We start from the raw sequence: 115,343 nt of genomic DNA, 5'->3' as shown, positions 1-115,343 counted from the left end.
TTCTTTTAAATATCTATATAGTCTATTTAATAAAGTGAAGTAGTGCTTGTACAACATAATAAAATCCGCTCTCGTAATTATCTAAAAATGTTATTTGGAAATTAAAGAGCGCCATTCAAGGCGCTCTCGGATAAACATTAATATTGAAAAAGAATACCACATTATATTTTATGCATGTTCTTAATAAATGTGTAGTTTTTTAGCAAAATCCTTATTTGAAAACAAGAAGCCCTAGAGTTAGGGTTCTAGGGCTTCTTATTTTGGTATTCTCACATGGTTTTTCAAAAAGAATAGAACATATTGAAGATAACATGTGAATGTTTCATAAATGTATCAAAAAAGTGAACAAAATTGCTAGTGGAGAAGAAGCAGAAATGAAGTTTCTAATACGTAAGTACGTGAAAGGTATTATTTCCAATGAATAAAATGCGCATGGGACACCTAATCATTATTTTATCGGGGGAAAAGGATATGTTATGAACTTGGTTGAATGAAAAAATGAAAATTTTACTTTTAGAGTGAAACTAAACAAAAACGCTATTTTATTAGAAAAGAAGAATGAAAATGAAGGTCCAGTTAATTCACGAACAAACATATAAAAGTCAGTATGATTTAGAAAATGCAGTAGAAAAATTCTACGATAGTCTCCCAGAAGAATTCGGAATGTTAGAGGACGAGGATATCAAGAAATTTGATCATATAAGCGGAGTATTTGAGGCGACGGCCGTAATGAAGAATGGTTTGAAATTGAAGGTAGAAATATTCTTTGCGGATTGATGCAGACGAAGATGAATCATGAGTTTGTAAAGCTTATCAAGTAGCTTAATAAAAACTTCATTTGAAAGGAAAGTGATCAAGGTGGAAGTTCAATATGATGCGCAGGGCCGAATGAAGTATCATCCCGATTACCATCCGAATCATAAGAAGCCGTATACAACGAAAGGATTAGCCTACATATATAAGTATTATGGATTCGGAAAGGTGAAGGAAATTGCTTTAGCATTAGGAAGAACGGAATTAATGATAAGGCAGCTAGTAAATACTCTCCGGAAGGAATGTTTGAAAAATATAAAACTATAGGTGAGTAATTACAATAAAAATTTCATTTTATAGAAATAAAAACCCTAGTTTCCTAGGGTAATGGTATAACAGCCAAATATATTTTATTCGTTTATATCGTAACTTAATATTACGTTAAATACATCAGGTAAATGAAACCAATTGTAGAAAATAAGAGTAGTTAACAAAAACTAACTGCTCATCTCCAAGGGGGAACAAGGAGAAAATCTAATGTCATATATAGTATTGACGTAATATTTAGTTTTATTCGTGAAGAATTACATTTAACTTAATGCATAACCAATGATTAAAGTTAGTGTTAAAAACACTGATAATAACAATGTTAGCAGAACTGTTACTATGCTTCTAAGCATTGTTATCCAATTACCTGCTTTAGAGAAGCCTTTAATACCAGCAAAAAAAGTTCCTATTGAAAAAATGAGTACAAAAAATAAAGGGTGAAAATAAACGATATTTATAAACGACGCATTCATTTCAGGTGTGCATATTTCAAGATATATAAGAAAAAAAGCAATGCAAATGAATGAAAAAATAAAAGACCATAGATTTATATTATGCTTCATAGGTTGCTCCTTTGTTATCAAAATATTTCTATTAAATTGTAATAGAAAATATAGGAAAAATATAGTGGTTATAAATTGGAATGAATTTTTAAACAAAATAAGCCTTTTGTTTAAAGAAAAACAAGCTACCACGTTACAATAATTAGAAATATTTTCTAAGGTATCCTTAAGAGGGTGGGAATAGAAAGAATATCTTCGAGAGGAAAGGAATTAATTTATATTAGGAAATTGGTTGGGTAAATTAAAATAATCTAAATGTATACAAAGATATAAACTTATTAATAGTCATGACAATGAAGATTTTAAAACTGGTAAGATGGGGATATTTAGTTATTGTAAATGTGAAAAGTGCTGGAATTGTTCTAAAGGAAGGAATATCTGAAATATAAATATAATTGAGGGGAGTGAAATAATAATGGAAACTAGTACTTTTTTAGGGCTGTTCTGGGGATGGATGACGGTTATCGTATCGGGAATACTTTTCGTCCGTCCATCTGTGCTACGTGACTTAAAAAAAATAGTGGTTGAAGACAGAGGATTTGGTATTATGTATGGTTTTCTATCGATTTTCCTAGGATTAGGTACTGTAATTCTACATAATGTATGGGTATTCAACTGGCAGGGATTCCTAACGGTTATTGCATGGCTTGCATTATTAAAGGGAATTTACATAATTGCATATCCTGAACCCTCCAAGAAAACAGACTTTGAAGTAAGGATACTATCAACACGTATAGTACTCGCTATCATTGGTGCTTTGGCTTTATGGATGCTTATAGTAATCTATATAAAATAATCTTTTTTTAATAAATAAAAGAGCCTGATATGAGAGAAAAGGCCTTTTCAAAAATTGCATATGAGGAAAATCTATGTCAATACTTAATACCAATAAATTAGAAATAATTCCAGGTATTAAGTATTGAGAAATAAAAAATATTTAACGCAACAAAGTGGTTAACTTTATGAGCTAACCCCTGTTCCACAAAAGAAAATTAGGCCCTACAAGTAATAGATGTGTAATTTAAAGTTACAGTTATAGTGTAAGCGAGATTGAAAATGTTATACGAAAGTAATTTTGTTTAAAAGTTTTATTTTGTCATAAATAAAAGAGCATTTAGCCCAGCCTAACTGCTCGATACAGAGGTAATAGTCTAGCTACATAGATATTATATGCTGAGTTATTGATTTTATTTGTGTAAAACACAAAAGAGCAGCTAACAAAACCTAGCCGCTCTAAACAGTGATGTGTCTCTAGATGTAGTTGTAGTATAAACAGAACATTGAGTTTTATTCATGGGGAGATAGAAATGGGCTTGAAAATAGAATATAGTCCGGCTAGAAAACTAGAGGACACCAATTTTTAGAACTGCGATAAAATTGTTTTAAGAAATGGTGGTCTCTTTATTTTGAAAGGGGATTTAGGAAATGAAGGTATTAGAATAGAAATGGTTAATAAACGCATAGATTGATAAAAAGTAAAGGGCAAATCCCTTATGAGAATAAGGAATATTATCATTTTTGTTACTATTTTCTTCTATCTTTATATATAATTAATTTGTATTATATATATAAATTAGGAGGGAATTTATGACTACAAATAAGGACTACATTCGTTATATCCGGGGAAAAGTAGGACATGATTTAATATTTCTTAATTTTGCTGGAGGTATTGTTTATAACGAACGAAATGAAATTCTTTTACAAAAACGGGGAGATAGAAATGAATGGGGTCTTCCAGGTGGTGCTATGGAACTTGGAGAATCTCTTGAAGAAACCGCTAAACGAGAAATATTTGAGGAGACAGGATTAAATGTTGAAGTTGAACATCTTATAGGTGTCTATTCTAAATATTCTGGTGAGTTTCCGAACGGAGATAAAGCTCAGACTATCACTCATTGTTTTCAATGTAAGCCAATTGGTGGAGAACTTACTGTAGATGGTATTGAGACTTTGGATTTAAAATACTTCCCAATAGACCAAATACCAAAATTATTCACAAAACTACACGAAGATGCCTTAGAAGATTGGCTTTCCAAAAGAAAAGGTGTATTTAGATAAAAAACTTTCAAATTAATTATCCATAATCTTTAACTAACAGGTGCTTTAATTGAGCAAGAAAATAAAAACCTTTAACTTCCGCTAAAGATAATTATGTTAATGATCTAGTGATGGCAGTTCTCGTAAGGACAAGAAGAGGAACGTATATAAATAGAGTTGTAGAAATAGAAAGAGTGGATTCCTTGTGAGAGAGTAGGGATCCACTTTTTTCTTGCCACTGATAAAGAGACACTATATCTGACTTACATAAATATCCTATTTATTCAAATTTGTCCTTTCTAATGGTACAATTAGATTCATAGAGGGATATTATGGTAAGTTTTTATGTAACACTGTTTCTTATATTTGGTACTGCGATATTTTTATTTTTCTTGTCTGGTTCATCAAAAATTAAGGCTAAAAATCTATCATTGATAATGATCTGTTTAGGGATAAATCTACTCACAAGTCCAATGGCTTTATTTATAGGTGTGATGGCAACAGACTCTCCATATAGCACTACGCTTGATTTTTTTGGAGGATGTCTCTTTATTCAGGGAATACCGCTCCTCCTCCTACTTGCAGCTTTTTTGAAGTTTGCAATAGCAAAGAAAACAAAACAAGTATAGTATAAACTCTATATTTCTTTTAATAATTTAAGGTTATATATTTTCTGCGTTAGCTGCTTTTAACCACGCTTCGTAGAATTCTGTAACTGATGCATACCGTTCTGCGCGATCTTTATTTACAGCACGATACGCTACCTCATATAATTCCTTACTTGCTTCCCATTTTATAAAGGAACGATCTTTTTCACCGCCTAAAAGTGAGAAAGCCATTGCTCCCATATTAAATACATTTGTTCTTTCATCAATTATAGCGTTTAGTTCAAATTCCTCTGGTGACATAAAACGGGAGGAACCCCATAGCCGGCCCATTTTATTTATGTAAGGTTTCTTACTGTATAAATCTATATCACAAATTTTTGTTTCGTTTGTATTAAAATTATATAAAATACTACCGTCATAAAAATCTATTGCTACATAGTTTTTCTTTTCTACATAAGTATGGAAAGAAAAAAGGGAATGTAAGGAATGAATTCGTTCTATAGCAGATAAATGTCTAAATTTATAAAATGGAGAGTTTGGATTTTTATATTTCTCAGGAGGTGGGAAACTCCAATGCGAATGAAGACATTCACCATCAAACCAATCGAAAATTAATACATATCCAGATTGGACTGGAAAATGATCAATTAGTCTTATGAGCGATTCATGCTTTAAATCTTCATAGATAGTAACTGAATTTCCACGGAATTATCTTTCATAGATTACCTCACATTTAATATAATTATGTTGTACATTCCACTATTCGACATATTTTATGGAAATCCTATGCTAATAATATAAAATTTTATAAATATAATGATAAACACTTATAAAGAGGTGAATACAATGGATCAACAAATTGTTATTAAAGCATATCAAAAAGACTGGGTTGAAGAGTATATAAAAGAAAAAGAGAAATTCTGTTCCTTGTTAGGACAAGAAATAATTGCTGTTGAACATATAGGAAGCACAGCAGTAGAAGGATTAGGAGCTAAACCTCTTATTGATATGATGATTGGCGTAACAGACTTACAAATTACTGAAAACTGGATTGAAGTTCTATCGGAAATTGGATATGAATATGTTCCAAAAGATACAACCAATTGGCGTTTTTTTAGAAAGGGAAAATGGAGAGCGGGTACTCATCATTTGCATATTTATATTTATAATAGTGATGAGTGGAGAAACAATATTTTATTTCGTGACTTTCTAATAAGGCATGAATGGGCACGTAAAGAATATAGAGAATTAAAAGAGATGCTTGCTATTACATATGCTTTTGATCGTGTCTCATATACAAAGGCGAAAGCGCCGTTTATTCGAAAAATATTAGAATTGGCTAGAACTCAATGAATTTATAGATTCCTATCTAACTAGTTTTGAAACCTCTTCCTATACTTTTTATAGGGAGGGGATTTTTTTCATGTCAAAATATATAATTTCTAATTATTGGAGGCAAACTATTTTATTTATTTTGATATTTCTAGTACATTGGAAATATTAAGGGGGAATTAAGCAATGAAAGCTATTGTACATCAATATGAAAAAGGATTAGAGGGGTTAGAATATAAATTTCTACCTGAGATAAGTCCTAATGCAGGTGAAGTAAAAGTCAAGTTAAAAGCTGCAGGATTAAATCATAGGGATTTATTTATTATAAATAATAGAAAAGAAATGGATCTACCATTAGTAATAGGGTCAGATGGATCAGGAATTGTTACAGAAATAGGAGAAGGAGTTTCAAATATTACACTACATACAGAAGTTATTATTAATCCTAGTATTGGATGGGAACATGCTACTGAAGTACCGGAGTTACCGGAAGTGCTAGGTGGACCAAAAGATGGAACGTTTGCTGAATATGTAATTGTACCAGCTGAAAATGTAGTAGAAAAGCCGTCATATCTTACTTGGGAAGAATCAGGTGTTTTATCTTTATCCGCATTAACTGCATATAGAGCGCTTTTTACAAAGGGTAGATTGAAGTGCGGTGAACATGTTTTAATTCCGGGAATAGGAGGTGGTGTAGCTACATTTGCCATGTTATTCGCGAAAGCAATCGGCGCAAAAGTGAGTGTTACTTCAAGGGTAGAGAATAAAAGAGAACTTGCTGAAAAATATGGTGCAGATATTTCTTTTAATAGTACCGGAAATTGGGAAGAGAGCTTACAAGGTGAAAAAGTAGATTTAATAATAGATAGTATAGGCCCGGCAACTTTCTTGAAATATTTTGATGTATTAAAACCAAATGGAAGAATCGTGAATTTTGGTGCAAGCTCAGGAGATACAATTGAATTACCATTACGCGCATTATTTTATAATCAAATTGATATTATGGGAACATCCATGGGTAGCCGTGAGGAATTTAATGAGATGATAAAGTTTATTGAAAAATATCAAATTAAACCAATTATTGATAAGGTTTACTCGTTAGAAGAAGCAATTAGTGCACTAAGCCGTATGGAACATGGGGAACAATTCGGAAATATTGTACTTCAAATGAATTAAAAAATATGATTTTGCAATTAGTATATTTAAATGAATATGTTATGTATTTCAAACATGAAAAAAATACGAACCGCCTTATTATAAAGGCTTACCGGCTTTATACATAAATAGCGTATAAAATTTGTTTTATAATTGTCACATGAGTAATAGTAAAATGAGAATTAGATGAAAAAAGTTTAAGCCTATTTTCATAATGGTATTGTATACTGTGTAAATCAAGAACACTTGTATGTAAGGAGAGAGTTTAATGAATTACACAGTATTTCAGTGGTTTAATAATTTTGCTGATTCATCCAAACTATTAGATACGTTAATGATTGCTATTACAAATAGCGCTGCATACGTAGCCGTTCTATTTATGTTTATCTTATGGTTTAATAATGGAAAGAAAGAAAAGGCAATTAGAAAACAATATACAGTTTTATATACGACGCTTTCGGTTATTATTGCATTATTAGTAAATGTTCTTATACACGCGGTATATTACCATCCGCGTCCGTTCGTATCACATGATGTACATCAATTAGTACCACATGCAGCAGATTCATCATTCGTTAGTGATCATTCTGTACTTGTATTTTCAATCGCCTTCGTATTTATTCTTAGAGGAGAAAAACTGAAATATATCGCGCTATTATGGGCAGTACTAGTCGGTATATCACGTATGTACGTAGGTGTTCATTATCCTTTAGATATACTTGGTGCAGCATTCTTAACACTTATTACGAGTGCTTTAGTAATGCAAAGTACACGTATGTTTGAACCAATAGCGAAACTTGTATTCAAAATGTATGCATTAGTAGCGAGACGAATTCCTTTCTTAGCGAAATATAACCATATCGCATAATTTTCCTATAAAAAGTTCCCCTTTGGACATCCAGAGGGGAATTTTTTTATAGGAAATACGAAAAGAGTTTAGAGTGCTCTGTAATCAAGTTGTACTAATTAATATTCTGAAATTTCACGCACCGTATTTTTAATATATAAAATAATAACACAAAATAACAATAGTCAGTTTCGCATTGTTTTAAAGGAATTAAAAAGAAAACTTCGAAACATATAGTATTGCAAACAAAAACTACAAATTTAAAAACGGATCTTCGTACGAATCCATTCCAAAAGAGAGGAGATAAGTATGCAAAAACTCCAAACGAATAAAGGCGCTCGATATATGATGATTGCTTTTATTGTTTTGTTTCTTATTATGATTTTGCGTATATTCTACATTCAGGCAGTAGGAGTCGTGCATAATGTGAATGTAAAGGATCTCGCGAATGAACAACATAATAAAAAAGGTGTTTTAGAAGCGAATCGTGGCACTATCTATGATCAAACCGGAAAGGTGTTAGTACAAGATTCTACAACGTATCGAGTTGTTGTGAATTTAAAAGGAAAAGATAAAGTGAAAAATAAAGATGAAACCGCACAACAATTAGCCGATGCGCTTGGAATTGATAAAGAAGAAGTATTAAAAAACTTTCATGAAGGGCGTACACAAGTTGAAATTGGAAAAATTGGTCGGAATTTATCTAGGGAAACGAAAGAAAAAATTAATAATTTAAAAATACCAGGTGTATCTTTTATGTCGGAAAAAGCAAGAGTGTATCCGAATGAAGACTTTGCATCCTATATACTTGGTTTTGCTAGACCAGATGATAAAGGGAATACGGAAGGGAAGTTTGGGCTTGAAAAGAGTTTGGATAAATATTTGCGCTCTACAAACGGAAATATAGAATATGTGGGTACACGAAGGGGAATTCCGCTTACAAATGATATAGGTAAAGTAGAACCAGCTAAAAATGGGAATAACGTATATTTAACGCTTGATAAACAAATTAATAGTTTTTTAGAAGAAGCGATGAACAAAGCGCAAGAACATTATGATCCTTCTATGTTAATTGGCATTATTGCTGATCCAAAAACAGGAAAGGTTTTAGCGATGTCTAGTAAACCTAGTTACAATCCTAATGTAGGTGATATCGAATACTTTTTAAATGACCCGATTGCAAATGCATATGAACCAGGTTCAACAATGAAAGTTTTTACATTAGCAGCTGCCATTAATGAAGGTGTATATAACGGAAAAGAATATTTTCAATCTGGAAAATATTCCGTTGGTTCATCTGATATAAAAGACCATAATGGTGGATTTGGATGGGGATCAATTACATTTGATGAAGGATTTGAAAGGTCATCAAACGTAGCTTTTTCTATTTTAGAAGATCAGTTACTGAAACCAAATAAATTTAAGCAATATATGAATAAATTTGGATTCAATCAAAAAACAGGGATAGATTTACCTGGAGAAAGGAAAAATACTTTATTATTAAATACACAAATTCAACAGGTTACAACTTCTTTCGGTCAAGGTTCTACAGTAACTCCGATTCAATTAATCCAAGCGGCTACTGCTATAGCAAATGACGGGAAAATGATGCAACCATATATCGTTGATAAAGTTGTAAATCCAACAAACAAAGAAGTTATTATGGAAAATCAACCGAAAGAAATTGGGAATCCGATAAAAAAAGAAACAGCGGACAAGGTTAGAAGCTTAATGGAGCGTGTTATAACATCTTCAAAAGGAACTGGTACAATGTATAAAGTGGATGGTTATCCAATTGGAGGTAAGACAGGAACAGCACAAATCCCGAATCCTGAAAATGGCCGATATATGGAAGGGAAAGAGAATTACATTTTCTCCTTTTTAGGAATGGCTCCAATTGACGATCCGGAGTTAATCGTATACTTAGCTATTAAGCAGCCAAAGTTAAAAGGAGATGAGTATGGAGCTCAGCCTCTTGCTGAAATATTTAAACCTGTTATAAAAAACAGCCTTGAATATTTAAAGGTGAAACCGTATACAGAAAAACAAATAGCTGATGCAGCGAAACAATCTCAATTAAAAGTACAAAATTATGTAAATCAATCGATGGATACAATAGAGAAAAGTGTAGAAAAAGAGAAGCTACAGCCGGTAATTTTAGGAGAAGGAAAAATAATAAAACAATATCCACAGTCTGGCGAGGTAATAAGTGAAGGTGATCGGATATTTTTATTAGGGAATAACGCACAAATGCCAAATGTAAAAGGGTGGTCCATGCGTGATGTTATGTATTTCTCTAAACTTTTGAAATTAGATTTGAAAACTTCTGGTACGGGTTATGTAACGAGTCAAAGTATTGAAAAAGGACAAGATTTAAAAGAAGGAGATACACTAGAACTAGAATTAGAACCGCCGTTACAACCGTTAACAGAGGCGAATACGAATTAATCCAGGCATTTGGAAGGAGCTATATGCAAATAGCTCTTTCTTTAGAGTTGCGAGTAATTTCACGCACCGTAATTTTTAGAAAAAATAATAAATAAAAGAACTAACAGTGACACGTTGTTAAATATCTGATTATTGTTTATTTACAGTTAAATTTATATGTGATAATATGGAAAAAATAAATGCAGTGAAGAGAAGAGTAAATAAAATGAATTTTTCACAGAGAGCTCCATGTAGCTGAAAAGGAGTAAAAATTCTTTATTGAACCAAGCCTCTGAGCAGCACATCGGAACCTATTATTAGGGGATGGTGTGACGGGAGCTCCCGTTATAGAGCTATGGTATAAGCATGAATTAGAATGCAGTACCTGATAAGGTTAGTATGGTGACATATTAACAAACTAGGGTGGCACCGCGATGATAAATCTCGTCCCTAAGATTAAAAGTCTTGGGGGTGGGATTTTTTTATTGTTGTAAAACAATTTTGAAAGCGGGGGCCAAAAATGAAAAATTTTCTTAAAGATTGGAAATATCCTTTATTACTACTGTCCGGTGTTGGTATTGCGAATTTAGGGGCATGGATTTACTTAATAGCACTGAATGTACTTGTCTATCATATGGGTGGCTTAGCCTTAGCTGTCGCTACTTTATATGTAATAAAACCATTAGCCACTTTATTTACAAACGCTTGGTCTGGGAGTATGATTGATCGTTTAAATAAACGGAAATTAATGATTCACCTCGATATATATCGTGCGTTATTTATCGCTATTTTACCTTTACTTCCGTCACTTTGGATTGTTTATGTATTCGTATTCTTTATAAGTATGGCCAGTGCAATTTATGAGCCAACTGCTATGACGTATATGACGAAATTAATTCCAGTAGAGCAAAGACAACGTTTCAACTCATTACGTACTTTAATAGGATCTGGTGCATCATTAATTGGACCAGCAGTAGCGGGGGGATTATTAATTGCAGGTACACCAGAGTTTGCTATATATATGAATGCTATAGCATTTCTCTTATCAGGATTCATTACATTACTTTTACCTAATCTTGATAAGAAAGAAGCTTCGGATACAACAAGTAATACATTATCTCTTACAGTATTAAAAAAAGATTGGAACACTGTTATAAATTTTAGTAGAAAACATGTGTATGTCGTATGTGTGTATTTCTTATTTCAAAGTATGTTCGTATTAGCAACTGCTACTGATTCACTTGAACTATCGTTTGCGAAAGAGGTATTACTACTAACAGATAGTGAATATGGTTTTCTAGTTAGTATAGCTGGTGCAGGATTTATTTTAGGTGCCATAACAAATACAATTTTGTCAAAGAAATTAGCACATTCATTTCTAATTGGAATAGGATCATTATTCATCGCAATTGGTTATTTAATTTATGCTTTTTCAAATATATTTTTAATAGCTGCTATTGGATTCTTTATTTTATCTTTCTCTATGGCATATGCAAATACAGGATTTTATACGTTTTACCAAAATAACGTTCCCGTTCATATAATGGGACGGATCGGAAGTATATATGGACTTGTTATTGCGTTAGTAACAATCTTTATTACAATATTATCTGGTGTTGCGACTCAGTTCATTTCTATACAACTTGTAGTTATTGTAGGCTCATTGATCATGTTATTTATTACTATCGTCTTGTGTGTGTTTACTTTATTCCCATCACAATCTAAGTTGTATTCTACTGAATCAATAAAGTGAAACTTTAATCAGGGGGCATCCCCCACTGATTATCAGCCCTCACCAATCGGGCTTTTACGGGCAGCGGGGTCCCCACTTAACTTCTTTGCTTTCGCTGAATTTTGAGATGAGGGTCCTACTGCCCACAAATAGCGGAATACATTCGAAATGAACTTTGTGTTCTCATTAACAATTTATCGTATTTAATAAGGGGAAAGAACAATACCGAAAGATAAGGGTGGTTGTTGTGATAAAAACAAAAGATGAAATTAATAAAATTGTAAAAGAAATACAAAAGAAAATAGATTTCTCTGGGGTAGTTTTAGTAAAAAAAGAAAAAGACATAATCTATGAAAAAGCAATGGGTTACGCAAACAAAAGTGAATGTATAAACAATACGATACAAACAAGATTCGGCATTGCCTCAGGATGTAAAATTTTTACTGCAATTGGAATCTGTCAACTTGTTGAAAAAGGTGTTATTTCTTTTCATACAAAATTAAAGGATTGTCTAGAGATAAAACTTCCAAACTTCGATGAAGATATTACAATACATCAACTACTAACGCATAGCTCTGGTATACCAGATTATTTTGATGAAAGTATTATGGATAACTTCGAGGATCTTTGGAAACAAACACCTATGTATCTATTAAAGAGCTTAAAAGACTTTTTACCATTATTCCAAAACAGTAATATGATGTTTGCACCTGGGAGTAAGTTTCACTACAACAACGCAGGTTTTATCATACTTGGATTAATAATAGAAGAACAGACGGGACTTAAATTTACGGAGTATATAGAAACAAACATTTTTAATTCGATTGGCATGAATGATTCTGGCTATTTTTCGTTAGATAAATTACCAAGACATACAGCTCTAGGGTATATAAAGGACGAAACCAACCAAAATTGGAGAACAAACGCTTACGCTATACCAATAAAAGGAGGGGCTGATGGAGGTGCATATGTTACTGCACCAGACATGTTGAAATTTTGGGCGGCACTATTTAATAATGAAATTTTAGGAAAGGAATATACAAAGTTACTTTTAACTCCCCACATTCATGTAAATGATAAACAGTCTTACGGATATGGAATATGGATTGAAACACGAGAAAACAAGGTATTTAAATATCATGTAATGGGATATGATCCAGGCGTCAGTTTTCGCTCGGCCATATATCCAGAATTAGGAATCACTTTAGTTATTCCATCGAATAAAGGGGCAGGACCTGAAAAATTAATGACAGAAATAGAAAGAGCTTTTTAATTATATGGATATAAAAGAAGAGATACGAAAATAATTTAAACGGGTTTATGATTGTTTCTGTTCTGAAAAATATTTTAGTTAACGAGGACCCCTTTATTTATTAAATAAGGGGTTTTTGTAATTCTGCACAATTACATATGTTTATATGGATTTTTAAATTAAAAAACATTACTATATAATTGTAAATTTAAATTATTAATTCATATGAAAGGATGTGTTAACAATTTGTATATGATCAACGGTAGTTTGTTTATTATTTTAGGGGTTATTTGTTATTTAATTGTACGTGGAATATTAATTGGTACAAAAAATAAAAAACATATGATTTGGTGGAAAGAAATAATAAGTTTTTTATTCGTGGTCTACATTTGTATGGTTGTTGCAGTAACTTTATTCCCTTTACCAATCGGTTTTCCTTCTAATATTGAAAATCTGAATCGCTCGGTCAATATAATTCCATTTACATCAATTATTAAAGACATCAATCAAATTGGTAGTGCTTATGATGGGGATGCCCTATTTATGATTGGTCTAATTGTAAGAAATGTAGGCGGGAATATTTTATTATTAATGCCTTTAGGATTTTTAGCACCAATTTTATGGGATAAATATAAAAAGTTCAAAAATACTATTTTATTGGGATTTACTATATCAGTTAGTATTGAATTGCTACAATTAATTCAGTCTTTATTTAGTGGAGTGGGACGTATTACTGATATTGATGATGTGATCTGTAATGTTATAGGTTCTATTATTGGATATTCTATTTATAATATCTTTTTAAAAGCCATTAATAAATTTAACATTCGAGTGTTGGGTAAAACTAATTCTAAAGGTGTGGAATTAGTTGATAAATAGGAGTTTAAACGAGTTATTAAAGGCGTACGAGTAAAAAGTACGTCTTTTTATTTTTATAAATAATGCTTAAGGCTGATGAGAAATCACATTTTCCATCTTACACTTGAAAGTAGCTATCGTATTTCAAGTATGGAATGAAAAGAGGAGAATATAATTTTTAAAGATAAACAAGTTTATAGGAGGATTCTAAATGGATATTTTACTTGTTGTTCTTATTATTGTTTTGATGCAAAGTAAAGAACGAAAAGTGAAAATAAACCGTATTTGGCTCATTCCGGCTTTGTTGTGCTTTGTAACAATCCAGTCCATTATTCATATGGGACAAATAACTTTGCTGCAAGGACTACTGTTTGTTGTAATGCTTGGAATCGGCTTAGGTCTTGGAATTATACGAGGAAGAGCTTTAACATTTCGAGTAGATAGTGAAACAGGTCATGTACTACGAAAAGGAAATTGGGTAAGTACAATAATCCTTCTTGTTATTTTAGGAGCAAAAATTATAATTAAACAAAGTATGTTTTCTGGTAGTACGTATCAGACATTAATGGTTGTAACAAACGCCTTTTTATGTATTACATTAGGCACCGTGATTAGTAGACGTTATTATATTTGGAAAAAATATAATGAATTAACACAAAAAGCGTAAATACATTCATCCCTTGTTTAACATTGCTAAGAACGGTAATACTAATTAACATTGAACTTTTACAACAAGGGATGATAATATGATATACATTTACACAGACTTCGGCGGTACTCATACAACTTCACTTGCTGCAGCGTATCATTTAAATAAATTACCAACGGATCGTAAGTTAACGAAAGAAGAAATTTTGAATGTAGATTACTTTAATAAATTGAAAACAGAAGATATGGGGAAAATTATTTTTCATGGAATTGATGAACATGGTCATCCTGTATATACGATTGGATGTGGCGCATCAAAAGTTGTTGTACCTGCGATGAAGCATTTAGGAGAAATCTTGCAAAAACATTATCAAAGTCATGAAAAAATTATTTTTTCTAATACATCACCAACTGTACCTTTACCAATGACTTTTGGTGGTCTGTTTTCTAGAAGGTTCCATATCGATTTTATTGGCGTACCGTTACTCGTATGGGGAGCAAAAATTTGCTGTGATAATATACAAAGGCTTGTTAGTTATACAAAAGAAGCTGGAAGATTAACGAATGATTATGTTGTAATTTTAGATAATGAAACTTTTAAATAGTATATGATAAGAAGAAAATCGAGCAAATTCCTTGATTTTCTTTTTTATTTGTGAAATAGACAAGAAATAGTCACATTTAATATACATCTACTATAGCCAAAACAATAAAGTCCTGTTACTATTACAGGGATATTCTCTTTTTATAACATAAATATATAGAAAAATTAGAAAAGAGGAATTGAATTAAGGGAGGAACAACATGAAGCGTGTTGCTTGGATTACTGATAGTACAACTGCGAATTTAAAAACAGAAGGAGATAACTTTGTTATCCCAATCGAAGTTATTATTGATGGAATGTCGTACAAAGATTGTGAAGAAGGTGTACGTGAACGTGTTTATAATGCGTTAAACGAAGGTAAAACAGTCACTACTTCACAACCTAATATTGGGGAAATGGTAGAGTTATTTACGAAATGCAAAGAAGAATATGAAGAAGGATTTGCAGTTGCTATTAGCGGAAAAGTAAGTGGAACCTATCAAAATATGAAGCTAGCTGCAGAAATGGCAGGTTTTCCATTAACGGTATTAGACAGTGAAACAACAAGTTATCCAATGGATGAACTAATTAGAAAAGCGAAATCGTTATACAATGATGGTATGACTTTACAAGATATACACAAAACATTAGTAGATGAAAAAAGAAGACCTTTCCACGTATTCCCGAAAAGTTTAAAAGGCCTTTATGCAAGTGGTCGTGTAAAGGGCATTCAATTTTTACTTGGAAGTTTATTAAGTGTTAACTTAATATTAGAAGTAAAAGGTGGAGAGCTTTTACTTGAAAAGAAAGTTCGTAAAATCCAAAAATGTCGAGAATATATTAAAAATGAACTTGAAAAAGAATTACCAAAAGTACTTCACATGTTCCATGCTAATGATAAAGATGGAGCCGAGGAATGGATTGCAGATATTAGACAAGCATTCCCTGAAATGGATTTCAAATTATATCCATTACCAATTTCATTTGCGGTTCATGCAGGTGAAGGTACAATAGCAATTAGTTATTAAAGTAAAACCCGTGAATTATTCACGGGTTTTTTATTTAATTAAAACAAAATGGGATCTCGACATATCTCCATCGAACTTAGTAATATTGCATTTTTAAACCATTGCTCAGCTAACCCTATGCAAATTTACAATTTTTAATGTCAATACTTCAAACTTGACATACTTATTGAGAAAGAGTGAGAATGAAAATATAACACTTATCCGATACATTCAGGGGTTATTAGTATTGGATTTATTTTTAAGGGGGATGTTTAATGAAACCAGAAATAATTATCAGAAATTTCTTTAAAGAAGTGCGTTCAGGGAGTAATCCGGATTTTTCAAATCGATATATGGCAGATAAAGTATTGGCACATCAAGTTATATCTGAAGAGGAACAAACAGTATATAGATCGCCAAAAGATTACGCTGAGCATGTAAGAGAGATGGTTGAAGTATATGGGAATTTCTCTTTAGAAATTCAAGAATTATTAGTACAAGATAGTAAAGTATATGTACGCTGGAAACAAGTAGGTACACACATAGGAGAAATAGATGGGTATGAACCTACAGGTCTCCCTATAATTCAAATAGCAAGTGCAGTGTATAGAATAGAAAACGGGAAAATTTCAGAGTATTGGATTCAAATTGATAGATCAGGAATTCAAAATCAATTAGAATACAATAAAAATATTCAATAAATTATCTTTAAGAATAATAGGAAAAAGCATAAAAACAAGATTTTTAAAACGATTATTTCTGTTACATAAAGGATACAAATCAATGTACTTTTTTACTGAAAGATTCATTCAAATTAATAAAAAGAGAGCATGTTTTAATAAATCTTTTAAAATATGCTCTCTTTTATTGTTTCTATGTGTACTTACATCAGTTTGATGTAACATTATTATGCAGTAACAAGAAATATAGGCATCTGTTTATGAACCAAAAAAATAGTGACAATGGTTCATATGGTTTAAATTCGGTATACGCTAGTTAATAATGAAAATAATAGAATCAATTTGTAATGTGTATTTCGTTTTGCACTGTAAATCATTCATATTGAGTAATAGAATTGTAGAAATATATAATAGAATATTCGCACTAATATTTATACAGCTACAATCTATTTACATATAAGGTTATTAGGATTATATTGAAGATGAAAGAGAAAACAATAGATGGAAGGGGATGTTTTTTATGTTTAAAAAAGCAGCACTAGGGATTTCATCGTTAGCAATCACAGCGTTCGTCGGGTTAGGAATGGCAACAGAAGCTTCAGCTGGACCAGCAGCACCACTTACTTCACTAAACGTCGTACAAGTAGAGTCTGAGCTAGGCGGGGTAGAAACAATTAATCAGAACAGCTTCAGCACAACGCGTAACCACGGGGGAAAATACTTATATATTACAACGAAAGAAATGGGCTATGGCCAAAACCCATTTGCTAAAATGAATGGTTCTAATGTAAAAAGTATTGATTCCACTATAATTGGCGGAAGACCAATCGTTGGCTGGTATTATAAATGGGATGCTTCTGGACACCAACAAGGAACGTTTGAGTACCAAAAGACATCTATAAATTCACCATTTAATACAATGCGTACATCAATTTATATCCAATAATTTTGAAAGCGTTCGCACATATAGAATAGTAAAAAAGGTACTTCTAGGAGTACCTTTTTTTGATTTGAATCACGTTCATCTATATTTACAATCCTGATTTCACAGCAAAAATACTTACCATAAAACAAAATCCTTAAACGTCTATAAAATTAATATGAACGCGTAGTACAAGTCCGCTACAGTTAAAGTACGTAACTTTACATATTTCAACTCAATGAAGCAGGAAGAAACTGTAGTACTTACGCCGCAGTTTTTAATTTATCCATGAACTCATAGTTTAATTTTAAGTTTTTTAGATATATAGACATAACCGTACTACCTGCTACTCTTTTTTAAAATTCAAGATTAAAAAGAGTAGCTAAACTTAAATAAGCTTAGCTTGATGGATATGTGGCGGAACTCTAAAATTAATTACATCTTTTTCATAATATAAACAATTTTATATAGGGAGATGAAAGGATTTTTTAAAATAATAAAGAAGTATGTATAAACAAATATATAAATGGTAGTGATTAGGATGAAAATCAGTAAGTTTGCAGAAGTAAATAATGTAAGTGTAGATACGATTAGACATTATATGGATCTCGGACTCGTTATTCCTGAGAAAAAAGGAAGTCACTATTTTTTTGACGAGTATTGTCAAAAGGATATAGAACTTATATTAGAGTACAAATGGATAGGGTTTAGCTTGAATGAAATTAAAGAACTGTTTCTTTATAAAAATTTAGGGAAATCCTTAGACTATGAAAAGGATATTTTTTATCAATCTTTATTTAAAGTAAAATATGAAAAGATTGAACAAGAGATAAAAACCTTAAAGGAACGAAAAGATAAATTAAAGAAAACGTTAAATAATTTATCTATAGAAACTGAAATTTCGAGTTCAATTTTAGGGGTAGATTTAAAAGTACTTCATTTATTTAAATGTGTTAAGTGTAACGGAAATTTAATTCTTGAAGATGGCATTATTAATAAAAATCAAATTGTTGAGGGGAAATTAATTTGTAATTGTGGTGAAGAATACGCGATTACTTCCGGAGTTTTAACAGCTGGAAAATTATTTGAGGTGTATAAGAGGAAATCACTTGAAGATTCTATTTCAGATTATATCCATGAAACGGATACTGCTTTTTTGGAAAATGTTCAAAGAGGAGGAGAATGGGCGAAAAAGAAACTAATGCAATTAGATTTAAATGAAAAAATACTACTTGATTTAGGGTCTGGTATTGGGTTCTTTTTACGAAATATTTATGAAGAACTACCGGAAGAGTGTTTATATATTGCTGTTGATCGAGATTTGAATAAACTTTTACTTTTAAAAGATGTAATTGAGAGAAGAAATTTGAAAAGAAATATTGTATTTATCTGTGCTGACTTTCTAAACATTCCTATTCAGAATTATTCTGCTGATATTGTAATTGATCAATCAGGTACAAGTAATTATAGTTTTGAACATGAGGAGTTTTTATTACGCGAATTAAATTACCTTTTTAAACCTAATTGTTATTTATTAAGTTCATTTATTTTATTTAATAAATTCAGCATAAATAGCCAAATTGCACCTAGACTCCGAGAGAATTTTACATCTGCAAAAGTAACGAAAGAAATCCAAAATTTACTGTTTCAATCGATTGATGAAAGTACTTCAAATTATTTAAAACGAGGTGGAAAGTACGAGGATTTCTTTGTTCAAGGAGAAGAAATTTATACATATTCATTTTTCGGAAAAAGATGGGGTTAACCCCATCTTTTATTTATTTCCCCTTAAAAATTTTCAAATAGTACATATTGCTATTGGGTTGACCCAAGAACTTACAATGTACGTAACACAAAGTTAGGTAGGGGGGAAAGTGATGGGAAGTTTACGATTACATATAGAAAATAAAAAAAGAAACCAAGAACTAAGAAATATGTGTCTCTATTCATTCGGGAAAACAGTATCAATATTTGGTAGCTCTATTTATAGTTTTGCATTAGGATTATATGTTTTACATATAACCGGATCAGCATTAAATTTTGCCATTACGCTTATTTTAGGAACTATTCCGATGATTGTTATGAATCCATTTGCTGGTGTAATTGCTGATAAGGTTGATAAAAAGAAACTGGTTATTTGTATGGATTTACTAAGCGGATTCTTATTAATAACTGTTTATATATTAAGCAGCTATTATGGATTAAACTTATTCATCATTTATACTACTACCTTTCTTATGACAGTATTTACAACTTTTTTTGGAATAGGTTTAGAGGCCGTAAAACCGAATATGGTCACTAAAGAGCGGTTAATGAGTATTAATTCTATAAGTAAAATTATCGATTCTATATCTTTAATTCTAGGGCCTATGTTAGGGGGGATTGTTTTTGCAGTCTTTGATATTAAAATTTTTATAATTATAAATGGTATTTCATTTATCCTTTCGGCTATTTCCATATTGTTTATTAACTTTAAATTGTTTGAGCAAAACATAAATGAGGAATGTTCAATTAGAGAAATTAATTTTATTGAAGATATAAAGGAGGGATACTCTTACTTATTGGAGCGGAAAAGCTTAAAAAATACTTTTAGTATTTTAATTTCTCTTAATTTCTTTTTAGGCTTTGCTGTAACGGTTCCGTTGCCATACATTATTAACACAGTTCTCAATCTTAGTTCTAAGCAATTTGGTTTGATTCAAGGGACTTTTCCAGTAGGTATGATAATTGGTGCGATTTTAGTGAAAAAGATAACCGATCGTTTTTCTTACGCTTATCTTTTGAAAAAGTTAAGTTTTATGTTGGCGGTTTTTATGATTATTTCAGGAATTCCAGTTTTATTCAAAAATTTTGAGGTAAATGATTTTGTATACGCTATTACCTATTGTGTTGTTATGTTCTTTTTAGGGCTAATTATAGTGCTTATTGATATACCTATAGCTTATTTCATGCAAAAAGAGATTCCTAATGAATATAGAGGGAGAGTTCTCAGCATTGGATTAAGTATAAGTAAAATGATGCTTCCTATAGCAATGGCGCTATCCGGTCTATTATTAAATTATATTCCAGCCTACATGATTACAATTGTAGGGGGAATCTTATATTTAATAGTAATTAAAGTTTCATCGAATTGTTTCATATTAGAAGTTCATTCGAAAGATTATAGCGCTTAGTAGATCTTAGATTATTTATATAATGGATACTGCTACATTTTTCAAGATAAGTAATGCAAATACTATAAAATGAAAAAATGGGCTGATTTCCCATGAACAATTTTGAAAAGATTACATATTCGTTTTGGAGACTACTTTAAAATTGTAGGTTGAGGGGGATGAATATCGTTCTAAATACAATAAGAAAATTTAACTTTGTTGATTGACCTTCCCCTTACAGGAAGCAGTATATTTAAAATAATTAATTACAGGAGGTGAGTGTTATGCTTTCAATTGGAGAGTTTTCAAAAATATCTCATCTTACAATGAAGACGCTGCGCTATTATGATGAAATTGGGCTTTTAAAACCAGCTTTCATAGACGCTAAGAATGGCTATCGCTACTATGATATTTTCCAATTAGAAATAGCTTTATTGATTACACAATTAAAAACTTATTTATTTTCGCTGGAAGAAATTAAGGATATTTTAGAAGATCGGGAGAATACTGAATTGCTTAACTCTAAAATGAAAGGCAAACAAGAAAATCTAACACAGCAGATAACATATTATTCTTCTTTATTAAAAAAATTAAAGCTTGATATTCAACAATTAAATGAAGAGGAAAGTATCATAGGTTACTTAAATCGTATTGAGATTAATCTTGTAAATCACTTAACCTATAATATATTATCTCAGCGAAAACAAATTAATACCGCTGATTTCCTAACACACTTTAATGAGTTGTTTAGTAAAATTTTATTTGAAAATTTATTACCTAGTGCAAAACCACTTGCTATATTCCATAGTTCAGAATATGTACCTGAAAATTATGATGTTGAAATTGCGATTCCCCTTGCAGAAGCCACAAATAAAACAAAAGTGTTTAATCCCGGTCTTTGCGCAATGGCTACGCTTATTGGTTCTTACGAAGAATTACCTTTTATTCATACAAAGCTACATGTTTGGATTGAAGAAAATAACTATAAACTGAATGGAGCTCCGTTTGAAGTTTATAAAACGAATCCTTATAGCACACAGGAGGAGAATAATATCATAGAAGTTTATTTTCCTATAAAATGAATAAAGGAAGGAGCGTATCACAATGTATGGTATAAACCGGCCAACAATAAAAGAAAAAATATTAATTTTAGTTACTGAGATTATCTATCTAATCATTGCGTATTACTTACTTTTCATTACTTATTTCAAACCAGGCATTTCAATAGGGCTGTTTATAGCTTTGATTATCACCGCTTTACGATTAACGGCTATGATGTTTATATGGTTGCCTAGAGGGATTTCATGGCAAGAAGCCATTATGAACAGTATTGCTTTTGGAATTTATTATTTAGGTTTTCCAATCTTAATGATTACTAGTAATCAGGATCCTAATTTAATATTACTTACAATAGGTTGGATATTGTTTTTAGGAGGAAGTATGTTAAACACAGTTTCAGAGCTACTTAGAAAATCCTTTAAAGACAATCCTGTAAATCAAGGTAAGCTATATACAGGTGGTTTATTTAAATATGCGATTCATATTAATTATCTGGGGGATTGCTTTTGGGTGTTAGGTTTAGCATTTATCGCTAGCAATATTTATAGTTTATTTATACCTCTAGGCCTGTTCTTTGTATTCGTTTTTGAATATATTCCAAAATCTGATGGTTACTTACAGAAAAAGTATGGAGAACAATTTACAGTCTATAAACAGAAAACAAAAAAAATTAATACCGTTTATTTGGTAAATCAGTTTCATAAATTATAAAAAGCGCAGGATCAGCATCCTGCGCTTTTCTATCGTAATTCAGCGGTTTTTCTAATGACAATCTTATCAATATCATCTTCTTCATCACCAATAAATAATCCGCGTTCTTTTAAATATGCTTCAAAATATAAATCTGCTTCAGCGCGTTCGTCATATGGCTTTACAGAGAGAACGAAACCTAATTTGTTTTGTTCTTCTAAGTGAGAAGTGGAGATGTAAGCCGGTACATTATGGCGTAAAAAGAGTTCTTTAACTGGAATAATCATATCTTTCATTAATTTCGTTAGCATACCCATTTCAAACTCGAAATTAAAGCGATCTATACTAGATAAGTCAGCGAATACTACACCGATAAAACCTGTATTAAATACTTCTTGATATTCTACATCTTCATCATGGCCGCCATAAAAATTCTTTTCGATTAAATAATTTACAAAATAAGCAATGCCATCACTTTGTTCAAATGGTTTCGTTGAAAGAACAAAACCAATTTTCTTTTGTTTATGTAAATACACACATGACATGTATGCTGAAATGTTATGTTCTTTAAATAAAGCACTTGTTGCTCCAGAGAGACCATCTAGTACGTGATGAACAATTTGAAGTTTTTTACGAGCGAAATAATAGGATTTCTTTTGTAACTCCAATGTATCAATAAAGACAGAGCCGATAAAGCCTGTATTTGAAATAATAGGTGCTTGCTTTTTTCTTCCTCTGCGCTTTAATGGAGCCATTGTTAAAATCATCCCTTCATGTACGTTTAAAATAAAAAAGAACGTTTGTTCGTATATTTATATTTTACTATTAAAACGCTATAAAGTAAAGGGTTTTTGATGAAAATATAACAAAAAAGACACCTTATAAAAGGTGCCTTAAACGCTGTAAGGGATAGGGTTTACCCTAACTATTTATATTATGATACAGAAACAATCTCTTCTGTATCTTCTACATCTAAATGACAGTCCATAGTACGAACATCTTGATCTTCATGACTTCCGAAATAAATAGTAATTTTCATATGTATCGCTCCTTTATTCTAGGAATACCTAAAATAATTACTAGTAATGTTAATATTTATTATATACCACTTTTTTCATTCCGACAACGTTATATCATTTTTAATTATTTTAAACTATAGAGCACAATTTAAAGAGGTACTTTTTATAGAAAATGGTAAATTTCTAATATGTTATATTTAATATAGAAAAATTCGAGTGTTACTTTTTATGAAAAGGAGAACTATTGATGAATTATAAACAACTATTACTAGATAACTTTGCATTTAAAACTTCATATGTTGCACAATTTGTGCCCGGAATGAGTATAAAAAAAACGAAAGATTATATTGCTGTTGATTGTGGATTACCTGCCGATACATTTAATATCATCACTCTACTAAACAATAATTTAACGGAAGGGATCGAGAAATTATATAAAGAGGTAGAATACTATTATCAAAGAAATTTTCCAATGAGTGTTTGGTTATGGGATGAGGAGCAAGAGCGGGATATAAAAAGTGAGTTAATTAAAATCGGTTTAAAAGAAGTGGAACAGAATATTGCGATGGTAGCAGACTTAAAAACAATTTCCCCAACAATAAACATGCCAGTAAGTTTTACTATTCAACAAGCATCTTCACCTGGACAAATAAATAAATTTGGAGAAACGTTAGCTGATCTATTCGGCACATCAGAAGAAGGTATACATGTACAAGCATTCTATAATCAAATTTCTAATCTTGATATATGTAACAGTGAGAATATGAAATTATTTTTAGGGTTATATGAAGGTGAAGTCGTAACTGTTGGTTCATTGATATGTTCAAAAGATAGTATTGGTATTTATGACATAGCAACGAAAGAAGGAATGAGAGGACGAGGGTTCGGATCTGCTATGTTCAATTTCCTGCTGCAAGAAGCACATAAATTTAAAAATACGTATTGTGTATTACAAGCTTCACCCGATGGAATCAATATTTATAAAAAATCGGGATTTCAAGCTATCGGCAAAATGACTGTATTGGAAAATCGACATTTAATTGAGTAAATCATTCAAGTTAAATCGTCTTTATATAGGAGCTTATAAATCGTTATGAAAAAGATATATCTCGTTACAATAATTTGTGCCTTTATAGTAATAAGTATCTTTGTTTTTCAGAAAATAAATGAACATAAGTATACTAAAGCTATTAATCAATCAAATCATATAAAAAATATCGCACATAGAGGTGCTTCTGCATATGCGCCTGAACATACAATAGCAGCATATAAATTAGGACAAAAAATGAATGGAGATTATATAGAAATTGATCTCCAAATGACAAAAGATGGGCATTTAGTGGCAATGCATGACGAAACCTTAAATCGTACAACAAATGGTACTGGGCTAGTGAAAGAGCATACATTAGTAGAAATAAAGCAACTAAATGCAGATTCTTTTTTCAACGAAAAATATCCGAACTTAGCAAAGAAAGAATTTGAAAATGCTAAAGTCCCGACATTAACAGAAATTGTTGAAACGTTTGGGCAAAATGCGAACTATTATATTGAAACAAAATCACCTAATGAATATCCAGAAATGGAAGAAAAATTATTAGAAATTATTAATCACTACGAAATACAGGATAAAATAATTATTCAATCGTTTAGTGAAGAAAGTCTACAAAAGATTCATAGCTTAAATAGTAATATATCCTTAGTACAATTATTACCTTATAAAAAAGCAGTTCAATTAACAGAATTAGAGATAGAAAAGTATAAAACGTACTGCATAGGTCTTGGTATGAATTACAAATATATTGATTCAGATTATGTAAATAAAATAAAGAAAAACGGATTAGAAGTTCATCCATTTACAGTAGATAATGAAAAAGATATGAAAAAGTTACTTTCATGGGGAGTCGACGGGATGTTTACTAATTATCCGGATCGTTTACATTCAATATTGGATTTGAAAAGTCATGAATAAGAAGTGTTATTCATAAAGGGAAAATTTACACAACCTATATATTAGGATTAATAATGCAAGGTGGCATGTTGCATATAAAAAGAAAATACCAAAAACCGCAACTAGAAGACCTGGGTTGCGGTTTTTTTTATTGCTTAGATTTCAGTTTACAAAGTTTGAAACTAGAAATGTAAATCTATTTAGATGAATTGGCTTCTTATGTATTTGTACTTCGGATCGTTCTAGGTATATGTACAACCCATGAGACGAGTTTTGCATATGATAATAGAAAAGGAGATGTTGCATATTGAAATACCAAACTAGAAACGTAAATAATCTGAATAAACTAGCGGATAATACGAAAGCTGCAGCTTTTAAGTGGTATCAGTACTGTATCGACAATGGAATTGAAGTATTAATTTATGAAACAATCCGTACAGTCGAGCAACAACGTGAATATGTTCGTAAAGGAGCATCACAAACGATGCGTTCATATCACTTAGTAGGACAGGCATTAGATTTTGTTCCAATTCAGTCGAATGGTACAGAAGATTGGAATGGCTATAATAAAGAACCGTGGGCATCAGCAATTCGTTATGCTAAACAAATTGGTTTTGAATGGGGCGGTGACTGGAAAGGATTTGTGGATAGCCCGCATTTGCAATATAACTACAAAGGGTATGGAACGGATACTTTTGGAAAAGGTGCTCAAAATGTAGTGACTCCTCCCACGTCGAATGATAATGTAGGGGTTGCTTATATTAACGGTAGTAATGTAAATTTACGAAAAGGACCTGGTACTGGATATGGCGTTATTCGTCAATTAGGGAAAGGAGAGTCCTACAAAGTATTTGGACAATCAAATGGCTGGTTAAATCTAGGTGGCGATCAGTGGATTTATAACGATCCATCATACATTCGTTATACGGGAGGAAATGTACCAGCAACTTCACAATCATCAAATGATGGTGTAGGTGTAGTTACTATAATCGCGGATGTATTGCGTGTTCGTACCGGCCCTGGAACAAATTACGGCATTGTGAAAAACGTGTATCAAGGTGAAAAATATCAATCGTTTGGATATAAAGATGGTTGGTATAATGTTGGTGGAAATCAATGGGTTTCTGGTGAATATGTTACGTTTGTAAAGTGAAAATAAGAGCCGTCCAGTTGGGCGGCTCTTTATTTTAAATATTCATAGGGCGAACACTCATAATATCATTCGTGATACATAGAGTATAATTTTTCATTCTAATAATCAGAAAGTAATCAAAATGTAATTAATTTCAACTACGCTTTTTATATTTTTTTGATACACTGGCTACGAGGGGGATACCAATTAAGGTGGGTAAAAACCAAAACCATATTGGCGGAAGTAAATTTAAAATGGGAATATGGATGCCGATATTTACTAAAAGTGCGGTGACTGCACCAATATAAGAACCTAGCATACCTCTAATGTGGTGATGGAGCCAATTTTTCCAACGTTTTTTTCGTGCAAGGTATCCATAAATCGCAAATGAATAAGAGAAGATTGCTACATAAAATAAATATGCGATTTTATCCCAGTTGATAATGGATAATATTATTGCCGTAAGAGTAATGACAACATAGGATGCATGATATATTTCGCCCCATTCGGTATGTTTTCCTTTCTTCTTTTGGGCAACCATCGCTACAATTCCAGTGATTAAGCATATTGTTCCAAATAGGATGTGTATGGTTAAAAGAATGTTAAAAATGCTCATAATAATTCCTCCTTTTTTATTTTTATAGTATTGCAGTATAGGAGAAAAGTTGAAAAATATAGTTAGTTCGGCTTAATATATTGAAATAAAGGTACTCCTAGAACAAAACCCAATGATTTAAATATTTAGTGAGATGATTATTATGTTAAATGAAGGAGAGACTTCTATGTTTACATCTATTACATATTTACAATCGGGCAATGAGAAACAACAAAAAATATATGATGTTTTGAATAGCCTAAACATAATGGAGGATTTAGCTTTATATAATCCCGTTCTTTGCGGGACAATCCCTATAAGAATTGATACTCCTCAATCTGACTTAGATATTGTAATGGAAGTATATAACTTTGATATTTTTGAGCAGGAAATGAGATCTTTATATGGTTCTTATGGAGGGTTCAACATAAAAAAGAAAAAAATTAAAGGTACTGAATTGATAAAGGTGAATTTTGAATTCGAAGGTTTTGAATTTGAATTATTTGCTCAACCGAAGCCAGTGCGTAATCAAAATGCATATAGACATATGATAGTGGAACACATGTTATTAATGCAACATCCCCATATAAGGGAAGAAGTTATTCGCTTAAAGGAACAAGGTTTAAAAACAGAACCTGCTTTTGCTCAAGTATTAAATATTGACGGAGATCCTTATGAAAAACTTATTTTATTAGGGCAGGAAATGAAATTGTGGTAAATAAGATACGTAAAAAAATCCTCCAAAAACAAAAGAGGATTTTTTTATGCCGTTAACTTTCGAATTAATTCACTGAGCAATTTAATCCCGTAAGTCATTTGTTCTGGTGAAGCATATCCATATGATAAACGAATGTACTGATCTGATTCTTCTTCATAAATACGTCCTGGGTTTAAAAGAATTCCTTTTGATAGAGCCTCTGAAAATAGTTTTTTCATCGGAATGTTATGTACAACCTTTAGCCATATAAAAAATCCACCACTAGGAATATCCCACGATGCAATATCTGCACAATATTTATTTAAAGCTCGTATCATTATTTGTCTTCGCTCTTTCAGGTGCATTCTTACGTTTGCTACATGTTCTTCATAAAAACCTTCATTTATCCATTCAGCAGCTACTCTTTGAGATAAAGAGCTGGATCCATAGTCTGTTTGCATTTTTATATCTGACAATCTATCAATAACAGGTTCTGGTCCGATTATCCATCCAATTCTAAGTCCTGGGCTAAGTGTTTTAGAGAGACTACCAATATATAATACATGTCCATGTTTATCCATCGACTTTAAAGGAGCTGGAGGTGATTCATCAATCCATAACTCTCGGTAAATATCATCCTCGATGATAGGCAACTGCTCTTTTTCACATATTTTTAATATTTCTTTTCTTCGCTCTTTGGTCATCAATATCCCCGTTGGATTTTGAAAACAAGGGATTGAATATAAAATATTATTCTTTTGACTATATTTAATTCGTTTTAATAAATCGTTAGGTAAAATACCGTGATGGTCCATTGATATACCGGATAAATTTATATTTGCTGATTGAAAAACATGAAGTGAATATAAGTAAGAAGGTTGTTCAAGTAAAACAGTTGATTTTCTATGTAAAAGACCAATTGATATTAATTGTAATGCTTGGAGTGCACCCGAGACTATTAATATAGAATCCGGTGATGCATGTATTCCAAATGATTTTACGTATTTGCTTATTGCTTCACGTAACGGATAAAAACCTTTTTGTTCTTCGTATCCGAAATAATCTAATTCCTCACTGACGTTTTTTATTATAGATTGCATAGTTTCGAGCGGGAAAAGATGAGGTGCAAGTTCACCTTTACCAAGATGGATAAGCTTTTTATTTGCTTCTGCTTCATTTATTTCTCGAACCATTAACTTACTTGGTTTATGAATACCGGCTTTTACATATTCACTCCAATCGGGCGGAGGATTAGTTGCTAATAATGACCATGTATTATTCATTACAATTGTTCCTGCTCCGATTTGTCCTTGAATTAAACCATCTGCCATAAGTTCATCTAGCGCAGTAATTACAGTACTTCGATTTACATGAAATAATGTTGCTAACTGCCGCTGACTAGGGATTTTACTTCCAATTGGCCATTCTCCGTTTTCAATTTTTTCTTTCATATAGTCTATTATCTGCTGATATTTGGGCACTTTTTTATCGGTCGTCATATAAAAAACTCCTTCGTTTATTTAAAAGATTCAAAGTGGTTGGTTTTTCCGATAAATAACTGGTTGAAGACATTGTATCAACTATTAAATATGATGAAAAGAAATAATTGGTAATTTAAAAATGGTTGGTTTTTTAGGGAAGGAGAGAAAATATGCATAATAAAAAATGGGATTTACGCATTATATGTGCTCACGCTTTTACAATTCTTATATGGGGAACTGCTTTTCCAGCAATTCGTCTGGGGCTTGAATCTTATACGCCTGAACACCTTACTTTACTACGCTTATTAATCGCCTCATTTATACTTTTGTTATTTTCATTTATATACAAACTACGACTACCGGATTTAAAGGATATCCCAGCAATTTTCATATTTGGTGCTCTAGGATTTACTATTTATCACATCGCATTAAACTACGGCGAAAAAACAGTAAATGCTGGATCTGCAAGTTTAATAATTGCCGTCACTCCAATAGTGACGGCAATTCTTGCTTCTGTTTTTTTGAATGAAAAAATGAAATTAAATGGCTGGATAGGTGGTGTAATGAGTTTTGCAGGAATTGCCTTAATTTCATTTAGCCAAGGCGACGCTATTCAATTGAATAGCGGGGGATTATTTATATTATTAGCGGCGATTTCAGAAAGTCTATTTTTCGTTTTCCAAACATCTTACTTAAAAAAATACGGCTTCTTACCATTTACCATATATACAATTTTGTCTAGTACTGTATGTATGCTTATTTTCTTACCCGGAGTTTATCAAAAAATACTAGCAGCTCCTCTTGAAGTTAACTTGAGCGTTATATATTTAGGTGTCTTTCCAACAGTACTCCCGTATATTGCATTGGCCTATATTATATCTCGTGCTGGTGCTTCTGAAGCAACAAGTTCTCTATATTTAACGCCAATAACTGCGTGTTTCATTGCTTGGATATGGTTAGGAGAAGTGCCAACTTTAGTTTCGATAATTGGCGGAGGAATTACTATACTTGGAATTGTGATTGCTCATATACCAGTATTAAGAAAAGAAAAACATAGGAATTTAGCAAATAATCAATCCGTATAATGTAATTCAATAATGATTTTATGATACTTTTTTATATAGTTTCTTTCTTATGTTGATAAATATAATATTTTGTATTTCAGTTAAATATTGTATGTTACATTTTATGTAGTAAGCAATTTAAAAGGAGCTGACAACATAATGAATGGAAAAAGAAAAATTTTCACATGTATTTCTATTGTAGGAATCGGACTAGCTAGTTTTTCTAATTCTAGTTTCGCAGCAAGTGTAACGGACAATTCAATACAAAATTCTATTCCCGTAGTTAATCAACAAGTAGCTGCTGCAAAGGAAATGAAACCATTTCCCCAGCAAGTTAATTATGCAGGTGTTATAAAACCGAATCATGTTACACAGGAAAGTTTAAATGCTTCTGTAAGAAGTTACTACGATAATTGGAAAAAGAAATATTTGAAAAATGATTTATCTTCTTTACCTGGTGGTTATTACGTAAAAGGAGAGATTACAGGTGATGCGGATGGGTTTAAGCCACTTGGAACTTCAGAAGGTCAAGGGTATGGGATGATAATTACAGTATTAATGGCTGGTTATGATTCGAATGCTCAAAAAATCTATGACGGTTTATTTAAAACAGCAAGAACTTTTAAAAGCTCTCAAAATCCTAATTTAATGGGATGGGTTGTCGCAGATAGTAAAAAAGCACAAGGTCATTTTGATTCTGCTACTGATGGGGATTTAGATATTGCGTATTCTCTTCTTCTTGCTCATAAGCAGTGGGGATCTAATGGAACAGTTAATTATTTGAAAGAAGCACAAGACATGATTACAAAAGGTATTAAAGCTAGTAATGTTACAAATAATAACCGACTAAATTTAGGAGATTGGGATTCTAAAAGTTCACTTGATACGAGACCATCTGATTGGATGATGTCACACCTTAGAGCATTTTATGAATTTACAGGTGATAAAACTTGGCTTACTGTTATTAATAATTTGTACGATGTTTATACGCAATTTAGTAATAAGTACTCTCCAAATACAGGACTTATTTCAGATTTCGTTGTAAAAAACCCACCACAACCCGCACCTAAAGACTTCTTAGATGAGTCAGAATATACAAATGCCTATTATTACAATGCTAGTCGGGTACCATTGAGAATTGTAATGGACTATGCGATGTACGGCGAGAAAAGAAGTAAAGTCATTTCTGATAAAGTCTCTTCATGGATTCAAAATAAAACGAATGGAAATCCTTCTAAAATTGTGGATGGTTATCAATTAAACGGATCTAATATTGGTAGTTATCCAACTGCTGTATTCGTTTCACCGTTTATTGCTGCAAGTATAACGGATAGCAATAATCAAAAGTGGGTAAATAGCGGTTGGGATTGGATGAAGAATAAGAGAGAAAGTTATTTTAGTGATAGTTATAATTTATTAACTATGTTATTTATTACAGGAAATTGGTGGAAGCCTGTACCTGATGATAAAAAAACACAAAATCTAATAAATGATGCAATTTATGAAGGATACGATAATTAATTAAATTTGAGAATGGTTACTGAAGAAAGGAATTAGCATTCGCTAGTTCCTTTTTAATGTTTTGTAAAACATTATCCATTCTAAAATTCGCATAGATATACTTGCTTTTTTCATATACATAGTTATTGATGACTCTATGTTTTTATGAAGGGAGAGTATTTCTTGGAAAAAGTATTATTTTTCGGAGACCCAGGTATTGATGACTCATTTGCCATTATGTATGGTTTACTGCATCCCGAAATTGAAATTGTCGGTATTGTAACTGGATACGGAAATGTTGAGCATATACATGCTGCACATAATGCAGCGTATATTTTACAGTTAGCAAATAGACAAGACATTCCTGTCATTAGTGGTGCAACAAAACCACTGACAGAAGAAATCACTACGTACTATCCTGAAATTCACGGAGCAGAAGGATTAGGGCCCATCCATGTTCCAGGAAATATATTATCTATTCCAATATATAATTTCGGCAGTATTGCTGCGATTCTTATAAAGTACGGAAAAGATTTAACGATTGTTGATGTAGGAAGATCTACCTCGTTAGCAATTGCTTTTAATTTATGGAATGATTTAATGCTAAATGTAAAAGGAATCTATTTCATGGGTGGTGTTTTTTTAGAAGTAGGAAACGTTACGCCATTAGCAGAGGCAAACGTGTATGGAGATCCGATAGCAAGTAAAATTGTTTTCCATCAAGCAAAGAATTTATTAATATTCCCTTTAAATGTAACAAACAAAGCTGTGTTAACACCAAATGTATTTAACTATATTCAAGCTAATACAAAGAATCCATTTCATATGATAATGAAACCAATGTATGATTACTATCTATCCGCATACCAAAAACTTAATCCATCTATGGAAGGGCCTTTGCTACATGATGTGGTTGCAATAAGTGGATTAGTAAATCCAAGTTTTTTTGAATTTGTGCATCGTACAGTAAATGTAGATACATACGGAGATACGAAAGGACAAACATTTGCTGATTTTCGCCCTAGCTCTATATCTGAAGGAGCCCATATAGCACTAGAAATAGATGAACAAAAATTCATTCAAGATTTTATAAAAATCATGTTATAAGTTGCTGTCGAAAAAGGGAATTATTTCAATGCGTTGAATATAAAAATACATCCTCTAGATAAAGGAGCTTACAATATTGAATGTCCAGTTAAAGGTTGTTACGAGAGACAATTGGGAAGATGCATTAAAGTTACAAGTTAAAAAAGATCAAAGAAAATTTGTCCCCGCTGTATCAGTTTCACTTGCTAAAGTATATATAAAACCAGATGGTGACAATGTAGAGTACATACCATTCGCTATATACGATGGTGACCTTATGGTTGGTTTTGTTATGCATGCTGTTGTAATAGAGACATCGGATATGTATTGGATTAACGGATTTATTATTGATCAATCGCAACAAGGTAATGGTTATGGAAAAGCAGCATTACAAGAAAGTATTAATATAATAAAAAATACTTTTAAATCGTGTAAAGAAATAAGATTAACCGTACATAAAGATAATCTCTCTGCAAAGAAATTATATGAACGATATGGTTTCATATCATTAGGACAGGAGTATGATGGTGAGCAAGTATACCGTTTATTTGTTTAACTATTAAGAAGTAAAGGTGTGAAATGAAATATGCAATTTACTGAAGTGAAAATTGAAGTGTTCATTCCTGAAGAATATATTGAAACATTAAGGGGTGAATTAAATAAAATTGGAGCATGTAAAACGGGCGAATATGACCATTGTCTTTCCTATAGTTCAGTGAAAGGATATTGGAGACCTTTAGAAGAGGCATCTCCTTTTAATGGAGAAATTGGTCAAATATGCGAAGGACAAGAATGTAAAGTTGAAATAAAGTGTAAACGAGAACTTGTAAAAGATGCTCTTGAAGTTATTAATGATATTCATCCGTATGAAATGCCTATGATTTATATTATACCAATACTAAATGACTATTTTGAGAAACTATACATTAAATAACTAGGAGGAATATCAATTGAAAAGTAAATTTCATCATATTGTACGAGCAGTCATGATAAAAGATGAAAAATTATTAGTTGCTGAATATATCGGCCATCATTATTTTTTACCTGGTGGCCATGTTGAAATTGGAGAATCAGCAGAGAATGCATTAAAAAGAGAGTTAAGAGAAGAACTGGGAGTAAACTGTAGTATACAACAATTTTTAGGCGTCATAGAAAATCAATGGCAAGATAAAGAAGTTCTTCATCATGAAATTAACCACATTTTTGAAGTAGAGTCACAAGATTTACATACGGACTTAACACCGAAATCTAGCGAGTCTCATTTAGCATTTCACTGGATAGCTTATAATAAAGAAGCCTTAAATCATTATGAAATCATGCCAATGCCTTTAGTAAAGGAATTACTAGAAAGTAAGTTAAATGATGAACTCCTAAATTGTTGGATTAGTAATTTTTAAATCACTTTATTTATAGTAAATACGTCCATCGAATGAATATAAAGAAAATAGGCTGAAAAACAAGGTACATCACCTAGTGTAAGTTCATATTTTGTTGATGTACGCATTTAGTCTATAGTCTTGTTTCTACTTTGTTTAAAAGAATTTATTAACTTTCATATTTGGACGGAATTTACATTTATAAATGGAGGGTTTCATAATGAATCAGTTTCAACAAGAACTACAATCATTAAACCTTAATGATTATCAAACTGGCAATGTTGTGTATTGGGATCAACAACAAAGTCAATATCCATACTATTACATTCAAGACGATGCACGTCGTTGCGGCGGATGTGGCGGTTGTGGTGGACGTTGCGGTGGATGTGGCGGTAGATGTGGTGGTTGTGCAGGTCGTTGCGGCGGATGTATAGGATGCGCAGGATGTTTCAGTTGCTTTAATTGCTGGAACTGGTGGATTATTTAAGTATAGAAAATTCAAGTTATTTTATATGAAAGAAAGGTGTAAAAACTATTTTGCACTTTTCTTTCATGCTGTAATTTTGATGTGTATTAAGGGGGATTTATTTGTATACATATGATAAGTTGATTTCTTGGGTAGAGGATATAAAAGAAAAAAATCATAGTTCTGCTACAGCACTTTGTATTATAAAAGATAATAAAATCGTACTAGAGCATTATAGTGGTTATCACTCAAATACATCTACAAGCAATAAAGTAACAGCATCTTCACAATTTAACGTTGCTTCTGCTAGAAAAAGTTATTTAGGATTAATGATAGCATATGCCCTTTACGAGGGGAAAATAAACTCTATCGATGATGAAGCGATAAAATATTTTAAAGACTTTGATCCTGTATTGCTTGGTAAAACGACGATAAGACATTTAGTAACACATTCGCACGGATTAGAAGAAACGAATGACAGGACAATTTTTCGTGAATTTGAACCGGGACAATCATGGGCGTATAGAGATATTAATGTAAGAATGATGACACGTCTTATTTATCAGCTATATAACAAAAGTTTTCCTGAATTGTTAAAGGAGCGTGTGTTTAAACCTGCTAATTTTCAAGAAACAGGTTGGAGAGTTCAGCGAGATGAAAATTTAGTTGACGTTGTTAATAATCCAAATGAAGACGCAATTCGTGAAATTGGTACGGTAGATGACGGTACTGAAAAAAATTTGTTTGTCTCAGCTAGAGAATTTGCGCAGTGGGGCAATCTTCATTTAAATCAAGGTGGGATAGATGGTAAACAAATTGTTCCAAAAGAAGTTATAAAAATCGCTACGAGTTTGCAGAGTCCAACATATATAAACAAAGAGCTACCACAAAATGGATTGTTTTGGTTCATCCAAAATGAGCCTGCGCAATTAAGCGAACTTGGTGAACGTGTTCCAAAAGGGTCGTATCAAATATTAGGGATTACTGGACCGACCATTTTAGTAATACCTGAATATAATGTAGTTGTTGCAAAAATGTATAATAAAAGATATAACTACGGTGGTGATAATTACTTATATTATTTACGTGAATTTAGTAATTTAGTCGCTGATACATTTAGTAACGGTAATAGGGCATAATTACTCCTATAACAAAAAGGAGTGATTGAAAATGAAAGATAAAGTGAACAAAAATAAAAAGCAAAATATAAAAGATGTAAATACAGAGCAAAATGCAATTTATAGCGATCCTAAAGATGCAGCTAATATGCAAACTGTACCGCAGCCGAAAGATTTTGATGAAATCGAATATTAATTTTTCATCCGACTATATGATGAATGAAAAATACGTCTTAAGTCCCATCACATATAAGAAATCATTTGGTAACATATATACATAAGCATTTGAAAATGTCTTATCTTAACAAAGCTTTCTTTAGAAAAATCTGATATAACCTGCAAAAGGCACTTCTTTATGAAGTGTCTTTTTGTGTATATGAACTTAATTACCATTTTCCGTACAGTATCTTGCAATTTATGATGGATATACTAACTGTGAAAATTCATGTCAAGATAAAAGAAGGGGACAGTTAGTATGAAACAAACTTCTATAAATCCGTTACTAATTGTTCTAGGTACAATCATTGTTCAAATTGGCCTTGGAACAATTTATACATGGAGTTTATTTAATCAACCCCTTGTAAGTAAGTTTGGATGGAATCTTAATTCAGTAGCGATAACTTTCTCCATAACTAGTTTTTCTTTATCATTCTCAACTTTATTTGCAGCCAAGTTGCAGAAAAAATTAGGCCTTCGGAAACTTATTGCTACTGCAGGAATTGTTTTAGGACTCGGCTTAATACTTAGTTCACAAATTTCTTCCTTACCACTATTATATTTATTAGCTGGTGTCGTTGTTGGTTATGCGGATGGAACAGCTTATATTACATCACTATCTAATTTAATTAAATGGTTTCCAAATCGGAAAGGGCTTATTTCAGGTATATCTGTATCAGCGTATGGAATGGGCAGCTTAATCTTTAGATATATAAACGGAAATCTTATCGATAACCTTGGTGTATCACAAGCATTCTTATATTGGGGTATTATCGTGTTACTTTTAGTGTTAATCGGATCGTTCTTCTTACGTGAGGCAATTGTAAGTAATACTGTAACTGAAACATTACACAATGACTATACTCCGCGTGAAATGATGCGAACGAAACAAGTATATCTGCTATTTTTTATGTTATTCACCTCGTGTATGGGTGGTTTGTATTTAATCAGTATGGTAAAAGATATCGGCGTACAACTTGTTGGACTTAGCGCAGCAACCGCTGCAAACGCCGTTGCTATGATTGCAATCTTTAATACAGTAGGTAGAATCATTCTTGGGACGTTATCAGATAAAATCGGGCGAATGAAAATTGTCTCTGCAACGTTTATTATTATAGGATTGTCAGTCTTTACTTTAAGTTTTATTCCGCTAAATTACGGAATCTATTTTGCTTGTGTAGCAAGTGTCGCCTTTTGCTTCGGCGGTAATATAACTATATTCCCAGCTATTGTCGGAGATTTCTTTGGATTAAAAAACCATAGTACAAATTACGGGATTGTCTACCAAGGTTTCGGATTTGGTGCGCTTGCAGGATCATTTATTGGAGCAATACTCGGAGGATTTCAACCAACTTTCATTATAATTGGTGTTTTAAGTGTTATTTCCTTCATTATTTCAATATTAATCCGTCCACCAAATGTAGAAAAGAAAAAGGAACTAAAACATTTACATCGGAAAGTAGCTTAATTTTAAAAAGAGTCCTCATACTAGGGCTCTTTTTTATTCCATTAACTTTGCTTCTTTACCAACTCATTAAAGACAGGACAATATCATTTTAAAATTGAATAGATAAGTAAAAAGGAGCGTGACACTTAAAATGAAAATAGTACAGCAGTGGGTACAAGAAGATAGTGATTACATAAGAGAGAAAGTAATTGAATATAATCAAAAATATCTCGCAGATGTAGAAAAAACACCTTCAGAAAAGGTTAGTTTCATAGTAAGAAATGAAAAAGAAGAAATAGTAGGTGGGGTAACAGCAATAACTTTTTGGCACCATATACACGTTGACTTTCTATGGGTTTCTGAAGAGTATAGGCATGAAGGTTACGGAAGCAAGTTAATAAAGCTTATTGAAGAGTTTGCAATTGAAAAAGGGTGTAGGTTAATTAATTTAGATACTTTTAGTTTCCAAGCTTCTGATTTTTATAAGAAACATGGATATAAAGTAATTGGAGTAAGTGAAGATCATCCGAAAGGACATAATCATTATTATTTAGAAAAACGGCTAAAAAGTACATAGAATTTGTTAACATTAGTATTTGGAATACAAATGCAATAAGGGCGAGGTTATTATTAATTTAAGTATTAATTGAATCAATTTTCATACTAAAACTGTAAGAACGTACTTTGGATAATCTTCCTAAGGTACGTTCTTTTTTATATCAGTAGCCTATTTTTATTAACTCCATCAATAGCGGTAAAGGCAAGACTTTACTAACTTATATATATTAAAAGGAGTTAATGGTAGAATGGATAGAAGACAGAAAATTCCTTTTATTAAAAATAGAGGAGGTACATATGAAAAAAGTTAATGTTACATACGCGATTTTGTACGATAAAACTAATGAAAAGATCTTAATGGTAAAAAACAAAGGGGAAAATGGTTCTTATTATACATTACCAGGTGGCGCAGTTAAATTAGGAGAAACGTTAGAAGAAGCAGTAATTCGAGAAGTAAAAGAAGAAACAGGGTTACATATAAACGTAAAAGGGATTTGTTCTATCAGCGAAGCCTTTTTCGAGGAAAGAGATCATCATGCAATTTTCTTTAATTTTCTAGGCGAAATAATTGGCGGGGAGACATATATATCAAGACCAAAAGAAATCGAAGAGATTACTTGGATGGAATTACATATAGCAGCTCCATATTTACGCATACCAGAACATTTACTAGATTTATTACAAAGGAAAGAAACAGTACCGTACTTTTTTAACGGAACAATCGTTCATCAATCTTCATAAAAATATTATCTCATGTAAGGTGGGGAAAACATGGAGTTCATCGTTAATCACAAACAATTTACTCAAGCACTTTCAGAAGTTAACAAAGCGATATCAACAAAATCTTTAATTCCTATATTATCTGGTATAAAAATAACTGCAGATCAATCTGGAATTACTTTAATTGCAAGTAACTCGAATATTTTTATCGAAAAATTCATTCCTGTTTCAATTGAAGACGAAAAGATTGCAACTATTTTAAAGGCAGGAACTATTGTTGTACCTGCAAAGTATTTCATTGAAATAATAAAGAAAATGCCAAGTGATATAGCAATAAAAAGTAAGAATGAGCAATTAATTACGATACAATCAGAAGAAATCACATTAAGTTTAAATGGATTTCCTGCAGATGAGTTTCCGAATGTACCGCTTATAGACAATCATGCAGAAATCAAAGTAGAGACAGAGCAATTGATTGAAGTATTTAAACAAACAGTCTTTGCGGTAGCGAAAAATGAATCTAGACCTGTTCTTACTGGGGTGCATATAGAGTTATCTAATAATAAGTTAATTTGTGCTGCAACTGACTCACATAGACTAGCGATACGTGAAACGCTACTTTCCTCAGATGTAAAAGCAAATTGTATTGTACCGAGCGCAACCATTAGTGAACTTCTAAAATTAATGAACAGCAATTCGGAATTCGTATATATCTACCTTTCAGAGAGTCATATTATATTTACGTTTGGAACAACTACATTATATTCAAGACTAATTGAAGGGAAATATCCTAATATTTCTAACCTTATTCCGAACGACTTTAAAACGATTATTAACATAGATAGAAAAAAGATATTACAAGGTGTAGACCGATCAAGTTTATTAGCAAGTGAATGGGCCAATAACAATGTTAACTTAGAAATCATAAACGAATCTACAATTAAAATTTCTTCAAACGCTTCTCAAATTGGGCAAATATCCGAAACGCAACAAATAGATGCGATTCAAGGTGAAAAACAATTAAATATATCTTTCGATGGGCGTTTTATGGTTGATGCTTTAAGAGCAATAAAAGAAGAAACGATTACTTTAAGCTTTGGCGGTTCTATGAGACCGATATTGATTGAAGCAGGAGAGCAATCTGCAGCAGTACATCTTATATCACCAGTAAGAGCTTATTAGGGATAGAGGAAGGGATTACATTAGGTACAAGCAGACTTTTGTTTTATGAAATCATAAATTAATACATTATAAGAATGATGTATTAGTATAGCAAACAGTTTACTAAATCCTACATAATATAATTCAATCATAGACAAAGCAGCAATGGAAATCTGAAATACAAAGCAAAATAATAATAACCTAAATATAAAAGCCATAGATTAATCGATATGGGGTGAGTACGATGAAGAAAGTAATTGTTTTACTCATTGGTATAGTTTTAATTATTTTTGCTTTTTATCAATACAATAAAAAAGACTATGCAGCTAAAAGTACTAACTTGTATGTAGAAGACTTTAAAGGGGCAAATGATTCAATAAAAATACAATCTGCTATTAATAAAGCAGCGTCTAGTAAAATAAAAACCGTATTGCTTGATGATAAAAAGTATAAAATCACGTCACCAATCACTGTTAAAAAAGGTGTAAAATTATTATTTGGTTATGGATCACAATTTGTGGTTGAGGGAAACTTTAGAGTTCTAGAACTAGAGAAAAACGCATCCATTGAAGGAGCGTATATAGCTATTGACGATCCTAAATTTAACTCTGAAGTTATTTATTTAGACGGTAAAAATAAATATTATAACACTTGGAACAAAACACAAATAAAAAATATAAATATTATTAATTGGACGGAAACGAATAAAGGTACCGGAATTTCTTTATACTCTGCTGGAAAAGAAAATGAAATTTCGTTTGTTAACTTCGAAAACATTAAAATTGTAGGAATGGAAACCGGACTAAAATTAGTAGCAAAAAAACCGAGCACCGGACACGCTTGGATAAATGCCAATCGTTTTATGAACTTTTCTTTAGAAGACTGTGTAAATATGATTTATATGGATAGTCAAGTAACTACGCCAAATGAAATTAGTGGGAATCAATTTACAAATCTTCAAATACAGCCTTCAAATAAAACAAAAAGCATTATACAGGTAAGTGGTCAGCATAATGAATTTCATGGGATGGTGTGGGATTTAAATAAAATAAAACATGAAAACGAACTCATTGAACTGACTGATAAGAGTATGAATACAGTGGTTGAAATGTCCAGTGTACCAGCAAATAGAGTTTTAGATAGTGGGAAATCCAATATTGTGAAATAAGTTTAAATACAGAAAAAAGAGCGAATCCTCTTATAAAGAATTCGCTCTTTTTATATTTTAAAATTAAATTTCCTTCCACCAAGTGGATGAAGGATAATTTGTAGATTTTAACGTAATAGATTCACCAATTTGAGGCGTTGTAATTTTAACTCCTAAACGGTTAGCTTCTTTCGTAACACGTTCTATCGGGTCACTCCATTCGTGTAATGCTAACGTAAAGGCACCCCAATGAATCGGAAGAAGTAATTCTCCTTTAACATCAATATGAGCTTGTACCGTTTCTTCAGGCAACATATGAATAGCAGACCACCTCGGATCATATTGCCCGCATTCCATTAATGTAAGATCGAATGGACCGTATTTCTCACCAATTTCCTTAAAGTGAGGGGCATAACCGCTATCACCACTAAAGAAAATTTTAGTCTCTTGACCAAGAATAAGCCATGAACACCATAATGAACGATCTCTATCTGTCATACCACGTCCCGAGAAATGCCTTGCAGGCGCACATACTAACTTAATATTATCAAACGTAATTTCGTCCCACCAATTATGTTCACTAATTTTACTAGGCGAAACACCCCATTTAATAAGATATTGTGCAACTCCAGTTGGAACATAAAAGTGCTTTGCGCGATCTTTTAACTGCATAATACTTTTGTAATTCAAATGATCATAGTGATTATGAGAAATGATAATCGCATCAATTTCTTGAAGGTCATCACGTTCTAAAGAAAAAGCACCACTATAGCGTTTACTATTAAACAAAGGGAATGGGGAAGAGGCATCTCCAAACATAGGGTCTAATAATAGTTTTTTACCTTCTATTTTCAAAAGAGAAGCAGAATGGCCAAACCATGTAACACTCTCTAACGATTCATTATCTTTATTTGATAAAACGATAGGCAAATCCTTTATAGGACGCAGCTTTGATTTTATTTTAAAGTAATCCGTCATTAAACTTATAATATCTTTCGATTTAAAACTCATATCAGTATGAATTTGATTTGTATATTTCTTATTCATTCGTTCTCCTTTTTACGATTAACAATTTACGTATGTTGTTTTTGTAGCTATTTGTAGTTTAAACTATATTATTTTACCTTTCATCTAAAATGCCTTGTATTTCATAAATCCGTCAAATTCATTATTTGTATCTATAAAGTACAAATCGCACAGCAGCAGCTAAGACAAATATTAAGTACATGTAAATTGTTTTTATTTAGTAAATTCCTTCTTATACGCAACAAAGAACATATGTTCCGTTGTATGTTATAGAAGAAAATATGTCTCTAATAAAAGAAAGGAAGGAGAGGATGTAAGTGCACATAGAACGAAAAAAGAAATCAAAATGGAAACTATCAAAATCTGAAATCATGCATTTGTATACTGAAGGGAAGAGCACCTCAGAAATCGCTATGCTTGCTAATGTGTCTGCAAGGTATATTCGTATGGTTTTATCAGACAATAACGTACCAAGACGCGCTATAGGGAGTTGGAAGAGAAAGTATGACATAACAGAAGATTATTTTAAAACGTGGTCAAACAATATGGCTTATATTTTAGGGTTTATAGCAGCAGATGGTGTTATACAGAAAGAAAATCAATGTGTCAGTATATCTCAAAAAGAAAGTTATATTTTAGAAGATATAAAAAAAGAACTAAAAACAAACCAGCCACTTTATCAAAACAAAAAAACAGGCGTATATATGCTAAATATTAATAGCAAAACAATAAAAGACGACCTTATGAACATACACGGAATTATGCCATGTAAATCATTTAACATCGAATTTCCTTTTGTACCAGAAGAATATTTGCATCATTTTGTTCGTGGGTATTTTGATGGGGATGGTCATGTTAACTCTCACAAATACTTTGTTAGTTTTGTTGGCGGATCATATAATTTTATGAATTCTTTTAAAGATATCCTTGAGAATAATAAATTCCAATTAAGTTTTGTTGACAAAGAAAAACAATATCGTATTTACCTAAGTGGTAAAAATAATGTTAATAAATTTTCACGGTGGATTTATAAAGATAAAGGTTTACATTTAAAGCGTAAATACAATATTTTTCAAGAAAAAGAATAATTGTAATGATAATCGAATAATTCACAAACAAGTTCAATTATAAAATTAAAATTCACGATGAATTATTAATTGAAATCAAAGTAATTGCTAAAGCAAACAAATTATAAATATAGTTTAGTCAAATTCAAAGCAACTTGTTTAAATTTAATAATTAAACAAGTTGCTTTTTATTATGTTTTATTAATGATTATTTACACTAATCCTGCATCAACGAACTATTCACTAATAAATAAAGAAAAGGGAAGTATACTAAATGAAACTAACCTATAATAAGTTTATTACTTTTTTCTAGTAGACATAATATATATTATAGGCAGTTATAGAAACAAAGCAATATCAGGTATCAAAACCCAAGTAAACTATACTTAATGAGACGAAACAGAGATTTTTAGTGAGATTCACATGAAATCTTATCTAAACAAATTTCTTCAGTTTTTATCGTTTTTATTTGTTATAAATTCATCACAGCAAATCTTAATCAATAATCGCTTAAGATTTAACGAATTAAAAACATTTTTGATTGGCAAGAAATTTTTATACAGAAAAATTATTTCTATACAAAATATAAATTAGTAATTTTATTTTATGTTTTACTTAATGAATTTATTGCTATTTGCACATGTTTTACAACTTTACATTATTTGTTGTTATTTCTGTTATTTAGACTTGACTTTCATTACACTCATTGTTTTTTATTCTAGTTAACATAACGCTTATTTTTAACATAAAAAAATCCTCCTCACCTTCAGGAAGATTTTTTTATGTTATTATTTTATTTATATCTTCTAGTAACAATCCCAATTGTAAATGACATTGGAAAAATCTAGATTTAACAACTCTTCCTTACGTATAAAGAAATTAGCAACCCCAGAATCGCCCCACATAATATTTAATGAATCGTCTGTATCGATTTGCAGCAATAATATGTCATGTTGCTGGTATTTTTCTTCCCATTCTCTCGGATCTGTCTGTGTGAAAAATGGATATCCACCAATTTTATGTCCTTGATCTTTACATAAATCATCATACAGTTCGCCTAATTCTGTATTATTTTCTTCATCAACAATTTCTTCCCAATCAATATCCTCACTAAACATCTTTTCAAATCGATAATCCCTTGACGTTACGGGTTGATAACCTAATTCAAACTTTAATTTCGCTGCTTCAGGTATGATAAAGTCCTCTAATTCTAAGGTGTTTAAATAACTAAAATCAGTAATAACCTTATTTAAATCTTCTATAATTGTAGAATGATAAATAATTCGAAAGTCTTTTTGGACTGTTGGATGATCAAAATCTGCTCCAAAAAGATCTTCTTCAGCACTTATGAAAAACTGTAACATTCCATGTTGAGGCATATGTTCAATGTTTGGTATTTCTTCAAGGTTTAACTGCGCAAGTAGCATCATAGGTTGTCCGTTTGAGTCTTTAGGATGATCTTGATCTATAGGTAAATACGGATATCCACCAAACTTACTTTCAAAAAGCGTTGTCTCTGCTTGCGTTCCAGACACTTTAACATACGGTTTCACACTTTCTTCTAAAATACTACGATACTGTTCTAGTTCTTTCGGAATTTGAAGTTGATACGTATTCTTCACTACATTTGCCTCCCTTTAGTAATGAATTGAAAATGCCTAACTTAATTATATAGCAAGCGATAGCTTAATTGAAAATCGTTAAAAATCCATTTTCACCCTCATTTTTTGCGCGCTTGGTGGACAAAGTAGATTATGTTCTAATACCTTTTTATTAATAGTTCGAATTAAATCCGCTGCTTCTGCAGTATTTGTATTTTCTTTTAGTTTTTCTTTTAAATCATCAATTTCTTTTGAAAGCTCAATCCACCTAGGTAAAACATGATTATTTGCTAAAGTTCTATAAAGTTGCTTTTCAGGATTGTAAGAAAGATCTTTATCAAGATTAAGAGGTTTCCCTTTACCAGGTAAATTATCAAAAGCTCCTTTCTGTTCTGCTTGTTTAACGATAGAACTAATATGATCCTCATACGTATAAGACCAAACTTTCTCATCTTTTACTAAAATCTCTTGCTTTTTTAGTTTTTTATCTAGTTCTTCTTGATTCATAGCTTCTCTCTCCTTTTTATTTTTCAGTGTCGTTTTTGTAAGTTCTAATGCCTTTAATCCATCAAATAGCTTTTCTCGCCGCCACACACTGTCATGTCCACCTTGGAACTCTTCACAAGTGGTTTTGTACCCTTTATCTTTTAAAGCTCTACACAAGTGATTATTGGCCGTTAAAAGAGGCTTGTTTTCAAGTTGTCCTGCTACCATATAAAAGTGAAGTTGAGTTGCAATAGAATTTATAGATGAAATTTGATTTTCAATCCAAGGAATATCATTTTCAAAAGTTAGTTCTTCTAGCTGATTAACATGATCTACAGCAATACATGGCGGTATTCCATTTTCGTAAATTAAATAATTGAGTGTTTTTGCGATTGAAGATTACTTAATGCATGGATTTTTATTAAAGACAATGAAATGTTCTTGAAGATGTGAAGTTTGAGAATAATTATGAGGTAGATCAAGATGTTTTGCCCTTGCTGCAATGTGGCAGTAAGGATATTTAATTTTGATAGAATGATATAAGAGCCTTGCTACACTTTTGTAATAAGACTCTTTAAATGAGTTATTTACTAGAATAATTGTCTATTGCTTGAATAGAAAGTTCCAACGATTTTATTCTTCTTTCTAAAAGCGTTCTTTGAGGACTCCCAAGCTTTGACTTAACGTAAATCTTTTCAATTGATGGAAGCAAACCAATTAGAACATTACGAGCTTCTGCTAAATCTTCCTGAGTATAATGATGAGTTTCTTGCTTCCAAACACTTTCTAACATAGCTAAGCCGATACTAGCTGCTTTGAGTCTTTTTTTCACTAAAGTAGTATTTGATCCTTTTTGAGTCATCTGTGACAAGGCATTTTCAAGTTTACTAATTGTTGACTGTAAAGATTTTATTGATTCTACTTTATCTATATTTGATACGTTTTTCATGTTAATGTTATCCCTTCTACGTTGCTAACTTGTTTTGTTTAATGTTTAATGAAATCCTTAAAAGCTTGATTTCACTCGAAATATTTTAACATAAATAACTAACTGTATTCGAGTTGGACAATAACTTAAAGCAAAACAGCTATTCCTCTCTCCTCCCCTGTAGCATTCTATTATATGTACTTCTTTCTTCTCATTAGAATTCCTATATAAACTAGTTGTTAATATTGAATGTTTTATGAACAAAAAAACGTACAAGTAATGTAACCTGTACGTTTTCGCTTTTATTCAGTAAGGTAATAAAGTAATAGCTTCCTGGTCTTCTCATAATTCATGAAATCTCTATACAAAATAGGATACTTCACAATTTCTGTTTCTATAAAACGATATTGCGGAAACCACTCAAAAAACGATTTTTTTAACCACTTGATTTGCTGAAACGTAATGTTCTGTTCATTTCCGTTTAGTACAGAACTTAAAATTGCTGCTGTATGCATCCAATAATGATTAAAATCAGCGTTTATACAGTCATCTTCGGTAAACTCACTTTTTAAGTTTAGCTGCATTTTTGCTGTAGCACGATAAGGAAACGATTTGTGCAGTGGACTATGCATTCTCTGCAATTCATTAAAAATCACCTTTTTACCTAATAGCAACTTTCCCCCCCTTTATTTCTCTATCCAATTTAATAAGTTTTCATAATGATATTGAGCATCGATATACCCAAGATTATATAGGTTAACGAGCTTTTCCTTATTTCTTTCTATTCCGCTTATAGGAAGCTGTACACTTGGTTGAATTACATAAAAATTATCTTTTTGTTCTTCTCGATTCATATAAGATATCGTCTCATTATAAAAACGATAATGGTTTACTAAATTCTCTGCGATTTTCGGATATTTTCTATATAAAATTTTAGCCAGGCCTGAAAATTTATTTCGCTGCTTCTCATATCCTTCTGGCTTTGTCATAATGACAACGTTCTTTTCATAACCATCCTTTTGGGCTTTCAAAACTGGTATAGGGTCTATAATCCCTCCATCTAATAATTTTCGATTATTATATTCTACAGCAGGTGCTATAAACGGTACAGAGCTTGAGGCGCGAATGATTTTTAAAATATCATTTCCGTGTTCTGCTTTATTATAATAAATGGCTTGTCCTGATTCGCAATCAGTCGTCCCTATGACAAACTGTTCATTACATTTTAAGAAAGTTTGAAAATCAAATGGTACAATTTTATTAGGTACTTCATCAAATAAAAAATCCATTCCGAATAATTCACGTTTTCGAATTAAGTTTCGATAAGATATATACCTGTAATCTGATACTAGCTCTGTATTTACTTTCTTATTTCTACCTTTTTGACGTGACAAATAGGTTGCTCCCATACAGGCTCCAGCTGATACGCCGACTACATACGGAAAGAATAAGTTCTTTTCCATGAAATATTCGAGTGCACCTGCAGTATATAAACCTTTCATTCCTCCGCCCTCTAATACTAAACCAATATTCTTCATGCTATATCCCTCTGCTTCTTTTTTCTTAATTTCATATTAGCATAAGATTTTAAGATGAGGTTATATAAACTAATTACAACAATAACCAGAAACTACTAAAGTAATGTCATAATATCTTTGTGAGTAACATGTTACAATATAAGTAATTCATTCCACATATATTAAAGGAGGAATTTAATATGGGTTTATTTAGCGGTATTTTAGGAAATGCATCAAATACGAGTTCTGAAAGTGTAGAACGTGATTTAGAGAAGATTATGCTAGACGATGAAAAAGTAGAGCATGCATATAAATTAATTCGTGATCTAATCGTATTTACAAATCGTCGTCTTATTTTAGTAGATAAACAAGGAGTAACTGGCAAAAAAACAGAATACCATTCTATTCCTTATAAAAGTATTACACAATATAGCATCGAAACGGCTGGGCATTTTGATTTAGATGCAGAACTTAAAATTTGGGTGTCTAGTATGGAGGATCCAATTACGAAAGAATTTAAAGGTGACGATAGTATTTTAAGCATTCAAAAAGCGTTAGTAACCTTTACGACTAAGTAGTGGTTTTTGTATTTTTATTCATTTTTAAAATTACTAACCCGAGTATTTTGGAAGAACATACATTATTTTTGTATATTTAATCTAAAATAACATAAAAAGGTAAAGCGTATTTTATATGCTTTACCTTTCTTTTTTGTAATAAATAAGTGTAGTTTCATCATTTAATTTCTTTATAACTTCTGTTCTTTTATAACCCATCTTTTCGTATAAAAAGCAATTTTTCTCTTCTTCTAAAATAGTAGCAAGTTCCCAGCTCGTTGCTTCAGGAAACATTTCCTCAATTAATGTAAGTACCTTTTGGGCAATTCCTTTTCCTTGATAACTCGGGTGAATAAACATTGGACTGATCCAAAATTTAGAGGGTGTTTCTTTTGGTGAAATGCATATCGCTCCAACAAGATTCATTGCCACTATTATTTTATAGAAGCCACCGTCTACATGATTTATTCTACAAATAGTTTTTTCGATAGTTTCATTTGCTGGATTTGTTTCATAGTCTTTATATTTATGTAATAAAGGGCTATATGAGTCTATTTGCATTTGAAATATAACTTCTGCATCACTTTCTGTCGCCTTCTCTAATGTAATCTCCATGTTACCAATTAAGTCGCTTTCTTAACGAGGTAATATGAGCGGTATGATGACGACCATGCCATGCGTATAGTCCTATTGCAACAGCAAGTTTTGTTTCACCAGTTTCAGGATGGTTAAATGTCTTTTCTAAATCTTCAATTTCTAGAGAATATAAAAGGTTAACCCATCTTTTATGTAATGAATCTAGCATTACTAGTGAAACATCTACCGGTAATTTTGAATCGGGTAACTCTGCCCACTTCTCTTCTTTATACGGCTTAATAGTGGGATTCTTTTCTGTCAGTGCTAATTTAAAGCGTATGTAGCTATTCATATGACTATCAACGACGTGATGAACTACTTGACGTACAGTCCAACCTCCAACGCGATATGGTGTATCTAACTGCTTCTGATCTAAATCTTTAATTGCCTTTGTTAGTTCATTTGGTAAATCTTCAATTTCTTGAATCCATGTATCAATCATTTCTTCAGTTATAGGACGTTTGTATGTAAATTGGCCAATTGGATAACGTAAATCATTCATGAATAAGTCCTCCTTATTATAAGCGTGAAGTATTTCTCCAAATATAGTGTACAAACTTCACATGTTCTCCATTTAATTCTACAGAAGTTGTATCTGATTCGTTTTGATAAGAAGAAAATCCGCTTTTTTCTAGTACAATTTGTGATGCGAGATTATTAGTAGTTGTTTTAGCATGAACTTCAGTAATTTCATTATTTTTCGCTACATCTAAAATTAATTTTACGGCTGCTGTAGCAACTCCTTTTTTAGTAAATTTTTCTCCGACCCGATACCCTAGCGAACTAATTTGAGTTTCCGTATCTATATCTACTAAATTAATTCGCCCTACAATTTCTTTTTCTTCATTACGAATTAAATAAAAATAAGAATCTCCATCTGCTTGTTCTATTAATAAATCGTCTAGTAGTTTTTGGAAATATTCAAATTCAAAATATTTTGAGCCACGATTTGGCACCATTGTTTCAAAAAAAGATTTATTCGTAAGTTCAAACGTAAATAAATCCTTAGCATCTTGTTTCTTTAGTTGCTCTATGTATATTTCCATCCCGTATTCTCCTTCTAGATTTACTAACTGTTATACATTCTTTTTTAATCAATTATATTCCTGCTATTACTTTCGATTAAGTAATACAGATAGTAGCACTTTCGGATGAAAAAGATGAAATGGACTACGAATTAAATTCATCACTCGTACTAACCGAATATAAACATCAGAATTACTTGCGGATAGTCGATATATTTGTTTCGTATACCATAGCTGAAATTTTTGTTTTGTAGTTAATTCTCTCTTTAGTTGCGGATGACGTGATATTTCCGTTGTTGTCATATCCCATGGGGTTTCTATTATATTAGCTGCCTTTTTATAAAATTGTTGTGTAAATGTTTTATCAAGTTGTTTTCTACCTTGCAGAAGTAATTGCAACTGGTGAGCCTCCATAGCAGCAACTGATACGCCTTGGCCGAAAACGGGATCAAAACGACATTGCGCATCTCCAACAACTAATAAGCCTTCTGGTACATTATTCACTAAATCAAATCGCCGGCGTACTTGATAGGGAATTTTGTATGTCTTTATATCAGTAATTCCCTCAGCCTTGTTTAGGAAGTCTGTAACATTAGAAATTGATAGGTTTTCAGCAAAATCATAAAACTCATCATCTGTTTGTGGTGCTTTCTCGTTTGCGTATCCACTGAAAGTAACAAAATAACGATTATCTTCTATCGTTTGAATAAGAACGCCATAAGGGTTATCAGGGAAACTCGGAGACATTAGCACATTGCAACAGTCTAATTTCTCATTTTCTTTAAGTTTGAACATTTTCGTTGCGTAAAATAAATCAATACGAACTTTCTCTTCTTGTACTTCAATTTCGTATTCTCGTAACCACTCTATACTTTTTGAGCCAAATCCACTCGCATCAACTACAAGGTCTGCATGAACTTCTTCTTGTATGTCTGTCTCTAAATATTTAACTTTTACTCCACACACTTTGTTAAGCTTTTCATCTACCAATAATCCTTTAACCAATGTTTCATATTTAATAGTAATATTTGAAATCTGATGTATTCGTTTTTGAATATGCCATTCTAGTAAAGGACGACTTTGTTGAATCATATGTACTTCCCCTATGAACGGTTGTTTCCATAGACCGAATTGATGCCATTTCAAATCACGTGTAAAGTTGTTTATAATACTACCCGCTTCTATTAATTCATTCGTAATAGTAGGAAACAATTCTTCAATTGCTTTTTCTCCACCTTTTAATAACACGTGAGGATGATTACTTTGTGGAACTCTTTTTCTTGAAGCTTTTCCATCCCATTTTTCACCGACTTCTAAAATGATTACTTCTTTAAAAAAAGTTGATAATGCTTTTGCTGCAAACTTTCCTGCCATACTTCCACCAATAACGATAGCCTTATTAAACATATTTTCCCCCTTAATAAAAAGAGATCCTGCCTTGTATGAATGAAACAGGATCTTAAACTAATTAACTTCTTTATCATTATACTTAAAATACATCAGTAAATTGCAACGTTAAAATTAAAATACCTAATCCCCATACGTAATACGCGAATACTTTTAAGGAGTGACGTTTTAAATATTGAATCATCCATGAAACGGCTATGTATCCAAAAAACGCTGCTGATAACGTTCCGACAATTAAAGATGTACTAGAAATAGATTCTGCTTTCCCTTGAAAAACGTCTGCAAATTGCAAAATGATAGCTCCAACAATAGCTGGTGTCGACAGTAAAAAAGAAAAGTAAGCAGCAGTTTCACGGTCTAATTTTCTCCATAATGCAGCGACAATTGTCATTCCAGAACGGGAAATGGCTGGAAAAATAGCAGCAGCTTGAAATGAACCGATAATTAATGCGTCTTTATATGTTATGTCATCCATTTTTTTACGACCATTCTTTTGTTTATCTGCCATGTAGAGAAAGAATCCGGTCACTAAAAACTCCCAACCGATCGTGATTCCTGTTTTTGAAATATCTTCAAAGAAGTCTTTAAACAATAAACCAATAACAACTGCAGGTATCGTCCCAACAATAAGTAATAACATGAGCTTTGAAAATGGGTTTTTAATTAAATATATAAATTCTTTTTTGTAATAAATAAACACTGCAAGTAAAGTCCCAATATGCAACATCGTATCTAAAAATAAGCCTGCTTCATCTAATTGAAATAAATGCCTTCCTAAATAAAGATGTCCGGTACTACTGATTGGTAAAAATTCTGTTAAACCTTGAATTATACCTAATATGAAAGCTTCTAACCAATTCATGATGGTCTCCTTTCTCTTTTGCTTGTACCAATATATGAGGGTTAAATTTTCGATATGAAAAAAACTATATTTCTCTATGAATTTACTTTTAGTTTATGGATATATATGTAAAGAGAATTAAGGAGGGTTATTATGTGGAAGCACACAAAATTCGGTAATGTATTACTTTGGATGGGCCCTATCCTTGTATTTTTAGGACTATGTATGACAAATGTTATTTCAGATATTCCTTTCTTTGAGGGAAACCATAAAACGCTTGGTATTGTACTTATATTTATAGGGATATTCTGTTTTATTGTGGCTAATCATTTGAAAAAAGGAGAAAGATATGAAGAATAAATCTAAATAAAAAACAATCCTGGCATATTAGCTAGGATTGTTTTTTATTAATGTTGATTATTTGTAGAATACTTTATCAACGTTATATTTCGCTTTGTATTCATTAATGATATATGTTTCGTAAATTTCTCTTTCTGTTGGATCTTCTACGATACATGCATCAATGCGGTATACTTCATCACGGTGATTTTTAATTGGTGAAACATTATCTTCAAAATGCTTCTTAATACGTTGTCTAATTTTACGAGCTTTACCTACGAAAAGTAGTTCGTCATTAATATTGTAAAACATAAAAATGCCGCCTTTATCTCTAGGGAACAAGTGGAAATCGATAAATCCATTAATTGGAGTAATGATTGGCTCGTCTCCTTTAATAACTTGTTTACGTTCAGTAATTGTAACATCAACTTCAGGGATACTAATTTTAATCAAGTTCATTCACGTCCTCTTTTATTATAAAGATAAATAATAGCATACATATGTAAGAAAAGCTACGTTCATAGGTATATTTCATTTTATAATTCAAATATTATAGGTGTATCATGTAAACTCTTCTTCCAAATCATATGATCACTTGATTCTCCCCAATAATCTTTCAGTACATAACTAGGCTCTCCAAACTTCTTTGTCCATATACTTTGCGCTTTTCTGTATCCACTATCTAAACAGAATTCTGTTATTCCTCTGCTAAGTAACGTAAGAAACATTGTATGTAGCAGTAAACTCCCGATACCCTTTCTTTGATACTCTGGAAGTATAAATACAGTTCCTATTTCATACAAATCCTTAAGTACACCACCTGTACAACTATTAATCAATGTACTTGCTGGACCAACTTCAATTGTTCCAATGATTTTATTGTTATTTGTATCAATTGCTAATAAAAAGTAACGTTTTTCTCCATTACTATCAAAATCTGTTTTCAAATATTGCTTTTTCATGTTAATTTCATTTTCTATGTCATCCAATAGTTGTGATAATCCTTCATTTTTGTATGTATTCGTAATAACGATACGGAAAAATAAATATAGTTCATCTACATCATTCAAATTCGGTCTTCTAACTGCAACGTTAGTCATGAATACATTCTCCAATCTTCATTATGCCATTGTCAATACAACACTTTACATAATCTATTCATCATTATTCTGCAAAAACCTGCATAAATCCAGCAATATAGAAAGCTCAGTATAAATATTAATAAAATAATTTTCATGTCTATAGTTGTATGAACAGTAGGACCAAGTACCGGAAAACGGAAAACATCGAGAACGATCATAATACCTATAAGTAGACACGTTGCTGAAAAAGAAACTATCCAAATTCTCCTCTTAAATTTTAAAAAGGCTAGTCCTAAGGCTAGTCCTAATAAGCCTGTAGTAAAAGGAAAGATAATTAGTTCACTTGGCTCAATAATAAATAATAGAAAAATAGTAAGAATATAAGAAAGTATTCCCTCACGAATAGAATAGAAAATAGCAAAAAAAATCGGTAATGTCGAAAATGGACTAATGAGCAAACCTATACCAGGAACTAAGTTACCCGCTGCTTGAAACATGGTGGCTAATGCACTCATCAAAGCTGTAAGTACTAACTTATTCGCAAGGGACAATTTTCTTTTATGAACAAAGCTTATATCATGCTCTATCATCAGTTGATACCAATAACGTACAAACCGATTCATTAAAATCCCCCCTAAAGACACCTCATTCATTACTTTCTATATTATTCGTACACATACGGTTTATGAGTTACTTTCTGCAAGTTAATAGATGCTCATACATTGAAGATTTTTAGGGGGATAAGTTAAGTCGTGCGTTTTGGGAACAGAATGAATTCCTTATATTATATTTTTAGACTGATAATTTGTATCGTATTAAGGGATAATTTCAAAAATGGTACCTTTATTAAAATCAGTTACTTTCATAGAACCGTAAACTCCTAAATATAATTTAGTTTGATTCAAATTTGTTCCTAAACTCATATAATAAGCTGCTTGCGTACCAAAATCATAATTGGTTTCAATAGCATGAAAGTCAGTATGTTTACCGTCTGTACCTGCTCTAGTATAGGCTAAAACACCTTTAACTGGCGGTCGAGAATCTTCTTTCTTAGCAAGGTCAGTAAACACTACGCTACCTGTTAAATTTGGAATTGCATTTCCCATATATGGCTGAACTCCTGTAAGGGAAGTTCCTCCAAATTTATCTGTTCTAGAATCTTTATGAAAATAACTAAGTAGAGGTAGAATGCGCTTCACTGAAGTTTGTATTGTTTCATCATAATAAGTCATTGTTCTTTCATCCAAAGTCTGATTTTCGGAACAATGCCGTATAAAAGAAGTAGGTAAATCCCCTTCCCATCCTCTCCAACCAAAATTGATAAACCCATCTTGAGTGGGAGTGAGCCTCATAAAATGCATTTGAACAAGTTCTGTAACCGGTATAGGTTTATATTGAACAAATGAAAAAATAGACTCTACAATATCTTGTCCGACATTTCCGGCGTATTTGATATATTGATTATAAAACCTTTGAAATGAAATGCCGGTTATATTACGTACTCCTTTTGCAATTACTGTAAGTGTTTCTTGTATAGAGAAAGGGAGTTCATTAAAGCGTGTAACTACAGGAGGGTTATTTATAAATGTATTTTTACTTACATCGATTTCAATTATTTTACCTGCTATTTCTAAATCATCTTGGCTTAAATTAAATGGATCATAACCTGATCCGCCATCTCCATTTGTAAAAATAAGTTTTCCAGTCTCAGGTGAAAAGTTTAAACTATTGACTCCGTTATGATTAAAAAATGGTCTTCTTACATTCAGTAATGTTCGTCGCTTTTGAGCTTGACCATTAGGTTGTAAAGTCCATTCTTCCACAGTATCAATGTGATCATATTGCGTATTTCTATTAACCCACTTTAAATTTAACGTTTTAGGGTCACAAGGATTAGGTTTAAATTGTTCAGAAAGTGCACCTGGCCCTTGAGTTCCGGCTACTGAATAATGTAGATAAAATAACCTATTTTGATAAAATTGTGGATGGAACGCAAGTCCTAGCAATCCGCGTTCATCATAACCGCTACTAGAAACACCTTCTTCAAATGTACCTAATTTAATAATTAGGTGACGAATATCTAAAAATATCTTTATAACTCCATTCCCTATGTAAAAAATCTCTCCAAATTGGGTTGCGATAAATAGTCTTTCGGTCGATTCGCCTGGAAGTATTGTTGTTTTCAATACGGTTGGTAAATTTATATTATGAACAATGGGTCGTAAACTAACTTTAACTTTTGTCAATTAACTGTACACCCCTTTTTCTTCTTTTTATAGAAGAATATGATTAGAGTAGTTCTGTTAGTATCAAATAAGTCGTATTCCTTTTTATTACAATTTTGTATATAATATAATTATAAATAATATGGGGGACGAACTATGATAATCGTACTACAAATCATCTTACCACTAATTTTCGCAGTCTATTTATTTACCCTCTATCATAACGGGACGTATGGATCAGCTTCATTCATTTTAGCAGTTATGATAGGAATTTTCGGTTTAGAGAATATCTTTCAATATGCTAGTTTAACAAATCATGCTATTTATCCATATTGGGGAAGTTTGAAGGCTGTTGTTATCGTTTTATCAGTCGTATTTCTATTTAAAAAAGGTGGTTTAACAGGAAAATATTGATTTGTAATGCGTTACATATTTTCTTGTTAAATTGCTTTTATTTTATAAAAGAAGAAATATTTATGTGAAAACAAGAAGGGATGTGTTACATATGTCTATAAATATTATTTCAATAATCTCTATCATAATATGGATTGTGTTAATTACAGAACTTATAAAACCTTCAAAAGAACAGAATGGACGAAAAATAGTAACTTTAGTAACTGCTGGTTCCGTATCAACACTTATTTTAACGGTTTCATTTATTCAAAATATCCCGTTTTGGAATTGATAGTGATATAACTAACAAAAATATGTATAAATAAAAAGATTAGGATTCACTCCTAATCTTTTTATATTTTGAGGTAGCACCATATGCCCAGCAAGCTAAGGTCTTGAAGTAGCCCCTAAACAAAATTTTAAATTTTTCTAAAGTTATTTATGTGAATTCAAATCGTTTTCAGGAACATATGTGGTCCTTTTATAATTTGAAGTTCTTTTTAAGCTTCTTATATTTTCTGTACGAACGTCTAACAATGTTTAACATAAAATACGGTATTTTAACGGGGAAAGGCAATTTATAAATGAAAGGAAAATAAAAGGTGAAATATGCCTTTTCTAGGTCTCTCCACTTACTATCTTCTTTTGTTTTTAAGAAATCAGATACATCGACTACATATCCCCTTCCTTTTTCCATCATCACATTTTTCCCGTGAACATCACAAGGAGTTAACCCTTGTTCCCTCGCATACTCTAAAGCCTCATTAATATCAAGTATTACTTGCTTAGGAATTTTAATCCCCTTATGAATAGCATCGTATAAGGTAATTTCTTTTAAACGTTTCAATACTATGAAATTTTCTCCTTTATATATAAGCTTTGAATAAGAAGGATGATCTCCAATTCTTCGGTATACTTCTGACTCTTTTTCAATTCCTTCTCCTTCTCGCACGTAAACTTTCACTACCCAATCTTTGTATTCTTTGTGCATGAATACTGCGGCATAATTACCTGTTCCTAAACACTTCCAAAGTCTAGGAATATCTTTAACTACTACAGGCTCGAATTCATCCTCACTTCTGATACTTACCTCTTTTAATAATTCGTCATTTATCAATCCCACAAAACTATTTATACTCATCATTCCCACTCCGCTTTTGCTAAAAGGGGGCCCACCCACATTTTAACGAAAATATACACTAAGCGAATTTTAGCATAAAACGAGTCATTTTTCTTCTTAAAATAAAAAGCTAACTCGTTTTATTTAAACTGTTGAATACTTAATATTTATTCCGTTATTCATAGCCAAAAACCGTACGATATAAAAATATTTCTAATTATTTTCATTTTTTCAGAGTCAACTGTATAGGGCTTTTCTTAGTACAAGTTCTCTTCGTTCATTACCCATGCCAAATCTATAAAACATTGTTTAGAAGTGTAGCAAGGGTTTGTTAATGGTTCAATTCTTCTTCCACAACTATTTTTGTTAGCAAAAACTTTTATTGTTTTAATAGTCTTTTGTTTAATTCCCACAATGCTGTTTTGTTGCTATCCCATTTCAAAAGCGTTACTGCTTCCTCAAAGCATAACCATTTATAATTAAAGTGTTCTTTAGATAATGATATGTTTTTTGTAGGGACTTTAACTCCAAAAGAAAATTCTTTTATTACATAAACCTCTTCTCCCCAAAGGAATCCTCCAACTACATCCTCTACTGGTAGCGAAGACACAGAATCTAATTGTATATATGGACATTCTCTTGTAATACCAGCCTCTTCAAACGCTTCCCGTTTTGCTGATTCAATAGGAATCTCACCGTCTTCTCCGCCACCAGCTATTCCTTGCCAATAACCATAATCACTTCGGTTAAAAATGGCATATTGAATAGAATCGGCAGTTTTTATATAAGGAAATATCAATACTTGATATGGCGCTCTCATTACTTAACCTCCTCTCGAAAATAAGTTTTAAATCAATATGAATAAAGAGCCGACATCACAATTCTACATTATTAATGCAGGTTTATAATGTCGGCCCTCTATTTTTAAATAATTTTATTTTTCATAAACAGGCTTACTCTTAACAGAGGAAAAACTACTTATTCTCTGTCGAATTTGTTTAGCATGGTTTTTCATAAATGTTAGCAGTACTCCATATTATTCAATTGCGCCAGCAACGTCATAATCATTTAAATCTAATTCAATCGGCTGTCCGAGCGCTAGTTTAGCAAGTTCCGCTCCTAAATATGGACCAGCTGTTAAACCCGAAGCCCCTAATCCATTCGCAACGAGAATTCCTTCAAAGTTAGGTAGTGGTCCGATAACAGGTAAGAATCCTGGTGTGAATGGTCTGAATCCAACTCTCGTTTCAAGCATTGTAGCATTTTCTAAGCCAGGTGCAACTGTTAATGCTTTATGGAATACTTCATGTAAACCACCTGCTGTTACACGATGATCGAAACCAGTATCATTCTCATGTGTTGCACCAATTACGACATGCCCATTGTCAAACGTTAAAATATATTGATCGTTCGGTGGCATAACAACTGGCATATTTTCTGTTGCTGTATTTTCAATTTGCAGATGAACAATTTGTCCTTTTTGGAATGTAACTAAGAAATTAATTCCTAATGGGTTCAAGATTTCATTCGCCCATGCGCCTGCAGTTACAATAACCTTTTCTGCTAAAATTGTTTCATCGTTTACTGTAACTCCAGTAATATGATTTCCTTCACGGACTAATATGGCATCGCCTTTTATAAAAGTTGCACCATGTTTTTTCGCAGCACTTATTAATGCATTGCGTAATAATCTTCCATTCACTCGTGCAGCACCACTAATATGAACAGAACTATATTCGTCTGATAATGCTGGGAATAATTTTTTTGTTTCTTCAGCTGATAAGCGAGTTATTTCACCAATCTCTGGGGCATCTTCACGTCGTTTATAAGCTCGCTCTTCCATTTGATCTAACTTTTTCTCGTCAGTATGTAAACTAATTGCACCTACACGATTATATCCTGTGTCAGTTTCACCGTCTTCTTCTAATTGCTGAATTAACGAAGAATAGTAACGTGCACCGCCTTTAACGATTTTATACCATGCTTTATTACGACGCTGTGATAGCCATGGACATACAATACCTGCTCCTGCATCAGTTGCTTGCCCTAATTGTTGGCGATCCACGATAGTAACATTCGCACCTGCCTTAGCAAGATGATAAGCAGTAGACGCTCCTAAAATTCCAGATCCAACTACAATATACGATTTCATTTCAAACACCTTTTCTCTTTTGCTAATTATATAAATATAAGAACATTCCTTAGTATAATGGAAGGAATGCTTTTTTCAATGCACTCATCACAATTAATTGTTGCAGCATTGTGACTTTCTTAATCATTATTTTTTCTTCTTACGGAATAATTCAATTGTTTTATAACCTTGTGAAAGGATTTCTATCATTTTCTCTAGACGTTTTTCACGTGTTTTTTCTTGTTTTACAGAAAAAAGATTACGTGCCCAATCTTTCTGATATCCAGGCGTTAAACTTTGATAAAACTTAAGTTCATTCGGGTGATTTGTTAATAATGCTTCAACATCTTTAATTCGATCTGCATAATCGGCAACACATTGACTCATAGCAGATGTTTTCGTTGTTTTTTTCTTTTCACGTTTTAAACCTACAACAGTAAAGACTTCATCCATACTTACCATTCGTGCAAATTTAATATTGCTTTCTCCCACATAACCATCTTCTCCAACGTTTAATGCCGGAAACATCTCATCACGGTGAATAAACGTACTATAACGAGCATTACCTTTTTTCGGATATGCGAAGAATACGTAACCTTTTTCAATTAGTAATTCTTCATTACTAATAATAAAATTCGTTTGTTTCACCATTTCATCAAGCGTTTCTACAAATATAAAGATAGCATCGTGTTCTTTTGAGAATGCAGTTTCTTTACCTGTAAAAATGTCATAATCACTTGGTTCGTTAATAACGACCATATTTGTATACTTATTAAGTTTCAATTTATCAATAACTGACATAATAATCTTCCTTTACATTCAAAATTCATTGTACATACTTTTTCGTACTGTTCTAGTGTATTATATGTATTAAGAAACTCAAACTTTAAATCATATTATTCTGCTGCAAAAGAACATAATTCTTTAATAGATGGGTTGGTTTTATACCATATGTAATCTGAGATGAAGGGCTAGTTTTACAAGGGGATGATGGAAAAGAACCAATTTTTCATACATATGAAAAAGCTGAGGAAACATTAAAAACATTAACTATACCGCAGTTTCCGAAACGTATTAGAAGAAAACCATTTACATCAAAAATAATAAAAATAGCCGCTTCTGAATAAGAACCGGCTATTTGTTTATTCATAACTTAATAGAAAATAAAGTATATAAAAACTCTCTATATTGATCTTCTGTAATTTCAAGCTTAGTTTTTTCCCCATGAATAATTTCAGTTAAACTTGTATTCGTTAATGAAATATGACCGAAGTTCGTCAACTTTACTGCAATTGGTCCTTTATTAAAAATAGACTTCTCATCTTCTATCACTCTTCTTTGAACATCGTTTACTACTATCTCATCAATATTATGTTTATAAAAAGCATGACAAACTTTCCATTCTCCATCAGTATCTATTCTTTCTAAAACATAATTTCCTTTACTCGTATCTTTTCGTCTCACCCGGTACGAACCATTTTTTGAAGAAACAGACTTACCAGTAAAAGGTACAGGAACAAGAGGTACTAACGAAGCTATACCTACATCAATTAAATACTGTACATTATCATAAGTTAAAATAATTGTTATATGGCCATCCTCAAGTGCCCATGCATTTATATCGTTTTTATAAACCGTACCTAATGCCAGTTGTACATCATAACCACAGTCTCTTAAAAAATAGTAAAAAAGAGTGTTTAATTCGTAGCAAAGTCCACCACGGGAACTAGTTAAAATTTTCTCTCGCAAGTTTTCCGGAGAGATTTGATTCGTATTACACGCTATAACATCTAAATTCTCAAATGGTATAGTGTGTGCAAATGCAAAGAGAATTGTATTTAATTCTTCAAACTTCACTTCAGTACGCTTTGCAAGATTCAATCTTGTAAAAAGCTTATGTTGTAGACTTGTCATAGTCAGCACCCCTTAAAATGTATAAGTTAAAATAGTATATGCTGATTGTAAATTTGATGGGGTACTGAAACAATGTACATTTCGTTTAACTGTACCGGTACAAAAAGTCTAACCGACAAGATCACTTAAGATAAGAAGCTACGAATAGAAATTTAATAGTTTGTTTATAGGTAGATTATTATGATCGCTTAAATCAACAAAATACTGAAGTTGCCACATTTGGCTCTTTTTAGCTTGATTGCTAACAGTGGTATCCCAAACAGGATAAATTCTCATTGCCATTTTCCCTGTTTGACTTGGTGTTCTCAATATTTTTTCTTTAAGAAGAATTTCTTTAGGAAAAATAAATTGCCCTAGTTTATTATCAGCAATACAAGTGATTACTAATAAATCAGGAGCAGCTTCATAAGAGAAAGCTCTATTTCGCATATTTTCATCTTTCTCCCAAAAAGAAACAAATTGCCCAATTTTATTAGGAGTAACTTTTGATTTTCTAAAACGAATGGTTTTGTTATTTAAGTGGAATAAACATCCTGCATATTCTGCGTTTTGCTTTTCTTCTTTTAGATTCGTAATCATTAAATTGTTAGGTTTGTAAACTATATTGTTTAAATTTCGGATCGTATCATTAAAATTGTTCAAAAAAACTCCCCCTTTATCCACCTCTTAGTTTACCACAAACATCAGTTCTTCTATATCGTATATAATCATGAACTAAGTGAAATGAGGGAATTTAGCAGGATATAATTATTACTTTAATGTACTTAGTTTTTCAATTGCTTGTTGTTCAGTTGCTAAGTAAAAAATGTCATCCCCTTTATTACATTCATAAATAAAATCCTTTAAGCTTTTACTAGTATACATAGAGAAATTCCCAACAATAGCAATCTTTACCTTGTAGTTTATAAACTTTTGAAGGATATCGCCCGCAAGCCGTGTTTTTAGATCAAAGAAATCTTCACTTATTAAAGATTTATGGATAATAATATGTTTCGCATCTACCTCATATTGAACTGTTGCCATAGTATCTAATGCAGACTGAACATCCGATATTAATACCTTATCGTTTCTAATGAGCGCAATATTGATTCCATCGATTACTACTTTCTTTATTTCCATAGTCCCACCCCTTTATAATTTACACAGTATGAGTAAAATTGTTTTACAAAACTTCGTATTAATCATAGATTAAATTAGCCACAGCTATTAAAATCGCATCTATTTTTTATTGTAAGTATATATTTTTTATTACTAATACGGTCAATGAAATTAATGATAGTTTCTCTTTTTTTATATTTTTGAATATATATATGGAATTGCCTTTACTTGTTATAAAAATATTGTGGAGTAACATAACTTAACAAACTATCCAAAGTGTTAATCTCGGCATACGGTTGTATTTTGGTAGTATTCTTGATCTTCTGAGGGTTAAACCACACACCTTTTATATTTACATTTTGAGGACCAGCAATATCCTTTTCTAAGTCATCACCAACAAATAAAGTATTTTCCGGCTGTAAATTTAGCTTATTTAATGCTAGTTCGAATATACGTTTATCAGGTTTACTAAATCCCACTTCTTCAGAAATAATGATTGTTTCAAAATACCTATTTAAATTCGTGTTAAATATTTTAGCTTTTTGCCTCTGAGTTGAGCCATTTGTTATAATTCCAACTTTAAAGTGCTTCTTTATTTGATTTAAGAAATGAATAGTATTTTGGTCTATTGAAAAACATCTAGGGAAATTATTATTCCAAAAATCTTGGATGTAATTGCGTGGCAATCTATACTTCGGCGTGAATTCATCAAACAATGATTCTAAAACTGTCGTTTTATTACTTATGCCATATTCTCTTTTATCGTATTCTTTGAATTTCTGTAACATGTTGCTTTTAGCCGCACCATCTACATTTTCATAACACTTTTCTAAAACAATTAAAAATAATGCCTCTACTGCTTTATCCCTATCAAGTAATGTATCATCTAAATCAAACAGCATCGCTTTATAACCCATCAAATCATTTCACAACCTTTCTAGCATTATATAAATCTTTCCAAGTTTGTACCTTTAAACTTTTGGTTTAGCAAGAACATTGTTATGTAGTGATTAACGATTAAATAAAAACTAGATGAAAGAAATCCATAGTTCTTGGCACACACTCTAGTATTACAGTAGCTTCTTCTATATTGAAATTCCTTTTCCTCTTTTGGTAAAGAAGCAAAAGTATATGTTCGAGAATTTTAAGAAACTACATACAATTCACGTTATTATACATTAGTTTTTCGTAAATATTAATCGTACATCAATTCATACGATAAGTTTTTTTAAGCAATTATTTCTCCATAAAAAAGGAATATAGCTAATAATACTTTTTGGTAGTAAACGTCCTATGAAGTTTACTACTGTATCTCCACATAAACTCCAGATTGTACGGCTATAATGACTACCAGAGGTGATATTATGAAAAATTATCATATCCTCGTGGTTGAGGACGATCAAGAAATTCAGGAATTAATTAAACAATTTTTAATGACACAGCATTATACAGTGGTAGTCGCTTCAGATGGACTAGAGGGTATGACACAATTTAATAAGCAATCCTTTGATTTAATTCTTCTAGATGTCATGATGCCCAATCTTAATGGATTTGAAGTTTCTAAAATGATCCGAAGTCAGTCAAACGTACCAATTATTATGCTAACTGCGTTGGAAGAAGAGGAAGATCAAATGAAAGGATTCGATCTTGGGATCGATGATTATATAACAAAACCCTTTTCATTTCATGTTTTGATTAGACGAGTCGAAGCTGTACTTAGAAGAAGTTATGATAAAAATGTAAATAATCATTTGATATTTAAAGAAGTTCGTATCGATGTGGATGCATATAGAGTGTATGTAAATGAAGTTGAAATTATATTAACGACAAAAGAGTTTGAAATTCTACAACTACTATTTCAAAATGAGAGAAAAGTACTTACAAGAGAAAATATCGTAGAGAAAGTTTGGGGGTACGATTATTTTGGAGAAACACGAATAATTGATACACATATTAAAAACCTACGCAAAAAATTAGCTATCCCTTATATTAAAACAATAAAGGGTATTGGTTATAAAATTGATGAATAGTATTGTGAAACTCATGAAAATGAAGCAAATCACTTATAAACTCTTTATGACTACATCTCTCATTTTGTTATCCTTTGCAGTATTGATTTATTTAACTTTATACTTCTTTCTTCCTACATTTTATGAGCAATATAAAACAGATCAACTTCAAACAGGGATAAACGAAATCATTGATAAGTCTAAAAATCTTACGTTTCAAGATGCGATACCACTTTTTGATGAATACGCAAAAAAAAATAATGCGATGCTTTACCTTCAAAATAAAGAAGGAGTAATTATTTACTCTCCTTCATTTTCTTTTATTCAAAGTGGTACGCAAAAAACAGTAGTTACTAAAGCAACACGATTCGAGAATGCAAGTACCCTTAGCAATTCATATAACGTTACGAAACCAATTCAATTCCAAGATGGTAGTTTAACGCTTATAGTCTTTGCTACATTTCAACCGATTGATGAAGCTTCACAGGTTTTAGTACGCTTTCTCCCCTATATTAGTATCATTGTACTCGTAATTGGTATAGGGAGTGCTTATTTTTATTCCAGGTTTATTACAAAGCCACTTATTTATATTAATGAAGGTGCACAAAAGATGGCAAATTTAGATTTCTCCGAAAAAATTGAGGTTCGCTCTACAGATGAGTTAGGAGAATTGTCTAATAGTTTGAATGACATGTCTATTAACTTACAACAAGCTATGTTTGATTTAAAAAAAGCAAATGAACAATTAAAAAATGATATTGAAAAAGAAAGAGAAATAGAAACAAAACGCAGAGAGTTTTTTGCGATTGTAGCACATGAATTAAAGTCCCCTCTTACTGTAATGAAAGGCTACTTAGAAGGGATGATTTATAATATTGGCCCTTATCAAAATCGCGATCAATATTTAAAGAAAAATCATCAAATTATTGAAAGTATGGAACAATTAGTTCGTGAAATTTTAAGCGTATCGAAATTAGAACAACACACCTTCAAACTAAAAGTAGAGAAAGTTAATCCTTCAAAGTTAATAGGTACAATCACAAAAGATCTCGAATTTTTTGCTTCTCAAAAGAGCATCGAAATAATAAAAGAAATTGATTCTGACCTTTCTATTTATACAGATTGTGCTCTTTTAGAAAAAGCATGTAAAAATATTATTCACAATGCGGTTATGTATTCACCACATAATGAAAAAGTCTATATAAAGTTAAGTGAGGATTCGAAACAAGGTCAAATCGAAATGCAAATTATAAATACAGGTGTCAATATTAAAGATGAAGATTTACAACAAATTTTCAAACCATTTTATCGAATTGAAAAATCAAGAAATCGAAATACTGGAGGAAGTGGTTTGGGGTTATATATTGTTAAACAAATTCTTGAAACGCTAGATATAAAGTATTCAATAAAAAATATGGAACATAGTGTGCAATTTCGCATGAGTATTCCATTATCTAAACACAAAAACAAACAAACTCTCCTTTAAATAGGACGAGTTTGTTTGTTTTTGTAGTAAATATAAACTTATTAACAGGTTTTTCACTTAATGGACAAATGCTGCTTCTTAAATGGCGATTATCATAAGTAGTGACAAACTGTATTCAATTTACATATCTATCTTCTACTATAACAGCAAAAAAACGAAATTCCGCATAGCGCAAATTAGATTCTCTTATTTGAGATGCATTTCATCTATGAAACTAAAAAGGAGGATGAAAAATGCATATTTGCTTCCATTTTTCAGATTAATTTGGAATTCTTTTATGATAAGCTATATGTAAAGATTAAACATAAAACAAAAAGGATGATTCGTATGCAAATAAGACCAAAGGTAAGTGAATATAACTCCTATTATGCAACGTATACCAACTTAGTATCAGACGGAAATATCATACATATTCTAGAACAACAAATGAAGGAAACGAATCTTTTATTAAAGGGAATTTCTAATAGTGAGGGGCTTTTCCGGTATGCTCCTACTAAATGGAGTATAAAAGAAGTAATCGGTCATATAGCAGATACAGAACGGATTATGGCGTATCGATTGCTATCTATCGCTCGAGGTGAGACAGCAGAACTTCCAGGCTATAATGATGATATGTATGTTCTTAGAGCTGCTTTTGATAAGCAATCTATGCAAGATCTTCTTGAGAATTTAATAGTTGTTCGCCAATCTACCCTGTATTTACTTAGAAGCTTAGATAAAGAAGCTTGGTCACAAAGAGGAAATGCGAATAATTCTGAAGTTACAGTTCGTGCATTAGCATACATCATTGCTGGTCATGAGCTTCATCATCTTCAAATTATAAAAGAACGTTACCTCGGTTCTGATTTATATCCAGCAACTTAACATTTGAAGAAAAAGAGTCCTATTTATGTAGGGCTCTTTTTCAGTATTTATAACGGATTAGTGCTTAGAACCATGGTGATTAAATGCATTTATTTATAAAGTCCACCACATAATATATATGCTATCCCCTTTTATTCTGTACATGAATTTCTTTAGATTGATATACTACAAACTCAATATATCTGGAAAGGTGATGATATTATGTATGAACAGCAAAATAATAGAGATAGAGATCAAAAAATGATGTTTTCTATGCAGGGAGTTCCCTCAAATAAAATTAACATGAATCAATTACCTAAATGGATTAGAATTTTTGGCTATTGTGCGTTTGGTTGGATAATAGTATTTAGTTTAATTATGATTGTAGGTTTAATTCTGCAATAACTATGTGTGATTATCCCATGATATAGGTAACCAATTATAATAAAAAGAACTTGTAGAATATCCTACAAGTTCTTTTTCAAATATTATTAAAACGGGAACAACAAACTATTTTAACATTCAGTACAGGGAGACCATTTTGGTTATGGCTTGATATTATTATAAATCAAATATAAACTTTTGAAAGGGATAGTTTTTGAAAGTTATGTGAATTTAATAACTACGATATTTATATTAAATTTCATTTACGACCAACTTCTTCTTACTTAAATACACCGCACGATCTGATTTTTTTGCAACCTCCTGTGAGTGAGTCACAACAATAATGCATTTATTCTCTTTATGTGCAAGTTCTTGAAACAGTTCTATTATATCCATTGCGGTTTCCTCGTCGAGATTTCCTGTCGGCTCATCTGCAATTAGTAAATCAACATTACAAGATAGTGCTCGAGCGATTGCTACACGCTGTTGTTGCCCGCCACTTAGTTGCAATACGTTTCGTTTCGCTTCAAGTTCTGTGAGTCCTACCCTCTCTAATAATTCTAATGCTCTTGCTGTTTTATTTTGCACTTTAACACCTGTAATTTCCATTGCTGTTAAGACGTTTTGAAGAGCGGTCATATAGGTAATTAAGTTATAAGATTGGAAAATTACAGATACATTTTGATTACGGTATCGATCCAAACCAATTTTTCTAATATCTTTGCCATTATACAGTACATAACCATTTTTAGGGACATCCAGTCCACAACCTAAGCTCAGAGTTGTAGTTTTACCAGATCCAGATGGTCCTAAAATCGTGTAGAAATGTCCTTTTTGAAAAGAAAAGTTAACATTATCTAGTATCGCTACATTTTTTCCGTTACTTTCATAATAATAATCCAAATTTTTAAACTGTAAAATCGTCTCCATATCGAGCCTCCTCATTCATCTTTTAAAAGAATTTGTTTTGGGTTTAAACGTAGAATAGATAATGCTGGAAGAAGCGTTGCTATTATAGCAATAGCTAGTCCAATTCCACCCATTTTTCCTACATCTTCTCCTGTTACACTTACATCAATTTTATCAATTGGATCTTCTTTTTGATTTTGTAGAGTACCACCGGGTCCAGCCATCATTACAGTACCATGTTGCGAGGTATCTGTTTCTTCGCTTGCAGTAGCAATTTCATTCGAAAGTAAATTATCCCCGATATATTGAGAAACTTTAGCTCCTGTTGTTATGGATAATCCAAATGCTAAAATAGCGACACACACTACTTCTACTACGAATTGCGCCATCAGTTTCCACTTTTTCTCTCCAATAGACAATAGAATTCCCATTTCTTTACGACGCCCTTTAATTGATAGCATAATGATTAATCCTAAAATGATCGCACCTGCAATCGATACAATATAAATGATCATTTGAGAAGTCGAAGAGATATTTTCGATAGGACCAATCATTTGCTTGTACAATGAATCATGCGCATCTAATTTATAATAATTAAAATCAATATTAGATTTTTTTGCTTCTTTTTTAAATGCATCAATATATTGTGGATCATTCAAGAAATACACGACTTGAACACTACTTATACCTTGGTCTACTTCTAATTTTTTCATAGTTGAATGCGGCATATATAGTTTATTAGCTGGATCCATAATAGGAGGAGCCTGTTGACCCATTGCTTGCTCATTTGTTTCGTAAATACCGATAATTTCAACCTCAAGGGTTTCCTTCTTATCCCCTGATTGCACTTTAACTTTGTCTCCTACTTTCAAATTGTTTAATTCCGCTAATCGTTTTTCCATTAAAGCTACATTCTGATCCTTCATTTGCTCTGTTATTGGCTTTCCATCAATGATTTTACTTTTTCTGTTTTTAAAGCTTTCTTGTAATGCAATCTTGCGAACTCCCTCAATCATAAAAGAAGCATTCATATCTATTTCTGTACCAGAGCTTGAACCGCCTCGCACAGCCGCCATTCCGGCTTTACCTTTTCCTTCTTCTTCTGAAGCTCCTACTAGTTTAAGTCCATCAGAAATACCAAAAGTGTTAGCTATGTAATTATAGTCTTTTACATACTTGGATTTCGCTAATTGATCTGTTTCTTTTGTATCGAGCTGCGGTGGATTTGGCATTTCTCCAGTTTCCTTAGCTTTTTGACCTAATTTGTCGAAATCAAGACCTAAAGTAACATCTGCACCAAGTTTTTTTCTCGCAGCATCCGCTGCTTTTTTTGACGCATTTTGGATTGTGAAACCTGAAAGAACCAAATTTGTAACAATCAGAAAAACTGCCATCAAAATTAATGATGTTCCTATCCTTTTTTTCATACTGAGAATTGCTCGTTTCATAAAATTCATTTTTTCTTACCTCCTTGATAACTTGTATTCTATATAGGTTATCTAGAGTTTATATGGAGCTAATCGGTAGTTTAACTAGAGATACAAGGAGTTTATGTGTAGTTATTTACCTGTTCCAAAAAAGCTAGAACACAAATTCAAAAACGCAGCCGTTTTTGAATATTGGTAAGGAGTTATTCCGTTTAATAAATTTATATAAAGGTTAAGATTAATTTAATGTATGTAGCACAAAAAATATTTACTGTGTAATTTCTATACAATAAATATAGAGAAACTTATTTGGATAGCTATAATATAGGGATTTAATATAGTTACTGTATCTCATACAAATCACGTCGCTTTAAAAGGTGCATCTTTTAATACGAAAATAAGCAAGTTAATATTCTCTTATATGAATAAGAATATTAACTTGCTTTTTAGATTTTAGTATAATTTATTTATAGTTTTATTTTATTGCAAGCTTTATAATATGATATACAAATTTATCACCTACTATTAGGAAAAGAGAATATTTTATAATTAATTTACAACATAAATTTTGTCCATGTTTTAAACAATATGTATTTTGGAGGAGGGTAATTTGATTTTTTCAAAACTCATTGATCGGTACGCCTTATATGATTTACACAAAAAAAGAAGTGTAGCGTTTCAGTATACTTCCCTATCTAACACTTCATTAAATATAAAGGACATAGAATCTTTTTATAACGTAAAACCATCCTATATTCATTTTGACATTAAGCATTCAAAACAGGAAAAGGAATACATGGTTGGGCAATTCAAATATAAAAGTTCGGTTCAATCCGGTGATTCACGCAACGACTCTGTAACTGGGGAATTATTCTTACATAAAAATGAAAATGCACCTCATGTTATCTTTGTTCACGGTTGGAGAATGGATTCTAACGAACGTGTGAAAAAAATATTCCACGATCATATGACCAGCCTGAAGTGGAATATGTATTATTTCACTCTACCCTATCATTTTGAAAGAAAACCCGATCAATCCTTTTTCAGTGGAGAGTATATGGTAAGTGCAAATATTGAACGAACAGTACAAGCAACTAGACAAGCTGTAGCTGATTTACGAGCTTTGATTAAATGGATTAAAGCAAATAAAAATGGTCCCCTGATTCTAATAGGAATTAGTTTAGGTGGATTTATTACTAACTTAACCTCTCTTGTTGAAGAAGAAATTGATGTGTTAGCATCCATTTTCTATGCAAATCGACTTTCTTATTCAATTTGGAATACAACTCCAGGTAAATTTATTAGAGAAGACTTGGAACATCATGGTGTAACGTATGATGATTTAATAGATTATTGGAAAATCACTGAACCGAGTCAAGCATTACCAAAAGTAAAAAAAGAAAATATTTTATTGATTTCAGGTAAGCACGATCTATATGTGCATTCTGAGGATACAGACTACTTGTGGGAATCTTGGGAAAGGCCTACACGATATATTTATACATGTGGGCATGCCGGGATAGTTCTTAAACGTAAAAAAATTGCAACTGATACAATCAATTTTATTCAAAATCGATTGAACTCCCTGCACTTATCCAATGACAGGTCTTAAATTGTGAGATTACTAAGTACAAAATCTTATACTTATATTGTTATATTTTTTACTAGTCACCTTTGTAAATCTTAGCCCCAAGCCTTACACGATTGAAAATGAAATAAAATAAATAACTAAGGAACTAATTTACCATGTGGAAAAGCATTGGTCAGCATTTTCACCAGTGGTCCCTGTATATGCAATATTACATACAAAAATCTTTATTTATTACGTTATTAATTTAAAAATAAATTATTCATCCATTAATCTATACCATCCGTATTTACATTTATGGATACCCTAATTACATATGAAAAAGAGAGAAGAACATTGGTTAGTTCTTCTCTTTTTGTTTATTTTTAAAATAACTATCTATAAAATTTTGCTTTTTATAATTCTTCATGAGTCTAGAAAAGAAATTTTTCTAATGTACATAATTACAACGACATTAAAACACTTTGCTCTTAAATCCGCTACTTGTATTATTAATTGCATGAAACTCCTTCTTGAGAAAGGTTTTAATTTCTGAATATTCTGTTGACTGTTATAACATATCCAATTTACAATTTAATTGTGGTGTTCTTTCACAATTAAACTACTTAGAATACACTTCATTTATTTGAAAACAATTACAAATAGAGGTGCTAAAATGAAAACTAGAGTAAATCCAGAATTATTACAAGGGTTAGAGATGTTTCCGGATCTCGATTTACGCCCAGAAAATTTGCAATCAATCAGAGAAGGAATAGCTCAAATGAGACCACCTACCGTTGTTGATGACTCCCTTTCTTTAATAGATAAAGTCATTGTTGGGCCTGATGATAATCCGTTACCATTACGAATTTATCGTCCAAAATCAAATCATGAATCTTTACCTGTCTTATTATGGATACATGGTGGAGGTTATATCTTAGGGTCTATAGATGATAACGATGATACTTGTATGAGGTTTGCAAAAGAAGCTAGCTGTGTGGTCGTGTCTGTAGACTACCGCTTAGCACCTGAACACCCTTACCCAGCACCAATTGAGGATTGTTATTCAGCTTTAAAATGGATTGCTGATAATGCAAAGTCATTAAACATTGATTCGAATCGAATTGGAGTTGCAGGAGTAAGCGCTGGCGGTGGACTAACAGCAGCATTATCATTATTAGCACGAGATCGAAAATATCCTTCAATTTGTTTACAAATGCCACTATATCCAATGATTGATGACCGAAATAATACACCTTCAGCGAATGAAATTAAAGAAGGATTTGTTTGGAACCAAAAGGCAAATGAAGCTGGCTGGAAAATGTATTTAGGAGAAATGTATGGAATGGATCAAATCCCTGCATATGCAGCGCCTTCTCGAGCTGAGGATTATAGTGACTTACCGTATACTTACACATTTGTAGGTCAATTAGATCCATTCCGAAGCGAAACATTAACCTATATAAGCAAACTAGCGCAAGCTGGTGTTGATGTCGAGTTTCATTTATATCCAAATGCCTATCACTGGTTTGAAGGGTTAAATCCAAATGCCGATGTATCTATTTATGCTGTGAACGAAATAGTACAAGCAATAAAAACTGGGTTCAAACGAGTATCTAAAGTTGAGGCTTAATCCCATTACAAGAGAAACACTCATAAATAGTATACATTTGTGAGTGTTATTATCATTTAAATATAATAGCCGATTCTCATTTGAAATCGGCTATTAATATGTAAAATCCGCCTAATATATCAAGGTTGAGAAACAGATATAAGATGTTTAGACGATGTATTTATTTCCTCTACCAATGCTTTTATGTTCATCATGATTTGAAGTATTTCTTCTTTTGTTGTCCTTGGGTTGATAGAGCAAAGTCGAATTACTACTTTTTCTTTTAATTTAGTCGTACTTAGCATAGCAAATCCTCTTTGATTAATTTCTTCCACCAATTTTTTGTTTATTTCATGAATTGTATCTGTAGATGTTAGCTCACATGGAATATAACGAAAAGTAACAATTCCTAATTGGGCAGGTGTTACTACTTCCCAATCTTTTTCTTTCCTTAAAAATTCTTCAACTTGTTCAGCTAGCATAATGCCATGATCAATTGCCTCACGAAAAGCTGTAACTCCGAATGTTTTAAAAGAAAGCCATACCTTTAATGCTCTAAATCTACGAGAAAGTTCAATTCCACGCTCCCCAAAGTTCACTTTTTCTTCTATATTAGTTTCCGTATCCCTAATATACTCTGGGATCATACGAAACGTTTCACTTAAATATTGACTATTTCGAATGAGTACACAACCAACATCATAAGGCTGAAAAAGCCATTTATGCGGATCTAACGTCAAAGAATCAACACGATGAATTCCTCTTAACAACTCTCTTCCTTTTTCGCTGAGAATTGCTGCAGCTCCATAAGCCCCATCCGCGTGTAGCCATATATCTTCATCACCACATACATCAGCCAATTCATCGAGGGAGTCCACCGCTCCGCAATTCGTTGTCCCTGCATTTGCAATAACACAAAATGGTTTTTTCCCTTTTAATCGATCTTCTTTTATTTGCTTTCTTAAAGTACTAACTGAAATTTTCAAATCTTCATCTGTCTCAATTCGGCAAATTTGATGCTGTTTAAAACCTAATACTTTAAGTGCTCGATCTACAGAAAAATGAGTTTGGTTAGAAAAATAAACAATCGCATTTTCGATTTCATTATTCAACTTAACCTGTCTTGCTACAGTAAGTGCAGTCAAATTAGCCATGGAACCGCCACTGACAAATAGTCCTTCAGCTGATTCAGGGAATCCTAGCATTGATTTTAACCAGTTAATTGTCGTTAATTCAATTTGTTCGGCACCTGCACCTACTATCCAAGCTGTAGGAAATACATTAAACCCACTTGCTAAAAAATCTGCTAATACACCAACATAATTATTAGGACCTGGCACAAAAGCCATAAAATGAGGATGATCCACATGAGTAATTTGATTAAACACATTGTTATTAAGAAAATGAAGTAATTCTTTTGGATTAGATCCGTTTTCCGGAATCTTTTCAATTAGCTTGTCTCTAAAAATATTACTATCAATCGTTTCTGAAACTGGTTTACTTTTTAAATGATTCATATGATCAACAATCAAGTCAACCGCTTGATATCCTAACTGACGCATCTCTTCGGCTGATAACTGCAAATTTTTTGTCATTTGGTTTGCTCCTATTCTATTTAAAAAGGCGAGTTCTTGCTCGCCTTTTCATTTTTTATAATTTGTAATCACCAATTGCTTGTACTGGATTTTGAAGAATCATGTTGATTAATCCATAAATGTGATTTAATATTTCCTGTATTTTCTCTGCTTCATATACGGTTTGATCAAATCCAAACTTTATTGTAAGTTTTTCTTCAGGGAAGCACATAATTCCATACTTTACATGTGGCTCATCAACGACTTCGTAATCCGTGATAGCAAAATGTCTGTTTTCATTTGAAGAAAAGATTGCTGGATTAGTTGGATAGTTTTCAAAAACCCAAAGATGGTCAGTCAACTCAGTTTTTAATTCACTTTGCTTTTGTATATCAACAAATGAATAGTATGCATACTCATTACATTTCAATGTCTCTAGTTGTACCTTTTGCAGGAAGTCCACAAAAGATTGCGTTTCTGTCCATGCTAATCGGATAGGCAAAATATTTGTGAACAGACCGAACATATTTTCAATTCCTTCTACTTCGGGAGGTCTGACTGATACTAGATTAGGCAATACTACTTCTCTCGTTCCGTTAAATTTGCCAAGCAATATTCCCCATACAGCTAGTAATGCCGTATTCATAGTTATATTATTTTTAGTTACAAATGTCTGTAACTGATCAGTCAAATCCTTGTCTAATGTTAAATCCGTAAAAGTGAAGTTTAACCCTTCACTTTTAGATGGGACTTTCTTTTTAGGAATACTAATTTTCTGATTGTATCCTGATAAATAATCTCGCCAAAAATGACGTGCTTTCTCATGATCTTGTGCCAAAGTCCAATCTATAAATGTTTCAAAAGGTTTTACCATAGGTAACTCCGCCGTAGTTCCCGCATTTGTAGTTTCGTAGAGCTGGAATAATTCGTCTATCAAAATGCTGACGCTCCAACCATCACATGATAGATGATGGGAACTCCAAATTACCTTATACTCGTTATTACCTAGTTGGAATATACAGAGACGGGTCATAAGTTCACCATTTTTAAATCCTTGACTTAAATTTTCATTCATCCACTGATCTAGGAATTCTTGCTGTTCTTGTTTCGTCATCTCAATCAAGTTTTTTATTTCTGAATTTATTTGAACATTATATAGAACAGCTTGCCAAGGTTTTGCTTGTTCATCTTGCACAATTATTGTTCTTAAAGAATCATGACGATCAACTAATTGTTGGAAACACTGAATAAAGAGTTTAATATCCAGCTCCCCCTCAAGTGCCCAAATTGTTTGTTCAAAATATGCATTTGTATCAGGTTCATTCGTAGCATGCTCATAAATAACTTTCTGGAAAGGTGCTAACGGGTAAATACGTTCTATTTTTATATCCGGCATTTTTTCTTGTATTTTGGTAAGTGTATGTTGATTAAGTTGTTTATCTTTAACATTTAGTAATGTAGCTTTATTATCGTTCATTATATTTACATCATTTGTTTGTGAACTTGAAAACTGGTCTAGCTTTTTAACAAATTGAACCATGTCTCTTAATATAGGAAATGAAAATAGATTTTTTGGTTCAAGCTCGAATCCTTGTCGATACAGTCTAACGGACACTTGAATCGCTTTTATCGAATCTCCACCTAAGGCGAAGAAATGATCATTTACTCCAACTTGATCTATTTTGAGTACTTCTTGCCAAATACTAGTTAATATTTTTTCCATTTCAGTTTTTGGAGCAATAAATACTTCATTTTTTTGTTTCTGCGGAGTAGGGAGCGCTTTTCTATCTAATTTCCCGTTTGGAGTCAGGGGTAATTGGTCCAAATAAACAAAATAAGAAGGAATCATATAATCTGGCAAGTGATCTCGCAAATGCTTTCGTAGTTCTGTTGTACTAATATTTTGCTCAGTTACTACATATGCAACTAAAAATTTTATTCCGTTCTCATCTGTTTGATCAATTACGAGAGCATGTTCGACTTGTTTATAAGTTAGAAGACAATGAGAGATTTCTTCTAACTCTACTCGATATCCTTGAATTTTCACTTGGTAATCTTGGCGGCCTAAAAATTCAATATATCCCTCAGAATGCATTTTTCCACAATCTCCTGTTTTGTATATAAGACCAAAATCAGGATGTGACACAAACGCTTCATTTGTTTTCTTTTCATCATTTAAATATCCTTTAGCAAGGCCCACTCCCCCGATATATAAATCTCCAATTACACCAACAGGGCACATTTTCTTTTCATAGTTCAACACATAATACGTTTGGTTTGCCAAGGGCATCCCGTATGGAATACTATTCCAATGTGATTCCACCTGTTTGACCGGATAATAAATTGACCAAATCGATGCTTCTGTTGCCCCTCCTAGTGAAATTACTTCTGCAATCGGAAAATGTCGTTTTATTTTTTCTGGTAAAGAAAGCGGAATCCAATCTCCACTATGTAAAACTAAACGTAAAGAAGAATGTTCAAAATGAGAACCTACTTGATCCAATGCCAAATCCATGATTGCAGGCACTGTATTCCAAATTGTAATCCCTCTACGTTCGACAGTGCGGATTAATTCTTGCATGTCTCTCGGATCACGAATCATTACTAACATTGCACCTGTGCTTAAAGCTCCGAAAATATCGTATACAGATAGGTCAAAACACATGGAAGAGATACCAATAATACGATCATCTTCATTTACCTCATATTTTTGATTTATGTCTTGAATAGTATTTGTAACCGCTTGGTGAGTAATAATTACTCCTTTTGGTTTTCCTGTACTTCCTGAAGTGTATATAATATAGGCAATATCTTCTGGACCAGCAATAGCGGGCATATCTTTTGTTGTATAAAATGACAAATGATTTTCTTCATAAAGACTAGGTTCTAATAAAAGCTTGCATGAACTATTTTTTAAAATATATGTTTGGCGATCTAAAGGATGATCGGGATCAATCGGAACATAAGCGGCACCTGCTTTTAAAATACCTAACATATTAACAATTGTGTCAACTCGCCTTTTTGCTAAAAGACCCACTTTGTCACCTAGACCAATGCCTTGCTCTTTTAAGAAGTGGGCAATTTGATTGGAGCGTTTATGAAGTTCCGTGTATGTTAACCATTCTTGTTCAAATACCACTGCTACTTCATCCGGTGTACGTTTTACTTGGTCTGTAAATAATTGATACAGAGTAGTTGAAGGTATTTTTTCTGTTGTTTCATTGTATTGCTTAATTAAAGTTTGATCCGATTCTTTCATCTGCAAAGATGTTATATTGCTTTGTTTCACCAATTGTTCCAATAAGTCAACAAATTGGGAAAACATTGCTTCTATTACATCAACATCCAACAACTCTTCAACATAGTTCCAGCTAATTAGTAACTCTCCATTTTTTTCAATTACTACATTATCCAAATACACTTGTGGAGTCCGAGCATGAATATAGCGAAGAGAACCAAGTTTTTCCCAAGAGAAAGCACCTGCACCTGCTAACATCGAGGTGAAAACGATTGGCATAACTGCTTTTGGCGTCATTTGATGATATCGAGTAAAATCTCGAATAAAGTTAACTCCATCGTAATGACGATGTTCAAGGCCATCTAATAAAGTAGATTGCGTTTCTTTTACTCTAGTAAAGAAAGTTTGCTCTGGTTTTACATCAACATCCAACAAAATAAGCGATGTGAAATCTCCTACAATCTGTTCTACTTCATCATGAACAGGATAACGGTTAAATACAGTCAAATTAATTGCTAATCGACATTGATTACTCCAATATGCCAACACATCACCATATATTGTACAAAGTAGAGCGGAAGGAGTTACCTCTTTCTCTTGTGCTATCTTTCGTAGCTTTGTCCATTTTTCATTGTCCAGGATCTTAGTAAGTGATTGGAATTTAGGAGTAGCAATCTCTGCTGGATCCTTTTTTAACAACAAAGAAGGTGCAAACGGAAAGTCAGGAAGCTTACTTGTCCAATAATCTTTTGCTGTTTTATATTCTTCGCTTTGTTCCATTTCATCATAGATAAACATATAATCTTGAAAATCAAAAGATAAAGATTCTAATTTTTGATTTGGTTTATAATAATAATGCAACAAATCCTGTCCAACAATGTTCATGCTTGCTCCGTCCATTAATAAAGCATCGTATCGAAAACATAATAAATATGTGTCTTCTTTTAAAAGAAAAGCTTTCAATTCAAACAAAGGCCATTGCCCCAAAGGGAATACATGGTTAGTCATTCGAGAACGCTCTTCTTGTAAGCGAGCATTTTGATTCCTATCATCTAAATCTATGAGACTCACTATTTCAATCTCGTAATCAGGAACGCTTTGTAATATTTGCTGTTTTCCCTCTGGTAAAATTACAGCTCGCAACATTGGATGACGATGGATTACCTTTTGAAAACTTTTTGAAAGACGATTGATATCCAATGCTGTTTCATATTCAAAATATGTTTGAGGTGAAATACCACTTAATTCAAACTGTGAATTCCTTCCTAACATATACGCTGTTTGAACTTCTGTTAAGGAAAATGGATTAGACAAATCTTTAACATGAGTTGGTCTACTTTCAAAGTTTTCCTCTTTATGCTCTAACTTTACACAAGAACTCAGTTGAGCGATTGTAGGGTGCTTAAAAAAATCTGTTGTACTTATTTTTAAGCAGTCTTTTCTTAATAAATTAATTACCTGAAGTGCTTTAATGGATTCTCCTTTTAATGCAAAAAAATTATCATGAATACCGATTCCCTCAATCTCCATAACTTTTTCCCACGCACGCACTAATTTTTGTTCAATTTCATTGCGCGGGGCAACGTATGGAATTGATATATAATCCGTTTGTGTTATATCCAATAACCTTTTTCTATCCACTTTTCCATTTGGATTCAATGGAATCTCTTCTACCTGAATCATTTTTTCAGGAATCATAAACTCAGGTAATTTATCACTTAAATATTTTCTGATTTCACCAAAAGACACCTTGTTATCCGATACATAGTAGGCAGCTAATAATTTCCTATTTCCATACACTTGATCAACAACGATAGCCTGGTTTATTTCTGGATATTCCCTTAATTGAGTTTCGATTTCTCTTAATTCAATCCGATACCCCCGAATTTTCACTTGATGATCCATTCGACCTAAATACTCAAGTTCTCCATTAGGCAACCAACGAACGAGATCACCTGTATGATACATCATTTCCCCTGCCATAAAAGGACTCGGTACAAATTTTTCATCTGTCAGTTTACTTTTACCAAGATACCCTCGTGCTACCGCTACTCCAGCAATGCAGAGTTCACCGGGAATTCCAAATGGTTTTAATTGGCCATACTTATTCAATATATAGGAATGATAATTCGGATTTGGTTTGCCGATCGTAACTTCTTTGGAAGTGCTCAAGTCTTTTACTGTTGCGCAAATGGTTGTTTCTGTGGGACCATAAATATTTAAAATTGTTGCTTCACTGATACAACGAATTTTTTCAACCAAATCAATGGAAAATGCTTCTCCTGCTAATAAAATAGATTTTAAATCTTTTAGAAAATTTGCCCCTTCTGGATCACTCAAAATCACTTCCATTCGCGATGGCGTTGATTCCCATAAATCCACCTTATGTTTTTTGATCAAATGAGCCAATTCTTTTGTTGCAAACTGGTCCTCTGTAACAATTACTACTTTTGAACCTTGCGTTAAAGGAAGACATATTTCTAACAAGGAAATATCAAAAGATACACTAGCAAGAAACAAGAATGATTGATTAGCCTTTACTTTTTCTCTCATTACATTTAAAAAATGAACTAGCGATTTTTGTTCTATCATTACCCCTTTTGGATTTCCTGTCGATCCTGATGTGTAAATAACATAAGCCAAATCATTAGGATTATGTTCTCGTACTAAATTACTTTCTTCACCTTGAAAAAGATATTCTTTATCAAGATACAGTACTTCACCCGCAAATTGTGGCAATACTTCCTCTGTTCGCTTACTAAGTAAATATTTTGCTTGACTATCTTGTAACATATATTCAATTCGTTCAGTTGGGTAGTTAGGGTCTATTGGTAAATAGGCTGCTCCTGCTTTTAAAATCCCCATCATACCAATAATCATTTCTAATGACCGATCTACCATAACGCCAATAATACTTTCTTTTGAAACACCTTTACTTTGAAGAATAGAAGCCAATTGATTCGCTTTCTTATTCAATTCTCTATATGTCAAAGATTGATCATTACAAACAACAGCAATTTGATCTGGAGTTTTTAATACTTGCGCTTCAAACAAATCTTGAAATGATTGAAACAAGTCTATGCCCGTTTGAAAAGTATTCAATCCTTCTAGCAACTCTTTTTCTTCTTCTGCAATAATACAAATATCTTTCAATGCCAAATTCGGGTTTTGTGAAACTTGCTTTAAAACATAACAATACGAATTGGCAAACTGTTGCAAAGAAGAGAATGAACGGGACTTGCAAGAAATTTGAAATTCAAATTCATTATGTATTTCATTCCATTTTTTTCGTATCCATAGGACTAAATTATTCTCTGCGTATTCTTCTAGCGAATTTTCATTATGTAATCCTTCCATCCCGATTACAATTTGAAAAGGAGTTAAATTGTGTTTAACTAATAATTCAGAGAGCGGATACTCCTGATTTTCATACCCGAATAAAGTCGTTTGTTCAATCTCATTTACTAATTGTTTAAAGGTGTGATGCGGATGGATTTCACTTCCTAAAGGAATCAACTTATTAAGATTCTCACTTTGTTCAAGATTCTTTTCAATTATAGGAATACCAATAGTAATTCTTTCTTGATCTGTATAATGTGCCAAACAAACCCTTAAAGCGGCTTGAAACCAGCTAAATAATAAATCTTGAGACTTACTTATTTTTTGTATACTTTTACTAAACTCTACATTCACTATGACTTGAACGTACTCACAAGGTGTTTCTTTATTTAGTTGGTTATCGCTATTAAATACAGAAAAATCGAGAACCTCGGAAGATAATTGCTCCTTCCAAAATGTTTCTACTTCTTTATTTTCATGAATTGAACTTCGATATTTAATGTGCATTATTATCTTTATCCCCCTAATATTCATTTCTTCTACTCGTTAATTTTCAAGCCAACTTCAAGCCCATGGAGAAACACTTGATGGTTATCCAAACATAAAAATTGCTGAATCTCTTCAAATTTCATATGACCAACTGAACAAACCCCTAAATTTAATGTCTCAGCAACCATATTTAAGGTAGCAGTGATAATGCCTGACTCGATACAAGCAAATAAATATCCATCTGAACCGTATTTCGGGATGGAAGCGTTCGCATTATAAACCAAATAAACTGAGAATGCAGATTGAGTAAATAAATCCTGATTAATTAACTCATGATCACTTTTGATCACTTGATCAATGTTGTTTACAATCACAAGACTATTTTTTGATGGGTTATAATAATAAAATCCAGCTTTCATACCCTCTATACGTTTTGGTTTTATATAAACAAAGATATCAATGGGATAGAGCCCGCCTGCACTTGCGTAATGATAATATATTTTTTCTTCCCTAACCTGTTTTAGAGTTGATAAGAATCGGGAAAATTCCGAAAAACTAATGTGTTTTTCCATTTCAAATTGACGACAAGACCTACGTTCCTTGATTATAGTGGGTAGCTCATCTGTTGTTTCAAGTTGAATTTCGGTTGACCGTGCAGCAACGTGCGTGCGATTTAATTGTTCACTCATATACTTATCTAACTCTTCTTTAGAAAAGCGAATCTGGTTGCTATATGGATTTGGAAAAATCTTTTCTTGTGAAGAAAATACTTCTCTTGGGTGTAATATGTTACTTACTAACACACGATTTTTTATCATGAGCTCTATGTTTTTTTGTGTCTCTTCTACATTTCCTAACGAAAAGCGCTCTACTAGTTCACTAATTTTCACACCTTTTTGAGCCATAAAATAAAAATCAGGAAACCACTCAGACAGAATATCTGTAAACCTCATTTCCCCTATCAAAACTTCATTATGCAACTTCTCCCAATGCTTAATCGGAGACCAGTAATAAATTTTCTCGCTCATATAACCCTCCATAAACGTTTAACTTATTTTTGAAATGCAATTTTCTAATTTACAAAATTTTTTTAGATTCTGCTCCTTGTCTCATAGTGATTATAAATACATGTACTTTAACGAAACTTGAAAATAATGAAATAACTTTTTCTTCATTAAATTTTTTTATTTAATCATAAAAAATGATTTTTTTTTGGATATTTCACATCCTTTCCCACAGTAATCCTATAAGGTATAAACCATTTATAACATTGAGAATATTCATGTATTTCCAATGTGAAATTATTGTAATAGATTGAAGAGCGGTTGAATATAGTTATTAAATCAAATAATGTTGAGAAAGTTTTATTTATTATATTGATAAAATTTTATGATGTAATTTATTACAAATAGATTAAGAAAAGAGTTTTAAATTTTTCTTAATTAGTTAGTGTGAAAATATCACATACTATTACATACAATTGAGTTACTTACATTTCATATTCAAAATAGAGAAAAGACACCTTGAATGGTGTCTTTTCTCTATTTTAATTCCATATACTTTTTACGCCTTTGTTATTTTTAAACGATTTGTAGGAATTAATACAACTCGAACATCTAGTTTATTATATGTTCAAATATATAATAAAAATTATCTGAATTACGAACGTATTTCATATAATTTTATAAATAAACTCAAAGATATTTTCTCCCCCTACTGTCACAAAAGAAATAATCTATTGCTTATTTCTTTTGTTAAATTGTAATATAATTACAGTATGTGAAATTATATTACATTAACTTTAAAAACGAAGTGAGAATAATCTTCACTTCGCTTTTTTTATTTGCAATCCTTATTAACTTTGCTCAATTCAGTATTTATTTCCACACTCTTCGCTTTTATTTAGTAGGTTTTTCTGATTTTAAAACAATGGAACTTAATGCAGGAACTTTAATTTTATTGTCATGGACAACATAAAGTGGTTTACTTCCCGCCTGCTTCCCATCTACTAGTACTTTCCAAGGCCCTTTCGATGGAAGTGTTATTTCAACCGCTTCTCTATTTGCATTGTGAGCCACCGTAAAGTATTCATTTTTATTCCCCTCTATTGTATAAGCTACCGTATTTTTCGGGGCACCTATAAATGAAACTTGTGTTTTTATTTGCTCTGCAGATGTCATTCGAAAAGCTGAGTACTTTTTGCGTAATTCTATTAAGCCCTTCATATAATCTACTTCATTATTAAACGTTGCACGGCGCAGCCAATCCATCTGGTTAATTGAATCGGGAGATTTGTAACTATTATGATCACCGTATTTCGTCCGCATAAACTCTTGCCCTGCATGTAAAAATGGAATTCCTTGTGATGTTAATAAAATCGAAGAAGACAATTTGTGCATTTGTGTTCGCACTTCATCGCTGTCACCTGGATTAGTTAACTCAAGTTTATCCCATAATGTATGATTGTCATGTGCTTCCACATAAGTTAGCACCTGCTCTGGATCTTGATAGGTAGACGAATTTGTATCATAGTCAATACCTGCTGTAATGCCTTTTTTAATACGATCTTCCATGTTTTGCTTTCCATTTACAAAACCATTTTCTTTCTCCTCAAATACACTACCTTTCAATCCATCACGTATATTATCATTAAAATGAGCAATCCCTTTCATTTTCTCTGCATTTTTTTGATTTGCTTTCAGCTCAGCTGCAAGAGGTGTATTTAAATCCCATCCTTCTCCGTGTAGTATAATAGAAGGGTCAATTTGATTAACAGCTTTACGTATTTCATTCATCGTTTCATAATCATGAATACCCATTAAATCAAAACGGAATCCATCTAAATTGTATTCTTTCGCCCAATATGTGACGGAATCTATCATAAATTTCCTCATCATTTTTCTTTCTGAAGCAGTATCATTTCCTACTCCAGTTCCATTTGCAAATGTTCCATCTTCATTGTAACGATAATAATAACCTGGAACTAACTTATGAAAATTAGATTCAGCAGCGTTATACATATGGTTATATACTACATCCATCACTACTCGAAGATTATTATCATGTAGTGTTTGAACCATTTGCTTCAATTCAGTTATTCGCACAGTCGGCTCATAAGGATTTGTAGAATAGGAGCCTTCTGGAACGTTAAAATTTTTAGGGTCATATCCCCAGTTATATTGCGGTTCATTTAAAGTCTCTTCATTTACTGAAGCATAATCAAATATCGGTAAAAACTGAACGTGAGTAACACCTAGATCCTTTATATGATCAAGTCCTGTTTTTACACCTTCTGGCCCTTTTGTTCCTTTTTCTGTTACACCTAAATACTTCCCTTTCTGTTTAATACCACTTTCAGGTTGGATGGAAAGATCGCGTACATGTAACTCATAAATAATAGCATCTTCCGGATTTTTAAATTTTGGCTTTTTGTTTGCTTTCCATTTTTTCGGATTTGTTTCTTCTAAATTAACGACTGCACCTTTATCCCCATTTACAGAAGCAGCACGCACATATGGATCAACTGCTTCAGTCCACTTATCACCAATTTTGACCTTATACGTATAAAAGAGCCCTTTTTGGTTCCCTTTTAGTTCTGCTGTCCAAGTTCCCTTTTCACCTTGTTGCATGTTTATTTCAGTACCTATTTTATCGTTCCATTTTTTATATGTAACTAACTTCGCTTCACTTGCAGTAGGAGCCCATACACGGAACTTTGTATGTTGCGCGGTATATGTATTCCCTAAATCGTTACCACTATAATAAAATAAATTATCAAATTCCTCGCTACGAATGACTTTACCAATTTCAGTATTCGTATCAGCTAAGTTTTCTATTTTAACTTTGTATGTTTGTTTTAAATCAATTTTCTGTTCCGTAATTATTTTAACCTTATTAGTAATATCTCCACTGTTTATATCATAAGGACTAATATTCTTAATTTTAATGCCTTCAATTTCAATTTTCTTTTCCCTAATATTAAATGGGACATTAGTCGTTACAGTAATTTCATGGAAACTATCAATAGTTGCTTTTTGAATTGAGAGATCTGAAGAAGGCTTAGAGTTATATACTTTTTCATCACCCGAAAGAATCCATACTTCAGCACGACCCTCCTTTATATTTTCAATCCAACGATCTCCACCATCTTTTTCCCATTCATTTGTTCGAACTATAAATCCTACACGATTATAGTCACCGTCTATTTTTATCTTAGCGTATTTTCCAAATTCATCTTCACCAGTAAATTCATAAGATGTACCATTTGCATTTTCACCCCATAACCAAAGATTCCAGTCTTTTGTATTTCCAAGCTTCTCTTTGTAATGAATGATAATGTCAGTTGTTTTCGAATTTGAAATTGCCTTCACACTCTGAAAGGAGAAAACAGATGATAACATAACGATTATGGTAAGTAATAAGAATGATTTGTTAATTAATCTTTTTGTAATTTGCACCACATACACCCTTTCTTCAAATATTACTAGCGATTTATTATGCTTACACTGAATAACACTGCTTAAATTAATCTAGAAATCTCTTTTAATTCACCTCCATATTGGCTATTTTCACGTATGTATTTCAATGACCTTTTAATACGAAAACGTTTGCATTAATGCTTAAAAAAATAGATTTGTGTATGCCCTCATATATTTGTAAATGCTAAAAGGTCAGGGAAATCATTTTAAAGCAATCGTTTGTTATCGCTTTCATTTTATAGACTTTCTATCAAGAGGTCAATATATTATTAATTTTCTGTTTTTACACACTTTAAACCTTATTTATTTGTCGCAACTTCTTACAGATAACGCACCTAATTATTGCTTAGTCAGTTTATTTCCAACAATACATTGCTAAGTAAAAAAACAGCTAATATCCTTAAAATGATATTAACTGTTTTTTCATAATGTATTAATGTATGAATGATAACTATATTTCTAAATTACTTAATTTTTGCTGCATCAAATGCCTTTTGAACTGCTTGAACTTCAGCTGTATTTGCACCATATTTATTAGTTGCCACTCGAATACATGCTGATCTCAATTCTTTGAAATTAGAAGTCATGTTTAACTCATCAGTATTTGCATAATAGAAAATATCAAACATTTTATCTTCACCAATTCCTTTAACTGTCACTCCGTTATGAGTTCCGCCTTTTGCAATGAGATACGCAACTTTATTAATAATACTTGAATTAAAATGAACACCGCCTTGATCCCATCCATTAAAATCGTTAAATTCACTGTAATCATCTGGATAAGGTACTCCAAGTGAAGATGGAACAGAAGCTGGGTTTTCCATATCACGGAAAACAGATCCCGTTTGTTCTCCCATTGTCCAGTTAAAGTTTCCATTATTTACGTATTTCTCAATAGATGTTCCCATAATATCAGATAGTGCCTCATTAATCGCACCGGATTCCCCGTAATATTCAAGATTAGATTCGCTAGAAGTAACAGCATGTGTAAATTCATGTCCAGCTACGTCATATGCTTTAACAATAGGATCACCATATACAAGCATACTTCCATTATTAGCACTTAATGCATTCTGCCAATTCTTCGGATCATTCGTCTCTTCAGAATCCCAAGCGTGTACAACTGAAACTACCTTTTGTCCCTTATTATCAAAGCTATTACGCTTGTATTTATCTTTATAAAAATCAAATACTTTTGTTGCTAAGTAATGAGCACTTACTGCTTTTGGATCGTTAAATGTTGCCGAAGTACTAGTCGCTAATGTACCAGGATAATAGCTTTCTTCTTTAGTAATATCTCTGTAATTCACATCATATGTTTCAATTCCTTGCCCTCTTGTATAATCAGCAAGAGCATATTTGCCATTACTTTGTTTAGAGATACCAAATGAACGATTAATACCTAAATCATCTTTTCCTGTTCCGGTTAATGATGTAAGACTACTTTGTTTACTTTTCTTTAAAGCGCCAACTAGTTTGTCACTGGCTTTTAAGTTAGATTCTTGTACCATATTTTTTAACATATCACCATTTTGTGCATTTACTAAATAAGTACCAGAAACATAGTTTGGTGTTGCAGCTTCAAATTTAACTTGGTATGCATTTTTAGCTTGTCCATTATTTTCATCAACAAAAATAACCTCTTTAACTTCTGGCTCAGTAATAAACTTGATATCGTTCCCGTACTTCGTATAAATAAATTGTTTTGCTTCATCTTTTGATAGATTAATAGGTTTTTTCAATTCTTCTTGTTTTAAATTTTGCGCGCTATCACCTGAAACACTTTTAATAACACCATTATTATCTACGTGTGCAGTTAATTGATGGCCATATACTTCTTTTCCTTCGTATGTTTGCTGCATACGTACAAGTGTAGTTCCATCATACGAACCACGTTTTTGAAGGACTTTATAATCTACTCCTGCTTCTCCATTGACTTGTTTTTGGGAGAGAGCTTGCTCTGTTTTCTCCTTAAGTGCATCCTTTACTACATTTTCTGGTGTCTTTTGTGACGGTTGTGTCAGTTCACCCGAACGGAACGATTCTTCCTGAATTTGAACTTGTAGTTGATCTGTTTCCTCCGCATGACCTACACCATATGGTGCCATAGCTGTTAAAGCTAATCCTGTTGTTAATGCTACCTTAGTTAATGTCTTTTTGTTTTTCATTATTTCACCTCGTATAATTTTTGAAATAGAAAGCTTGTACAAAGTATACTGTCTATTTCTGTCGGAAAAAAGAGAAAATACACAATTTATGTAACATTATGCAAAATTACATAAATTGTGGTCAATATTATAAATAATGAACGGAACACATATGTACATTAATTTGAATAAAAGAGAGTCCTTATAGGCGCTCATCCAATTGGTTAGTTATTAATTATCTATATTCATTGTAATAAAAGTATACTTACCTCTAAATAACAACATAAAAACCCACTCTTTACTATTGTAAGAGTGGGTTTAATGTTATTAAAATAACAATTACTATAAGAAACCTTATAATTTATATTTTTTTAGTAATCCTACTAAGTTTTTTGTAAAATTCACCTTTCGTTTTTATATGCTTAAACTGATTTGGATTAATATTTGCTTTTTGTGAGAGTGCTACAATCTCTTCTTTTGAAATTGAGTCTTTCGTATTTATAGATGCTATATTTGTGTATTTTCCGTCTTCTGTTTTTGGAATTTCTAAAATCCCTTTATTCACAAGATCAACTACAGCCTTATGCTCTGAAGAATGTAAATCTACACCAGTAATTTTCCAATTACGCATAACTTTTGGTGTGTATACACCGTTCTTTACCTCTTTTAAATATGTAATAGCAAGGTTACGAATGGTTCCACCTGTTTCTCCAAATGCATTCTCTTGTTTAGATGACCAAATTTGTTCAAACTTACGCCCCTCTAAAGCTCCTCCTTTTGCCTGAAGAGCCTCCATTCTATATGCATTCATTCCCAGCGTCATAACATCGCTCATTTTGATTGGTTTGTTTGTACGAATAGAGCGTAAATTTGTAATTCTACTTCCGTATGGTTTTGTTAAGTCAATTTCGTATTTTACGCCTCCAAAGAAATCGTTCGTACTGTATTTAGATGCACGGCGGGTTTTATCAAAGCTAACGGTTACATCTCCGGCACGAGATGAGTTAAAATATCCTGCTGCCCATTCCATATAGTCTTTTAAATCTTTTCCAGAAATCTTATATACTGTAATTTCTCCCAAGGCATATTGGTAATTATACGCAATATCTTTTTTCTTAATAGGACCTGTATCCAAACGGGCATAATCATTATCAATTTGATGGGCTACTACATCTGCTTTACTGTAGTAGAGCATGACTTCATGAAAGAAATCTGATAAAGGTGTTTCTTGAATCTGAACACTTGGGATACCCTTTATTTCATTTTCAGGAACAAGATTTCTACCCTTTAATTGAGCGACTACAACATTTGCATCTCCTCTCGCATATTCGTGAAAAGGTGTTAGTGTTTCTTCAAGTGTAGGATCAGATAATATCGTTGTTCCATCAGCATTTTTTACAGGTATAGCGGTAGCAGTTTTATCTTTTAAAACCAACTTCCCATCTTGCTTTGTAAAAGTAAGGTCAATACGTGAAATATGTGTTCCATATTTATCTGGTTCTGTAATAATTACGCCATTTACAACTTCTTTTTTTACAAGTTTATGCATATGAGCCGCAAAAATAGCACTTAGTTCCGGACAAGCATTTGCAATATCTTGAACACCAGTACCAGGGATACCATTCTCATTTTCTAGTCCCATATGCATAACTCCTACCATTACATCTACTTTACCTTCTAATTCCTTAATTGCCTTTTTCGTCTCTTCTACCGGATTTTTCACCACTAAACCATTTAAGTGATCTGTCCCTTTTTCAAAGTCACTAATCATTGGGGTATTCATACCAATAATCCCGACTTTAATTCCACCTTTTTCTACAATTGTATATGCAGGAAGAAAGCGCTCTCCATTTTCCTTATAAATATTACCTGCTAACGTTTTTCCCTTATATTGCTCACTAACTTTTTTCAATGTATCTAATCCAAAGTTGAATTCATGATTTCCAAATGCCCAGGCATCATATCCCATTGTATTCATCGCTACCATCATTGGCGATTGTGGCTTATCGTTGAATAATTCTACTGAGTTTCCTTGAATTGTATCCCCGGCATCTACTAATATGGTATTTGGATTTTCTTGACGAACCTTCTTTATAACCGTATAAAGCTGCGTCAAACTTCCACTCATATTTGCTCCATCCAGCGCATAATCCCAAGGCATAAATCTACCATGAATATCTGCAGTACCTAACAATGTAATATTAACTTCAGATTCCTCAGCCTTAGAGATAGATGGTTTGACTATTATTGCCGTTCCAAGCAGTAATAGAATTACAAAGTAACATACATAGTTCTTCCATTTCATTTTTTGCATAATAATAATATTTCTCCCCTTTTTGTACTTTCATAAAGTTGCTTGAACTTTAAAAATGTAACTTATTATTCAGGAAACTTCAACTACAAAAGATAATTTTGAAGGTGGTTCTGTTGCAAAAATAAAGAGAATAAATTGCATACATCCCCTAACAGAATTGTATTTTATCGTTTTCTGACAGAATACTCCTTCCTTAAGCGTGTGAAGTGTACTTTCAAAAAAAATAACCCCGCTCTTCATTTAAGACGGGGTTACACTTATACAGAAAATCGGATAGTTTCATATTTTCTTAAGCTTATTGGTCACTTTCAACTAATTTCATTCTATTTTTGTTTTCTTCTGAATCAATATGAATCAACCGTTTCCCCTGTTTATACTACGTATCAATAAATAGGGAATAATTTTTACTGTTCAATTTCACAAAGCAATTTTATCTCTTTTATTTGTGAAATATGACGCTGTTCATGCAAATAGATCAGTTCTATCCACTGATTAAGGGGCAATTCTCCAAGAGCTGGATGCATCACTGATTTTTTCGCTAATACAGACTCATCTTCTATTGTACTCAGGAAATGCATCAATTCTTTTCTTGATTTGCTTAGCATATTGAGCATTTGTTGCACTTCAAATGGTTCTATACTTGGTTCAATCATTTCTGGAGCTATAAACTTTTTCGTTCTATCTAATAAAATATTATGAATTTCTTTACGCTCATTTTGGGTACTATCTAACTTTTTTAACCCTGAGGAAATAACTGTTATCACTCTCTCATCTAATAAAACTAAATGATGACAAACTTGTGCAATACTCCATTTATCCTTATCTGGTTTCCTATTAAATTGAGCATCACTCAACAAAGAAATTTCCTCAACTAATTGATTTCTCGTTTCATAAAACTTTTCATTTACAAATGTATCCATGCGGATTCTCCTTTCATTGCAACCTTCATACTTAAATTTCTACGCTAAAAATATTATCTTCGAAAACAGATTTTCTTTCACTACTATTCCAATTTCATTTTAAAGCCACAAATGAAGTTATTTGTTTTTTTGTATGTTTTTAATTGGCACAAATAAATCAACCTTTAACTTTCCTTCTAAATCTTCAGCAACATTATTTAAGCAAAACTCTAAATTATCTCTATCATAATCTGCATCATACTCACTATTTGGTAGCCACTCTGCATACATGTATTGATACGCTTCACTTAATTTATGAGGTTCATCATAGAACTGGTATAGACCATATGTACCTCCATCTAATCTTTTAAATTGCACATCATGATACTTTTCTTTATCGAAGTTTTCAGGAATCGTAACACATGCATCATGCCGGCACTTATGACTTGCAACAAGTTCAGGATTATCTAATGATATTCCGATAAATGATTGCTCTGGTGGATACAGTTTATTTTCAATTGACCAGTTCAGTAACTTTCCCCAGTGATCTTGCAGTTCAAAGTAGCTACCAGTTCGTCTTATATATGCTACTTCTAATGTTGGTAATTTTTTTATAACAACTTTCATTTACATCTTCTCCCCTATAAATACGTACACTGTTTATTTAGCTTTCTTTAATATTTATTCCTTCTTAAACAAAAAGAATTTTCTAATCACATAAAGTGAAACTTTAATCAGCGGTGGTTTTGTTCATCCCCACTGATTATTAGTTGAACCAATCGGGCTACCAGTTAATGCGGGCTAAACTTTAATTGATAACATGTATAACAATCTTGAATAATAATGTCCTATCAATTTATCATTAAATAAATGTAAAAAATGACCCTATTTATTCATTTTTAATGCGTATGTATGTACATTTGTTAATTTATTCGATATATTATGGGTATTGAATGATTACGTAAAGTGTAAAGGTCGCTTATATAACACCTTATATTTTTATATCCGTGAAAACTACAAAGTGTATGAAAATCCATTTGTCAAATGAATTTAGTGCGGAAGGAGGTTTGTGGTTACTTCATAGGGTATAATAATCAGTTTTTTACTGATAAAAATATAGGAGGCGACATAATGTTTCGTACGATTTCAAATTTCATGAGAGTAGCTGAGATAAGAAGGAAAATCCTTTTTACACTAGCGATGTTAATCGTTTTTCGAATTGGCACGTTTATTCCAGTTCCTCATACTAACGCAGAGGTATTAAAAGTACAAGATCAAGCTAACGTTCTAGGTATGTTAAACGTATTTGGTGGAGGAGCATTGCAACATTTCTCAATCTTTGCTGTAGGTATTACACCATATATTACAGCTTCCATCATAGTACAATTACTACAAATGGATGTTATACCTAAGTTTTCGGAATGGGCAAAGCAAGGAGAAATGGGCCGTAAGAAATCAGCTCAATTCACTCGATACTTTACAATCATTCTCGCATTCATACAGGCCATCGGAATGTCTTATGGCTTTAATAATATAGCAGGTGGACAATTAATAACAGATCAAAGCTGGACTACATACTTATTTATTGCGACAGTTTTAACTGCAGGTACTGCATTTTTACTTTGGTTAGGCGAACAAATTACCGCTAACGGAGTTGGTAATGGTATTTCGATGATTATCTTCGCAGGTCTCGTTGCCGCGATTCCAAATGTTGCAAATCAAATTTATTTACAACAATTCCAAAATGCTGGCGATCAGCTATTTATGCACATAATAAAAATTGTTTTAATTGGACTCGTAATTTTAGCGATAGTTGTTGGTGTTATTTACATTCAACAAGCTGTACGTAAAATACCGATCCAATATGCAAAAGCTGTTTCAGGAAACAATCAATATCAAGGAGCAAAAAACACTCATTTACCGCTTAAAGTAAATAGTGCTGGTGTTATACCAGTTATCTTTGCTTCTGCATTTTTAATGACGCCGCGTACAATTGCGCAGCTCTTCCCTGATTCAAGCGTATCAAAATGGTTAGTTGCAAATCTTGATTTCGCACATCCAATTGGAATGACACTTTATGTCGGTCTTATCGTTGCTTTCACATACTTCTACGCATTTATTCAAGTAAATCCTGAACAAATGGCTGAGAATTTGAAAAAGCAAAATGGATATGTTCCTGGTATTCGTCCTGGTAAAGCAACTGAACAATATGTAACTAAAATTTTATACCGATTAACATTTATTGGTGCAATTTTCTTAGGTGCAATTTCTATATTACCGCTCGTATTCACGAAAATTGCTACGTTACCACCTTCTGCTCAAATTGGTGGTACAAGCTTACTTATCATTGTCGGTGTAGCACTAGAAACTATGAAGACGTTAGAAAGCCAGCTTGTAAAACGTCATTATAAAGGCTTTATTAAAAAAGTGAATTAATTATCAAAAACACAGTTGGTTATTTTTCCAACTGTGTTTTTGATTTTATCAGTCCTGTAATATACAGGGCTGTTGCTTTATTAAACTACATCTCCTTCTCTAATAACCGCCCTTTTTTGAAATAAGTCCGTAGTGTTGAACGATTGGCCAAAAATACACCAATCAATATAAGACAAGCCCCCATTCCCATTGTAGGATTTAAAGGCTCTCCTAAAATGATATATCCCACAATTATTGCAATTAACGGTGATACATATAACCACGTCGATGGAAATACTGGGTTTGTTTTTGATAAGAGCCAGTAATATAATCCGTGTCCACCGATTGATCCGATAAATATGAGATATAAAATAGGCCATTGTACACTCCATGAAGTTAATACAGTTACATTTGGTTGTTCTACAATAATAGATGCGATTAGTAGTAAAATCCCTCCATAAAACATTTGAATTCCGTTAATAAGAAATGGTGATACATTTGATAAATCTGAAAGTATTTCTTTCGAACGAATAGAGCCTATTCCGTAAAATAACTCTCCTATAACTAAAACAATACAAGCAATACTCCATATGAAACTTACTTGTTGATGCATTCCTGGTAAAGAAACAAATATAACACCTATTAGTGCAATAACTAAAGCAACGAGTTGTTCCTTTTGTAATTTCTCCCTATTCCTCTTTGCTTGTATTAATAAAATCATCATTGGTCCCGTAGCAGAAAGAACAGCAGCTAATCCCGAAGAAATATATTGTTCTGACCAATATAAACTTGCGAATGTCATAAATGTTAAACAAAATCCAGCATACATAATACGTTTTGAAAATATATGTGGCATAATTTCTTTTCGCTTTAATTTAAAAATAATCATAAGGATTATACCCGCTAAAAAGAAGCGAATTCCTGCTGAAAACAACGGTGGCGCCCCTGCTTCAATTCCAATTTTAATCGTTAAAAATGTTGTCCCGAAAATAATACATACTAAAATGTAATTAAAAATGACCATTTTACTTCCTCCTTTTTACTCTTAAAATGAGTATAGAGGCTATGGTGTATAACAGTGTATCGGTACATATAACAGTTACTTCAAGTTGTAGTTGATTCCCTATATATTTTTCGCTTTAATTAAATTAAAAAGAAAAATAGGTGAACCTATGAAGATTGTATTGCGTAAAGAAACAAACATACCGTATTACAAGCAAATATATATGCAAATTGTTGACAGAATACAAAGTGGTATGCTTTCACATGGTGAATCTCTTCCTTCTTTACGTTGTATGGCCACAGATTTACAAATCAATGTATTAACAGTTCGTAAAGCGTATAAACAGTTAGAAACGAAAGGGTATATACGCATCGAACAAGGAAAAGGTGCTTACATATATAAACGGGTAAAGAAAGATTTCAAACCAATTCCGTATAAATGGCAACAAACGAAAACGATTAATGTTATGCGTTCTCAATATGCAATGAATAAGCACCGTAAATATTATAATTTTTCACAAGCAATTCTGTATCCTCGTCTGTTACCAAATCCATTTTTGGCAGATGAAATGCATAAATTGCTGGATAAAAATCCGATGTTGTTAGCAACTTATGGGCCAGTTCAAGGCGATTATGAATTGCGAGTTGAAATAGCAAATTACTTAAATGAACACCAGAAATTAGTGACGGACCCATCTCAATTATTAATTACAAGCGGAGCACAACAAGGAATTGATTTAATTGCTCAAACATTATTAAAACCTGGAGATATTGTATTGGTAGAAAGTCCATGTTACAGTGCTGCGCTTGATATTTTCATCAATAAAGGTGTTCAAATCATTCCCGTTTCTCTTGATAATCATGGAGTTCGCTCCGACTTAATTGATGATATTTGTCAAAGTAAAAATCCCGTTTTATTGTATACGAATCCCACCTTCCAGAATCCGACAGGTACAGTAATGAGTAAAGAACGAAGAATGGAACTTATAGAACTATCGGAGCTATATCAATTTTTTATTATTGAAGATGATTCTTTCGGAGAAATATATTTTGAGGATGCTATAATCCCGCCCCCAATCAAAAGTTTTGATAAGGATGGCCACGTAATATATATAAAAGGATTTAGTAAAACGTTAGCACCAGGACTGCGTATCGCGGCACTTATTGCCGATGGTCCTATTTTTGAATGGCTATATGCAGTAAAAGGTTCAATGGATATCGGTAGTCCTTTATTAACACAAAAGGCACTTCTACCGTTTTTACGTGCAGAGCGTATGAAAAACCATTTAGAAAAATTACGTACAGCTTTACAAATGAGACGTGATTTAACAATTGATATATTATCGCCATTAAAAGAACTACACTTTGAAATACCAAATGGAGGTTTTAATTTATGGGTGACACTACCTGATTCGATAGATCCCTTTACCTTATTACAAAAAGCAAATGAAGTAGATGTCTCTTTTTTACCAGGAACAGCTTGTCTATTAAACTACGAAACAAATGATAACCAATTAAGAATTAGCTATTCAATGTTAAACGAGAAAGATATGGAAATTGGATTAGAGAAATTACACGATACAATACGAAACAGTATTTGTTAGAAGTAATATCACAATAGCCAACAATAAATAATACCCGCAAATGAAAATGTATAGTATGGAATATTATCTATTGTTGAGCTTTTTCGTTATTCAAATCTAGTTACTCTATAAGCTGTAATCTTGATTATCATTCCACTTTAACTACAATCTTTCCTCTAACATGTTGTCCTTCACTCAAAATATGAGCTTCTCGAACTCCTGCTTCATTAAATGGCACCACTTTACTTATGATTGGTTTGATTTTCCCGTTTACAATTAAAGCTGATAATTCTTCTAATTGTTTTCCATTTGGTTTTAGCCATAAAAATCCTGATTTTATTCCTTCTACTTTTTGTAGTGGTTCATGAACAATGGAAACTAGAACACCACCAGGTTTAATAATTCGAAAACTTTTTTCTTGCACTTCGCCACCTATTGTATCTAACACAATATCAAAATCTGATACTAGTTCTTCAAATTTATCTTTTTTATAATCAATAACGAGATCCGCTCCTAAAGACTGTAAAAATTCTTTATTTTTACTACTAGCAGTCGTTGCAACAAAAGCTCCAAATGATTTTGCGATTTGGATTGCCAAACTTCCAACGCCACCAGCTCCAGCATGAATGAATACACGGTCATTTTCTTTTATTTTTGCGTAATCTACAAGACTTTGCCACGCTGTAAGTCCTGCAAGAGGAATAGAAGCTGCTTCTTCGTAACTAATATTATTAGGCATATGTGATACTAAATCTAATTGTACTGCAATGAATTCAGCATAAGAGCCGCTTCCTATATTTTCAGGTTTCGTAAACACTTTATCTCCTATATTGAAACACTCTACATCTTCTCCAACTTCTTCAATAACTCCAGCTACATCTAATCCTAAAGTGATTGGAAATGAAAAGCGTAACTGTTCTTGTAAGTCACCTTTTCTTATTTTCCAATCAACTGGATTAACAGATGTTGCATGAATACGTATTAATACCTCATTATTCTTAACAACCGGTTTTAAAACTTGTCTTTCTTTTAATTCTTCAACACTGCCATATCGATCAATAACAATTGCTTTCATTTCCTCTCCTCCTTACTGTTTATTTTAATAACATACAATTATTTCTCAAAATTTTTTGCCTTGAATTACCATATACTTATTTTTGGGGGTAATTATGCAAAAAGCATTATAAAGTAAAACTTTAATCATTCCTCACCAATCGGGCTCTTACTGCCCGGCAAATAGCGGGATGAATTTCAAAAAGAATCTTACACACATCTTAGAATTATTCAAAACTGTATTATTAATTAAATTCAAAAGAAATGGGGATAACTTTATGAGTGAAAAGATATTTAAAATAAACGGTATTGATATATGTACAGAAAGCTTCGGTAACTCTAATGATCCCGCTATTTTATTAATTATGGGAGCTACTTGTTCAATGATATATTGGGATGAAGAATTTTGTGAACAGTTGGCGAACACAGGAAAATTTGTTATTCGCTTTGATAATCGCGATGTTGGACGCTCTGTTACATATGAACCTGGCACTTTAAATTATTCAGTAACAGATATGGCTGAAGATGCAATCGGGGTATTAGACGCTTATCATATTGATAAAGCCCATCTTTTTGGTATGTCATTAGGTGGTATGATTGCTCAAATTGCCGCTGTAAAACATCCCGAAAGAATTTTGACGCTAACTTTACTAGCGACTAGTGTAATAGGATCTGATAATAATACTCGCGATTTACCCCCAATGGATGAAAGGATTTTAACACATCATGTAAAGAGCGCAAGTATTGATTGGACAAATAAAAATGATGTGGCAGAGTATTTAGTTTCAGGATCTCGTCTATTATGTGGATCAGAACGAATATTTGATGAAAATAGAGTTTATACACAAGTAAAACAAGAAATAGAACGCGCAAACAATTTATTAAGTATGTTTAATCACGCTTTACTTCAAGGTGATGATGCATATGAAGGTGTACTTCACTCCATACAAGCACCAACATTGGTTATTCATGGAACAGACGATACAGCACTCCCATTTGAACATGGCCTCGCACTAATTGATGAAATTCCAAGCTCAGTACTATTAACTCTTAAAGGGGCAGGTCATGAAAATCATCCAAATGATTGGGAAAGCATAATTACTGCGGTTTCTAAACATACATCTGAAATTTAGAAAAACAAATAATTAACAGAAGGGGCACAAATTGTATTGTGCCCCCTTCCATTTACAAACAAAAACCCATCACTGTATTCGTATGTATAGTGATGGGACTTCTTATATTTTTCTATGTTTAAAAAAATGGACAATCTAATTGATCAACAGATTCCCATAATTTTTTTTTTGCATTTTCGGTGGATGTATTTGCTTCTAGTGTCATGTTTTTAAAAGGGTTTACTTCGACTTTTAATAAGGATGAAGGCTCCACATATAATGAGAAAACATGGCTACTTGGTAAAGCTTTTGAAACGTCAATATCTCCTACTTGTTTAAATAATTGCTGCGCAGCAAAAAAGAAGAAATTAGTTGGATTTGATTGTTTATTCAGCCACGCAAGCATTTCAGGTGATACCGATTTATGAATATTGATTTTTACTCGATCACCACGTTTATATCGCCTAGATCGCATACTTCCACCAACTAACTTATCGTTAAGTTTGTAAATCCTAACTCTTTTTGCTTATGCTCTCTATATTTTGGCGAACAAGTATATACTAATAACCCTCGTGCATTTGTAAATAACGGATTATCTACAAAGATTACATTTTTGAGTCGTCCTTTTTGCTTTAAAATCATTTTTAAACTATTTTTAATAATTACTGCACCCCCGCCATAAATAAACACGTATGGATCGTCTTTCATATCATCAATTTTATTTATAATATCTGTTGCGACACGCGCTGCTAAACCTAATAGTGCCGGCTGTGATTCCTCAACTAATAAGGTATTTCTCGGATGCGTATCATTTAAATAAATTTGATTGAATTCTGTAATACTATCAATCGTCTTAGTTGGATACTTCCGGTTCCATCTCGTAATGATTTGTAGTAACGTCTCTTTTACACCATAAGATAAACCTTTACTTAGTTGCGGACGGAAATTTACCCCTAATGAAACAACTTCTTCTGTCGTCCCTGCACCAATATCAAAAGAGAGTAGAGTTTTATCTACAAAATCAATTTCAGAAACTTGATTTTGCTCACATTCTATTTTATGTTTCACAACATTTCCTTCTTCATCGTATACAATGCCCCACGTCCCAGAAGCACCCTCAGGCAGGCATTTACAATACTCAATTGAAACATTAATTGTCACATCGCGTCCGTTCGGATAATGGAAAATAACCTTATGATTTCCCATATAACGTTTTGCATTTTCAGCAGCTATTTCTTGTGTAATAAGCTGCATAGGAAGAGCGACAGATAAATCATAACGAATATTAATATGGCTAGAAGTTGGACTTTGACGCATAGCGCTTACCGCCAAACCTGATAGTATTGTAATAACCATTAACTCATCCGTTGACTTATTTGATTTCTTCTCTACCTCAGTACCTTTTAATTGATCTTGAATGACTTTTTCTCCAACGATGTATCGTACATTATTAAGCATTAACGATGGTGAACTTATAGTCACATCAATGTGGTTTTCTAATTCAGATAATGAAACATCTACCTCATCTAAGAGTCCTGTCGGCTCACCTATATATAAAGAATAAATACTCGGAATAAAAATAGGGTCTTGCCCTTTCACCATTAACTTCAAACCGTTGTTTCCTGCATCTGCACCAGCTTTTAAAAGTATAGACATAACTACCCCCTAAATTAATCTGACATCCCTTCCAAATATATGCGAGCCCATTCTTTTACATTCAAATGTATTGTAATTTTTTATTTATCATAAAACCAAAATATTGCATACTTACATATTATATGTAAAAAGTATTTGACATGATACTTTTCCGATTTTATACTTATATTTGTAAAGAGTTTTTTACAATCGAGGGGGGGCAATTATTTATTGAATACTAAAAAAACTATTTTTATAATCATTGTTTTAGCGTTAATTGCAATACTAGTACATGGCACATATAAATACATCACTGAAGGTTCTATTTTGGGTGGTACGATTTTTGCTATCTCGTTAATACTTAGTAATTTAATTAATCACATTACTTGGGGAGATCCCCACGGTGTATCAGAAGAAAGTCAAGATGAAATGGGCCAACAAATTACATATAAAAGCTTTAAAATTGCGTATTTTGTGCTTGTAGTTATAATGTTCCTTTTATTAATCTTCTCCGAAGGATTTTCTATGGGGGCTAATTTAGATGGCGTTAAAAACCTCCCTCTGTTCATCGCAATTTGCTCTTCATTCTTTATTTATCCTATTGTCGAACTCATAGTTGCAAAACAATATAAGTAAAAAGATGAGGTTTTCTACATGTAGAAAACCTCATCTTTTTATATTTACATACTCTCTACAATTGCTTTTAATTTATTCACAGTACGCCAATTCCTAACTGTAGCTGGTGTATGTAACTTCTGAAACTGGTTCATTAATTTAGAATTTCGAATGCTATTTTTGAAAAACAAATAAGCAACCTTCTCATCTATATAGCAATCTTCAAGTTCACTTTTAAATGTAAGCAATTGACTACTTTCCTCTTCAGAAAGTACATTAGCTAAAAAAGCAACATGAACACTTTCTCCTTCTAACAATGAATGAACTTCATACGGACATTGTTTAATAATATTTATAAATTCACCATATGTTCTTAGCATGACTGGAACATCGAAATCAAATTCATTTTTTATTTCAGATTGTATTCGGTCCTTTAGCAAGTTTATATCTTCCTCAGATTCGAACACGATATTACCACTTTGTATATATGTTTTCACTTGTTTTAACCCTATTGATTCAAACACTCGTTTTAAATCAGCCATTTTGATTACTTTATGTCCACCGACATTGATTCCTCTTAGTAATGCAATATAAAGTGTCATATTATTCCCCTCACAATAAAATAAACTTATCAATTGAATCGATTTTCCCACTCATATTTCTCGGATATTTGTTTTAATTCTTCTAACATATCATGAATAGATAATACCTCAAATAAAATAATAGACTCACTTGAAAAATGGTGATGATAATGATTTGGTTTATAATCTTTTAAATCATTTTTATAACTCCAAAATTGCTTGTCTAATTCAACAATAAGTGTCAAATGTTCCTCATCAATTTCATTACAACGGTTTCTCAATATAGCAATTATAGAATGAATTGTTCGTTGTAATATTTCCCTTTCACTTTGTGACCAGTCACAAGTCTCAATTGACACTCGAGCTAAATTATCTATATGGTAAATGATTTGCTGTAATATATGAAGTTGGTTCTGCATGGTTAAAAAGCTTCTCATTTCCTTCTTTGTATGTTGATGATATTTCCAATCTTTCTGCTCATATTGAACAAATTGTATCGCCTTATGCAATAGTACAGTCAATTTAGATAAATCCTGAGCGGTCTCCTTTTTCATACCTTTTCCTGCAACTAATGCAGTAATCCATTCTTCCATAATATTTGCTGTTTTAGCAAATAGATCCTCTGTACATCCAAAAATCGTTTTCGTGTAGTGTGGTGGGAAAATGAAAAAATTCACTAAAGTAGATACTATTACCAGTAGATGTAGTAGCTAAACGAATTAAAAATGCAGTGAAATAATGATCTGCCGTAATTGGAATCATAGCTACAGCAGTTAAAGTTGCGACTAATGTTCCCGCATGTAACCTTAGTTTTTGACATGTAACGATCGTAAACATCGCAGCTAATGCATAAGAAATTGCTTGATGACCTAAGAAAAATATGAACGTCATGGCATATGCCGATCCAATTGTTGAGGCCGGAAAGCGAATAAGCCCTTTTTTTATTGAGTCTGTTGCAGTTGGTTCAATTGTAACAATTGCTGTTATTACAGCAAAAATAGTTGGAATGTTAAAAAATTCACAAACTAACACTGTAAGAAAAACTGCAATCCCAGTTTTAATCACTCTTCCCCCAACGATATTCCATTTTCTATCTTGATTCATTTTTTATATCCTTCATTTCTGTTTCATTTTATATACATATATTATATATTACATATTACTAAAATAAAAAAACCTACTACGTGAATATTCAAGAGTAAGTTTTCTATCTCATTATTTCATTATAGGTAAATGCATTATTATTTGTTGGCCAATTGGTCCCATTCTTCTAAAACCTTTATCCTCGAAGCCCACTTTTGCATATAAATTTTGTGCAGGAATATTTCTTTCATTCACAGCAAGTACCACTTCATTTTTTATTGGAAAATAGCGTTTTACAAACTCTTCTAATAATAACAATGACTTTTTAGCGAATCCTTTTCTTTGTCTATTGTGATTAATAGACAAAGAAAAGGATGTTAAAAGTAAAGCATCCTCATTATCTGTGAACTCCTTTACTCTATCTCCCGTTTCCAATGCGAAAAGACCCACCGGTACCCTATTGTAATCTAAAATAACAATCACATTTTTTGTACGATCACTTTTTGCTTTTTCCAGTAATGCGCTTGGATCTGCTGTAAACTGAACTTGTTCACTTGGTAAAGTAAATGTTTGTATAACTTCTTTATATTTCTCCTTATACGGAACTAATTGAATTTCCCCTGTGTGTATGTTCATGCTAAACTCTCCCATTTTTTAGCTTATTAACTTATACCTTGCTGTGCTTTTGAATGCACTCTTCCATCTAAAAAGGTAATTTCAACAAATGAATTTGGATCGTTTCCTTTCCAAGCAAAAATTTGTTTAATTTGTGTAGAATGTTCTACCCCTTCTTCTATAAGTAAATCCCCTTCAAAACCAATTAAATCTTTCACTTCTGTATAAGTCATTCCTTCATTTATGTTCGAGAAATGATTTATATTGATAGATTCTTTCTGTTGCCTTTCCATCACAGTAGAAGAAAGTTGCTGTTTGATTTTTCACTTCTTTTCTCTTTTCACACGCTGTCATACTGAAACCTAAGCATAAACTAAACAATATACATGCGCTTTTTTTCATCATAACAGTTGTCCCTCCCATCATAATTAAACCATATATTCCCTTAAAAATAAACTGAATATTTAATATTATACTTAAAAACCTCGCACAATTAAGTACGAGGCTAATTTCATTTATTCAAATGATTATTTGATTGATCATCCTGTTCTTTTCTTAACTCTTGTTCTTCATCTTTTGGTAATTGTTTATCATTATCTTTAATTGGATTCGTTTCTCGATTTTCAATCATATCATTTGGAACTTGTGGCATTACTCGTCCCACAATAGCCGCTAATTCATCTAGTATACCTTCACCTGTTTTTCCTTTTTTAATTTGCTTTCCGATTTGTTTGAGGCGTTCATACGTATCAACATCTGCTACAACGACTGCATTAGCACCGTCAGGGTCATTTTTTAAACTTTCTGCAACAGAATATTTAATTGATTCAACACGAGTTCGATCAAGTTTTGCTTTTACGTCTATACCTACAATAGCATATTTTCCAACAACGACCGCTGTCGCATCATTCACACCTGGCACACTTGCTGCTAAAGATGCTAAATGATCTGCCGCTTTTTCATTTGGTTTATTTGATTTATTCGTATAATTAACATTTTTCATTGAAACATTTTTTTGTTCCGGCTTTTCGTTTGGGTTTTCTTTTGTTCCAATACTGCATCCAGTTATAACGAAGCAAAGCATTAATATATATATTAGAGTTTTCATTATTTTCACCACTTCACTTTTAAGGTTTAATCATAAATTTTTTCAACAGCTTGCATTTTCTTTACCTTTTCCTCGGCCCCGCTATTAGCATTAATGAATATTTGGTACGTATCTTTTCCTAAAGTACCTACAAATTCATAGCAAAGTACTTCATTATGCAAATCATTAACTACTACAGCTTTACGTTCTTCCATTACTTTTACATCCGGATTGATTTTCTTTCTTGCTTCTGCTGCAGTTAGCTTTGCCGATGGAACTGTTCGTTTTTGATGTGACGCTAAATATTCTTTTGCGGAGAACCCTACGATAGAACCGTCATCTAAAGCAATTTTCATTTGGATTGCTTCTGGATAAATTCGTACTCCATTTTCATTTACTACATACGTAAATACACCAACATTATCATATTGTGAGCTATCATAAAGCTCCATATTATTAAACTTATGGTCCTTTAAAAATTTTAAACCTTTACTACCTGCATCGTTTAAACTAACTTTCTGTTCTTTAATTTCGCGGTTATTCATAACCCAAATTGGATATCCGCCTTTTCCGGTAATATCCATATAGAACTCATTGTTCGTTGCTTCATCTTTAATTTTCACACTATAGAAGGATTCTTTCGCACCTTTTCCACTTTTCTCTACATCTACTTTTTCATTTCCTTTTAAATTCAAAAACGATTTGGCAATTTTCGCCGCTTCATCTTTAGAAATTGCCTTTCCTTCCGCTTCAAATCCGCCTTTTTTATTTTTTTGCGCACTTGTAAAGGTCGGTCCGAAGTTTGTAGAAGAATATGATGTTACGTTTTTCTCTACAGTTTTCAATCCATCAATAATTGTGTTATCTGCTGGATCACGATTTGATGCAAGTGCCATTTCTACATCCATCCAGCGTAAATTATTTTTCAAAACAAGATGTTGTACTTTTCTTAGTTCATCTTGTATATTTCCTGCATTTGAATATAAAGTTTGTAGCGTTTTATATTCTTGCTCATTTAACGGCTCTTTTTCTAAATCACGAATGGCTGCACGGTAACTGAAATCACCGATATTCGCTAAAAATTCTTCCGTTTTATTAAATGGCATTAATGTTAAAGGAAGTTGTCCTACATCTGAGCGAGCTTCAGATGTTAAACGCCATACATCCGCTAATGCAGGTGATAAAGATGATCGTGAATTCATCGCAAGTGTTGTGCCAATTTTATCGTGTAATAAATCGACTTCGTATGCTAAATCATGGAATGCACGTTGGTAGCTATTTTCCGCTCGAATTAAAACCGCATTTTTCTCTTGGTGCTCTTTATAGCCCCAATAGCCTGTTCCTACTACACCGACTGTTAATAATACAATGATAATACCTCGTAACATTGTCCCACCTCCGCTCTATTTACAGAAAATATGTTTACCGATTTTTTTAATTTGTGGACGAGTCCAAATCCATTTACTAGTCGCAGTATCTGGATTGAAATAATATAAAGCATTTCCTGTTGGATCCCATCCGTTAATCGCATCTAAAACTGCTTTTTTTGCTGTTTCATTTGGCGTTAAATATATTTGTCCATCGGCTACCGCTGTAAATGCTCTAGGCTCAAAGATTACACCTGAAACAGTATTTGGGAATGACGCACTTGTAACACGATTCAAAATAACGGCAGCTACTGCAACTTGTCCTAAATACGGTTCACCACGTGATTCTCCATATACTGCGTTTGCCATAAGCTGAATATCATTTTGAGAATAACCGTTCGGAACATTTGTCCCTTTATTTTGAGGTGGTTTATTCTCTTGTGCAGTTCCGCCGCTATTTCCTTTATTCGTTGTCGTCCCTTTATTAGCAGTTGACTTGTCATACTTCGTTGCCTTCACGAGCATTTGCTTCGTTTTAGCTCCAGCTAAACCATCAACGGGTAATCCGAATTTCTCTTGAAAATTCCGAAGTGCCCAGTATGTACCCCATCCGAAAACACCATCCACTTTTCCCGTATAAAATCCGTTATATTTCAAACGAGATTGCAGTTCAATGACATCTTCGCCAGATGCTCCTCTTTGAATAACTTGATTAGAAAAAGCTTCTACATTCTTTAGTTGTATACTACTGACCATTAAAGACAGTCCTATGAACGCAAGTAAAACTGCTATTTTAAAAATAGCTTTTTGGCGCATAATTTTCCCTCCTTAATTACGGAAATGATTTCTTGGTTATGTTTTGTAAAAGCCTCGCTTTTATGTAAAGAAGACAAAAAAATCCAAACTAATATCGTTGAAAAAATATGTAAACAATATAAAAAAAGGATGAAAGGAGTTCATCATGAAGAAATCGTTAAAACGTGTCGCACTCGTCATTCTGTTCCTAACAACATGTTCAAATATATATACAGGCTCATCAATTGTTCATGCGCAGCCGCCGTATGCCAAATGGGGTAAACTTGCCGTAGAAAAGACGAAAGAACAATACCCAAAAGCAGAAATTATTGACTATCTTCATATAGGTAGAAAACCAAAAACAATTCAAATAACTGTTGAAAAATTTAAATTGTGGTTACGTGAAGATGGAAAAGAATATGGTGTTTTTGTTGATGTAGAATTTGAAACGAAGACGGAGAAATTTATAAAGTTGTCGTTTCAGAAGACGAGTAGATAAAGTGAAACTTTAATCAGCCCTCACCAATCGGGCTGCCCGTTAATGCGGGATAAAATGAAACCCCACTGTTAAAAATGGAAACAGTGGGGTTCCTTGCATTTCTAAAATTCTTTCCTAAAGTTTCGATTCCCTAAAAATCTTACCAATATACAAATAGCGCCAATTACTACAGCTATCCCTATGCTATATAAAAGTACTTTACCATATCCACCTATTCTCGGATCTAAAAACGGATATGGATACCAATTCACGATTGGACCACGTATTAAGCTATATACAACGTAAAAACACGGGAATAAGAGCCAACTTGCAGCTTGTTTCCAAGTGATTTTCTTAATAGGTGGATTTAAAATCCAATCTAAAAGCATTGCAATCGGCATGATATAATGTAGCACAGTATTTACCCATGGTATTGCCGTTTGAAGTGACTCTTCTAACCCTCTTAGTAACAAAAAATAAACGAGTCCTGTCGTAAGTATGTATACCGTTGCCGCACCACGAAGTATACTAAACTGTTCTGAGCGACCAAATGTAGCTGTTCCGATACTGCTTAAAAGGAGAATACATGCAACTAAAATATTACTTTCAATGGTGAAGAAACTAAAAAAGTTAACTGGATTAAACGGCTTCACTTGTGCCCTAATTATGAATTGCGTAACAATGGCGCTACACACTAGAAGACTTAAACATAATCTAAATAAAGATAAAATTTTTTCATCCTTCATACATTCCCTCCTTTTCTTATATATAATTAGAATTTCCCTGTACATGCTCAATAAATAGTTTTAATGGAACAAGCCCACGTTTTGGCATATGACTACTTATAATAGCTACTATTTCTAACTGAGGAATGATAACGATGTATTGTCCGCCGTATCCCATAGCAAAATATATACAATACGGTATGTGAAATCTTCCGTTATCTAATACCCACCAGTGATATCCATATGCACCGACATGTTCATATGTTTCAAATAGAGCCCTACTTGACTCTTCTAACCATTTCGCTGATACAATTTCTTTTTCATTCCAATATCCATTTTGCAAACATAACTTTCCTAATTTTAATAAATCGGTAGATTTCATTTTCATACCGAAGCCGCCGACATATATACCTTGCGGATCTTGTTGCCACTCGTATTCGTTAATTTCTAATGGATCAAATAAATATTTCTTTGCAAACCGCTCTGTCGACATTCCAGTAGCTTCTTGAATAATATAGCTCAGTAAATGAGAAGAACCTGAATTATAATTCATTTTTGTAGCGGGTTCTTCAATTATTGGCTTTTCTAATATGTACTGCACCCAGTTCTCTGATTCTACAAAGTCATTTGGGAATACTACTCCATTTCCAAACTCTTTCCAATCCTCACCAGTAGTCATTGTTAATAAGTGATAAAGCGTCAAATCATGTTTTTCCCCAGGTACATTTTCAATCCACTCTGTAATCGATGTATGTATATCATTTATATAGCTCTTATCAATTGCAATACCAATTAATAAAGATACAATACTTTTTGTAATCGAATTTATTTTATATAAGTTATTTGCACATTCAGGTGTTTTATAGTACTCAGTTGTTAATTCCCCTTTTTGATAAACAAGAAATGTATTCACTTTTTTCTTTTCGAATTTATTTTCTAGTTGCTTGAAATCCAAAAACTTTACCTCCATTTATATAGTTACTCCATTTATTATATCTTGTTCCTTCATTTTAAACATAATTGTGCTCAAATAAAAATAAACCTGTCAGCCATAATGAACTGACAGGTTTATTTTTATAATTTCGTACGAACATTCCAAAGCTCTGGGAAGAATTGTTGATCAAGTACTCGTTTTAAATAAGAAACACCGGAGGATCCACCTGTTCCCATTTTATGTCCAATAATTCTTTCTACTGTTTTCATATGACGGAAACGCCATTGTTGTAGCCAGTCTTCAATATCAATCAATTTTTCAGCAAGCTGATATAAATTCCAATATTTTTTCACATCCGCATACACTTCCAACCATGCTGCTTCTACTGTTGCATCTTCTTCATAAGGCTGCGTAATATCACGGTTTAACACATCTTTATGAATAGGGAATCCTTCTTTTACTAATGCTTGAATCGCGACATCATATAGACTTGGTGCATGTAGCGCTTTATGAAGTCGTGCATGTAATTCTGGATCCTTTTCATAAATTTTTAATGCGTGTGGCGTTTTATAGCCAAGTGCATACTCAATCATACGATATTGATACGATTGAAAACCTGAAGCTTGACCGAGTGAATCACGAAACTCAATATATTCTGATGGTGTTAATGTCGCAAGAATATCCCAAGATTGAATAATTTGAGACTGAATTTTTGATACACGTGCTAACATTTTAAAAGCTGGTTGTAATTTATCTTGTTTAATAGATTCAATCGCCGCATTTAGCTCATGTAAAATGAGCTTCATCCAAAGCTCACTTGCTTGGTGAATAACGATAAATAACATTTCATCATGATGGTCCGATAATCTTTTTTGAGAAGATAGTAAACTATCTAATTGTAAATACTCCCCATACGTCATATTCTCTTTAAAATCCGTATGAATCCCTTTTTCCATAATTACTTTTTCATTTTCTTTCATATTAGCCAAACGCCCCTTTTATATGATTCTACTTATATTGGTCTAATAACGGCTCGAACTGGACTTCCATCTGCATCAGTTAATGCAAGTGGTAATGCAATAAGTTCATAATCACCGTCTGCTACATGATCTAGTACGACATTTTCTAAAATATGAATTCCATGTTTAAATAATTGATGATGCGCTGCTAATTCTTTATCATCTAGCGGATCAACTGATGGTACATCTACTCCGATTAAACGAATACCTTTCTCTGAAAGAAAAGGTGCTATGTCTGCACGTAAATGAGGGATCACATCTGGAAATTCTTCAGCTTTTCCATGTGAAGATGTACGTAATAATAATCGTTCTACACCTTCTAAATGAAAGCTTTCTAATTCCTTTTTCCCGATGCTTTCAAAATTAGAAACGTCAATAATCCGTGCTGGACCAACATAAACTTGAACATCTAAATCCAATACTTTCTTTCCATCATTATCAAAATGAAATGGTGCATCAATATGAGTGCCTGTATGAATACTCATCGTTAACTTTCCGACATTTACCGAGCCACTATCTTCTTTTGACCATGAAACTTCATACGAGAACGGTGTGTCTCCTGGCCACGTTGCAATATTATTATTTAGCGGTTGTGAAATATCAATCCACTCTGATGTTTTCATATTTATGCCACAACCTCTCGCTTATTTTCAAACTGCTTATACTCTTCATTTTTCATAATTTTCTTTAATATTTGTACAGATTTCCACACTTCTTCATATGTGTTATATAAAGCGACCGGCGCAAGTCTCACCCCATTTGGCGCTCTAAAATCTGGAATTACTCCATTTGCTTTTAGTGCTTTACATATACGTGCTGCTTCTGCATGCTCTAAATAAATGTGCCCACCTCGTTTTTCATCCTCTAATGGATTTCCAATTGTAAATTCGAAATCTTTTAATTCATGTCCAATTAAATTCAGCATGTATCTCGTAATATGTAAAGATTTCTCACGTAAACGTTCAATACCAGCATCTTTGAAAATTTCAAGTGAACCAATTAATGGTGCTGTACTTAAAACGTGCGGTGTACCAATTTGATAAGCACCTGCATGATCAGCAGCTGTTAATGTATGATCCATATCAAACTGCTTATCTTTTCTAGAACTAAACCATCCAGACAACCCTGGTAGTCTATTGAAATGTTTATTATTTACATAAATTCCTGCAACGCCACCCGGTCCTGCATTTAAATATTTATAATTGCACCAAACAGCAAAATCGACATCCCAATCTTTGAAATGATGCGGAATAGATCCTATTGAATGGCATAAATCAAATCCGATATGAATGCCGCGTTTATGAGCTTCCGTTGTTAAACGTTTCATATCCAGAATTTGACCACTTCTATATAAAACAGAAGGTAATAAAATTAAAGCGATATCATCTTCCATCGCATAAATAATATCTTCTTCAGAAAGTGTTCTACCATCTCGGCTTTTCACTCTTACTAGATGTTCATTTGGGTCTAATCCTTTTAGACGAATTTGACTTTGAAGTGCATAAATATCTGACGGGAAAGTTAATTCATCCGCAAGTATTTTTGTACGTATTCCTTTTGGTTCATAAAACGTCGCAATAACTTGGTGTATATTCGTAGTCGTAGAACCGGTTACAATAGTTTCTTCGGGTAAAGCTCCAATAAGAGGGGCTGTAAGTTTACCTAATTTCTCTGAAAGGAAAAACCACGGGTGCTCACCTTCTGTCCAGCCGTCAATGCCATACTCTTTCCAAGATTCTAGCAACGTAAGTAATGATTTCTCTGCTCTTTTTGAAAGTAGCCCTAATGAGTTTCCATCTAAATATATAGTACCTTCTTTTTTATAGAATTCAGTTTGAAAATCTTTCAGTTCATCATGTTTATCACATTCAAGCGCATACTCATAAGTTGGTTGAAATGGTTCTTTATACATGGTGTCACCTTCTCTTAATTTTCTTTTTATTCTAACTAATTGAAATATATCACCATAATTGATACAACGTCAATGATATTGTGTCAGTTGACTTTATATATGAACTTCTTTTACAATACAGTTATATTTTCAGATATTTCAGTATAAAGAGGTGATTCTTTGAAAAACTCTACTCTTTCATCAAGAAAACACCGCTCCTTAGAAACGAAGAAGAAACTATTACACTCTGGTTACACTATTTTTATAAATAATGGATTTCAAAAAACGACAATTACACAAATTATTAAACATGCAGAAACTGGTTATGGAACAGCATATGTATACTTCAAAAACAAAGATGATCTCCTAATTAGTTTAATGGAAGATGTTATGAATCAATTTTATAATATTGCTGAGCTCTCTTTTTCTCCACAAACAAAAGAGGAAGCACGTATAATGATCCAAAATCAAGTTAGAGCATTCCTGCAATTAGCAAATGAAGAACGCGCTATTTTGCAAGTTGTAGAGGAAGCGATAGGATTATCAAGAGAAATACGGCAAAAATGGGATGAGATTCGGGAACGTTTTATAACAAGCATTAAACAGGATATTACTTACTCTCAAGAAAGTGGATTAGCACAACCTAATTTAAATAAAGAGATTGTAGCACGCGGTTGGTTCGCGATGAATGAATCGTTTCTTTGGACTATTACGCAAAATGATAAAAAGATTAACTTAGAGGAAATTGTGTATACGTTAACGGAGATGTATACGACCGGGTTATATAAATAGCACACCTTCAATAAGGAAGGTGTGTTATTTTACATCTATAAAAATATATTATCTGGGTATGGTAGCGCTAAAGTAGGCTTTTCAGAAAATGAGAAATATTGTAGTTTTAAAGATTCACCATCTATCGATTTCAGTTTTCCACTAGTAATTTCACATTCAAACACAACAACAATATATTCTACTTGATCGCCATTCGGATATATATGACGGAACCTTTCCCCTCCAAATACCCCTTTTTGTTTTTTTACTTGCACTTTCAAACCCGTTTCTTCCCACACTTCACGAACTACCGCTTCTTCTGGAGTTTCTCCAGGCTCAATTGCTCCAGCTGGCAAACTCCAGTATTCCCCGCCAGGATATTGAAACAAAATATCTCCCTGCCCATTCTTTATAACAGCAGCTACACTCGGTATTAGAATTAGTTCATGGCCTAATTGCTCACGGATTTTTTTATAATATAGCGACATCGACATATAATTCTCTCCCACTCCAATAATAAACAACTGTATTTTCTGACACCTATTGTATAATAATACCAATAGCAATTTCTATATAGAAAGGATAAGAAAATTACTCCCCTTTATATCTGCTACACTAGATAATTTATACAGTTCTAAACCTCGCGTTTTCCATTCTTGTGAATCTTGTTTAATTATCTTTTTAAAATATTTTAGTAGTGGCCATAAAGCATACTCCTTATGATCTACATAACTAACAACATCCCATTTTAACTTTTCATTAATTTCACTCATAAGTTCGGGTATTACTACTTCACCATATTTTTTAAAACATTCATGAGTTTCTTCGTAATTTTAAAATAAAGTTTGATTAAAAATATCGTGTTAACCCGTATTCTATGGTAAATAAAAAGAATCCATTTTGAAAAAGATTGATCAAAATGGATTCTTATCCAGCAGGTTTATGTTTTGATTTTATAAAAAAGTTTGATCATTTTCTATCAATGAAAACAATTAATTGACTATTTTTATTATGAAAAGGTCGGAGCAGGAAATTCATCAATTTTGATACGAAGTAAACTATAAGGTTTCTGTCGTAAGTCTTTTCCATAATGAAATCTAGGCTGTCGATGTAATTGGTTCACAATGACATACAAATATTGATCCGGACCAATTGAAAAAGTATCCGGCCACAAAATTCTCGGATCATGTGCAATAGTTTCCATTATGCCATTTGGCAATATCTTACGGATACTGTTGTTTTCATAATCTCCAGCATAAACAGTTCCCTTTGCATCAGTGATCATTCCATCAGACGCACCTTTTTCTCCCCAATACTCCACATGATAAGGTAAATTCATGTCCGATATCGTTCTGTCTCTCAGGGCTTCTGTTGAGATCGAGAACAAATGCCGACTGGTTAGTGGAGCAAAAAATAATATCTTTCCATCAGGAGAAATCGCAAGACTATCAGACGCCAATCTAAATGGAGAAGTTGAACCGTCTTTGTTTCGATTCATTAAAATTTGACCTTCTACTTTCGGTAAAAAATAGGGATCGGGTGAAGTTGAATTTGCTCCATTTAACCGTCTAAACGCGTTTCCATTTGATAAATCTACGACGATAATAGCTCCTGGTCCTCTTGAAGAAGAATCCGTTATATAGGCATAACCTGCTTTTCCAACACGAAAATCAAAACGGACATCATTCAGATAAGTTGTAGGCAGGACAACATCTTCTGTAAAGGTATATACTTTTCTTATTGTATTGGTTTCTAAATCAACAGCGACTAATTTTGCCCCCCCTTTAATAGGTTCAGAAAAATTGGGTGCCGCTGTATCTAATATCCAAAGCGTTCCCCTTCCATCAGCAACTACACTTTGGACACTGATGAAAGTCATTGGGATATTCTCGGGGTTAACCAAATTGGTTTGTAAATTAGGATAAGGCTGCAATTTATCCTCAAAAATTTCCGCCACCGTAAATTTAACATCGTCTCCCCATTTCGGAAAGCAAATGAAAATACGACCGGTTTCTGAAACAGTAACACCTGTAGGCATAGCCCCATAAAATGCATAAACTAGTTCTAAATTACCGAAATATTTTTCACTAGGTAACATAGGTTTCATAATATCCTCCTCAAGCATTCAAACGGGATATCTCCTATATATGATTTATATTTTTTCTAGTGCATGTTTCTTAATAAGTTTTTCTATACGAAAAGATGATTGAATTGATTGTTTTCGAAATTTAATAAGTCTGTCAGAAGAAAGGAAACATTTTAATTTAAAGGTCTCCAGATGAAGTAGAATTCAATTAGCAGGTAGCGAAGTTCAATATTCCCGAATCAACGTTAAGCTGGTATAAAAAATGGGGAAATTTCCCCCTTTAATTGAACAATACAACTGAAATTTAAGGGGCAAAAAAAACCTTATATTAATACAGGGTTTTATCAATCTTTTTTATAAATTATCAAACTTTATTTTAAATCAATACCACACTTTATTCCATGTTCCATGAGTAACTAACGGGTGCTTTGAACAAGAAAATAAAGGTGAGTACATATTATACATGACTAATATGCGCTCACCTTTATTTTTTAAAGATTTTTAGCTTTTAGGTCTTGATAATAATTTTTAGTGGTTGTATTAACAATTTATATTTAGTAAAATTGCTTTTTATGAATTTGATATAAGTCCAAAGAATTTCCTGGTCAATATAATAACGTATATCAGCACACTTTTTCTTTATTTATTCTACTTACAATTCCAACTATAAATTTATATTCAATCCTCCTCTTCTTAGTTTTTTTAAACCCTTCTTTCGTATCAAAAATAAAACACGTTTTCCGAAACCAAATTCGTACATATAAAGACTCAAAATAAATAGGTTTTATAATTCCTCGTTCTTCAAATTCAGTTCCATCTTTATTTTCAGTTTCCGTTCGAACAAACCACTTATTCCCGATTCCAATTTCAATGTACTTCACACACTAACCCCCATTAGGAAATTTCCCTTCTAACAATTCTATTATTTCCCCGGTAAGCGCACATTCCGACAGAACATGAGCCCACAAAGAAAAAGTAGATTACAAAAATCTACTTTATAACTTATATTTTTGCATTCGTTTATA

108 protein-coding genes, 7 pseudogenes and 1 other annotated feature (1 of these 116 cut by a window edge) are annotated in these 115,343 nt (G+C 32.3%); of the genes and pseudogenes, 57 read left to right on the top strand and 58 right to left on the bottom strand.

The window, feature by feature from the left end:
• Positions 1-564 precede the first annotated feature (564 nt).
• Positions 565-799, top strand: a pseudogene (locus MRP26_RS16205) (hypothetical protein).
• Positions 800-858: 59 nt separating this feature from the next.
• A pseudogene (locus tag MRP26_RS16200) lies at positions 859-1,088 on the top strand (DNA-entry nuclease).
• Positions 1,089-1,343: 255 nt separating this feature from the next.
• On the opposite strand, the gene MRP26_RS16195 reads toward MRP26_RS16200, so the two are convergent.
• The gene (locus MRP26_RS16195; RefSeq protein WP_053564331.1) at positions 1,344-1,643 is read right to left on the bottom strand and encodes a hypothetical protein; all 300 of its coding nucleotides are present in this window, start codon (positions 1,641-1,643) and stop codon (positions 1,344-1,346) included.
• Between the two features lie 415 nt (positions 1,644-2,058).
• Between MRP26_RS16195 and MRP26_RS16190 the strand changes: the two genes are divergently transcribed.
• The 3 genes from MRP26_RS16190 (at position 2,059) to MRP26_RS16180 (ending at position 4,309) form a co-directional block, all read left to right on the top strand.
• On the top strand, positions 2,059-2,439 hold the full coding sequence (locus tag MRP26_RS16190; RefSeq protein ID WP_197242501.1) for a hypothetical protein: 381 nt from the start codon (positions 2,059-2,061) through the stop codon (positions 2,437-2,439).
• 791 nt (positions 2,440-3,230) lie between these two features.
• Positions 3,231-3,701: an NUDIX hydrolase gene (locus tag MRP26_RS16185; protein WP_000210489.1), complete on the top strand. Its 471-nt coding sequence runs from the start codon at positions 3,231-3,233 to the stop codon at positions 3,699-3,701.
• Between the two features lie 311 nt (positions 3,702-4,012).
• Positions 4,013-4,309, top strand: coding sequence for a hypothetical protein (locus MRP26_RS16180; protein WP_000253417.1), 297 nt, complete (start codon positions 4,013-4,015; stop codon positions 4,307-4,309).
• A 33-nt stretch (positions 4,310-4,342) separates the two neighbouring features.
• Here MRP26_RS16180 and MRP26_RS16175 read toward each other — a convergent pair.
• Positions 4,343-4,987: pseudogene (locus MRP26_RS16175) on the bottom strand (protein kinase domain-containing protein); the annotation flags it as partial.
• Between the two features lie 147 nt (positions 4,988-5,134).
• Here MRP26_RS16175 and MRP26_RS16170 point away from each other — a divergent pair.
• The 16 genes from MRP26_RS16170 (at position 5,135) to MRP26_RS16095 (ending at position 22,653) form a co-directional block, all read left to right on the top strand.
• Entirely contained in the window at positions 5,135-5,641 is a 507-nt protein-coding gene (locus MRP26_RS16170; RefSeq protein WP_053564328.1) for a GrpB family protein, read from the top strand.
• A 165-nt stretch (positions 5,642-5,806) separates the two neighbouring features.
• Positions 5,807-6,796, top strand: coding sequence for a zinc-binding dehydrogenase (locus MRP26_RS16165; RefSeq protein WP_053564327.1), 990 nt, complete (start codon positions 5,807-5,809; stop codon positions 6,794-6,796).
• Positions 6,797-7,043: 247 nt separating this feature from the next.
• Positions 7,044-7,643, top strand: coding sequence for an undecaprenyl-diphosphatase (locus tag MRP26_RS16160; protein ID WP_001110124.1), 600 nt, complete (start codon positions 7,044-7,046; stop codon positions 7,641-7,643).
• Positions 7,644-7,931: 288 nt separating this feature from the next.
• Positions 7,932-10,070, top strand: coding sequence for a penicillin-binding protein (locus MRP26_RS16155; RefSeq protein WP_088021930.1), 2,139 nt, complete (start codon positions 7,932-7,934; stop codon positions 10,068-10,070).
• A gap of 175 nt (positions 10,071-10,245) precedes the next feature.
• Positions 10,246-10,504 (top strand) — a binding site (T-box leader).
• Positions 10,505-10,569: 65 nt separating this feature from the next.
• Complete coding sequence (locus MRP26_RS16150) at positions 10,570-11,802, top strand: MFS transporter (protein ID WP_053564325.1); 1,233 nt, start codon at positions 10,570-10,572, stop codon at positions 11,800-11,802.
• Positions 11,803-12,028: 226 nt separating this feature from the next.
• Positions 12,029-13,054, top strand: coding sequence for a serine hydrolase domain-containing protein (locus tag MRP26_RS16145; protein WP_053564324.1), 1,026 nt, complete (start codon positions 12,029-12,031; stop codon positions 13,052-13,054).
• Positions 13,055-13,279: 225 nt separating this feature from the next.
• Positions 13,280-13,912, top strand: a complete 633-nt coding sequence (locus MRP26_RS16140; protein ID WP_071732183.1) for a VanZ family protein — start codon at positions 13,280-13,282, stop codon at positions 13,910-13,912.
• Between the two features lie 190 nt (positions 13,913-14,102).
• Positions 14,103-14,558 carry a CcdC protein domain-containing protein gene (locus MRP26_RS16135; protein ID WP_071732182.1) on the top strand — a complete coding sequence of 152 codons (456 nt, stop codon included), beginning with the start codon at positions 14,103-14,105 and terminating at the stop codon, positions 14,556-14,558.
• A 79-nt stretch (positions 14,559-14,637) separates the two neighbouring features.
• Positions 14,638-15,144, top strand: a complete 507-nt coding sequence (locus MRP26_RS16130) for a DUF3189 family protein (RefSeq protein ID WP_000639421.1) — start codon at positions 14,638-14,640, stop codon at positions 15,142-15,144.
• A gap of 199 nt (positions 15,145-15,343) precedes the next feature.
• Positions 15,344-16,150: a DegV family protein gene (locus MRP26_RS16125; RefSeq protein ID WP_000831926.1), complete on the top strand. Its 807-nt coding sequence runs from the start codon at positions 15,344-15,346 to the stop codon at positions 16,148-16,150.
• Between the two features lie 254 nt (positions 16,151-16,404).
• Positions 16,405-16,830: an ester cyclase gene (locus MRP26_RS16120; RefSeq protein WP_053564321.1), complete on the top strand. Its 426-nt coding sequence runs from the start codon at positions 16,405-16,407 to the stop codon at positions 16,828-16,830.
• Between the two features lie 499 nt (positions 16,831-17,329).
• A complete protein-coding gene (locus MRP26_RS16115) occupies positions 17,330-17,755 on the top strand; it encodes a DUF4879 domain-containing protein (protein WP_000472919.1) in 426 nt (141 codons plus the stop codon).
• Positions 17,756-18,272: 517 nt separating this feature from the next.
• Positions 18,273-19,496: a MerR family transcriptional regulator gene (locus MRP26_RS16110; RefSeq protein WP_242806321.1), complete on the top strand. Its 1,224-nt coding sequence runs from the start codon at positions 18,273-18,275 to the stop codon at positions 19,494-19,496.
• Between the two features lie 112 nt (positions 19,497-19,608).
• Positions 19,609-20,904, top strand: coding sequence for an MFS transporter (locus MRP26_RS16105; RefSeq protein WP_078401877.1), 1,296 nt, complete (start codon positions 19,609-19,611; stop codon positions 20,902-20,904).
• Between the two features lie 263 nt (positions 20,905-21,167).
• Entirely contained in the window at positions 21,168-21,965 is a 798-nt protein-coding gene (locus tag MRP26_RS16100) for a MerR family transcriptional regulator (protein ID WP_078401233.1), read from the top strand.
• A 22-nt stretch (positions 21,966-21,987) separates the two neighbouring features.
• Positions 21,988-22,653 carry a DUF1295 domain-containing protein gene (locus MRP26_RS16095; RefSeq protein WP_242806319.1) on the top strand — a complete coding sequence of 222 codons (666 nt, stop codon included), beginning with the start codon at positions 21,988-21,990 and terminating at the stop codon, positions 22,651-22,653.
• Positions 22,654-22,682: 29 nt separating this feature from the next.
• Here the strand turns inward: MRP26_RS16095 and MRP26_RS16090 are convergent, their stop codons facing one another.
• On the bottom strand, positions 22,683-23,387 hold the full coding sequence (locus MRP26_RS16090) for a hypothetical protein (protein WP_053564316.1): 705 nt from the start codon (positions 23,385-23,387) through the stop codon (positions 22,683-22,685).
• Between the two features lie 511 nt (positions 23,388-23,898).
• Here MRP26_RS16090 and MRP26_RS16085 point away from each other — a divergent pair.
• The 3 genes from MRP26_RS16085 to MRP26_RS16075 all read left to right on the top strand — a co-directional run bounded on the left by MRP26_RS16085 (position 23,899) and on the right by MRP26_RS16075 (position 26,752).
• Positions 23,899-24,699, top strand: coding sequence for a GNAT family N-acetyltransferase (locus tag MRP26_RS16085; protein WP_053564315.1), 801 nt, complete (start codon positions 23,899-23,901; stop codon positions 24,697-24,699).
• Positions 24,700-24,744: 45 nt separating this feature from the next.
• Positions 24,745-25,620 carry a glycerophosphodiester phosphodiesterase gene (locus tag MRP26_RS16080; protein WP_053564314.1) on the top strand — a complete coding sequence of 292 codons (876 nt, stop codon included), beginning with the start codon at positions 24,745-24,747 and terminating at the stop codon, positions 25,618-25,620.
• 286 nt (positions 25,621-25,906) lie between these two features.
• Positions 25,907-26,752 (top strand): SH3 domain-containing protein, encoded by an 846-nt coding sequence (locus tag MRP26_RS16075; protein ID WP_053564313.1) that lies wholly within the window; start codon positions 25,907-25,909, stop codon positions 26,750-26,752.
• 133 nt (positions 26,753-26,885) lie between these two features.
• On the opposite strand, the gene MRP26_RS16070 is transcribed toward MRP26_RS16075, so the two are convergent.
• A complete protein-coding gene (locus tag MRP26_RS16070; RefSeq protein ID WP_053564312.1) occupies positions 26,886-27,347 on the bottom strand; it encodes a DUF2306 domain-containing protein in 462 nt (153 codons plus the stop codon).
• Positions 27,348-27,513: 166 nt separating this feature from the next.
• Here MRP26_RS16070 and MRP26_RS16065 point away from each other — a divergent pair, with 166 nt between their 5' ends.
• The gene (locus MRP26_RS16065) at positions 27,514-28,044 is read left to right on the top strand and encodes a DUF4269 domain-containing protein (RefSeq protein ID WP_242806317.1); all 531 of its coding nucleotides are present in this window, start codon (positions 27,514-27,516) and stop codon (positions 28,042-28,044) included.
• Between the two features lie 44 nt (positions 28,045-28,088).
• Here MRP26_RS16065 and norG read toward each other — a convergent pair whose 3' ends face one another.
• On the bottom strand, positions 28,089-29,522 hold the full coding sequence (gene norG, locus MRP26_RS16060) for an efflux pump transcription regulator NorG (RefSeq protein ID WP_197234372.1): 1,434 nt from the start codon (positions 29,520-29,522) through the stop codon (positions 28,089-28,091).
• A gap of 152 nt (positions 29,523-29,674) precedes the next feature.
• Between norG and MRP26_RS16055 the strand changes: the two genes are divergently transcribed.
• The 14 genes from MRP26_RS16055 to MRP26_RS15990 all read left to right on the top strand — a co-directional run bounded on the left by MRP26_RS16055 (position 29,675) and on the right by MRP26_RS15990 (position 41,384).
• Positions 29,675-30,589 carry a DMT family transporter gene (locus tag MRP26_RS16055; protein ID WP_078401238.1) on the top strand — a complete coding sequence of 305 codons (915 nt, stop codon included), beginning with the start codon at positions 29,675-29,677 and terminating at the stop codon, positions 30,587-30,589.
• Positions 30,590-30,727: 138 nt separating this feature from the next.
• Positions 30,728-32,089, top strand: coding sequence for a family 8 glycosyl hydrolase (locus tag MRP26_RS16050; protein ID WP_053564308.1), 1,362 nt, complete (start codon positions 30,728-30,730; stop codon positions 32,087-32,089).
• A gap of 162 nt (positions 32,090-32,251) precedes the next feature.
• Complete coding sequence (locus tag MRP26_RS16045; protein WP_197234368.1) at positions 32,252-33,175, top strand: nucleoside hydrolase; 924 nt, start codon at positions 32,252-32,254, stop codon at positions 33,173-33,175.
• A gap of 76 nt (positions 33,176-33,251) precedes the next feature.
• Positions 33,252-33,710, top strand: coding sequence for a GNAT family N-acetyltransferase (locus MRP26_RS16040; protein WP_053564306.1), 459 nt, complete (start codon positions 33,252-33,254; stop codon positions 33,708-33,710).
• A gap of 30 nt (positions 33,711-33,740) precedes the next feature.
• Positions 33,741-34,088: a divalent cation tolerance protein CutA gene (cutA, locus tag MRP26_RS16035; protein WP_197234366.1), complete on the top strand. Its 348-nt coding sequence runs from the start codon at positions 33,741-33,743 to the stop codon at positions 34,086-34,088.
• Between the two features lie 16 nt (positions 34,089-34,104).
• Positions 34,105-34,551 (top strand): NUDIX domain-containing protein, encoded by a 447-nt coding sequence (locus MRP26_RS16030; protein ID WP_000836831.1) that lies wholly within the window; start codon positions 34,105-34,107, stop codon positions 34,549-34,551.
• 199 nt (positions 34,552-34,750) lie between these two features.
• Complete coding sequence (locus tag MRP26_RS16025; protein WP_001071389.1) at positions 34,751-35,017, top strand: heterocycloanthracin/sonorensin family bacteriocin; 267 nt, start codon at positions 34,751-34,753, stop codon at positions 35,015-35,017.
• A gap of 101 nt (positions 35,018-35,118) precedes the next feature.
• On the top strand, positions 35,119-36,135 hold the full coding sequence (locus tag MRP26_RS16020; RefSeq protein ID WP_242806315.1) for a serine hydrolase domain-containing protein: 1,017 nt from the start codon (positions 35,119-35,121) through the stop codon (positions 36,133-36,135).
• 31 nt (positions 36,136-36,166) lie between these two features.
• Positions 36,167-36,310 carry a hypothetical protein gene (locus MRP26_RS16015; protein ID WP_000653680.1) on the top strand — a complete coding sequence of 48 codons (144 nt, stop codon included), beginning with the start codon at positions 36,167-36,169 and terminating at the stop codon, positions 36,308-36,310.
• Between the two features lie 279 nt (positions 36,311-36,589).
• Positions 36,590-37,798, top strand: coding sequence for an L-lactate MFS transporter (locus MRP26_RS16010; protein WP_053564303.1), 1,209 nt, complete (start codon positions 36,590-36,592; stop codon positions 37,796-37,798).
• Positions 37,799-37,928: 130 nt separating this feature from the next.
• The gene (locus tag MRP26_RS16005) at positions 37,929-38,354 is read left to right on the top strand and encodes a GNAT family N-acetyltransferase (RefSeq protein ID WP_242806313.1); all 426 of its coding nucleotides are present in this window, start codon (positions 37,929-37,931) and stop codon (positions 38,352-38,354) included.
• Between the two features lie 278 nt (positions 38,355-38,632).
• Positions 38,633-39,076, top strand: a complete 444-nt coding sequence (locus tag MRP26_RS16000) for an NUDIX hydrolase (RefSeq protein ID WP_048656831.1) — start codon at positions 38,633-38,635, stop codon at positions 39,074-39,076.
• A 30-nt stretch (positions 39,077-39,106) separates the two neighbouring features.
• Positions 39,107-40,237: a DNA polymerase III subunit beta gene (gene dnaN, locus MRP26_RS15995; RefSeq protein WP_071732165.1), complete on the top strand. Its 1,131-nt coding sequence runs from the start codon at positions 39,107-39,109 to the stop codon at positions 40,235-40,237.
• Between the two features lie 223 nt (positions 40,238-40,460).
• Positions 40,461-41,384 (top strand): hypothetical protein, encoded by a 924-nt coding sequence (locus tag MRP26_RS15990; RefSeq protein WP_242806312.1) that lies wholly within the window; start codon positions 40,461-40,463, stop codon positions 41,382-41,384.
• Between the two features lie 63 nt (positions 41,385-41,447).
• On the opposite strand, the gene MRP26_RS15985 is transcribed toward MRP26_RS15990, so the two are convergent.
• Positions 41,448-42,410, bottom strand: a complete 963-nt coding sequence (locus MRP26_RS15985) for an MBL fold metallo-hydrolase (protein WP_075719780.1) — start codon at positions 42,408-42,410, stop codon at positions 41,448-41,450.
• Between the two features lie 296 nt (positions 42,411-42,706).
• Between MRP26_RS15985 and MRP26_RS15980 the strand changes: the two genes are divergently transcribed.
• Positions 42,707-43,477: an LAGLIDADG family homing endonuclease gene (locus tag MRP26_RS15980; RefSeq protein WP_197242527.1), complete on the top strand. Its 771-nt coding sequence runs from the start codon at positions 42,707-42,709 to the stop codon at positions 43,475-43,477.
• 785 nt (positions 43,478-44,262) lie between these two features.
• Here the strand turns inward: MRP26_RS15980 and MRP26_RS15975 are convergent.
• The 5 genes and pseudogenes from MRP26_RS15975 to MRP26_RS15955 all read right to left on the bottom strand — a co-directional run bounded on the left by MRP26_RS15975 (position 44,263) and on the right by MRP26_RS15955 (position 48,009).
• Positions 44,263-45,078 carry a YwqG family protein gene (locus tag MRP26_RS15975; protein WP_197234918.1) on the bottom strand — a complete coding sequence of 272 codons (816 nt, stop codon included), beginning with the start codon at positions 45,076-45,078 and terminating at the stop codon, positions 44,263-44,265.
• A 78-nt stretch (positions 45,079-45,156) separates the two neighbouring features.
• Positions 45,157-46,038 (bottom strand): annotated as a pseudogene (locus MRP26_RS15970) (DnaJ family domain-containing protein); the annotation flags it as partial.
• Positions 46,039-46,126: 88 nt separating this feature from the next.
• A complete protein-coding gene (locus MRP26_RS15965; protein ID WP_029442483.1) occupies positions 46,127-46,492 on the bottom strand; it encodes a hypothetical protein in 366 nt (121 codons plus the stop codon).
• A 281-nt stretch (positions 46,493-46,773) separates the two neighbouring features.
• Positions 46,774-47,145 carry a YxiJ-like family protein gene (locus tag MRP26_RS15960; protein WP_053564294.1) on the bottom strand — a complete coding sequence of 124 codons (372 nt, stop codon included), beginning with the start codon at positions 47,143-47,145 and terminating at the stop codon, positions 46,774-46,776.
• 12 nt (positions 47,146-47,157) lie between these two features.
• Entirely contained in the window at positions 47,158-48,009 is an 852-nt protein-coding gene (locus MRP26_RS15955; RefSeq protein ID WP_053564293.1) for a patatin-like phospholipase family protein, read from the bottom strand.
• Between the two features lie 179 nt (positions 48,010-48,188).
• Between MRP26_RS15955 and MRP26_RS15950 the strand changes: the two genes are divergently transcribed.
• The gene (locus MRP26_RS15950) at positions 48,189-48,566 is read left to right on the top strand and encodes a PH domain-containing protein (RefSeq protein WP_000522472.1); all 378 of its coding nucleotides are present in this window, start codon (positions 48,189-48,191) and stop codon (positions 48,564-48,566) included.
• Positions 48,567-48,686: 120 nt separating this feature from the next.
• Here the strand turns inward: MRP26_RS15950 and MRP26_RS15945 are convergent, their stop codons facing one another.
• The 5 genes from MRP26_RS15945 to MRP26_RS15925 form a co-directional block, all read right to left on the bottom strand.
• Positions 48,687-49,160: a GNAT family N-acetyltransferase gene (locus tag MRP26_RS15945; protein ID WP_053564292.1), complete on the bottom strand. Its 474-nt coding sequence runs from the start codon at positions 49,158-49,160 to the stop codon at positions 48,687-48,689.
• Between the two features lies 1 nt (position 49,161).
• Positions 49,162-49,683, bottom strand: a complete 522-nt coding sequence (locus MRP26_RS15940; RefSeq protein ID WP_000999070.1) for a YfiT family bacillithiol transferase — start codon at positions 49,681-49,683, stop codon at positions 49,162-49,164.
• A gap of 16 nt (positions 49,684-49,699) precedes the next feature.
• Positions 49,700-50,227, bottom strand: a complete 528-nt coding sequence (locus tag MRP26_RS15935) for a GNAT family N-acetyltransferase (RefSeq protein ID WP_000409236.1) — start codon at positions 50,225-50,227, stop codon at positions 49,700-49,702.
• A 66-nt stretch (positions 50,228-50,293) separates the two neighbouring features.
• Positions 50,294-51,613 (bottom strand): FAD-dependent monooxygenase, encoded by a 1,320-nt coding sequence (locus tag MRP26_RS15930; protein WP_000482039.1) that lies wholly within the window; start codon positions 51,611-51,613, stop codon positions 50,294-50,296.
• Positions 51,614-51,695: 82 nt separating this feature from the next.
• Entirely contained in the window at positions 51,696-52,475 is a 780-nt protein-coding gene (locus MRP26_RS15925; RefSeq protein ID WP_053564291.1) for an undecaprenyl-diphosphate phosphatase, read from the bottom strand.
• A 132-nt stretch (positions 52,476-52,607) separates the two neighbouring features.
• Here MRP26_RS15925 and MRP26_RS15920 point away from each other — a divergent pair, with 132 nt between their 5' ends.
• Complete coding sequence (locus tag MRP26_RS15920) at positions 52,608-52,814, top strand: hypothetical protein (RefSeq protein WP_025709423.1); 207 nt, start codon at positions 52,608-52,610, stop codon at positions 52,812-52,814.
• A 57-nt stretch (positions 52,815-52,871) separates the two neighbouring features.
• On the opposite strand, the gene MRP26_RS15915 is transcribed toward MRP26_RS15920, so the two are convergent.
• From MRP26_RS15915 to MRP26_RS15900, 4 genes are all read right to left on the bottom strand, one after another.
• Positions 52,872-53,252, bottom strand: coding sequence for a nucleotide excision repair endonuclease (locus tag MRP26_RS15915; protein ID WP_001048947.1), 381 nt, complete (start codon positions 53,250-53,252; stop codon positions 52,872-52,874).
• A gap of 77 nt (positions 53,253-53,329) precedes the next feature.
• Complete coding sequence (locus tag MRP26_RS15910) at positions 53,330-53,893, bottom strand: GNAT family N-acetyltransferase (protein ID WP_000185959.1); 564 nt, start codon at positions 53,891-53,893, stop codon at positions 53,330-53,332.
• A gap of 32 nt (positions 53,894-53,925) precedes the next feature.
• Positions 53,926-54,498, bottom strand: coding sequence for a hypothetical protein (locus MRP26_RS15905; protein ID WP_078401725.1), 573 nt, complete (start codon positions 54,496-54,498; stop codon positions 53,926-53,928).
• 192 nt (positions 54,499-54,690) lie between these two features.
• Positions 54,691-56,121: a PQQ-dependent sugar dehydrogenase gene (locus MRP26_RS15900; RefSeq protein WP_242806311.1), complete on the bottom strand. Its 1,431-nt coding sequence runs from the start codon at positions 56,119-56,121 to the stop codon at positions 54,691-54,693.
• A gap of 135 nt (positions 56,122-56,256) precedes the next feature.
• On the opposite strand from MRP26_RS15900, the gene MRP26_RS15895 reads away from it, so the two are divergent.
• A complete protein-coding gene (locus tag MRP26_RS15895; RefSeq protein ID WP_098679824.1) occupies positions 56,257-56,514 on the top strand; it encodes a hypothetical protein in 258 nt (85 codons plus the stop codon).
• Between the two features lie 91 nt (positions 56,515-56,605).
• Entirely contained in the window at positions 56,606-56,785 is a 180-nt protein-coding gene (locus MRP26_RS15890; protein WP_000026312.1) for a hypothetical protein, read from the top strand.
• A 189-nt stretch (positions 56,786-56,974) separates the two neighbouring features.
• Here MRP26_RS15890 and MRP26_RS15885 read toward each other — a convergent pair whose 3' ends face one another.
• The 4 genes from MRP26_RS15885 to MRP26_RS15870 all read right to left on the bottom strand — a co-directional run bounded on the left by MRP26_RS15885 (position 56,975) and on the right by MRP26_RS15870 (position 60,545).
• Positions 56,975-57,634 carry a protein kinase family protein gene (locus tag MRP26_RS15885; protein ID WP_000026534.1) on the bottom strand — a complete coding sequence of 220 codons (660 nt, stop codon included), beginning with the start codon at positions 57,632-57,634 and terminating at the stop codon, positions 56,975-56,977.
• Between the two features lie 358 nt (positions 57,635-57,992).
• A complete protein-coding gene (locus MRP26_RS15880) occupies positions 57,993-58,433 on the bottom strand; it encodes an NUDIX hydrolase (RefSeq protein WP_001202586.1) in 441 nt (146 codons plus the stop codon).
• A gap of 216 nt (positions 58,434-58,649) precedes the next feature.
• Positions 58,650-59,765 carry an NAD(P)/FAD-dependent oxidoreductase gene (locus tag MRP26_RS15875; protein ID WP_048538316.1) on the bottom strand — a complete coding sequence of 372 codons (1,116 nt, stop codon included), beginning with the start codon at positions 59,763-59,765 and terminating at the stop codon, positions 58,650-58,652.
• A 126-nt stretch (positions 59,766-59,891) separates the two neighbouring features.
• Complete coding sequence (locus MRP26_RS15870; RefSeq protein WP_242806310.1) at positions 59,892-60,545, bottom strand: YdeI/OmpD-associated family protein; 654 nt, start codon at positions 60,543-60,545, stop codon at positions 59,892-59,894.
• Between the two features lie 143 nt (positions 60,546-60,688).
• Here MRP26_RS15870 and MRP26_RS15865 point away from each other — a divergent pair.
• Positions 60,689-60,871: pseudogene (locus tag MRP26_RS15865) on the top strand (hypothetical protein).
• A 19-nt stretch (positions 60,872-60,890) separates the two neighbouring features.
• On the opposite strand, the gene MRP26_RS15860 reads toward MRP26_RS15865, so the two are convergent.
• The 4 genes from MRP26_RS15860 to MRP26_RS15845 form a co-directional block, all read right to left on the bottom strand.
• Entirely contained in the window at positions 60,891-61,658 is a 768-nt protein-coding gene (locus MRP26_RS15860; protein WP_242806309.1) for an arylamine N-acetyltransferase family protein, read from the bottom strand.
• A 138-nt stretch (positions 61,659-61,796) separates the two neighbouring features.
• On the bottom strand, positions 61,797-62,300 hold the full coding sequence (locus MRP26_RS15855; RefSeq protein WP_141544965.1) for a MepB family protein: 504 nt from the start codon (positions 62,298-62,300) through the stop codon (positions 61,797-61,799).
• Between the two features lie 108 nt (positions 62,301-62,408).
• Positions 62,409-62,777 (bottom strand): DUF4180 domain-containing protein, encoded by a 369-nt coding sequence (locus MRP26_RS15850; RefSeq protein WP_242806308.1) that lies wholly within the window; start codon positions 62,775-62,777, stop codon positions 62,409-62,411.
• A gap of 203 nt (positions 62,778-62,980) precedes the next feature.
• Positions 62,981-63,673 (bottom strand): HAD family hydrolase, encoded by a 693-nt coding sequence (locus MRP26_RS15845; protein ID WP_000540709.1) that lies wholly within the window; start codon positions 63,671-63,673, stop codon positions 62,981-62,983.
• A gap of 447 nt (positions 63,674-64,120) precedes the next feature.
• On the opposite strand from MRP26_RS15845, the gene MRP26_RS15840 reads away from it, so the two are divergent.
• The 4 genes from MRP26_RS15840 (at position 64,121) to MRP26_RS15825 (ending at position 67,499) form a co-directional block, all read left to right on the top strand.
• The gene (locus MRP26_RS15840) at positions 64,121-64,786 is read left to right on the top strand and encodes a response regulator transcription factor (protein ID WP_075719971.1); all 666 of its coding nucleotides are present in this window, start codon (positions 64,121-64,123) and stop codon (positions 64,784-64,786) included.
• Positions 64,787-64,799: 13 nt separating this feature from the next.
• Complete coding sequence (locus MRP26_RS15835) at positions 64,800-66,251, top strand: sensor histidine kinase (RefSeq protein ID WP_078401664.1); 1,452 nt, start codon at positions 64,800-64,802, stop codon at positions 66,249-66,251.
• Positions 66,252-66,578: 327 nt separating this feature from the next.
• Positions 66,579-67,115 (top strand): DinB family protein, encoded by a 537-nt coding sequence (locus MRP26_RS15830; RefSeq protein ID WP_016512709.1) that lies wholly within the window; start codon positions 66,579-66,581, stop codon positions 67,113-67,115.
• 201 nt (positions 67,116-67,316) lie between these two features.
• On the top strand, positions 67,317-67,499 hold the full coding sequence (locus MRP26_RS15825) for a hypothetical protein (protein WP_000273229.1): 183 nt from the start codon (positions 67,317-67,319) through the stop codon (positions 67,497-67,499).
• A gap of 231 nt (positions 67,500-67,730) precedes the next feature.
• On the opposite strand, the gene MRP26_RS15820 is transcribed toward MRP26_RS15825, so the two are convergent.
• Positions 67,731-68,408: an ABC transporter ATP-binding protein gene (locus tag MRP26_RS15820; protein ID WP_000447853.1), complete on the bottom strand. Its 678-nt coding sequence runs from the start codon at positions 68,406-68,408 to the stop codon at positions 67,731-67,733.
• Between the two features lie 11 nt (positions 68,409-68,419).
• A complete protein-coding gene (locus MRP26_RS15815; RefSeq protein WP_242806307.1) occupies positions 68,420-69,844 on the bottom strand; it encodes an ABC transporter permease in 1,425 nt (474 codons plus the stop codon).
• Between the two features lie 580 nt (positions 69,845-70,424).
• On the opposite strand from MRP26_RS15815, the gene MRP26_RS15810 reads away from it, so the two are divergent.
• Both MRP26_RS15810 and MRP26_RS15805 read left to right on the top strand, forming a co-directional pair.
• Entirely contained in the window at positions 70,425-71,426 is a 1,002-nt protein-coding gene (locus MRP26_RS15810; protein WP_000577721.1) for an alpha/beta hydrolase, read from the top strand.
• 631 nt (positions 71,427-72,057) lie between these two features.
• Complete coding sequence (locus tag MRP26_RS15805; protein WP_000857931.1) at positions 72,058-73,014, top strand: alpha/beta hydrolase; 957 nt, start codon at positions 72,058-72,060, stop codon at positions 73,012-73,014.
• A 119-nt stretch (positions 73,015-73,133) separates the two neighbouring features.
• Here MRP26_RS15805 and MRP26_RS15800 read toward each other — a convergent pair whose 3' ends face one another.
• The 8 genes from MRP26_RS15800 to MRP26_RS15765 all read right to left on the bottom strand — a co-directional run bounded on the left by MRP26_RS15800 (position 73,134) and on the right by MRP26_RS15765 (position 92,098).
• Positions 73,134-74,588, bottom strand: coding sequence for a pyridoxal phosphate-dependent decarboxylase family protein (locus tag MRP26_RS15800; protein ID WP_053564277.1), 1,455 nt, complete (start codon positions 74,586-74,588; stop codon positions 73,134-73,136).
• A 55-nt stretch (positions 74,589-74,643) separates the two neighbouring features.
• Complete coding sequence (locus tag MRP26_RS15795; protein WP_242806306.1) at positions 74,644-81,651, bottom strand: non-ribosomal peptide synthetase; 7,008 nt, start codon at positions 81,649-81,651, stop codon at positions 74,644-74,646.
• A gap of 32 nt (positions 81,652-81,683) precedes the next feature.
• Entirely contained in the window at positions 81,684-82,661 is a 978-nt protein-coding gene (locus MRP26_RS15790; protein ID WP_142330430.1) for a SagB/ThcOx family dehydrogenase, read from the bottom strand.
• An 870-nt stretch (positions 82,662-83,531) separates the two neighbouring features.
• Positions 83,532-86,090, bottom strand: coding sequence for a type I pullulanase (gene pulA / locus MRP26_RS15785; RefSeq protein WP_242806305.1), 2,559 nt, complete (start codon positions 86,088-86,090; stop codon positions 83,532-83,534).
• Between the two features lie 485 nt (positions 86,091-86,575).
• Entirely contained in the window at positions 86,576-88,279 is a 1,704-nt protein-coding gene (locus tag MRP26_RS15780) for a M4 family metallopeptidase (protein ID WP_078401464.1), read from the bottom strand.
• 340 nt (positions 88,280-88,619) lie between these two features.
• Positions 88,620-90,572: a bifunctional metallophosphatase/5'-nucleotidase gene (locus MRP26_RS15775; protein WP_242806304.1), complete on the bottom strand. Its 1,953-nt coding sequence runs from the start codon at positions 90,570-90,572 to the stop codon at positions 88,620-88,622.
• Between the two features lie 404 nt (positions 90,573-90,976).
• Positions 90,977-91,492 (bottom strand): DinB family protein, encoded by a 516-nt coding sequence (locus MRP26_RS15770; protein WP_078401462.1) that lies wholly within the window; start codon positions 91,490-91,492, stop codon positions 90,977-90,979.
• A 117-nt stretch (positions 91,493-91,609) separates the two neighbouring features.
• A complete protein-coding gene (locus tag MRP26_RS15765; protein ID WP_063547470.1) occupies positions 91,610-92,098 on the bottom strand; it encodes an AraC family transcriptional regulator in 489 nt (162 codons plus the stop codon).
• A gap of 504 nt (positions 92,099-92,602) precedes the next feature.
• Here MRP26_RS15765 and secY point away from each other — a divergent pair.
• Positions 92,603-93,907, top strand: a complete 1,305-nt coding sequence (gene secY / locus MRP26_RS15760) for a preprotein translocase subunit SecY (RefSeq protein ID WP_000490135.1) — start codon at positions 92,603-92,605, stop codon at positions 93,905-93,907.
• Between the two features lie 85 nt (positions 93,908-93,992).
• Here secY and MRP26_RS15755 read toward each other — a convergent pair whose 3' ends face one another.
• A complete protein-coding gene (locus MRP26_RS15755; RefSeq protein ID WP_000234337.1) occupies positions 93,993-94,910 on the bottom strand; it encodes a DMT family transporter in 918 nt (305 codons plus the stop codon).
• A 148-nt stretch (positions 94,911-95,058) separates the two neighbouring features.
• On the opposite strand from MRP26_RS15755, the gene pdxR reads away from it, so the two are divergent.
• Positions 95,059-96,492: a MocR-like pyridoxine biosynthesis transcription factor PdxR gene (gene pdxR / locus MRP26_RS15750; protein ID WP_071732140.1), complete on the top strand. Its 1,434-nt coding sequence runs from the start codon at positions 95,059-95,061 to the stop codon at positions 96,490-96,492.
• A 127-nt stretch (positions 96,493-96,619) separates the two neighbouring features.
• Here pdxR and MRP26_RS15745 read toward each other — a convergent pair whose 3' ends face one another.
• Entirely contained in the window at positions 96,620-97,546 is a 927-nt protein-coding gene (locus tag MRP26_RS15745) for an NADP-dependent oxidoreductase (protein ID WP_029442511.1), read from the bottom strand.
• Between the two features lie 256 nt (positions 97,547-97,802).
• Here MRP26_RS15745 and mleBCA point away from each other — a divergent pair, with 256 nt between their 5' ends.
• Positions 97,803-98,657: a BCA family alpha/beta fold macrolide esterase gene (gene mleBCA, locus MRP26_RS15740; RefSeq protein WP_098033243.1), complete on the top strand. Its 855-nt coding sequence runs from the start codon at positions 97,803-97,805 to the stop codon at positions 98,655-98,657.
• A gap of 118 nt (positions 98,658-98,775) precedes the next feature.
• Here the strand turns inward: mleBCA and MRP26_RS15735 are convergent, their stop codons facing one another.
• The gene (locus MRP26_RS15735; RefSeq protein WP_001257761.1) at positions 98,776-99,111 is read right to left on the bottom strand and encodes a hypothetical protein; all 336 of its coding nucleotides are present in this window, start codon (positions 99,109-99,111) and stop codon (positions 98,776-98,778) included.
• Positions 99,112-99,122: 11 nt separating this feature from the next.
• The gene (locus MRP26_RS15730; RefSeq protein ID WP_000025623.1) at positions 99,123-100,292 is read right to left on the bottom strand and encodes a ParM/StbA family protein; all 1,170 of its coding nucleotides are present in this window, start codon (positions 100,290-100,292) and stop codon (positions 99,123-99,125) included.
• Positions 100,293-100,502: 210 nt separating this feature from the next.
• On the opposite strand from MRP26_RS15730, the gene MRP26_RS15725 reads away from it, so the two are divergent.
• Complete coding sequence (locus MRP26_RS15725; RefSeq protein ID WP_242806302.1) at positions 100,503-100,907, top strand: hypothetical protein; 405 nt, start codon at positions 100,503-100,505, stop codon at positions 100,905-100,907.
• Between the two features lie 44 nt (positions 100,908-100,951).
• Here MRP26_RS15725 and MRP26_RS15720 read toward each other — a convergent pair whose 3' ends face one another.
• From MRP26_RS15720 to sleB, 7 genes and pseudogenes are all read right to left on the bottom strand, one after another.
• Positions 100,952-101,488: a DUF1697 domain-containing protein gene (locus tag MRP26_RS15720; protein ID WP_242806295.1), complete on the bottom strand. Its 537-nt coding sequence runs from the start codon at positions 101,486-101,488 to the stop codon at positions 100,952-100,954.
• Between the two features lie 29 nt (positions 101,489-101,517).
• Positions 101,518-102,571, bottom strand: a pseudogene (locus tag MRP26_RS15715) (aromatic acid exporter family protein).
• Between the two features lie 111 nt (positions 102,572-102,682).
• Positions 102,683-103,201 carry a GNAT family N-acetyltransferase gene (locus MRP26_RS15710; protein ID WP_242806293.1) on the bottom strand — a complete coding sequence of 173 codons (519 nt, stop codon included), beginning with the start codon at positions 103,199-103,201 and terminating at the stop codon, positions 102,683-102,685.
• Positions 103,202-103,212: 11 nt separating this feature from the next.
• Positions 103,213-103,570 (bottom strand): annotated as a pseudogene (locus MRP26_RS15705) (hypothetical protein).
• A 106-nt stretch (positions 103,571-103,676) separates the two neighbouring features.
• A complete protein-coding gene (locus MRP26_RS15700; RefSeq protein WP_000854060.1) occupies positions 103,677-104,273 on the bottom strand; it encodes a YhcN/YlaJ family sporulation lipoprotein in 597 nt (198 codons plus the stop codon).
• 26 nt (positions 104,274-104,299) lie between these two features.
• Entirely contained in the window at positions 104,300-105,640 is a 1,341-nt protein-coding gene (gene ypeB, locus MRP26_RS15695) for a germination protein YpeB (protein WP_016081334.1), read from the bottom strand.
• A gap of 15 nt (positions 105,641-105,655) precedes the next feature.
• Positions 105,656-106,435, bottom strand: a complete 780-nt coding sequence (sleB, locus tag MRP26_RS15690; RefSeq protein ID WP_001249053.1) for a spore cortex-lytic enzyme — start codon at positions 106,433-106,435, stop codon at positions 105,656-105,658.
• Positions 106,436-106,580: 145 nt separating this feature from the next.
• Here sleB and MRP26_RS15685 point away from each other — a divergent pair, with 145 nt between their 5' ends.
• A complete protein-coding gene (locus tag MRP26_RS15685) occupies positions 106,581-106,913 on the top strand; it encodes a DUF3889 domain-containing protein (RefSeq protein ID WP_029442516.1) in 333 nt (110 codons plus the stop codon).
• 101 nt (positions 106,914-107,014) lie between these two features.
• Here the strand turns inward: MRP26_RS15685 and MRP26_RS15680 are convergent, their stop codons facing one another.
• The 5 genes from MRP26_RS15680 to kynU form a co-directional block, all read right to left on the bottom strand.
• Positions 107,015-107,638, bottom strand: a complete 624-nt coding sequence (locus MRP26_RS15680) for a Pr6Pr family membrane protein (protein WP_071732135.1) — start codon at positions 107,636-107,638, stop codon at positions 107,015-107,017.
• 16 nt (positions 107,639-107,654) lie between these two features.
• Positions 107,655-108,572 carry a serine hydrolase domain-containing protein gene (locus tag MRP26_RS15675; protein ID WP_069355721.1) on the bottom strand — a complete coding sequence of 306 codons (918 nt, stop codon included), beginning with the start codon at positions 108,570-108,572 and terminating at the stop codon, positions 107,655-107,657.
• 119 nt (positions 108,573-108,691) lie between these two features.
• Positions 108,692-109,531: a tryptophan 2,3-dioxygenase gene (kynA, locus tag MRP26_RS15670; protein WP_000661957.1), complete on the bottom strand. Its 840-nt coding sequence runs from the start codon at positions 109,529-109,531 to the stop codon at positions 108,692-108,694.
• 32 nt (positions 109,532-109,563) lie between these two features.
• On the bottom strand, positions 109,564-110,193 hold the full coding sequence (gene kynB, locus MRP26_RS15665; RefSeq protein ID WP_078400576.1) for an arylformamidase: 630 nt from the start codon (positions 110,191-110,193) through the stop codon (positions 109,564-109,566).
• A 2-nt stretch (positions 110,194-110,195) separates the two neighbouring features.
• Complete coding sequence (gene kynU, locus MRP26_RS15660; RefSeq protein ID WP_053564259.1) at positions 110,196-111,482, bottom strand: kynureninase; 1,287 nt, start codon at positions 111,480-111,482, stop codon at positions 110,196-110,198.
• Positions 111,483-111,641: 159 nt separating this feature from the next.
• On the opposite strand from kynU, the gene MRP26_RS15655 reads away from it, so the two are divergent.
• Positions 111,642-112,253 (top strand): TetR/AcrR family transcriptional regulator, encoded by a 612-nt coding sequence (locus MRP26_RS15655; protein ID WP_053564258.1) that lies wholly within the window; start codon positions 111,642-111,644, stop codon positions 112,251-112,253.
• Between the two features lie 35 nt (positions 112,254-112,288).
• On the opposite strand, the gene MRP26_RS15650 is transcribed toward MRP26_RS15655, so the two are convergent.
• The 4 genes from MRP26_RS15650 to MRP26_RS15635 all read right to left on the bottom strand — a co-directional run.
• A complete protein-coding gene (locus MRP26_RS15650) occupies positions 112,289-112,726 on the bottom strand; it encodes an NUDIX hydrolase (RefSeq protein WP_000062938.1) in 438 nt (145 codons plus the stop codon).
• A 515-nt stretch (positions 112,727-113,241) separates the two neighbouring features.
• Positions 113,242-114,339 (bottom strand): L-dopachrome tautomerase-related protein, encoded by a 1,098-nt coding sequence (locus MRP26_RS15645; RefSeq protein ID WP_069355723.1) that lies wholly within the window; start codon positions 114,337-114,339, stop codon positions 113,242-113,244.
• Between the two features lie 602 nt (positions 114,340-114,941).
• Positions 114,942-115,199 (bottom strand): DUF3977 family protein, encoded by a 258-nt coding sequence (locus tag MRP26_RS15640; protein WP_053564256.1) that lies wholly within the window; start codon positions 115,197-115,199, stop codon positions 114,942-114,944.
• 114 nt (positions 115,200-115,313) lie between these two features.
• A protein-coding gene (locus tag MRP26_RS15635; protein WP_242806291.1) for a sigma-54-dependent Fis family transcriptional regulator crosses the window boundary here: on the bottom strand, positions 115,314-115,343 show its final stretch. Its footprint extends 1,821 nt past the window's final position; 30 of the gene's 1,851 nt are visible here — the last part of the coding sequence; its start codon lies off the right edge, out of view; it ends in the stop codon at positions 115,314-115,316.

It is taken from the genome of Bacillus sp. CCB-MMP212 (genome assembly GCF_022748145.1).
In the GTDB taxonomy this organism is placed as follows: domain Bacteria; phylum Bacillota; class Bacilli; order Bacillales; family Bacillaceae_G; genus Bacillus_A; species Bacillus_A cereus.
This window is presented reverse-complemented; position numbering and strand designations above follow the sequence as displayed.

Coding starts and splice junctions, on each gene's coding strand:
- MRP26_RS15770 (WP_078401462.1), bottom strand. CDS start 91,492: ATGGATACATTTGTAAATGAAAAGTTTTATGAAACGAGAAATCAATTA.
- MRP26_RS15835 (WP_078401664.1), top strand. CDS start 64,800: ATGAAAATGAAGCAAATCACTTATAAACTCTTTATGACTACATCTCTC.
- MRP26_RS16000 (WP_048656831.1), top strand. CDS start 38,633: ATGAAAAAAGTTAATGTTACATACGCGATTTTGTACGATAAAACTAAT.
- MRP26_RS15775 (WP_242806304.1), bottom strand. CDS start 90,572: ATGCAAAAAATGAAATGGAAGAACTATGTATGTTACTTTGTAATTCTA.
- MRP26_RS16015 (WP_000653680.1), top strand. CDS start 36,167: ATGAAAGATAAAGTGAACAAAAATAAAAAGCAAAATATAAAAGATGTA.
- MRP26_RS15925 (WP_053564291.1), bottom strand. CDS start 52,475: ATGAATTGGTTAGAAGCTTTCATATTAGGTATAATTCAAGGTTTAACA.
- MRP26_RS15745 (WP_029442511.1), bottom strand. CDS start 97,546: ATGAAAGCAATTGTTATTGATCGATATGGCAGTGTTGAAGAATTAAAA.
- MRP26_RS16115 (WP_000472919.1), top strand. CDS start 17,330: ATGTTTAAAAAAGCAGCACTAGGGATTTCATCGTTAGCAATCACAGCG.
- MRP26_RS15795 (WP_242806306.1), bottom strand. CDS start 81,651: ATGCACATTAAATATCGAAGTTCAATTCATGAAAATAAAGAAGTAGAA.
- MRP26_RS16080 (WP_053564314.1), top strand. CDS start 24,745: ATGAAAAAGATATATCTCGTTACAATAATTTGTGCCTTTATAGTAATA.
- MRP26_RS16150 (WP_053564325.1), top strand. CDS start 10,570: ATGAAAAATTTTCTTAAAGATTGGAAATATCCTTTATTACTACTGTCC.
- MRP26_RS16095 (WP_242806319.1), top strand. CDS start 21,988: ATGTATGGTATAAACCGGCCAACAATAAAAGAAAAAATATTAATTTTA.
- MRP26_RS15680 (WP_071732135.1), bottom strand. CDS start 107,638: ATGAAGGATGAAAAAATTTTATCTTTATTTAGATTATGTTTAAGTCTT.
- MRP26_RS15930 (WP_000482039.1), bottom strand. CDS start 51,613: ATGTTTAATAAGGCTATCGTTATTGGTGGAAGTATGGCAGGAAAGTTT.
- ypeB (WP_016081334.1), bottom strand. CDS start 105,640: ATGTTACGAGGTATTATCATTGTATTATTAACAGTCGGTGTAGTAGGA.
- MRP26_RS15735 (WP_001257761.1), bottom strand. CDS start 99,111: ATGCGATCTAGGCGATATAAACGTGGTGATCGAGTAAAAATCAATATT.
- MRP26_RS15955 (WP_053564293.1), bottom strand. CDS start 48,009: ATGAAGAATATTGGTTTAGTATTAGAGGGCGGAGGAATGAAAGGTTTA.
- MRP26_RS15720 (WP_242806295.1), bottom strand. CDS start 101,488: ATGACACTTTATATTGCATTACTAAGAGGAATCAATGTCGGTGGACAT.
- MRP26_RS15915 (WP_001048947.1), bottom strand. CDS start 53,252: ATGAACTTGATTAAAATTAGTATCCCTGAAGTTGATGTTACAATTACT.
- mleBCA (WP_098033243.1), top strand. CDS start 97,803: ATGAGTGAAAAGATATTTAAAATAAACGGTATTGATATATGTACAGAA.
- MRP26_RS15910 (WP_000185959.1), bottom strand. CDS start 53,893: ATGACTAACGTTGCAGTTAGAAGACCGAATTTGAATGATGTAGATGAA.
- MRP26_RS15860 (WP_242806309.1), bottom strand. CDS start 61,658: ATGACAAGTCTACAACATAAGCTTTTTACAAGATTGAATCTTGCAAAG.
- MRP26_RS15950 (WP_000522472.1), top strand. CDS start 48,189: ATGGGTTTATTTAGCGGTATTTTAGGAAATGCATCAAATACGAGTTCT.
- MRP26_RS15825 (WP_000273229.1), top strand. CDS start 67,317: ATGTATGAACAGCAAAATAATAGAGATAGAGATCAAAAAATGATGTTT.
- MRP26_RS15800 (WP_053564277.1), bottom strand. CDS start 74,588: ATGACAAAAAATTTGCAGTTATCAGCCGAAGAGATGCGTCAGTTAGGA.
- MRP26_RS15985 (WP_075719780.1), bottom strand. CDS start 42,410: ATGAATAAGAAATATACAAATCAAATTCATACTGATATGAGTTTTAAA.
- MRP26_RS15780 (WP_078401464.1), bottom strand. CDS start 88,279: ATGAAAAACAAAAAGACATTAACTAAGGTAGCATTAACAACAGGATTA.
- MRP26_RS15885 (WP_000026534.1), bottom strand. CDS start 57,634: ATGAGTATAAATAGTTTTGTGGGATTGATAAATGACGAATTATTAAAA.
- kynB (WP_078400576.1), bottom strand. CDS start 110,193: ATGAAAACATCAGAGTGGATTGATATTTCACAACCGCTAAATAATAAT.
- MRP26_RS15850 (WP_242806308.1), bottom strand. CDS start 62,777: ATGGAAATAAAGAAAGTAGTAATCGATGGAATCAATATTGCGCTCATT.
- MRP26_RS16050 (WP_053564308.1), top strand. CDS start 30,728: ATGAATGGAAAAAGAAAAATTTTCACATGTATTTCTATTGTAGGAATC.
- MRP26_RS15830 (WP_016512709.1), top strand. CDS start 66,579: ATGCAAATAAGACCAAAGGTAAGTGAATATAACTCCTATTATGCAACG.
- MRP26_RS16085 (WP_053564315.1), top strand. CDS start 23,899: ATGAATTATAAACAACTATTACTAGATAACTTTGCATTTAAAACTTCA.
- MRP26_RS16055 (WP_078401238.1), top strand. CDS start 29,675: ATGCATAATAAAAAATGGGATTTACGCATTATATGTGCTCACGCTTTT.
- MRP26_RS15820 (WP_000447853.1), bottom strand. CDS start 68,408: ATGGAGACGATTTTACAGTTTAAAAATTTGGATTATTATTATGAAAGT.
- sleB (WP_001249053.1), bottom strand. CDS start 106,435: ATGCGCCAAAAAGCTATTTTTAAAATAGCAGTTTTACTTGCGTTCATA.
- MRP26_RS15805 (WP_000857931.1), top strand. CDS start 72,058: ATGAAAACTAGAGTAAATCCAGAATTATTACAAGGGTTAGAGATGTTT.
- MRP26_RS15940 (WP_000999070.1), bottom strand. CDS start 49,683: ATGAATGATTTACGTTATCCAATTGGCCAATTTACATACAAACGTCCT.
- MRP26_RS15650 (WP_000062938.1), bottom strand. CDS start 112,726: ATGTCGATGTCGCTATATTATAAAAAAATCCGTGAGCAATTAGGCCAT.
- kynU (WP_053564259.1), bottom strand. CDS start 111,482: ATGTATAAAGAACCATTTCAACCAACTTATGAGTATGCGCTTGAATGT.
- MRP26_RS16125 (WP_000831926.1), top strand. CDS start 15,344: ATGAAGCGTGTTGCTTGGATTACTGATAGTACAACTGCGAATTTAAAA.
- MRP26_RS15880 (WP_001202586.1), bottom strand. CDS start 58,433: ATGAGAGCGCCATATCAAGTATTGATATTTCCTTATATAAAAACTGCC.
- kynA (WP_000661957.1), bottom strand. CDS start 109,531: ATGAAAGAAAATGAAAAAGTAATTATGGAAAAAGGGATTCATACGGAT.
- MRP26_RS15920 (WP_025709423.1), top strand. CDS start 52,608: ATGTGGAAGCACACAAAATTCGGTAATGTATTACTTTGGATGGGCCCT.
- MRP26_RS16065 (WP_242806317.1), top strand. CDS start 27,514: ATGTTTACATCTATTACATATTTACAATCGGGCAATGAGAAACAACAA.
- MRP26_RS15765 (WP_063547470.1), bottom strand. CDS start 92,098: ATGAAAGTTGTTATAAAAAAATTACCAACATTAGAAGTAGCATATATA.
- MRP26_RS15685 (WP_029442516.1), top strand. CDS start 106,581: ATGAAGAAATCGTTAAAACGTGTCGCACTCGTCATTCTGTTCCTAACA.
- MRP26_RS15815 (WP_242806307.1), bottom strand. CDS start 69,844: ATGAATTTTATGAAACGAGCAATTCTCAGTATGAAAAAAAGGATAGGA.
- MRP26_RS15905 (WP_078401725.1), bottom strand. CDS start 54,498: ATGAATCGGTTTGTACGTTATTGGTATCAACTGATGATAGAGCATGAT.
- pdxR (WP_071732140.1), top strand. CDS start 95,059: ATGAAGATTGTATTGCGTAAAGAAACAAACATACCGTATTACAAGCAA.
- norG (WP_197234372.1), bottom strand. CDS start 29,522: ATGACGACCGATAAAAAAGTGCCCAAATATCAGCAGATAATAGACTAT.
- MRP26_RS15890 (WP_000026312.1), top strand. CDS start 56,606: ATGTCTATAAATATTATTTCAATAATCTCTATCATAATATGGATTGTG.
- MRP26_RS16135 (WP_071732182.1), top strand. CDS start 14,103: ATGGATATTTTACTTGTTGTTCTTATTATTGTTTTGATGCAAAGTAAA.
- MRP26_RS16195 (WP_053564331.1), bottom strand. CDS start 1,643: ATGAAGCATAATATAAATCTATGGTCTTTTATTTTTTCATTCATTTGC.
- MRP26_RS16005 (WP_242806313.1), top strand. CDS start 37,929: ATGAAAATAGTACAGCAGTGGGTACAAGAAGATAGTGATTACATAAGA.
- MRP26_RS16110 (WP_242806321.1), top strand. CDS start 18,273: ATGAAAATCAGTAAGTTTGCAGAAGTAAATAATGTAAGTGTAGATACG.
- MRP26_RS16180 (WP_000253417.1), top strand. CDS start 4,013: ATGGTAAGTTTTTATGTAACACTGTTTCTTATATTTGGTACTGCGATA.
- MRP26_RS15700 (WP_000854060.1), bottom strand. CDS start 104,273: ATGAAAACTCTAATATATATATTAATGCTTTGCTTCGTTATAACTGGA.
- MRP26_RS16105 (WP_078401877.1), top strand. CDS start 19,609: ATGGGAAGTTTACGATTACATATAGAAAATAAAAAAAGAAACCAAGAA.
- MRP26_RS15710 (WP_242806293.1), bottom strand. CDS start 103,201: ATGGGAGAGTTTAGCATGAACATACACACAGGGGAAATTCAATTAGTT.
- MRP26_RS15935 (WP_000409236.1), bottom strand. CDS start 50,227: ATGGAAATATACATAGAGCAACTAAAGAAACAAGATGCTAAGGATTTA.
- MRP26_RS16170 (WP_053564328.1), top strand. CDS start 5,135: ATGGATCAACAAATTGTTATTAAAGCATATCAAAAAGACTGGGTTGAA.
- MRP26_RS15730 (WP_000025623.1), bottom strand. CDS start 100,292: ATGTCTATACTTTTAAAAGCTGGTGCAGATGCAGGAAACAACGGTTTG.
- MRP26_RS16120 (WP_053564321.1), top strand. CDS start 16,405: ATGAAACCAGAAATAATTATCAGAAATTTCTTTAAAGAAGTGCGTTCA.
- MRP26_RS16130 (WP_000639421.1), top strand. CDS start 14,638: ATGATATACATTTACACAGACTTCGGCGGTACTCATACAACTTCACTT.
- MRP26_RS15990 (WP_242806312.1), top strand. CDS start 40,461: ATGAAGAAAGTAATTGTTTTACTCATTGGTATAGTTTTAATTATTTTT.
- MRP26_RS15965 (WP_029442483.1), bottom strand. CDS start 46,492: ATGAAAAACGTATCAAATATAGATAAAGTAGAATCAATAAAATCTTTA.
- MRP26_RS16010 (WP_053564303.1), top strand. CDS start 36,590: ATGAAACAAACTTCTATAAATCCGTTACTAATTGTTCTAGGTACAATC.
- MRP26_RS15945 (WP_053564292.1), bottom strand. CDS start 49,160: ATGGAGATTACATTAGAGAAGGCGACAGAAAGTGATGCAGAAGTTATA.
- MRP26_RS15875 (WP_048538316.1), bottom strand. CDS start 59,765: ATGAAATCGTATATTGTAGTTGGATCTGGAATTTTAGGAGCGTCTACT.
- MRP26_RS16185 (WP_000210489.1), top strand. CDS start 3,231: ATGACTACAAATAAGGACTACATTCGTTATATCCGGGGAAAAGTAGGA.
- cutA (WP_197234366.1), top strand. CDS start 33,741: ATGCAATTTACTGAAGTGAAAATTGAAGTGTTCATTCCTGAAGAATAT.
- MRP26_RS16190 (WP_197242501.1), top strand. CDS start 2,059: ATGGAAACTAGTACTTTTTTAGGGCTGTTCTGGGGATGGATGACGGTT.
- MRP26_RS16155 (WP_088021930.1), top strand. CDS start 7,932: ATGCAAAAACTCCAAACGAATAAAGGCGCTCGATATATGATGATTGCT.
- MRP26_RS15895 (WP_098679824.1), top strand. CDS start 56,257: ATGATAATCGTACTACAAATCATCTTACCACTAATTTTCGCAGTCTAT.
- MRP26_RS15755 (WP_000234337.1), bottom strand. CDS start 94,910: ATGGTCATTTTTAATTACATTTTAGTATGTATTATTTTCGGGACAACA.
- MRP26_RS16090 (WP_053564316.1), bottom strand. CDS start 23,387: ATGGCTCCATTAAAGCGCAGAGGAAGAAAAAAGCAAGCACCTATTATT.
- MRP26_RS16070 (WP_053564312.1), bottom strand. CDS start 27,347: ATGAGCATTTTTAACATTCTTTTAACCATACACATCCTATTTGGAACA.
- secY (WP_000490135.1), top strand. CDS start 92,603: ATGTTTCGTACGATTTCAAATTTCATGAGAGTAGCTGAGATAAGAAGG.
- dnaN (WP_071732165.1), top strand. CDS start 39,107: ATGGAGTTCATCGTTAATCACAAACAATTTACTCAAGCACTTTCAGAA.
- MRP26_RS15840 (WP_075719971.1), top strand. CDS start 64,121: ATGAAAAATTATCATATCCTCGTGGTTGAGGACGATCAAGAAATTCAG.
- MRP26_RS16165 (WP_053564327.1), top strand. CDS start 5,807: ATGAAAGCTATTGTACATCAATATGAAAAAGGATTAGAGGGGTTAGAA.
- MRP26_RS16100 (WP_078401233.1), top strand. CDS start 21,168: ATGCTTTCAATTGGAGAGTTTTCAAAAATATCTCATCTTACAATGAAG.
- MRP26_RS16160 (WP_001110124.1), top strand. CDS start 7,044: ATGAATTACACAGTATTTCAGTGGTTTAATAATTTTGCTGATTCATCC.
- MRP26_RS15845 (WP_000540709.1), bottom strand. CDS start 63,673: ATGGGTTATAAAGCGATGCTGTTTGATTTAGATGATACATTACTTGAT.
- MRP26_RS16025 (WP_001071389.1), top strand. CDS start 34,751: ATGAATCAGTTTCAACAAGAACTACAATCATTAAACCTTAATGATTAT.
- MRP26_RS15645 (WP_069355723.1), bottom strand. CDS start 114,339: ATGAAACCTATGTTACCTAGTGAAAAATATTTCGGTAATTTAGAACTA.
- MRP26_RS15870 (WP_242806310.1), bottom strand. CDS start 60,545: ATGTCAGTTATTGATAAATTGAAACTTAATAAGTATACAAATATGGTC.
- MRP26_RS15790 (WP_142330430.1), bottom strand. CDS start 82,661: ATGAGCGAGAAAATTTATTACTGGTCTCCGATTAAGCATTGGGAGAAG.